At 68.3% G+C, this 111,248-nt stretch carries 107 protein-coding genes (1 of these 107 running past the window's edge); 46 read left to right on the top strand and 61 right to left on the bottom strand.

Annotation, left to right across the window (positions count from 1 at the left end; translation table 11 throughout):
- Together hpaH and IAE24_RS07995 are read left to right on the top strand one after the other, a co-directional pair.
- Positions 1-394, top strand: the end of a protein-coding gene (gene hpaH, locus IAE24_RS08000) for a 2-oxo-hept-4-ene-1,7-dioate hydratase (RefSeq protein ID WP_016449088.1). The gene continues 410 nt to the left of window position 1, outside the view; 394 of the gene's 804 nt are visible here — the last part of the coding sequence; the start codon falls outside the window, past its left edge; its stop codon occupies positions 392-394.
- 138 nt (positions 395-532) lie between these two features.
- Entirely contained in the window at positions 533-1,303 is a 771-nt protein-coding gene (locus tag IAE24_RS07995; RefSeq protein ID WP_013803947.1) for an SDR family oxidoreductase, read from the top strand.
- Between the two features lie 18 nt (positions 1,304-1,321).
- On the opposite strand, the gene IAE24_RS07990 is transcribed toward IAE24_RS07995, so the two are convergent.
- Positions 1,322-2,329 carry an AraC family transcriptional regulator gene (locus tag IAE24_RS07990; protein WP_016454133.1) on the bottom strand — a complete coding sequence of 336 codons (1,008 nt, stop codon included), beginning with the start codon at positions 2,327-2,329 and terminating at the stop codon, positions 1,322-1,324.
- A 192-nt stretch (positions 2,330-2,521) separates the two neighbouring features.
- Here IAE24_RS07990 and IAE24_RS07985 point away from each other — a divergent pair, with 192 nt between their 5' ends.
- The 8 genes from IAE24_RS07985 to cutA all read left to right on the top strand — a co-directional run bounded on the left by IAE24_RS07985 (position 2,522) and on the right by cutA (position 9,451).
- Positions 2,522-3,313, top strand: coding sequence for an SDR family oxidoreductase (locus IAE24_RS07985; RefSeq protein ID WP_043824618.1), 792 nt, complete (start codon positions 2,522-2,524; stop codon positions 3,311-3,313).
- A 36-nt stretch (positions 3,314-3,349) separates the two neighbouring features.
- Entirely contained in the window at positions 3,350-4,645 is a 1,296-nt protein-coding gene (locus IAE24_RS07980; protein ID WP_199960147.1) for a styrene monooxygenase/indole monooxygenase family protein, read from the top strand.
- Positions 4,646-4,659: 14 nt separating this feature from the next.
- A complete protein-coding gene (locus IAE24_RS07975) occupies positions 4,660-5,187 on the top strand; it encodes a flavin reductase family protein (protein ID WP_199960146.1) in 528 nt (175 codons plus the stop codon).
- A 59-nt stretch (positions 5,188-5,246) separates the two neighbouring features.
- Positions 5,247-6,482 carry a dienelactone hydrolase family protein gene (locus IAE24_RS07970; protein WP_013803943.1) on the top strand — a complete coding sequence of 412 codons (1,236 nt, stop codon included), beginning with the start codon at positions 5,247-5,249 and terminating at the stop codon, positions 6,480-6,482.
- 150 nt (positions 6,483-6,632) lie between these two features.
- On the top strand, positions 6,633-7,166 hold the full coding sequence (locus IAE24_RS07965) for a MarR family winged helix-turn-helix transcriptional regulator (RefSeq protein WP_199960145.1): 534 nt from the start codon (positions 6,633-6,635) through the stop codon (positions 7,164-7,166).
- Between the two features lie 31 nt (positions 7,167-7,197).
- Positions 7,198-7,956 carry a class II aldolase/adducin family protein gene (locus IAE24_RS07960; RefSeq protein WP_099734535.1) on the top strand — a complete coding sequence of 253 codons (759 nt, stop codon included), beginning with the start codon at positions 7,198-7,200 and terminating at the stop codon, positions 7,954-7,956.
- An 18-nt stretch (positions 7,957-7,974) separates the two neighbouring features.
- On the top strand, positions 7,975-9,000 hold the full coding sequence (locus tag IAE24_RS07955) for a 2-dehydropantoate 2-reductase (RefSeq protein WP_180317927.1): 1,026 nt from the start codon (positions 7,975-7,977) through the stop codon (positions 8,998-9,000).
- A 52-nt stretch (positions 9,001-9,052) separates the two neighbouring features.
- The gene (cutA, locus tag IAE24_RS07950) at positions 9,053-9,451 is read left to right on the top strand and encodes a divalent-cation tolerance protein CutA (protein ID WP_013803939.1); all 399 of its coding nucleotides are present in this window, start codon (positions 9,053-9,055) and stop codon (positions 9,449-9,451) included.
- Here the strand turns inward: cutA and IAE24_RS07945 are convergent.
- Positions 9,438-10,427 (bottom strand): Bug family tripartite tricarboxylate transporter substrate binding protein, encoded by a 990-nt coding sequence (locus IAE24_RS07945; RefSeq protein WP_199960144.1) that lies wholly within the window; start codon positions 10,425-10,427, stop codon positions 9,438-9,440. The two genes, cutA and IAE24_RS07945, sit on opposite strands and share 14 nt — an antisense overlap.
- Before the next feature lie 238 nt (positions 10,428-10,665).
- Entirely contained in the window at positions 10,666-11,886 is a 1,221-nt protein-coding gene (gene ftsY, locus IAE24_RS07940; protein WP_199960143.1) for a signal recognition particle-docking protein FtsY, read from the bottom strand.
- Between the two features lie 28 nt (positions 11,887-11,914).
- Here ftsY and IAE24_RS07935 point away from each other — a divergent pair, with 28 nt between their 5' ends.
- The 4 genes from IAE24_RS07935 to coaD all read left to right on the top strand — a co-directional run bounded on the left by IAE24_RS07935 (position 11,915) and on the right by coaD (position 16,120).
- Positions 11,915-13,393 carry a M16 family metallopeptidase gene (locus IAE24_RS07935; RefSeq protein ID WP_013803936.1) on the top strand — a complete coding sequence of 493 codons (1,479 nt, stop codon included), beginning with the start codon at positions 11,915-11,917 and terminating at the stop codon, positions 13,391-13,393.
- Positions 13,394-13,419: 26 nt separating this feature from the next.
- Positions 13,420-14,781, top strand: a complete 1,362-nt coding sequence (locus tag IAE24_RS07930) for a M16 family metallopeptidase (protein WP_199960142.1) — start codon at positions 13,420-13,422, stop codon at positions 14,779-14,781.
- Positions 14,778-15,488 carry a 16S rRNA (guanine(966)-N(2))-methyltransferase RsmD gene (gene rsmD, locus IAE24_RS07925; RefSeq protein ID WP_012203729.1) on the top strand — a complete coding sequence of 237 codons (711 nt, stop codon included), beginning with the start codon at positions 14,778-14,780 and terminating at the stop codon, positions 15,486-15,488. The genes IAE24_RS07930 and rsmD overlap by 4 nt, the downstream gene beginning before the upstream one ends.
- Positions 15,489-15,619: 131 nt before the next feature.
- A complete protein-coding gene (gene coaD, locus IAE24_RS07920) occupies positions 15,620-16,120 on the top strand; it encodes a pantetheine-phosphate adenylyltransferase (protein ID WP_013803934.1) in 501 nt (166 codons plus the stop codon).
- Positions 16,121-16,211: 91 nt separating this feature from the next.
- Here coaD and IAE24_RS07915 read toward each other — a convergent pair whose 3' ends face one another.
- The 5 genes from IAE24_RS07915 to IAE24_RS07895 all read right to left on the bottom strand — a co-directional run bounded on the left by IAE24_RS07915 (position 16,212) and on the right by IAE24_RS07895 (position 20,304).
- Positions 16,212-17,333 carry a zinc-binding metallopeptidase family protein gene (locus IAE24_RS07915; RefSeq protein ID WP_071957054.1) on the bottom strand — a complete coding sequence of 374 codons (1,122 nt, stop codon included), beginning with the start codon at positions 17,331-17,333 and terminating at the stop codon, positions 16,212-16,214.
- Between the two features lie 172 nt (positions 17,334-17,505).
- Complete coding sequence (locus tag IAE24_RS07910; protein WP_013803932.1) at positions 17,506-17,826, bottom strand: BON domain-containing protein; 321 nt, start codon at positions 17,824-17,826, stop codon at positions 17,506-17,508.
- A 72-nt stretch (positions 17,827-17,898) separates the two neighbouring features.
- On the bottom strand, positions 17,899-18,288 hold the full coding sequence (locus tag IAE24_RS07905; RefSeq protein ID WP_013803931.1) for a hypothetical protein: 390 nt from the start codon (positions 18,286-18,288) through the stop codon (positions 17,899-17,901).
- Between the two features lie 111 nt (positions 18,289-18,399).
- A complete protein-coding gene (locus IAE24_RS07900; protein ID WP_013803930.1) occupies positions 18,400-18,561 on the bottom strand; it encodes a DUF1328 domain-containing protein in 162 nt (53 codons plus the stop codon).
- A 363-nt stretch (positions 18,562-18,924) separates the two neighbouring features.
- Positions 18,925-20,304, bottom strand: coding sequence for a sensor histidine kinase (locus IAE24_RS07895; RefSeq protein ID WP_013803929.1), 1,380 nt, complete (start codon positions 20,302-20,304; stop codon positions 18,925-18,927).
- Positions 20,305-20,447: 143 nt separating this feature from the next.
- Here IAE24_RS07895 and IAE24_RS07890 point away from each other — a divergent pair, with 143 nt between their 5' ends.
- Positions 20,448-21,080, top strand: a complete 633-nt coding sequence (locus IAE24_RS07890) for a response regulator (RefSeq protein WP_012203736.1) — start codon at positions 20,448-20,450, stop codon at positions 21,078-21,080.
- Positions 21,081-21,168: 88 nt separating this feature from the next.
- Here IAE24_RS07890 and IAE24_RS07885 read toward each other — a convergent pair whose 3' ends face one another.
- The 4 genes from IAE24_RS07885 to gpmA all read right to left on the bottom strand — a co-directional run bounded on the left by IAE24_RS07885 (position 21,169) and on the right by gpmA (position 24,817).
- A complete protein-coding gene (locus IAE24_RS07885) occupies positions 21,169-21,567 on the bottom strand; it encodes a response regulator (protein ID WP_013803928.1) in 399 nt (132 codons plus the stop codon).
- 119 nt (positions 21,568-21,686) lie between these two features.
- Positions 21,687-22,439 (bottom strand): HesA/MoeB/ThiF family protein, encoded by a 753-nt coding sequence (locus IAE24_RS07880; protein ID WP_012203738.1) that lies wholly within the window; start codon positions 22,437-22,439, stop codon positions 21,687-21,689.
- Positions 22,440-22,515: 76 nt separating this feature from the next.
- A complete protein-coding gene (locus tag IAE24_RS07875) occupies positions 22,516-23,952 on the bottom strand; it encodes a S41 family peptidase (protein WP_013803927.1) in 1,437 nt (478 codons plus the stop codon).
- A gap of 121 nt (positions 23,953-24,073) precedes the next feature.
- Positions 24,074-24,817 (bottom strand): 2,3-diphosphoglycerate-dependent phosphoglycerate mutase, encoded by a 744-nt coding sequence (gene gpmA, locus IAE24_RS07870; protein WP_034390756.1) that lies wholly within the window; start codon positions 24,815-24,817, stop codon positions 24,074-24,076.
- Between the two features lie 98 nt (positions 24,818-24,915).
- Between gpmA and IAE24_RS07865 the strand changes: the two genes are divergently transcribed.
- The 4 genes from IAE24_RS07865 (at position 24,916) to IAE24_RS07850 (ending at position 27,385) form a co-directional block, all read left to right on the top strand.
- Positions 24,916-25,323 carry a rhodanese-like domain-containing protein gene (locus IAE24_RS07865; protein ID WP_013803926.1) on the top strand — a complete coding sequence of 136 codons (408 nt, stop codon included), beginning with the start codon at positions 24,916-24,918 and terminating at the stop codon, positions 25,321-25,323.
- 88 nt (positions 25,324-25,411) lie between these two features.
- Positions 25,412-25,669: a glutaredoxin 3 gene (grxC, locus tag IAE24_RS07860; RefSeq protein WP_034390758.1), complete on the top strand. Its 258-nt coding sequence runs from the start codon at positions 25,412-25,414 to the stop codon at positions 25,667-25,669.
- 129 nt (positions 25,670-25,798) lie between these two features.
- Entirely contained in the window at positions 25,799-26,254 is a 456-nt protein-coding gene (secB, locus tag IAE24_RS07855) for a protein-export chaperone SecB (RefSeq protein ID WP_013803924.1), read from the top strand.
- 120 nt (positions 26,255-26,374) lie between these two features.
- Positions 26,375-27,385 carry an NAD(P)H-dependent glycerol-3-phosphate dehydrogenase gene (locus IAE24_RS07850; protein ID WP_199960141.1) on the top strand — a complete coding sequence of 337 codons (1,011 nt, stop codon included), beginning with the start codon at positions 26,375-26,377 and terminating at the stop codon, positions 27,383-27,385.
- A 105-nt stretch (positions 27,386-27,490) separates the two neighbouring features.
- Here IAE24_RS07850 and lysA read toward each other — a convergent pair whose 3' ends face one another.
- A complete protein-coding gene (lysA, locus tag IAE24_RS07845) occupies positions 27,491-28,744 on the bottom strand; it encodes a diaminopimelate decarboxylase (protein ID WP_016454154.1) in 1,254 nt (417 codons plus the stop codon).
- Between the two features lie 102 nt (positions 28,745-28,846).
- Between lysA and IAE24_RS07840 the strand changes: the two genes are divergently transcribed.
- Positions 28,847-29,776, top strand: a complete 930-nt coding sequence (locus IAE24_RS07840) for a LysR family transcriptional regulator (RefSeq protein WP_043824598.1) — start codon at positions 28,847-28,849, stop codon at positions 29,774-29,776.
- Between the two features lie 12 nt (positions 29,777-29,788).
- Here the strand turns inward: IAE24_RS07840 and IAE24_RS07835 are convergent, their stop codons facing one another.
- Entirely contained in the window at positions 29,789-30,745 is a 957-nt protein-coding gene (locus tag IAE24_RS07835; RefSeq protein WP_199960140.1) for a LysR family transcriptional regulator, read from the bottom strand.
- A gap of 122 nt (positions 30,746-30,867) precedes the next feature.
- Here IAE24_RS07835 and IAE24_RS07830 point away from each other — a divergent pair, with 122 nt between their 5' ends.
- Positions 30,868-31,845, top strand: a complete 978-nt coding sequence (locus tag IAE24_RS07830) for a Bug family tripartite tricarboxylate transporter substrate binding protein (RefSeq protein ID WP_233626137.1) — start codon at positions 30,868-30,870, stop codon at positions 31,843-31,845.
- An 8-nt stretch (positions 31,846-31,853) separates the two neighbouring features.
- Entirely contained in the window at positions 31,854-33,047 is a 1,194-nt protein-coding gene (locus IAE24_RS07825) for a M20 aminoacylase family protein (RefSeq protein WP_199960139.1), read from the top strand.
- On the opposite strand, the gene IAE24_RS07820 is transcribed toward IAE24_RS07825, so the two are convergent.
- From IAE24_RS07820 to IAE24_RS07800, 5 genes are all read right to left on the bottom strand, one after another.
- Positions 33,032-33,247, bottom strand: a complete 216-nt coding sequence (locus IAE24_RS07820) for a DUF3079 domain-containing protein (protein WP_034390767.1) — start codon at positions 33,245-33,247, stop codon at positions 33,032-33,034. The genes IAE24_RS07825 and IAE24_RS07820 overlap by 16 nt on opposite strands.
- Before the next feature lie 45 nt (positions 33,248-33,292).
- Entirely contained in the window at positions 33,293-34,144 is an 852-nt protein-coding gene (gene panC / locus IAE24_RS07815) for a pantoate--beta-alanine ligase (RefSeq protein ID WP_012203748.1), read from the bottom strand.
- Between the two features lie 65 nt (positions 34,145-34,209).
- On the bottom strand, positions 34,210-35,091 hold the full coding sequence (panB, locus tag IAE24_RS07810) for a 3-methyl-2-oxobutanoate hydroxymethyltransferase (protein ID WP_012203749.1): 882 nt from the start codon (positions 35,089-35,091) through the stop codon (positions 34,210-34,212).
- Positions 35,092-35,178: 87 nt separating this feature from the next.
- Entirely contained in the window at positions 35,179-36,723 is a 1,545-nt protein-coding gene (locus tag IAE24_RS07805; protein ID WP_233630765.1) for a hypothetical protein, read from the bottom strand.
- 21 nt (positions 36,724-36,744) lie between these two features.
- Positions 36,745-37,974, bottom strand: a complete 1,230-nt coding sequence (locus IAE24_RS07800) for an ATP-binding cassette domain-containing protein (RefSeq protein ID WP_199960137.1) — start codon at positions 37,972-37,974, stop codon at positions 36,745-36,747.
- A 165-nt stretch (positions 37,975-38,139) separates the two neighbouring features.
- On the opposite strand from IAE24_RS07800, the gene IAE24_RS07795 reads away from it, so the two are divergent.
- The 5 genes from IAE24_RS07795 (at position 38,140) to IAE24_RS07775 (ending at position 42,510) form a co-directional block, all read left to right on the top strand.
- Positions 38,140-38,865: a Crp/Fnr family transcriptional regulator gene (locus IAE24_RS07795; RefSeq protein ID WP_043781030.1), complete on the top strand. Its 726-nt coding sequence runs from the start codon at positions 38,140-38,142 to the stop codon at positions 38,863-38,865.
- 221 nt (positions 38,866-39,086) lie between these two features.
- Positions 39,087-39,398: a DUF4148 domain-containing protein gene (locus IAE24_RS07790; RefSeq protein WP_013803916.1), complete on the top strand. Its 312-nt coding sequence runs from the start codon at positions 39,087-39,089 to the stop codon at positions 39,396-39,398.
- A 189-nt stretch (positions 39,399-39,587) separates the two neighbouring features.
- Complete coding sequence (gene pabB / locus IAE24_RS07785) at positions 39,588-40,745, top strand: aminodeoxychorismate synthase component I (RefSeq protein ID WP_199960136.1); 1,158 nt, start codon at positions 39,588-39,590, stop codon at positions 40,743-40,745.
- A 14-nt stretch (positions 40,746-40,759) separates the two neighbouring features.
- A complete protein-coding gene (locus tag IAE24_RS07780; RefSeq protein WP_199960135.1) occupies positions 40,760-41,395 on the top strand; it encodes an aminotransferase class IV in 636 nt (211 codons plus the stop codon).
- A 131-nt stretch (positions 41,396-41,526) separates the two neighbouring features.
- Positions 41,527-42,510 (top strand): Bug family tripartite tricarboxylate transporter substrate binding protein, encoded by a 984-nt coding sequence (locus IAE24_RS07775; RefSeq protein ID WP_199960134.1) that lies wholly within the window; start codon positions 41,527-41,529, stop codon positions 42,508-42,510.
- A 49-nt stretch (positions 42,511-42,559) separates the two neighbouring features.
- Here IAE24_RS07775 and IAE24_RS07770 read toward each other — a convergent pair whose 3' ends face one another.
- From IAE24_RS07770 to IAE24_RS07725, 10 genes are all read right to left on the bottom strand, one after another.
- Positions 42,560-43,198 (bottom strand): tRNA-uridine aminocarboxypropyltransferase, encoded by a 639-nt coding sequence (locus IAE24_RS07770; RefSeq protein WP_088166251.1) that lies wholly within the window; start codon positions 43,196-43,198, stop codon positions 42,560-42,562.
- A gap of 15 nt (positions 43,199-43,213) precedes the next feature.
- On the bottom strand, positions 43,214-43,573 hold the full coding sequence (locus IAE24_RS07765) for a 5-carboxymethyl-2-hydroxymuconate Delta-isomerase (protein WP_199960133.1): 360 nt from the start codon (positions 43,571-43,573) through the stop codon (positions 43,214-43,216).
- Positions 43,574-43,604: 31 nt separating this feature from the next.
- The gene (gene bioF, locus IAE24_RS07760; RefSeq protein ID WP_199960132.1) at positions 43,605-44,822 is read right to left on the bottom strand and encodes an 8-amino-7-oxononanoate synthase; all 1,218 of its coding nucleotides are present in this window, start codon (positions 44,820-44,822) and stop codon (positions 43,605-43,607) included.
- Positions 44,819-45,520, bottom strand: a complete 702-nt coding sequence (gene bioD / locus IAE24_RS07755) for a dethiobiotin synthase (protein ID WP_043790591.1) — start codon at positions 45,518-45,520, stop codon at positions 44,819-44,821. The genes bioF and bioD overlap by 4 nt, the downstream gene beginning before the upstream one ends.
- Positions 45,517-46,839 (bottom strand): adenosylmethionine--8-amino-7-oxononanoate transaminase, encoded by a 1,323-nt coding sequence (gene bioA, locus IAE24_RS07750; RefSeq protein WP_199960131.1) that lies wholly within the window; start codon positions 46,837-46,839, stop codon positions 45,517-45,519. The genes bioD and bioA overlap by 4 nt, the downstream gene beginning before the upstream one ends.
- Positions 46,840-46,866: 27 nt before the next feature.
- Complete coding sequence (gene panD, locus IAE24_RS07745) at positions 46,867-47,247, bottom strand: aspartate 1-decarboxylase (RefSeq protein WP_016449047.1); 381 nt, start codon at positions 47,245-47,247, stop codon at positions 46,867-46,869.
- Between the two features lie 142 nt (positions 47,248-47,389).
- Positions 47,390-47,755 (bottom strand): 6-pyruvoyl trahydropterin synthase family protein, encoded by a 366-nt coding sequence (locus tag IAE24_RS07740; RefSeq protein WP_012203761.1) that lies wholly within the window; start codon positions 47,753-47,755, stop codon positions 47,390-47,392.
- Positions 47,756-47,763: 8 nt separating this feature from the next.
- Positions 47,764-48,402: a 7-carboxy-7-deazaguanine synthase gene (gene queE, locus IAE24_RS07735; RefSeq protein ID WP_034390787.1), complete on the bottom strand. Its 639-nt coding sequence runs from the start codon at positions 48,400-48,402 to the stop codon at positions 47,764-47,766.
- A gap of 59 nt (positions 48,403-48,461) precedes the next feature.
- A complete protein-coding gene (locus tag IAE24_RS07730; RefSeq protein ID WP_013803906.1) occupies positions 48,462-49,328 on the bottom strand; it encodes a segregation and condensation protein A in 867 nt (288 codons plus the stop codon).
- A gap of 75 nt (positions 49,329-49,403) precedes the next feature.
- Positions 49,404-49,607, bottom strand: coding sequence for a DUF3460 family protein (locus IAE24_RS07725; protein ID WP_012203764.1), 204 nt, complete (start codon positions 49,605-49,607; stop codon positions 49,404-49,406).
- Between the two features lie 46 nt (positions 49,608-49,653).
- Here IAE24_RS07725 and IAE24_RS07720 point away from each other — a divergent pair, with 46 nt between their 5' ends.
- Both IAE24_RS07720 and IAE24_RS07715 read left to right on the top strand, forming a co-directional pair.
- Entirely contained in the window at positions 49,654-50,151 is a 498-nt protein-coding gene (locus IAE24_RS07720) for an outer membrane protein assembly factor BamE (protein WP_199960130.1), read from the top strand.
- A 164-nt stretch (positions 50,152-50,315) separates the two neighbouring features.
- The gene (locus IAE24_RS07715; protein ID WP_199960129.1) at positions 50,316-50,966 is read left to right on the top strand and encodes a YitT family protein; all 651 of its coding nucleotides are present in this window, start codon (positions 50,316-50,318) and stop codon (positions 50,964-50,966) included.
- Between the two features lie 2 nt (positions 50,967-50,968).
- On the opposite strand, the gene IAE24_RS07710 is transcribed toward IAE24_RS07715, so the two are convergent.
- The 4 genes from IAE24_RS07710 to IAE24_RS07695 all read right to left on the bottom strand — a co-directional run bounded on the left by IAE24_RS07710 (position 50,969) and on the right by IAE24_RS07695 (position 55,463).
- On the bottom strand, positions 50,969-51,265 hold the full coding sequence (locus IAE24_RS07710; protein WP_043824581.1) for a hypothetical protein: 297 nt from the start codon (positions 51,263-51,265) through the stop codon (positions 50,969-50,971).
- A gap of 135 nt (positions 51,266-51,400) precedes the next feature.
- Positions 51,401-53,467 (bottom strand): methionine--tRNA ligase, encoded by a 2,067-nt coding sequence (gene metG / locus IAE24_RS07705; protein WP_199960128.1) that lies wholly within the window; start codon positions 53,465-53,467, stop codon positions 51,401-51,403.
- Between the two features lie 140 nt (positions 53,468-53,607).
- Positions 53,608-54,846: a patatin-like phospholipase family protein gene (locus tag IAE24_RS07700; RefSeq protein WP_199960127.1), complete on the bottom strand. Its 1,239-nt coding sequence runs from the start codon at positions 54,844-54,846 to the stop codon at positions 53,608-53,610.
- A 56-nt stretch (positions 54,847-54,902) separates the two neighbouring features.
- Positions 54,903-55,463, bottom strand: coding sequence for a restriction endonuclease (locus IAE24_RS07695; RefSeq protein WP_034398227.1), 561 nt, complete (start codon positions 55,461-55,463; stop codon positions 54,903-54,905).
- 138 nt (positions 55,464-55,601) lie between these two features.
- Here IAE24_RS07695 and apbC point away from each other — a divergent pair, with 138 nt between their 5' ends.
- The 4 genes from apbC (at position 55,602) to IAE24_RS07675 (ending at position 59,645) form a co-directional block, all read left to right on the top strand.
- On the top strand, positions 55,602-56,693 hold the full coding sequence (gene apbC / locus IAE24_RS07690; RefSeq protein ID WP_012203771.1) for an iron-sulfur cluster carrier protein ApbC: 1,092 nt from the start codon (positions 55,602-55,604) through the stop codon (positions 56,691-56,693).
- A gap of 19 nt (positions 56,694-56,712) precedes the next feature.
- Positions 56,713-57,672 carry a LysR family transcriptional regulator gene (locus IAE24_RS07685; protein ID WP_199960126.1) on the top strand — a complete coding sequence of 320 codons (960 nt, stop codon included), beginning with the start codon at positions 56,713-56,715 and terminating at the stop codon, positions 57,670-57,672.
- 324 nt (positions 57,673-57,996) lie between these two features.
- Complete coding sequence (locus tag IAE24_RS07680) at positions 57,997-58,323, top strand: helix-turn-helix domain-containing protein (protein ID WP_013803898.1); 327 nt, start codon at positions 57,997-57,999, stop codon at positions 58,321-58,323.
- A gap of 47 nt (positions 58,324-58,370) precedes the next feature.
- Positions 58,371-59,645, top strand: a complete 1,275-nt coding sequence (locus IAE24_RS07675) for a type II toxin-antitoxin system HipA family toxin (protein ID WP_233626135.1) — start codon at positions 58,371-58,373, stop codon at positions 59,643-59,645.
- 13 nt (positions 59,646-59,658) lie between these two features.
- Here IAE24_RS07675 and IAE24_RS07670 read toward each other — a convergent pair whose 3' ends face one another.
- The 5 genes from IAE24_RS07670 to IAE24_RS07650 all read right to left on the bottom strand — a co-directional run bounded on the left by IAE24_RS07670 (position 59,659) and on the right by IAE24_RS07650 (position 65,576).
- On the bottom strand, positions 59,659-62,001 hold the full coding sequence (locus tag IAE24_RS07670; protein ID WP_199960124.1) for a xanthine dehydrogenase family protein molybdopterin-binding subunit: 2,343 nt from the start codon (positions 61,999-62,001) through the stop codon (positions 59,659-59,661).
- A 107-nt stretch (positions 62,002-62,108) separates the two neighbouring features.
- Positions 62,109-62,792 (bottom strand): N-carbamoylsarcosine amidohydrolase, encoded by a 684-nt coding sequence (locus tag IAE24_RS07665; RefSeq protein WP_199960123.1) that lies wholly within the window; start codon positions 62,790-62,792, stop codon positions 62,109-62,111.
- Entirely contained in the window at positions 62,789-63,874 is a 1,086-nt protein-coding gene (locus tag IAE24_RS07660) for a hypothetical protein (RefSeq protein ID WP_012203775.1), read from the bottom strand. Before IAE24_RS07660 ends, IAE24_RS07665 begins: the two co-directional genes overlap by 4 nt.
- A gap of 50 nt (positions 63,875-63,924) precedes the next feature.
- Positions 63,925-64,776, bottom strand: a complete 852-nt coding sequence (locus IAE24_RS07655; protein ID WP_199960122.1) for an alpha/beta fold hydrolase — start codon at positions 64,774-64,776, stop codon at positions 63,925-63,927.
- Between the two features lie 11 nt (positions 64,777-64,787).
- Positions 64,788-65,576 carry a maleate cis-trans isomerase family protein gene (locus IAE24_RS07650; RefSeq protein ID WP_325100518.1) on the bottom strand — a complete coding sequence of 263 codons (789 nt, stop codon included), beginning with the start codon at positions 65,574-65,576 and terminating at the stop codon, positions 64,788-64,790.
- Between the two features lie 323 nt (positions 65,577-65,899).
- Here IAE24_RS07650 and IAE24_RS07645 point away from each other — a divergent pair, with 323 nt between their 5' ends.
- The 4 genes from IAE24_RS07645 to IAE24_RS07630 all read left to right on the top strand — a co-directional run bounded on the left by IAE24_RS07645 (position 65,900) and on the right by IAE24_RS07630 (position 72,363).
- On the top strand, positions 65,900-67,057 hold the full coding sequence (locus IAE24_RS07645) for an FAD-dependent monooxygenase (RefSeq protein WP_012203778.1): 1,158 nt from the start codon (positions 65,900-65,902) through the stop codon (positions 67,055-67,057).
- 103 nt (positions 67,058-67,160) lie between these two features.
- Entirely contained in the window at positions 67,161-67,718 is a 558-nt protein-coding gene (locus IAE24_RS07640) for a (2Fe-2S)-binding protein (RefSeq protein WP_012203779.1), read from the top strand.
- Positions 67,715-70,693, top strand: coding sequence for a cytochrome c (locus tag IAE24_RS07635; RefSeq protein ID WP_199960121.1), 2,979 nt, complete (start codon positions 67,715-67,717; stop codon positions 70,691-70,693). The genes IAE24_RS07640 and IAE24_RS07635 overlap by 4 nt, the downstream gene beginning before the upstream one ends.
- A gap of 353 nt (positions 70,694-71,046) precedes the next feature.
- A complete protein-coding gene (locus IAE24_RS07630) occupies positions 71,047-72,363 on the top strand; it encodes an MFS transporter (protein WP_012203781.1) in 1,317 nt (438 codons plus the stop codon).
- 93 nt (positions 72,364-72,456) lie between these two features.
- On the opposite strand, the gene IAE24_RS07625 is transcribed toward IAE24_RS07630, so the two are convergent.
- Positions 72,457-72,900: a MarR family winged helix-turn-helix transcriptional regulator gene (locus tag IAE24_RS07625; RefSeq protein WP_016449026.1), complete on the bottom strand. Its 444-nt coding sequence runs from the start codon at positions 72,898-72,900 to the stop codon at positions 72,457-72,459.
- A gap of 299 nt (positions 72,901-73,199) precedes the next feature.
- Here IAE24_RS07625 and IAE24_RS07620 point away from each other — a divergent pair, with 299 nt between their 5' ends.
- The 3 genes from IAE24_RS07620 to IAE24_RS07610 are packed head-to-tail and all read left to right on the top strand — an operon-like array spanning position 73,200 to position 78,565.
- A complete protein-coding gene (locus tag IAE24_RS07620; protein WP_199960120.1) occupies positions 73,200-75,374 on the top strand; it encodes a formate dehydrogenase subunit gamma in 2,175 nt (724 codons plus the stop codon).
- Between the two features lie 12 nt (positions 75,375-75,386).
- Complete coding sequence (gene fdhF, locus IAE24_RS07615; RefSeq protein WP_199960119.1) at positions 75,387-78,323, top strand: formate dehydrogenase subunit alpha; 2,937 nt, start codon at positions 75,387-75,389, stop codon at positions 78,321-78,323.
- Positions 78,323-78,565 (top strand): formate dehydrogenase subunit delta, encoded by a 243-nt coding sequence (locus IAE24_RS07610; protein WP_199960118.1) that lies wholly within the window; start codon positions 78,323-78,325, stop codon positions 78,563-78,565. The genes fdhF and IAE24_RS07610 overlap by 1 nt, the downstream gene beginning before the upstream one ends.
- Here the strand turns inward: IAE24_RS07610 and IAE24_RS07605 are convergent.
- A complete protein-coding gene (locus IAE24_RS07605) occupies positions 78,562-79,446 on the bottom strand; it encodes a LysR family transcriptional regulator (RefSeq protein ID WP_047326007.1) in 885 nt (294 codons plus the stop codon). The genes IAE24_RS07610 and IAE24_RS07605 overlap by 4 nt on opposite strands.
- A gap of 72 nt (positions 79,447-79,518) precedes the next feature.
- Between IAE24_RS07605 and IAE24_RS07600 the strand changes: the two genes are divergently transcribed.
- Positions 79,519-80,475, top strand: a complete 957-nt coding sequence (locus tag IAE24_RS07600; protein WP_199960117.1) for a DMT family transporter — start codon at positions 79,519-79,521, stop codon at positions 80,473-80,475.
- Between the two features lie 16 nt (positions 80,476-80,491).
- Here the strand turns inward: IAE24_RS07600 and IAE24_RS07595 are convergent, their stop codons facing one another.
- The 11 genes from IAE24_RS07595 to IAE24_RS07545 all read right to left on the bottom strand — a co-directional run bounded on the left by IAE24_RS07595 (position 80,492) and on the right by IAE24_RS07545 (position 93,337).
- Positions 80,492-81,487, bottom strand: coding sequence for a Bug family tripartite tricarboxylate transporter substrate binding protein (locus tag IAE24_RS07595; protein WP_012203791.1), 996 nt, complete (start codon positions 81,485-81,487; stop codon positions 80,492-80,494).
- Between the two features lie 111 nt (positions 81,488-81,598).
- The gene (locus IAE24_RS07590; RefSeq protein ID WP_199960116.1) at positions 81,599-82,513 is read right to left on the bottom strand and encodes a dioxygenase family protein; all 915 of its coding nucleotides are present in this window, start codon (positions 82,511-82,513) and stop codon (positions 81,599-81,601) included.
- Between the two features lie 47 nt (positions 82,514-82,560).
- Complete coding sequence (locus tag IAE24_RS07585) at positions 82,561-83,553, bottom strand: Bug family tripartite tricarboxylate transporter substrate binding protein (RefSeq protein WP_012203793.1); 993 nt, start codon at positions 83,551-83,553, stop codon at positions 82,561-82,563.
- A 42-nt stretch (positions 83,554-83,595) separates the two neighbouring features.
- Positions 83,596-83,874 (bottom strand): muconolactone Delta-isomerase, encoded by a 279-nt coding sequence (gene catC, locus IAE24_RS07580; RefSeq protein ID WP_012203794.1) that lies wholly within the window; start codon positions 83,872-83,874, stop codon positions 83,596-83,598.
- A gap of 28 nt (positions 83,875-83,902) precedes the next feature.
- Positions 83,903-85,090, bottom strand: a complete 1,188-nt coding sequence (locus IAE24_RS07575; RefSeq protein WP_199960115.1) for a muconate cycloisomerase family protein — start codon at positions 85,088-85,090, stop codon at positions 83,903-83,905.
- Positions 85,091-85,274: 184 nt separating this feature from the next.
- Entirely contained in the window at positions 85,275-87,656 is a 2,382-nt protein-coding gene (locus IAE24_RS07570; protein ID WP_199960114.1) for a TonB-dependent siderophore receptor, read from the bottom strand.
- Positions 87,657-87,744: 88 nt separating this feature from the next.
- Positions 87,745-88,809, bottom strand: a complete 1,065-nt coding sequence (locus IAE24_RS07565; protein ID WP_123692782.1) for a FecR family protein — start codon at positions 88,807-88,809, stop codon at positions 87,745-87,747.
- A complete protein-coding gene (locus tag IAE24_RS07560; RefSeq protein ID WP_180317893.1) occupies positions 88,806-89,366 on the bottom strand; it encodes an RNA polymerase sigma factor in 561 nt (186 codons plus the stop codon). The genes IAE24_RS07565 and IAE24_RS07560 overlap by 4 nt, the downstream gene beginning before the upstream one ends.
- Before the next feature lie 126 nt (positions 89,367-89,492).
- Positions 89,493-92,021: a sensor histidine kinase gene (locus tag IAE24_RS07555; RefSeq protein WP_013803879.1), complete on the bottom strand. Its 2,529-nt coding sequence runs from the start codon at positions 92,019-92,021 to the stop codon at positions 89,493-89,495.
- Between the two features lie 24 nt (positions 92,022-92,045).
- Positions 92,046-92,966: an ABC transporter substrate-binding protein gene (locus tag IAE24_RS07550; RefSeq protein WP_199960113.1), complete on the bottom strand. Its 921-nt coding sequence runs from the start codon at positions 92,964-92,966 to the stop codon at positions 92,046-92,048.
- Positions 92,966-93,337, bottom strand: coding sequence for a response regulator transcription factor (locus IAE24_RS07545; RefSeq protein ID WP_012203798.1), 372 nt, complete (start codon positions 93,335-93,337; stop codon positions 92,966-92,968). The genes IAE24_RS07550 and IAE24_RS07545 overlap by 1 nt, the downstream gene beginning before the upstream one ends.
- A 113-nt stretch (positions 93,338-93,450) precedes the next feature.
- On the opposite strand from IAE24_RS07545, the gene IAE24_RS07540 reads away from it, so the two are divergent.
- Positions 93,451-94,089 carry a response regulator gene (locus IAE24_RS07540; protein WP_012203799.1) on the top strand — a complete coding sequence of 213 codons (639 nt, stop codon included), beginning with the start codon at positions 93,451-93,453 and terminating at the stop codon, positions 94,087-94,089.
- On the top strand, positions 94,086-94,865 hold the full coding sequence (locus tag IAE24_RS07535) for a response regulator (protein ID WP_199960112.1): 780 nt from the start codon (positions 94,086-94,088) through the stop codon (positions 94,863-94,865). The genes IAE24_RS07540 and IAE24_RS07535 overlap by 4 nt, the downstream gene beginning before the upstream one ends.
- Before the next feature lie 38 nt (positions 94,866-94,903).
- On the opposite strand, the gene IAE24_RS07530 is transcribed toward IAE24_RS07535, so the two are convergent.
- The 5 genes from IAE24_RS07530 to IAE24_RS07510 all read right to left on the bottom strand — a co-directional run bounded on the left by IAE24_RS07530 (position 94,904) and on the right by IAE24_RS07510 (position 102,509).
- Entirely contained in the window at positions 94,904-95,101 is a 198-nt protein-coding gene (locus IAE24_RS07530; RefSeq protein WP_063327065.1) for a hypothetical protein, read from the bottom strand.
- Complete coding sequence (locus IAE24_RS07525; RefSeq protein ID WP_198818821.1) at positions 95,098-96,240, bottom strand: PepSY-associated TM helix domain-containing protein; 1,143 nt, start codon at positions 96,238-96,240, stop codon at positions 95,098-95,100. The genes IAE24_RS07530 and IAE24_RS07525 overlap by 4 nt, the downstream gene beginning before the upstream one ends.
- Positions 96,241-96,339: 99 nt before the next feature.
- Positions 96,340-98,508 carry a TonB-dependent receptor gene (locus tag IAE24_RS07520; RefSeq protein ID WP_043796444.1) on the bottom strand — a complete coding sequence of 723 codons (2,169 nt, stop codon included), beginning with the start codon at positions 98,506-98,508 and terminating at the stop codon, positions 96,340-96,342.
- A 100-nt stretch (positions 98,509-98,608) separates the two neighbouring features.
- Positions 98,609-101,143 (bottom strand): TonB-dependent siderophore receptor, encoded by a 2,535-nt coding sequence (locus IAE24_RS07515; RefSeq protein WP_200016361.1) that lies wholly within the window; start codon positions 101,141-101,143, stop codon positions 98,609-98,611.
- Between the two features lie 169 nt (positions 101,144-101,312).
- Positions 101,313-102,509, bottom strand: coding sequence for an MFS transporter (locus IAE24_RS07510; protein ID WP_043825292.1), 1,197 nt, complete (start codon positions 102,507-102,509; stop codon positions 101,313-101,315).
- Positions 102,510-102,604: 95 nt separating this feature from the next.
- Here IAE24_RS07510 and IAE24_RS07505 point away from each other — a divergent pair, with 95 nt between their 5' ends.
- Positions 102,605-103,192, top strand: a complete 588-nt coding sequence (locus tag IAE24_RS07505; RefSeq protein ID WP_012203814.1) for a TetR/AcrR family transcriptional regulator — start codon at positions 102,605-102,607, stop codon at positions 103,190-103,192.
- Here the strand turns inward: IAE24_RS07505 and IAE24_RS07500 are convergent.
- A complete protein-coding gene (locus IAE24_RS07500; protein WP_071954537.1) occupies positions 103,189-104,568 on the bottom strand; it encodes an aminotransferase-like domain-containing protein in 1,380 nt (459 codons plus the stop codon). The genes IAE24_RS07505 and IAE24_RS07500 overlap by 4 nt on opposite strands.
- Before the next feature lie 123 nt (positions 104,569-104,691).
- On the opposite strand from IAE24_RS07500, the gene IAE24_RS07495 reads away from it, so the two are divergent.
- On the top strand, positions 104,692-105,555 hold the full coding sequence (locus tag IAE24_RS07495; RefSeq protein ID WP_199962528.1) for a DMT family transporter: 864 nt from the start codon (positions 104,692-104,694) through the stop codon (positions 105,553-105,555).
- Positions 105,556-105,617: 62 nt separating this feature from the next.
- Here IAE24_RS07495 and IAE24_RS07490 read toward each other — a convergent pair whose 3' ends face one another.
- Together IAE24_RS07490 and IAE24_RS07485 are read right to left on the bottom strand one after the other, a co-directional pair.
- Positions 105,618-106,547, bottom strand: coding sequence for a tripartite tricarboxylate transporter substrate binding protein (locus tag IAE24_RS07490; RefSeq protein ID WP_199962527.1), 930 nt, complete (start codon positions 106,545-106,547; stop codon positions 105,618-105,620).
- A gap of 3 nt (positions 106,548-106,550) precedes the next feature.
- A complete protein-coding gene (locus IAE24_RS07485; RefSeq protein ID WP_013803867.1) occupies positions 106,551-107,480 on the bottom strand; it encodes a LysR family transcriptional regulator in 930 nt (309 codons plus the stop codon).
- A 145-nt stretch (positions 107,481-107,625) separates the two neighbouring features.
- Here IAE24_RS07485 and IAE24_RS07480 point away from each other — a divergent pair, with 145 nt between their 5' ends.
- Positions 107,626-109,014, top strand: a complete 1,389-nt coding sequence (locus IAE24_RS07480) for a hypothetical protein (RefSeq protein WP_199962526.1) — start codon at positions 107,626-107,628, stop codon at positions 109,012-109,014.
- Between the two features lie 343 nt (positions 109,015-109,357).
- Here the strand turns inward: IAE24_RS07480 and IAE24_RS07475 are convergent, their stop codons facing one another.
- A complete protein-coding gene (locus IAE24_RS07475; RefSeq protein ID WP_013803865.1) occupies positions 109,358-110,248 on the bottom strand; it encodes a LysR substrate-binding domain-containing protein in 891 nt (296 codons plus the stop codon).
- 64 nt (positions 110,249-110,312) lie between these two features.
- Complete coding sequence (locus IAE24_RS07470; RefSeq protein WP_199962525.1) at positions 110,313-110,711, bottom strand: hypothetical protein; 399 nt, start codon at positions 110,709-110,711, stop codon at positions 110,313-110,315.
- Between the last annotated feature and the right edge of the window lie 537 nt (positions 110,712-111,248).

The raw sequence follows: 111,248 nt of genomic DNA, 5'->3' as shown, positions 1-111,248 counted from the left end.
CGTGGAAATCATCGACGCCCGCATCGAGCAAAAGGACCGCGATACCCAGGCCATGCGCACGGTGCGCGACACCATCGCCGACAACGCGGCCAATGCCGGCATCGTCATGGGCGGGCGGCCCGTGCGCCCAGACGCGGTGGATCTGCGCTGGGTGTCGGCGCTGCTGCAGCGCAACGGCGTGATCGAGGAGTCCGGCGTGGCGGCCGCCGTGCTCAACCATCCGGCCACGGGCGTGGCCTGGCTGGCCAACCGGCTCGCGCAATGGGATGAGCAGCTGGACGCAGGCCAGGTGGTGCTGGCCGGCTCGTTCACGCGGCCCGTCACGGCCCAGGCCGGCGACAGCTTCCATGTGGACTACGGGCCGCTGGGCTCCATTGCCTGGCGCTTTGCCTGAGCTTCGTCCGCAGTGCGGCGATGGTGTCGCCTGCGGCACAGTCCGCAGGCCCGGCGCGTCGCCGACAATGCAGCGGCGCCGCCCGCCACCGGTGCGCGGGCGGCGGCTGCAACACATGCACTACAGGATGGACAAGCAATGGAGATGAAGAACGCAAAGACGGCCGTGGTCACGGGCGGAGGAACCGGCGTGGGCAAGGCCGTGGCGCTGGCCCTGGCGGGCGCCGGCTACCAGGTGGTGGTGGCGGGCCGCCGGCAGGCGCCGCTGGATGAGACCTGCGCCGAGGCCCAGGCAAAGTACGGCGCAGGCGAGCGCATGCTGGGCATTGCCACCGATGTCAGCGACCCGGCTGCCGTGGAGCAGCTGTTCGCGCGCACGGTGCAGCGCTTCGGTCGCGTGGACCTGCTGTTCAACAACGCGGGCCGGGGCAATCCGCCCGGCTCCTTCCTGGACTGGACGCCCGAGCAGTGGCGCGAGGTGGTCGATGTCAACCTCAACGGCATGTTCTATTGCCTGCAGCAGGCCTTCCGCACCATGCGCGACCAGTCGCCGCGCGGCGGCCGCATCATCAACAACGGCTCCATCTCCGCGCATGCGCCGCGCCCCAATTCCAGCGCCTACACGGCCACCAAGCATGCCGTCATGGGCCTGACCAAGACGGCTGCGCTGGACGGCCGTGCCTACGACATCGCCGTGGGCCAGATCGACATCGGCAATGCCATGACCGAGCTGGCATCGCGCATGGCCAAGGGCGTGCCCCAGGCCAATGGCGAGATCGCGGTGGAGCCGCTGATCGACGCGGATGTGGTGGGCCAGTCCGTGCTCTACATGGCCAGCCTGCCGCTGGAGGCCAATGTGCTGTTCCACACGGTGATGGCGACCAAGATGCCCTTCGTGGGCCGGGGCTGATCCGGCAAAGTCAGGCCCTCAGGCCTGCACGCGGCGGCTCGCCGTCTCGGACGGGAGCTCGCCGAAGCGGCTGCGGTACTGGGCCGCGAAGTGGCCCAGGTGCAGGAAGCCGTATTTCTGCGCCACGTCGCGCACGCCGGAGCCGGCTGCGACGCCCGGGCCCTTGGCTGCCTGGAGTTCGGCGCGCACGCGGTCCAGCCGCAGCTGGCGCAGGAAATCCATGGGCCCCATGCCCGCGTGCTGGCGGAAGGCGGCCTGCAGCGTGCGCGCGCTGCAGCCGGCCTCGCGGCAGACATCGGCCAGCGACAGGGGCTGGTCGGCATGGGCCTGCATGTACTCCTGGGCCTTGCGCACGCCGCGCGGCAGCAAACTGCGTCGGCTGTCCCCGGCCAGTGCGCGGCTGTGGCTGTGCGTGGCCGACATCAGCAGGCTGGTCAGCAGGTATTCCTCCGCATGCTGGGCCAGTGCCTGCGTGGCCTGCAGGGCGTTGCCCGCATCCAGCGTGTGCCGCAGGCAGTCGATGAAATGCACCAGCGGTGCCAGCGCAGGCTGGTCCAGCGGCACGCCCAGATCGAACACCAGGGGCCGGCCTGCGGGCGCCTGCAGCAGCGCCTCCAGCCGCGCCACCAGGGCCGGGCGGGCCATGCGCACGATCAGGTGCGGGCTGTCGTCGGCCCAGCGCATGGACAGCGGCTCGGTCGGCGAGGGCAGGGAGGCCAGGCGCGGCGTGGCATCCACCTGCTGCGCGCCGCAGCGGATCTCGGCACTGCCGCGCAGGGGAATCTGCAGCAGGAAGAAGTCCCGCAGGTAGCCGGGCTCGATGTGCACGCCGGGACCGTACTGCACATAGTTCAGGCTGACGTTGCGGGAAAGCGGCGCGCTGTGGTGGCAGGCGTCCAGCTCGGCGCGCGGGCGCAGCATGCCCAGGCCATGCGGACAGAAGACGCGCGCCACGCTTTCGCGGGCCTCGTCCATGTCGTGGCTCTCGAAAAGCCGGTAGCGCTGCAGCGGCAGCGGTGTGTGCATGGCGTGTTCCATAGGCTGGGCAGAACGTAGCAAAAACCACCCGCTCCCACAATTCGGACCATTCCCCGGGAGCCGATTTCTGCGCGCCAGGGACAGTGCCTGCGCTTGCCGGATGCCTGCGCGGCCCGGCCCCCCGTAACGTGTGCTGCACAGGCCAGCCCGGCCTGGCATCCACACGGGAGAACAAGCGTCATGTTCAAGGGACTCGAAGGCAAAAGCGCCATCGTCACCGGCGGCTCCACCCTGATAGGCGCCGGCGTGGTGCGTGCGCTGCACGCGGCCGGCGTAAAGGTGGTCATTGCCGACATCGATGCCGACAACGGCCAGGTGCTGGCCGATGCGCTGGGCGAGGGCGCGCTTTTCGTGCGCACCGACATCACCGACGACGCCCAGGTCGCCGCCTGCGTTCAGCAGGCATGCAGCCGGCACGGCGGCGTGCACATCCTGGTCAACCTGGCCTGCTCCTATGTGGATGAGGGCATGCAGTCGCCGCGTGCCGACTGGCTGGCCTCGTTCAACGTGAACGTGGCCAGCGCCGTGGCCATGCTGCAGGCCGTGCACCCGCACATGGTGGCTGCCGGTGGCGGGGCCGTGGTGAACTTCACCAGCATCTCCTCCGAGGCCGCGCAGACGGGGCGCTGGCTCTACCCGGCCAGCAAGGCGGCCATGAAGCAGCTCACGCGCAGCATGGCCATGGACCTGGCGGCCGATGGCATCCGCGTCAACAGCGTCTGTCCGGGCTGGACCTGGTCGGCGGTGATGGACCGGCTCAGTGGCGGCGACCGCGCCAAGACCGACCGCGTGGCCGCGCCCTTTCACCTGCTGGGCCGCGTGGGCGATCCGCACGAGGTGGCGCAGGTGGTGCTGTTCCTGTGCTCGGACCATGCCAGCTTCGTGACCGGGGCCGACTACGCGGTGGACGGCGGCTACGGCGCCATGGGGCCCGAGCGCGCCGTGGCCGCCATTCCCCAATTGATGGACTAGTACGCAGTACGGACACGGAGCCGCAAGGAGACAGCCATGAAGAAAATCGCCATCGTCGGAGCCGGCCAGTCGGGCCTGCAACTGGGCCTGGGCCTGCTGGCCGCGGGCCATCAGGTCACGATACTGAGCAACCGCACGGCGCAGGACATCGCCCAGGGCCGGGTCATGTCCAGCCAGTGCATGTTCGACAGCGCGCTGCAGATAGAGCGCGGCCTGGGCCTGGACCACTGGTCGCGCGAATGCCCGGTGGTCGAGGGCATCGGCCTGTGCGTGCCGCATCCGGCGCAGCACGGCGGGAAATCGGTCGACAAGGCCATCGACTGGGCGGCGCGGCTGAACGCGGGCGCGCAGTCCGTGGACCAGCGCCTGAAGATCCCCGCATGGATGGACGACTTCCGCCGCCAGGGCGGCGAGCTGGTGCTCAAGGATGCGGGCATCGCCGAGCTGGAGGAATGCACGCGCAGCCATGACCTGACCCTGGTCGCCAGCGGCAAGGGCGAGATATCGAGGCTGTTCGAGCGCGATGCCCACCGCTCGCGCTTCGACCAGCCCCAGCGCGCGCTGGCGCTGACCTATGTGACGGGCATGAAGCCGCGCGAGCCGTTCTCCGCCGTGTCCTTCAACCTGCTGCCGGGCGTGGGCGAGTATTTCGTGTTCCCGGCGCTGACGACCACGGGCCACTGCGAGATCATGGTGTTCGAGGGCGTGCCCGGCGGCCCCATGGACTGCTGGGGCGATGTGAAGACACCCGAGCAGCACCTGGAGCGCAGCCGCTGGATCCTCGACACCTTCGTGCCCTGGGAGGCCGAGCGCTGCCGCGACATTGCGCTGACCGATGACAACGGCATCCTCGCGGGCCGCTTCGCCCCCACGGTGCGCAAGCCCGTGGCCACGCTGCCGTCGGGGCGCAAGGTGCTGGGCATGGGCGACGTGGTGGTGCTCAACGACCCCATCACGGGCCAGGGCTCCAACAACGCGGCCAAGTGCGCCGACACCTATCTGCGCAGCATCCTGGCGCGCAGCAATGGTGACGGAAATCGTGACGGAAATGGCGCATTCGACGCCGCCTGGATGCAGCAGACCTTCGACCGCTACTGGTTCGGCTATGCGCAATGGGTCACGCAGTGGACCAACATGCTGCTGGCGCCACCGCCACCCCATGTGCTCAAGCTGCTGGCCAGCGCGGGCACGCTGGCACCGCTGGCCAGCGCCTTTGCCAACGGCTTCGATGACCCGCGCACCTTCTTCCCCTGGTTCGCGGACGCGGGCGAGGCAGACCACTACATCGACAGCTGCGCGGCCATCGCCGCCATGGCAGCCGTCCCCGCCTAGCCGCAGAGGCCGCCATGAGCACATGCGAAACCCCGGCCCCCGCCACGGCCTGCTCCTTCGATCCGCGCGAGCTGCGCAAGGCCTTCGGCCAGTTCACCACGGGCGTGACCGTCATCACCACGCGCGCGCCGGACGGGCGGCGCGTGGGCATGACGGCCAACTCGTTCTCCTCGGTCTCGCTGGACCCGCCGCTGGTGCTGTGGAGCCTGGCGCGCCAGGCGCCCAGCGTCTGCGATTTCCAGGGCGCCAGCCATTTCGCCATCCACGTGCTGGCTGCGGGCCAGCACCTTCTGTCGCGGCGCTTTTCCACGCCGCAGCAAGACAAGTTCGGCGGCCTGGACTGCGCGGAAGGCCCGGCCGGCGTGCCCCTGATCGATGGCGTGCTGGCCCGCTTCGTCTGCCGCAACGTCCGGCAATACGATGGCGGCGACCACCTCATCTTCATCGGCCAGGTCGAGCGCTGCGAACGCTTCGACGGCGAGCCCCTGGCCTTTCACGCGGGCTACTATCAGGTGACGGTGCGGCACCCCGAATGCGTATGACGGGCCATGAAAAAAGCGGCACCGCAGCTTTCCCCACCCTTTGAAACGGAGACAGACCCATGCAGCAGAAAGAACCCCCGGCAAGCCGCCATGTGCGCATCAACGCGCTGGACGGCAGCGGCAGCTTCAACGCCTACCTGGCCGTGCCGGCCTCGGGCAGCGGCCCTGGCCTGGTGCTGGCGCAGGAGATCTTCGGCGTCAACGCCACCATGCGCGAGGTGGCCGACTACTACGCCGAAGAAGGCTACGTGGTGCTGGTGCCCGACCTGTTCTGGCGCCAGCAGCCCGATGTGGAGCTGGGCTACACGCCGGCGGACTGGGAGCGCGCCTTCGGCCTCTATAAGGGATTCGACGAGGCCCTGGGCGTGCAGGACATCCAGGCCTGCCTGAACGCCCTGCGCCAGCGCCCCGAGGTCACGGACGGCAAGGCCGGCGTGCTGGGCTTTTGCCTGGGCGGCAAGCTGGCCTACCTGGCCGCCTGCCGCACCGATGCCGATGCGGTGGTCGGCTACTACGGCGTGGGAATCGAGGCGGCGCTGGACGAGGCCGAGCGCATCCGCTGCCCGCTCACCCTGCATGTGGCTGAGCTCGACGCCTTCTGCCCGCCCGAGGCGCGCCAGCGCATCGTCCAGGCGCTGGGCGGGCGCCCCGGCGTGGCCGTGCATGTCTATCCAGGCGTGGACCATGCCTTCGCGCGCAAGGGCGGCGATCACTTCCACCGCGCCTCGGCGCTGATGGCGCACGAGCGCAGCATTGCCACGCTCAAGTCCGCCATCGGCCCGCACTTTGACCTGGCCGCGCTGTGGGACAAGCACTGCGAGTACGAATTCGCCACGCGCAACGTGGACGACACCATGGCCACCATGGTGGCCGAGCCCTATGTGAACCACATCCCGACCATGACCGGCGGCGTGGGCTTCAGCAACCTGCACGCGTTCTATACGAACCACTTCGTCAACAGCAATCCGCCCGACACGTCGCTGACCCCGATTTCACGCACGGTGGGCGCCTCGCAGGTGGTGGACGAGATGCTGTTCTGCTTCACGCACACCACCGAGATCCCGTGGATGCTGCCCGGCGTGCGGCCCACGGGACGGCGCGTGGAGATCCCGCTGCTGGCCGTGGTCAAGTTCCGGGGCGACAAGCTCTACCACGAGCACATCTACTGGGACCAGGCCAGCGTGCTGGTGCAGGTGGGCCTGCTGGACCCGGCGCTGCTGCCCGTGGCGGGCGTGGAGACGGCGCGCAAGCTGCTGGATGAGACACTGCCTTCCAACGAACTGCTCAAGCGCTGAGCGCGGCGCGGGCGCAGGGTGAAACCCATGCGCCCGCTGGTGGCCTGCAGGCCGCCAGGGCTCTCAGGGTTGCCACCAATGTTGATATGTCAACATTGGTGGATCATGCGGCCATCGCAATCGCCATTGCCGCCCGGTTCCCTCCGCCCAATGCCCCGCCCACGCACATCCACGATCCCTGCCGCCGATGCCGCCACCGGCCCTGCACCGGACACGCAGGTCTGCCCCCAGACGCTGGCGCTGGAGGACTTCATCACCTTCCGCCTGGGCGCGCTGTCCAATGCGCTGCAGACCCAGGTGACGCGCCACTACATCGCACCGGCATCGCCCGTGGGGCTGACCGAGTGGCGGCTCATGGGCCAGATCCAGCGCCATGGCGAGCTGCATGCCAGCGCGCTGTCGCGCCTGAGCCTGATGGACAAGGCCCAGATCAGCCGCGCGCTGCAGCCGCTGATCGACCGGGGCTGGGTGCTGCGCCGCGCCGATCCGCAGCACGCGCGGCGCCACCTGCTGCAGCTGAGCGAAGCAGGGCAGGCGCTCTTCGACGAGGTGCTGTCCCGCGCCCGCCCCTACCAGGCGGCCCTGCTCAATGCCCTGACGGCCGATGAGCGCGCCATGCTGGACCGCATCCTGGACAAGCTGGGCCGTGCTTCCCAGGCGCTGGACCAGGGGCTGGATGCCTGATTTCCCCACGACCCACCTCAGAACCCACACCATGAATTGCTCCATGCACCCTGATGAGCGGGCCGCCCGCATCGAACTGGCCGCCTGCTACCGCGTCTTTGCCATGCTGGGCTGGGACGAACTGATCTACAACCACATCACGGTGCGCCTGCCCGACAGCGTGACGGGCGGTGAAAAGCAGTTCCTGATCAACCCCTTCGGCCTGCACTACGAAGAGGTCACGGCCAGCAACCTGGTACGCATCAATGTGCGCGGCGAGGTGCTGGACGGCTCGCGGCATCCGGTGAATCCGGCCGGCTTCGTGGTGCATGCGGCCATCCACGACGGACTGCCGGGCGCGCACTGCGTGATGCACACGCACACCACCTCGGGCATGGGCGTGGCCTGCCTGGAGCAGGGCCTGTCGCAAAGCAACTTCTATAGCGCCCAGCTGCACGGCATGGTGGCCTACCATGACTTCGAGGGCATCACCATCCATGCCGACGAAGGGCCGCGCCTGCTGGCCAGCATCGGCCGCCGCAAGGCCGTGATCCTGCGCAACCATGGCCTGCTCAGCTGGGGCAGCGATCTGCCCCAGGCCTTCGTGGTGCTGTGGACGCTGCAGCGCGCCTGCGACGTGCAGATGGCCACCCTGTCCATGGGCGCGCCGCGCATGGTCTCCGACGCCATGGCCCGGCGCTGCAATGAGGATTCGCTGACCTTCAACGCCAGCCACGGCGGTGCCCGCGATGTGTTCGACCACCTGGTGCGCCGCGTGAACCGGCGCGACAGCAGCTATCTCGATCTTTGAACCCGGAGCTTCCCGCGCATGACCATGGAACAGACAAGCATTTCATTCGACAAGGCCTGCATCTTCGGCGCCGGTGCCATCGGCGGCTGGATGGGCGCGACCCTGGCCCGCGCCGGCTGCCAGCTCAGCGCCGTGGCGCGCGGCGCTGCACTGCAGGCCCTGCGCACCCAGGGCCTGACCCTGGTGCACGGCGAGCAGCGCGAGCACTTCGCGCTGCGCGCCGAACAGGACCCGGCCGCCCTGGGCGTGCAGGACCTGGTCATCATCTCCGTCAAGGCGCCGGGCATGCCCGATGTCGCCGAGCGCATTGCCCCGCTGATCGGCCCGCAGACCGTGGTGCTCACGGCCATGAACGGCGTGCCCTGGTGGTTTCTGCAAGGCGGTGTCGATGCCAGCGTGCGCGGCAGGCAGCTGAAAGCCGTGGACCCTGAAGGCCGCATTGCGCAAGCCATCCCGCTGGGTCAGGTGCTGGGCTCGGTGGTCCATGCCAGCTGCTCCAACGATGCGCCCGGCGTGGTGCGCCGCCACTTCGGCAACAGCCTCATCCTGGGCGAGCCCCTGGCCACAGGGCCCGGCCAGCCGCCCACACCACGCCTGGCGGCACTGGCCCAACTGCTGCAGCGTGGCGGCATCGAGGCCAAGGTCTCCGACAACATCCAGCGCGACGCCTGGTACAAGCTCTGGGGCAACATGACCGTCAACCCCGTCAGCGCGCTGACGGGTGCCACCTCGGACCGCATCCTGGGCGACGAGCTGGTGCGCGGCCTGATCACGCGCGTGATGCTGGAGGCCAAGGAGATCGGCGCGCGCATCGGCCTGCCCATCAACGAATCGCCCGAAGACCGCCATGCGGTCACGCTCAAGCTGGGCGCCTTCAAGACCTCCATGCTGCAGGACGTGGAAGCGGGCAAGCCCGTGGAGCTCGACGCCCTCGTGGGCGCGGTGCGCGAAATGGGCCAGCTGTGCGGCGTGGACACGCCCTTCACCGATGCGCTGCTGGGCCTGGCGCGGCTGCAGGCGCGGCAAAAGGGGCTGATGGCCTGACGCCGCAAAGGCCAGTACCGGCCTGCAGCGCGCAACCGTAGACTATGCCTCCATGACTTCCGCCAAGAACCCCGCCTCGCCCTGGTCCACGCTGTGCGTGGTGGCCACCACCGTCCCCAGCGCCGAGGAGGCCGCCCATCTGGCGCGCAGCCTGGTGCAGCAGCAGGCCGCGGCCTGCGTGCAGGTGGAACCCATCACCTCGCACTACGTGTGGGAGGGCGAGATGCACGCCACGCCCGAGTGGCGGCTGGTCTGCAAGACCCTGCCCGACGTGCTGGAGCGCCTTGCCCGGCTGCTGCGCGCCGGCCACAGCTACAGCGTGCCGCAGATCACCATGCGCACCGAGCGCTGCATGGCCGACTATGCGCAGTGGCTGCGCTCCCAGGTCTCGACCCGGGACGTGGCGGACACTGCAGACATGGCCGCCGCGCCCCGCATCACTGCGGCGTGACGTTGGCGGCCTTGATCACGGGCACCCAGGTCGCTGTCTCCTTGCGGATCAGCTCACCGAAGGCGCTGCCCGTGACCACCCAGGGCTCGATCCCCTGCAGATCCAGCTGCCTGACCACGGCCGGCGTGTTGAAGATCTCCTGAATATCCTTTTCCAGCTGCCTGAGCACGGCCGGCGGCGTCTTCTTTGGCGCCATCACGCCGTACCAGGACGAGATGGCAATGCCCGGCACGCCCGCCTGGGCCAGCGTGGGCACCTCGGGCAGGTACTTGCTGCGGGCCGGGTCGGTCACGGCCAGCGCACGCAGCTTGCCCGACTGCACATGCGGCAGCAGCGCGGGCACATTGCCCACGATCATTGGCACCGTGCCGCCCAGCACATCGTTGAGGCCGGGCGCCGTGCCCTTGTAGGCCACGTGCAGGATGTCGGCGCCGGTCTGCTGCTTGAACAGCTCACCGGCCAGATGCAGGCTGGAGCCCACGCCGGGCGAGGCATAGCTGATGGTGGCCGGCCTGGCCTTGGACAGGACCACCAGCTCCTGCACCGTTTTGGCGGGCACGCCAGGGTGCACGGCGATCACATTGGCCGCCTTGGCCAGCGAGGCCACGGGCGCGAAGTCCGCCTCCACGCTGTAGCCGGGCCTGGCCAGCAGCGTGGGATTGATGGTCAGGTTGCCCTGGGGCACGACCAGCAGCGTATGGCCGTCCGGCGCGGCGCGCTTGACCATGTCGATGCCGATATTGCCGTTGGCCCCGGGCTTGTTCTCCACCACCGAGGTCTGCTTGTAGCGCTCGGCCAACCCCGTGGACAGCAGGCGGGCCAGCGCATCGACCGGGCCTCCGGGCGGAAAGGGCGCGACGATGGTGAAAGGCTTGGCGGCCAGTTGCTGCTGCGCGGCGGCATCCTGGGCCAGGGCGCTCTGGCATGCGGCTGCGGCCAGCAGGGCGGCAGCGCCGAGCAAGGTGGGGGCTTTCATGGGGAACTCCGGGGAACAAGGCAAGGCAGGTACAAGCAAAAGAAATGCCTGAGGGCTATCGATTGTTTCTTGTATAAAACAACGTTCTTCTTATAAATCAATGCAGAGCATAAAACCTGCGGCTTGATTCGAATCAAGGGAAAACCCTTGCCTGCATACCTGGGCCTTCGCTGCGCTCGCATGCCCATGAAAAAAGGAGCGCAGCGCGCTCCTTCGGGTGGTGGTGTGCCGGGTGGCCTCAGGACAGCAGCGCCTGCGCGAATTCCCGGGCGTTGAAGGTTTCCAGGTCCTCGACCTTTTCGCCCACGCCGATGAAGTACACGGGGATCGGCCGTTCCTGGGCAATGGCAGCCAGCACGCCGCCCTTGGCCGTGCCGTCGAGCTTGGTGACGATCAGGCCCGTGAGCTGCAGCGCATCGTCGAAGGCGCGCACCTGGGCCAGCGCGTTCTGGCCGGTGTTGCCGTCGATGACCAGCAGCACCTCATGGGGCGCCGTGGCGTCGGCCTTGCTGACCACGCGGCGGATCTTGCGCAGCTCTTCCATCAGGTGCAGCTGGGTGGGCAGGCGGCCTGCCGTGTCCACCAGCACCACATCCTTCTTGCGCGCGCGGCCGGCGGTGACGGCGTCAAAGCTCACGGCCGCAGGATCGCCCCCTTCCTGGCTGACGATCTCCACCGTGTTGCGGTTGGCCCAGACGCCAAGCTGCTCGCGCGCGGCGGCGCGGAAGGTGTCGGCGGCGGCCAGCAGCACGCTCTGGCCTTCGTCGGCCAGGTGGCGGGTCAGCTTGCCGATGGAGGTGGTCTTGCCCGCGCCGTTGACGCCAGCCACCATGATCACGGTGGGCTGGTGCTCGCCGATGACCAGCGGCTTTTCCAGCGGGCGCAGCAGGTCGGCCAGGGCATCGGCCAGCAGCGCCTTGACGGCGGCGGGGTCGGTGGCCTTGGCCTCCTTGACGCGGCGGCGCAGGTCGGTGAGCAGGTGCTCGGTGGCCTTGACGCCGGTGTCGGCCATCAGCAGGGCGTCTTCCAGTTCCTCGTACAGCGCATCGTTGATCTGCGTGCCCGTGAAGACCGTGGCAATGCTGCTGCCGGTCTTGCGCAGGCCGGTCTTGAGGCGCTGCATCCAGTTCTGACGGCTGGCACCCTCGGCCTCGGGCTTGGCCGTGGGCTCGGGCGCGGCAATGAAGTCCGCAGGCGCGATGGTGGACGCGGGTGCAGCAGCTGGGGCAGGCGGGGTCTCGGGGGGCGCGGCATCGCCCTTGCCGCCGCCAAAGGGCTTGCGCCACCAGGCACTGCCGGTGTCGGCGGCCGGCGCTGCTGGCGCGGCCGGTGGCAGGGCAGGGGGGCTGTCCTGCGGTGGGGTTGCGGGAATGCCGGCCTTTTCAGGCGCGGCGCTGCTGTCCGCCGGGGAAATCTCGGCGGCGGAGGGGGTGGGCTTTTTCTTGAAAAAACTGAACATCGGCAGGTTCTTAGAATCACAGCATTCTATGAAACATGCACTCACCCTCCTGGGCTTAATGGCCTGCATGGGCACCGGGGCTGCTTTGGCAGCCCCGGATGCATCCTCTTCCATCCCTTCATCGCTGCTGCAGACGGTGGCCAGCCAGGCCGCCGGCGGCACGCGCACCGCCACTTCGGCACAGCAATTCACCTTGAAGAACGGCATGCAGCTCATCGTGCAGCCCGACCGGCGCGCGCCCACGGCCGTGCACATGGTCTGGGTGCGCGTGGGCTCCGTGGACGAGGTCGATGGCACCTCGGGCGTGGCCCACGCGCTCGAACACATGATGTTCAAGGGATCGCGCAAGGTGGCTCCCGGCGAGTTCTCGCGCCGCGTGGCCGCGCTGGGCGGGCAGGAAAACGCCTTCACCAGCCGCGACTACACGGGCTACTACCAGCAGATTCCGTCCAGCCGCCTGGAAGACGTGATGAAGCTCGAATCCGACCGCTTCGCCAACAACCACTGGCCCGACAGCGAGTTCAAGAAGGAGATCGAGGTCATCAAGGAAGAGCGCCGCATGCGCACCGAGGACCAGCCGCGCGCCGTGCTCATGGAGCAGCTGATGGCGGCGACCTTCGTGGCCTCGCCCTACCACCGCCCCGTGATCGGCTGGATGAGCGACCTGGACGCGCTGACGCCCGGCGACGTGCGCGACTTCCATGGCCGCTGGTATGTGCCCGGCAATGCCACCATCGTCATTGCCGGCGATGTGGACGTGGCCAAGGTCCGCGCCTGGGCCGAGAAGTACTACGGCAGCATTCCCGCACGCGCCCTGCCGGTGCGCAAGCCGCGCACCGAGCCCGCGCAGATCGGCATCCGCCGCATCGAGGTCAAGCAGCCGGCCGAGCAGGCCCTGGTAGCCCTGGCCTTCCGCGCGCCCTCGCTGACGCGCGTCAGCGACCTGCAGGCCGACGACCGCGATGCGCTGGCGCTGCTGGTTCTGTCGGCCGTGCTGGACGGCTATGACGGCGCCCGCCTGGAGCGCGCCCTGGTGCAGGGCGAAGGCCGCGTGGCCGATGGCGCGGGCAGCTCCATGTCCCTCATGGGCCGTGGCCCCGGCCTGTTCATGCTAACGGGCGTGCCCGCCACGGGCAAGACCGCCGCCGAGGTCGAGGCGGCGTTGCGCGCCGAAGTGGCCAAGGTCGCCAAGGATGGCGTGGAGCCCGCCGAGCTGGAGCGCGTGAAGACGCAGTGGATGGCCTCCAATGTCTATGAGCGCGATTCGGTCATGGGCCAGGCCCAGAGCCTGGGCAATTACTGGATACAGGGCATGCCGCTGGATGCGGAAGACCAACTGCTGACCCAGCTGCGCACCATCACGCCCGATGACGTCAAGCGTGTGGCTGCCAAGTACTTTGGCGATGACCAGCTCACGGTGGGCACCCTGGTGCCGCAACCCCTGCCCGAAGGCGGCAAGCCCCGTCGCCCCGATGCGGGTGCCGGCATCGGCGGACCCCTGCATTGATGCCCCCGAAGCACGCTGGAGTGAAGATGAAGAACATGAAAAAAATGGTGGCCAGCACGGTGCTGGCAGGCGTGGGCATGGGCTTTGGTGCCACGTCCGCATGGGCGCTGCTGCCCATCCAGCACTGGACCCAGCCCAGCGGGGCGCAGGTCTGGCTGGTGGACAGCCCGGGCATTCCCATGGTCGATGTGCAGATGGACTTCGATGCCGGCAGCCGGCGCGATCCCGCCAACCAGGTCGGCCTGGCCAGCGCCGTGGCGCTGATGGCCTCCAAGGGCGTCACGGCCCAGGGCAGCGCGCCTGCTCTCGATGAAAACGGCCTGGGCCAGGCCTGGGCCGATCTGGGCGCCAGCTTTGGCGCGCAGGCGGGCCGCGACAGCTTCAGCTACGGGCTGCGCTCCCTGACCGAGCCTGCGCTGCTGCAGCGCGCCGTGGCGCTGGCGGCGCGCCAGATCGCCAACCCCAGCTGGCCGCAGGACGTGTGGCTGCGCGAGCGCGAGCGCTGGACCGCGGCCATCAAGGAATCGGACACGCGCCCCGGCACGGTGGCCGGCAAGGCCCTGAGCCAGGGCGTGTTCGGCACCCATCCCTACGGCGCGCGCGCCACGGGCGAGAGCCTCGCGCACATCGACCTGTCCGACATGCAGTCCTTCCACCGCCGCCTGATCGCGGCCTGCCGCGCCAAGGTCAGCATCGTCGGTGCGGTCAGCCGCGAGCAGGCCGACCAGCTGGTGCAGCAACTGCTGGCTCCGCTGCAGGCGGCGCAGGGCCAGGACGCCAGTGCCTGCGCGCCCCTGCCCGACGTGCCCAAGGTGCAGGCGCTCAAGGCGCCGGTCAACGAGAACATCCCCTTCGCCTCGGCCCAGGCGCAGGTGCTGATCGCCCAGCCGGGCATTGCACGCAACAACCCGGACTTCATGGCCGTGCTGGTGGGCAACCACATCCTGGGCGGCGGCGGCTTCACCTCGCGGCTGACCGAGGAAGTGCGCGAAAAGCGCGGCCTGAGCTACAGCGTCTACAGCGATTTCTCGCCGGGCCTGGACGCAGGCGCCTTCACGATCGCCCTGCAGACGCGCCCCGACCAGGCAGCCGAGGCCCTGAAGGTGTCGCAGGACACGCTGCGCCGCTTCGTGGCCGAAGGCCCGACCGAGAAGGAGCTCAAGGCCGCAAAGGACAATCTGATCGGCGGCTTTGCGCTGCGCATCGACAGCAACCGCAAGCTGCTGGGCAATGTGTCCAACATCGCCTGGAACGGCTTGCCGCTGGACTACCTGGAGCACTGGACCGAGCGCGTGCAGGCGCTCACCGTGCGTGATGTGCGCGAGGCCATGCAGCGCATGCTGCAGCCCGAGCGCATGGTGACCGTCGTCGTGGGAGGCAAACAATGAGCCGCAACAGCATCAAAATTCATACCCCTGCCGGCAAGCGCTGGCTGGAAAAGGCCACGGCCGAGGCCGCAGCACCCAAGGCAGCTGCCGCAGCGCCTGCTGCCGCCAAGGCGAAGGCCGGACGGCCGGCGCCGGTGGGCGCAGGCGAGGTCCGCATCATCGGCGGCCAATGGCGCCGCACGCGGCTGCCCGTGGCGCAGCACCCGGGCCTGCGGCCTACGCCGGATCGCGTGCGCGAGACCCTGTTCAACTGGCTGGGCCAGGACCTGACGGGCTGGCATTGCCTGGATGCCTTCGCGGGCACGGGCGCGCTGGGCTTCGAGGCCGCATCGCGCGGCGCGACCAATGTGCTGATGAACGAGCAGGACGCCACTCTGGTCCAGCAGTTGCAGCGCCTGCGCGAGCGCCTGGACGCCCAGTCCGTGCGCGTGCTGCGCGGCGATGGCATCGGCTGCCTGCGCCAGGTGGCGCCGGGCACGCTGGACCTGGTGCTGATCGATCCGCCCTTCGACCATGCCGATCTGTTCGAGCCTGCGCTGAAGGCCGCCGCGCAGGCGGTGTCCGCCACGGGCTATGTCTATCTGGAGGCGCCCCAGGCCTGGACCGAGGAGCAATTGGCCGAGGCCGGTGGCCTGCAGCTGTTCCGCCATCTGAAGGCGGGCGCCGTCCACGCCCACCTGCTGCGCAAGGCACCGCAGGACGAGTAAAGGGCGCTGCGGCGGCCGCGTTCCCTGGCAGGAGCGCGGCTGTCGCACAGCCGACCGGCCATGCTGCAGCGCAATGCATAATGCGCCATCCGTGCCGGACAGGGCACGCGCAGCCAATGAAAGCGACCGCCATGAGCCACGACGTGATTGCCGTCTATCCCGGAACTTTCGATCCGATCACGCTGGGTCATGAAGACGTGGTGCGCCGCGCGACCCAGCTGTTCAGCCACGTCATCGTTGCCGTGGCGGCGGGCCACCACAAGAAGACCATGTTCAATCTTGAGGAGCGCATGCAGATGGTGCGCGAGGCCGTGTCCATCTATCCCCATGTCCAGGTCGAGAGCTTTCATGGCCTGCTGCGCGACTTCGTGGTCGAGCGCGGCGGCAAGGCCATGGTGCGCGGCCTGCGTGCGGTCACCGACTTCGACTACGAGTTCCAGCTCGCCGGCATGAACCGCACGCTGATGCCCGAGGTGGAGACCGTCTTCCTCACGCCCAGCGACCGCTACCAGTTCATCAGCAGCACCTTCGTGCGCGAGATCGCCACGCTGGATGGCGAGATCGACAAGTTCGTCTCTCCCAGCGTGCGTACCCGCCTTCTGCAGAAGGTGCAGGCCAATCGTGGGTCGTGATCGCACGAGCTGATCGCGCGCCTTGATCCCCTGACCACCTGGCTGTCCTGAGGCTCGGCAAGGGCGGCCAGGGCCCTCTCGAAGTTCCTTCTTAGAAGGCAGCCTGCCGCGTGGCGCTCGCATTCACGGCGGCGTGCACGAATTCCAGCTTGCGCCTGGCCCCGGCCGAAAGGGCGAACGGATAGGCATCGCCATGGCCCAGGCTGCGGTTGAGGCTGTTGGTCAGCAGCGTCAGCGGCACCCACTGGTCCAGCATGGTGCCGAAGTCCGGCTGTGCATGGACCGCGAAAGGGTCCTGCACGCACAGCGCCGGCTGCGTGCCCGAGCCTGTACTTGTCCCTGAGCCTCCAGGCATGGTGATGCAGGTGCCATAGCTGGCCGCAGTCTCCAGCAGATCCACCATGTGCAGGTAATGGGCCCAGCTTTCGGCCCAGTCTTCCCACGGGTGGGAGGTGGCATAGGCGCTGACGAAGTTGTCGCGCCACTGCTCATCCATCGGGTCGCGCGCATAGTAGTTCTGCAGGGCCTGGCCATAGTCCTGGCGCTCGTCGCCGAACAGGCGGCGGAATTCCTCGATACGGCCTGCGCCCACCACCAGCCTGTCCCAGAAGAAGTGGCCGGATTCATGGCGCAGATGGCCCACCAGCGTCCGGTAGGGCTCGTGCAGGGCCTGGCGGCGCCGGGCACGCTCGGCATCGTCGGCCTCCACCACGTTCAGCGTGATGGTGCCGTTGGCATGGCCGGTCATCACGGGCGCCTGCCCCGGCAGGTCGGCCAGCAGCTCGAAGCGCGGCCCATCCTCTCCAGGCCGGGGACCCAGGCCCAGGCGGGCCAGCGTGTAGAACAGCTGGCGCTTGGCGGCCTCGATCCGGGTCCAGCGCAGCGCATTGGACGGGTCTGACAGATCGGGCAGCCAGCGTGTCTGGCGGCAGGACTCGCACAGCGCATGGGGATCGTCTGCGGGCAGGGCGAAGTTGCACTGTCCCACGGGACCCCGGTGGCTGCACATCTTGTAGAGCCGGCCTGGCGGCTTGCCGCTCGTCAGCGACGACAGGCTCTCCCACAGCACGCTGTCCCGCGTGCCGGAAACCGGGCGCAGGCAGGCCACATGCAGTCGCTCGGGCAGGAAGGCCAGGGTGGCGCCGCAGTGCACGCATTGAACGCTGTCGAAGAAGACCGGGTGGCCACAGGCATCGCAGTTGAAGACTCGCATGTCGGTCACTTTACGCCGTATGTCCGGCGCACGGTGGAAAGGGGTCGTACCTGCCGTCGGCTGCAATGGTCAGCAATCCTTGCGGCGGACCGTGCGGCAGTTGGAGCCCTGGATGAAAAAAGGCCGGAAGTCTCCGGCCTTGTACTTGGATCAGCCCCCGCAGGGGCCTGCATCAGGGACGAACCACGATGCTGTTGCGCACTTCACGCACGTTCTTGGTGGTGCGGGCGATCTCGGCGGCGCGGGCCTTTTCCGATTCGGACTTGGCAAAGCCCGACAGCTGCACCGTGCCGTTCAGGGTCTCGACGCTGATGGACGTGGCCGAGACGCTCTTGTCTTCTGCCATCTTGGCCTTCACCGCAGTGGTGATGCCGGCATCATCCACATACGAACCCACGGACTGCTGGTCGCGGGCCACGGAGCAGGCGGTGGTACCGAGCACGGTGGCACCGGCGACGAGAGCGAAAGCGATGGCACGGGTGTACTTTTGCATGATCAGTTCTTTCCTGGACAAGAAGATTGAGAGTAACGGTACTCGAGGGAACTCAGGGGACTCGGCGGCAGCTCACTTGCGCGAGCGGGAACTCATGAAGAACGCGGTGGCCAGGGCAGCGCCCGTGGCTGCAGCCAGCAGGATGGAGCGGCCAGGCTGTTCGATGACGTAGCGCGTGGTGGCTTCCGTGGCCGATTGCAGTTGGCGGCGGGCGCGGTCGGAGCTGTCGGCGCAGAAGTTGATGCCGCGTGTGGCCAGTTCCTGGGCACGTGCTGCGAGGTCATCGATGACGGGGTTCAGTTCACGCTCGATGGACTGGACACCTTCCTCGGCCTTGTCCAGCGCATTCGCTGCAGTGCGGCGTGTGGTGTTGACGGCTTCCTTGGCGGCATCCGCGACATCCTGGGCAACGTCCTTGGCGGTATCGGCGGCTTTGTTCACGGCTTTCTCGGCTTGGCTCATTGGTTCTATCTCCTCAAAACTGGCATGAATGCGAAAGGCGGTCGGGCTGCCGGGCTGGCTGCCCGCGGTAAGCGGGCTTGGGCTGGCAGGGGGCTGAAGGCGGCGCCGCCGCTACTTCTTGATCAGGCTCATCACAAAGGTGACGACAGCCATGATCACGAAAATATAGAACAGGATCTTGGCGATGCCTACAGCACCTGCCGCAATACCACCAAAACCGAATATGGCGGCTACCAGGGCGATGACGAAGAACACGATGGCGTAGTGCAGCATGTAAAACTCCTTGGGTTGTTCGTTTCCAAGAAACGGCACGGGGCGGATGGGCCAAGTGCTGTTTGCATGGGTTCGACTGTACTGAGCCGCCAAAGGTGTATCTGACGGTGGCCGGCGTGGCATGGCGTCAGGGTTAGGCGGGGGGGTGGTGTAGGAATGCTCCGGCTGCGCAGGGCTTGCAGCCGCCGCCGGCTGCAGCCATTCAGGAGCGCGCATGGAAAATGGCCCCCACGCTACCCTTGCTGCGCAAGGTCCGCTGCCCCCCCCCGAGGGGGCTGCTTTTCATCTTGGGGCGGCCCGGCGATGAAAAAAGCCCCTGGCGCGTGGGCGCGCAGGGGCTTTTGCATGGCGGGTGCTGCCGCTTCAGGCGGTGGCGACCGTACCGGCGCTTTTGTCCGTGGAAATGGGCGCCAGCGGGATGACGGCGGAGATTGCCGTGCCCTTGCCCAGTTCGGACGAGACGGTCAGACGGCCGCCTGCGGCCTCCACGCGGTGGCGCATGCCGGCTAGCCCGTGGGAGTTGGGGCGCATGGCCGAGGTCTCGAAGCCTTCGCCGTCGTCCTGGATCTGCACCGTCACATAGGTCGGATAGTTGTGCACGGAGACCAGGACATGGCTGGCCTTGGCATATTTGCCGATGTTGGTCAGCGACTCCTGGACGATGCGGTAGACCGTGAGCTGGGTGGATTCCGGCAGTTCCACCTGCTCCAGGTTGGCCGTGACTTCGATGCCGCTGCGCTCGCCGAACTCGCGCGCCAGGATTTCCAGCGCCGTCGTCAGGCCCAGGTTGGAAAGGGAAGAGGGGCGCAGGTCCTCGATGATGCGGCGCTTGAGGGCGATGCCGCTGTTGAGGGTCTCCACCAGATGGCTGACGCGTTCGCCCACGTCCGGTGCGCTGAGGTCGATCTTGGATTTGAGGCGCGCCACGTCGAGCTTGGCCGCCGTCAGCAGCGAGCCCAGCTCGTCGTGCAGTTCGCGCGCCAGGTGGCCGCGCTCGTCCTCGCGCACCTGCTGCAAGTGGTTGGCCAGCTCCGTCAGCGTGGCCGTGCGCTCGCGCACCAGGGCTTCGAGGCGGTTGCGCTCGTCGCGCTGGATCTCCTGCTCGCGCTGGTGGGCCTGCTGCAGCGCGTGGGCCTGGCGCAGGTACATGAAGAAGCCCAGCACGCCCAGGGCCGTGACCGTGGCGATGCCTATGCGTGACAGCGACAGTGTGTGCTCGATGTCCTGCAGGTTCTTGGCCGAGCGCTGGTCTATGCCTGACAGCAGCTTGCCCGTGTAGTCGCGGATGGCGTCCATGTTCTCCATGCCCACGTCGGTGAACATGACGAAGCGCCAGGCCTCCTCGTTGCCCTGGCGGTACAGGCGCAGGCTGAGTTCCATCTCGCTCATCTTGCGTTCGACCTGGCGCGCCAGCGGCGTGAAGATCGCCAGCTCCTGCGGGTCGTAGATGAAGATCTGGCGCAGCTCGTCCATGTTGTAGTTGATGGCCGTGATCGCCTTGCTGTAGGGCTCCAGGTAGCGCTCCTCGCCCGTGAGCAGGTAGCCGCGCAGGCCGGTCTCCGCATCCAGCATCAGCCGCAGCAGCTGGCTGATCTCCGAGCGGGTGTTCTGGGTCTGGGTCATGGCCTCCAGCGCCTTGGTGGAGCGCTTGTAGCTGGCCTCGTTAATGCTCACCAGCAGCACGGCCGCGACGATGGCGAATGCCAGGCTGATCGCAATTCTTCGGAAATTTATCCAACGCATAAGCATCCTCTCACCTACAAGATCTTCGCCGATATTCTGCATAATTCGTGTTATCGGCTGCCGGGGCAGTTCCTGCGCCGGCCGTTACCATATATTGTTTGCACGACCAGCGATCCCGCTGGTCCCCCGAAAAAGAGGTATTCATGATCAGAATTGGCATTGTGGACGACCATGCAATTGTGCGCTCGGGCCTGCGTCAGTTTCTCTCGGAACACGTGGACCTGCGTGTAGTCGGTGAGGCCGCCAATGGCCGCGAGGCCATCGATCTGGTGCGTGCCCACGAGATCGACGTGCTGTTGATGGACCTGTCCATGCCGGGCCAAAGCGGTATCGACGCGCTGGCCATGCTGCGCGCCAAGGCGCCGGACATGGGCATCCTGATCCTGAGCGGCTATCCCGAGGAGCACTACGCGATCAACCTGATCCGCCAGGGCGCCAGCGGCTACCTGAACAAGGAATGCGATCCCCAGGAGATTGCCGAAGCGATCCGCACCGTGGCCCTGGGCCGCCGCTACCTGACGCCCGCCGTGGCCGACCTGCTGGCCCAGCAGCTCAACCGCAAGGATGACGCGCCAGCCCATGAACAGCTGTCAGAGCGTGAGTTCCAGGTCTTCCTCAAGCTCGCGCGTGGCGAAACCGCAGGTGATATTGCAAAGTCGCTTTCACTGAGCGTAAAGACGGTCAGCACCTATCGCACGCGACTCATGGAGAAAATGGGATTGTCGTCCAACAGCGATCTGACGTATTACGCACTGAAGAACAGGCTGATCGATTGATTTTCAGTCAATAGAAAATACGGGCTGCACGATTATCAAGTCGTGCAGCCTTTTTCTTTGGTGAAAAATCAAATGCAGTGCTTTGGGTTCAGGCTGTTTTGAGTTGGTTGAGTGACGCCGCATCGATATTCATGCAATAGTCCATGAGTGCGTCGATTTCATTGGACTTGTCGAAGACGGCATCCACGCCGAGCTGGGCACAGCGGCTGCGGATGTCCGGGGTGGCATAGTTGCTGAGCACCACGATCTTCTGGTGCGGCTGGCGCTCGCGGCAGGCGGTGAGCACACCCAGGCCGCTGCCCTGGCGCAGGAACAGGTCGACGATGGCGAGATCCCATGCGTCGGGGTTCTGCTGAAGCCAGTCCGTCCCCGCGCTCTCCGTCTCCGCGATGCCCACGGCCTCGACATCGGCCAGTTCTTCGAGCGTGGCGATCAGGTTCTCGCGGATCGTAGGGTTGTCTTCAACAAGATAGGTGCGCAATTTCACGGCTGTATCCAATAGGGACGCGGATGGCAATCGGAGTCCGGTGGAGCCCGGCCTCCATTGTCCTGCGCGACAGCGGGCGATTGTGCCAGTGAGGGATCGGCGTGGAGGTCAGCCGATTCCTACGCCTTGTTACCGCAAACGGGACATTCCGGTACACGAGTGGTTTGCATGCTACTCCAATCCAGGCTGCGGCTGTCGAACATGGTCAGGCGGTTTGTTGCAGGCGTGCCAAATCCCGCGATCAGCTTGAGGGCTTCCGCCGCCTGCAGCGTGCCCATGACGCCCACCACGGGCGCGAAGACGCCCATGGTCGAGCACTGCACTTCCTCGAACTGCGCGTCGGGCGGAAACACGCAGGCATAGCAGGCGCAGTTCTCGTCGCGCGGGTCCATGACCATGAGCTGGCCGTCCAGCCGGATGGCCGCCCCCGCCACCAGGGGCACCTTGTGCCGCACGCAGGCCGCGTTGATCATGTGGCGCGTGCGGTAGTTGTCCGTGCAGTCCAGCACCAGGCTGGCCTGCGGCACAAGCTCGTCGAGCAGCGCGTCGTCGGCGCGCTGCTGGCGGCAGTCGATGCGGATGCCGGGGTTGATGGCGTGCACGGCCGTGCGTATGGATTCCACCTTGGGCTGGCCCACGCGATCCGTGGTGTGCGCGATCTGGCGCTGCAGGTTGGTCATGTCCACCGCATCGTCGTCCACCAGGGTGATACGGCCTATGCCGGCCGAGCCCAGGTACAGCGCGGCGGGCGCGCCCAGGCCGCCTGCGCCGATGATGAGCACATGCGCTGCCAGGATGCGCTCCTGGCCTTCGATGCCGATTTCGTCGAGAAGGATGTGGCGCGAGTAGCGCAGCAGTTGATCGTCGTTCATTCGCGTCTCCAGACGTGAAAAAGCCGGGCGCAAGGCCCGGCTTGGTGCAGGCGCGGACCCGGTCCGCGCCGCGCTGTCAGTTTTCCTTCTTCTCGGGCTCGCGCTCGGTCAGGGTCTTGCTGACCATGACGGGCTGGCCCTTGAGGCGGTTGAGCGCCTGCTGCAGCTGGAAGTCCTTTTCGGTGCCGAACTCGGGCAGGCGGCGTTCGGCCGGCGGCTTCTTGGCTTCCTCTTCCAGGCGCTTGCGGGCTTCCTCGCGGGCCTTCTCGCGCACCTCGTCCTTGACCTCGGCACCCTGTCCGCTGGACAGGTGCTTTTCCAGGTCGGCCTCGCGCATGCGCAGGGCGGCGAACAGGTCGCCTTCGGGCGTCTCATCCACCATCACGTCGGGCACGATGCCCTTGGCCTGGATGGACTTGCCGCTGGGCGTGTAGTAGCGCGCCGTGGTCAGCTTCAGGCCCGTATCGGGGCCCAGGGGGCGCACGGTCTGCACGGAGCCCTTGCCGAAGGTCTGGCTGCCCATGATGATGGCGCGCTTGTGGTCCTGCAGTGCGCCGGCCACGATCTCGCTGGCCGAGGCCGAGCCTTCGTTGACCAGCACCACCAGCGGCAGCTTCTTGAGCGAGGCGGGCAGGCGCTGCAGCGGGTCACCCATGCCGCGGCGGGCATAGAAGCTGGGCGATGCCTTGTAGGTTTCCTTGCTCTCGGCCAGTTGGCCGTTGGTGGAGACCACGGTCACATCCGGCGGCAGGAAGGCTGCCGAGATGGCGACGGCAGCGTCCAGCAGGCCGCCCGGGTCGTTGCGCAGGTCCAGCACCAGGCCCTTCATGTTGGGGTCCTGCTTGTACAGTTCCTCGACCTTGCGCACGAAGTCGTCCACCGTGCGTTCCTGGAACTGGCTCAGGCGGATCCAGCCGTAGCCGGGCTCGATCACCTTGCCCTTGACGGACTGCGTCTTGATTTCTTCGCGCGTGATGGTCACGGGGAAGCTGCGGCTTTCATCCTTGCGCAGGATGGTCAGCTGCACCTTGGTGTTGGGCTCGCCGCGCATGCGCTTGACGGCGTCGTTGAGCGACAGGCCCTTGACGGCCGTGTCGTCGATCTTGGTGATCAGGTCGCCGGTCTTGAGGCCGGCGCGGAAGGCGGGGGAGCCTTCGATGGGCGAGACGACCTTGATCAGGCCGTCTTCCTGCGTGATCTCGATGCCCACGCCGACGAAGCGGCCCGAGGTGCCCTCGCGGAATTCCTTGTAGGACTTCTTGTCGAAGTACTGCGAATGCGGATCGAGGCTGGACACCATGCCGGAGATGGCATCGGTGATCAGCTTCTTGTCATCGACCGACTCGACATAGTCGGTCTTGATCAGGCCGAAGACGGCGGACAGCTGCTGGATTTCCTCCAGCGGCAGCGGGGTCATGGCACCGCGGGCCACGGTCTGCAAGGAAACCGTGGTCAGTGCTCCGGCGATTACGCCTACGGAAACCCAGCCGGCAATTTTGATTTTCTGGCCCATATCACCCCTTTAACCGCGTCAATATACACCCGCTTGGAAAGGCAAGCGCCCGCGTGGTTCCCTAAAAACGGCGCAGCAAGCGCAATTTCCGCAGCAGGCGCTCACCTCAAGCGGGCCCGGCTCAGGCCTTGCCCTGTGCGGCCACGGCGGCTGCAGCCTTGGCGGCAGCTTCTGCATCGCCCAGGTAATAGTGGCGAATGGGCTTGAGATCGGCATCCAGCTCATAGACCAGCGGAATGCCATTGGGCACGTTGACGCCGACGATGGCGTCATCCGAGATGCCGTCCAGGTATTTGATCAGCGCGCGGATGGAGTTGCCGTGGGCCGCGACCACGACGCGCTTGCCGGACAGGATGGCGGGCGCGATGGACTCGTTCCAGAACGGCAGAACGCGGGCCACCGTGTCCTTCAGGCATTCGGTCAGCGGCACTTGGCTGGGGTCCAGCTGGGCGTAGCGCACGTCGCTGCGCTCGCTGCGCGGGTCTTGCGGCTCCAGGGCCGGCGGGGGCGTGTCGTAGCTGCGGCGCCACACCAGTACCTGGGCATCGCCGTATTGCTTGGCCATGTCCGCCTTGTTCAGGCCCTGCAGGCCGCCGTAGTGGCGCTCGTTCAGGCGCCAGCTGTGCTGCACGGGCAGCCAGGTGCGGTCCATTTCGTCCAGCGTGTGCCACAGCGTGCGCGTGGCGCGCTTGAGCACGCTGGTGTAGGCCAGGTCGAAGTCATAGCCTTCGGCCTTGAGCAGGCGGCCGGCGTTCTTGGCCTGCTCGACGCCGGTGGCGGTCAGGTCCACATCGGTCCAGCCGGTGAAGCGGTTTTCGAGGTTCCAGGTGGATTCACCGTGGCGGATCAGCACGAGCTTGTACATGGCGGCTTTCTAAGTCTCTCGATGCGACAAAGCTGGGCTGTCGCGGGGGCAAAAGCCAGCATTCTAGAATTGACAGGTTTGCCAACCCAAGGAATGACGTGAAATTCATCATCGATAACTGGTATTTGATCCTGATTGCGCTGGCTTCCGGCGTGATGCTGCTGCTGCCCCTGGTGCGCGGCGCAGGCGGCGGCTCGCTGACGGCGGCGCAGGCCGTGCAACTGATCAACCGCCAAAAGGCCGTGGTCATCGATGTCTGCGAGCCCGAAGAGTACGCGGCCGCCCATGCCAACGGCGCCAAGAATGTGCCGCTGAGCCAGTTCGAGGAAAAGCTGCCCACCACCGTGAAGAACAAGGCGCTGCCGCTGGTGCTGATCTGCACCAAGGGCAACCGCGCCTCCCGTGCCGAAGGCATTGCGAAGAAGCTGGGCTACGAAAAGGCCCAGGCCCTAGCCGGTGGCCTGAAGGCCTGGCGCGATGCCGGCATGCCGGTTGAAAAGGCCTGAGACGCCCCCATCTGACGGCGATGGAAGCCGCTGCTCCGCGCCCCGGGCGCCAGCCGGCGGCACGCCGCAAACTCGAAGAAAGACGCACATGCAAGCCGTGAAGATGTACACCACCGCTGTCTGCCCCTATTGCATTCGGGCCAAGCAGATCCTCAAGTCCAAGGGCGTGGAGCAGATCGAAGAGATCCGCATCGACACCGATCCGGCCGCGCGCGACGTGATGATGCAGAGCACGGGCCGCCGCACGGTGCCCCAGATCTTCATCGGCGACCACCATGTGGGCGGCTGCGACGACCTGATGGCGCTGGACGCCGACGGCGGTCTGGTGCCTCTGCTGCAAAGCTGAAACACGGGCACTGCATAATGCTGGCCCAGGTGCCCGCTGCGCAAGCTCTTGGCAGCGGGCATTTTGTTGGTGATTTTTTTGATGCCCTGGTCACCGCACCAGGGTTTTTTGCCCAGAAAGACTGATTCCATGGCCGAACAGGACACTCCCGTCTTCCAGATCCAGCGCGTCTACCTCAAGGACCTGTCGCTGGAGCAGCCCAATTCGCCCGCCATCCTGCTGGAGCAGGAGCAGCCCAGCGTGGACATCCAGCTTGGCGTCGAGGCGACTCCCGTGGCCGAAGGCATCTACGAAGTTGCCGTGACCGCCACCGTGCAGACCAAGATCCAGGACAAGACCGTGTTCCTGGTCGAGGCCAAGCAGGCCGGCATCTTCGAGATCCGCAACGTGCCCGAAGACCAGATGGGTGGCGTGATCGGCATTGCCTGCCCCCAGATCATCTATCCCTACCTGCGCGGCAACGTGGCTGACGTGGTCACGCGCGCCGGCTTCCCGCCCGTGCACCTGGCCGAGATCAACTTCCAGGCCATGTACGAGCAGCAGCAGGCAGCCGCCCAGGCGGACGGCAACTCGCTGCCGCAGTAAGCCGGTCCATTCCCGGACGATGTGATTTGCGCCCAGGCGCGTCGCATCGCTGTGGTACAAGAAAAGAGGCCCGAGGGCCTCTTTTTTTCATCAACGTCGCTTCTTCAACGTCGAGCAGATATGAACATAGTGGTGATTGGCGCAGGCGCCTGGGGCACGGCGCTGGCGATGAGCGCGGCCTCGCGCGGTGACGGGCGTGTCGTGACCCTTTGGGCGCGCGACGCTGCCCAGGCGCAGGCCATGCGCGGCAGCGGCGAGAACGCACGCTACCTGCCGGGCGTGGCACTGCCTGCCGCGCTGCAGGTGGTGCATGGCGAGATCGACGGCCATCTGGCGGCCGCCGATCTGATCGTGATCGGCACGCCCATGGCTGCCCTGCGCGAATGGCTGGGCCGGCTGCAGCATGTGCCCGCACCCGTGGCCTGGCTGTGCAAGGGCTTCGAGGCCGTGCCCGCAGGCGCTTCGGCCGCGGCCCATGGACTGATGGCCCACGAGGTCTGCGCCGAGGTGGCGCCCGATCTGCTGTGCGGCGTGCTCAGCGGCCCCAGCTTTGCGGCCGAGGTGGCACGCCACCAGCCCACGGCCCTGGTGGCGGCCAGCCGCCATGCCCAGGTCAACGACGCCCTGGTGGCCGCCTTCCACGGCGGCGCCATGCGCGTCTATGCCAATGCCGACATCGTGGGCGTGGAAGTGGGCGGCGCCGTGAAGAACGTGCTGGCCATTGCCACCGGCCTGTGCGACGGCCTGCAGCTGGGCCTGAACGCCCGCGCCGCGCTGATCACGCGCGGCCTGGCCGAGATGACGCGACTGGGCCTGGCCCTGGGCGCACGCACCGAGACCTTCATGGGCCTGTCGGGCCTGGGCGATCTGGTGCTGACGGCCACGGGCGACCTGTCGCGCAATCGCAAGGTGGGCCTGCTGCTGGCCCAGGGCCGCACGCTGGAGCAGGCCGTGGCCTCGCTGGGCCATGTGGCCGAGGGCGTGTACAGCGCACGCACCGTGCTGGCGCGCGCGCGGCTGTTGAATGTGGAGATGCCCATCACCGAAACCGTGGTCGAGCTGCTGGACGGCCGGCTGCAGGCGGCCGAGGCCGTGCAGCACCTGATGGCGCGCGATCCGCGCGGCGAGTGATTCTTCGGTGTCCATGAAAAAGCCCCGGGGCTGGAAGGCTCCGGGGCTTTTTTTGCGTCAGAAATCCTGGCGCCTTGCGCGCTACAGGCCCAGTTACAGGCCCAGTTACAGGCCCAGCTCCAGGCCCAGCAGTTCCTCCACCGTCTGGCGGCGGCGGATGAGGCGGGTGCTGTCGCCATCGACCAGCACCTCGGCGGCCAGCGGGCGCGTGTTGTAGTTGCTGGACATGGAGCTGCCATAGGCCCCCGTGTCATGGATGACCAGCAGGTCGCCCACCGAGGCGCCTGCCAGCGCGCGCGGCAGCACCACGCCGCCGTCGCCCTGGGTGAACACGTCGCCCGATTCGCACAGCGGGCCGGCGACCACGGCATCGCGCAGGGGCATGGCCTGGCCGTCGCGGCGCAGCACTTCCATGCCGTGCCAGCTGCCGTACATGGAGGGGCGCATCAGCTCGTTGAAGCCCGTGTCGACCAGCACGAAATGGTTGCTGCCCGCGTTCTTGGTGGCGCGCACCTGGCCCAGCAGCACGCCCGACTCGGCCACCAGGAAGCGGCCCGGCTCGATCTCCAGGCCCAGCGCGTGGCCCACGATGGCCTCGGCGTCCTTGCGTGCCGCATCCCACAGGCCGTGGTAGTGGGCGGTGTCGATGGTGGCGTCGCCATCGCGGTAGGGAATGGACAGGCCGCCGCCGGCCGAGATGGCCTGCAGGTCATGGCCTGCCTGGCGGGTGGCGCGCACCAGCTCGACCATGGCGCCGCAGACCTGCTGCAGGTGGCCGTAGTCCACGCCCGAGCCGATGTGCATGTGCAGGCCGGCCAGCTTCAGGCCGCCGTCGCGGATGGCCTGCAGCGCCGCCAGCAGGTCGCTGTGCCAGATGCCGTGCTTGCTGTGCTCGCCGCCCGTGTTGGTCTTGTTGCTGTGGCCGTGGCCGAAGCCGGGGTTGATGCGCAGCCACACGGGATGGCCGGGCGAGGCCTGGGCCAGCTGGTGCAGCATGTCGATGGAGCCGGCGTTCACGGGCACCTTGTGCTCGGCCACGCAGGCCAGCGTGGCCTCGTCCATCACGTCGGCGGTGAACACGATGTCGCTGTGCAGGTCGTCGCCATGGCCGGCCGCGTAGCCGGCGGCCAGCGCGCGCAGGATTTCGCCGCGCGATACCGCATCCACCTTCACGCCCTGCTCGCGCATCAGCCGCAGGATGTGGATGTTGGAGCAGGCCTTCTGTGCAAAGCGGATGGTGTCGAAGGCCTTGAGCTGGGCGATGCGTGCGCGGATGGTGGCGGCGTCATAGACCCACAGCGGCGTGCCGTGCTGGTCGGCCAGGGCCCAGAGCTGGGCGGGCGAGAAGGGATTGGACATGGTGTCTCTTTCAGGGGAACTGCCGCGCATGATGGCGGATGGGGGTCATTCAGTCCAATGCTTGTTCTTATGGTGTCTATTCGATTTCGATATGCTCTTGCCATGCAAGACCCCGCGCTGCCGCACACGTCCCCCGAGCCCCGCATCTCCCACCGCCACCTGGAGGTGTTTCGCGCGCTCATGCTCAGCGGCAGCGCCACGGCGGCGGCGCAGATGCTGTTCAGCTCCCAGCCCACCGTCAGCCGCGAATTGGCGCGGATGGAGAGCCTGCTGGGCTATGCCCTGTTCGAGCGTGCCCAGGGCCGGCTGCGGCCCACGGCACGCGCCCTCTCGCTGTGGGCCGAGGTGCAGCGCAGCTGGCAGGGGCTGGACCGCGTGGTCGAGCATGCGCTGGCCCTGGCGCGGCCGCACCAGGCGCGCATCAACGTGCTGTGCCTGCCCGCCCTCAGCCATGCGCTGCTGCCCGCAGCGCTGGCGCGCCTGCATGCGGAGCACGGCCCCGTGGCCGTCAGCGTGGCCACGCAGGAGGCGCCGCTGCTGCAGGAGTGGATGGCCGCCCAGCGCTACGACCTGGGCCTGGCCGAGCTGGCCGAGGCGCCTCCGGGCACGCGTGCCCTTGCGCTGCCCGCCATGGACGAGGTGGCCGTGCTGCCCGCAGGCCATGCGCTGGCCGCAAGGCCGGTGCTGGAGGTGGCTGACTTTGCCGGGGAAAGCTTTGTCAGCCTGGCGCGCGACGATCCCTATCGCCAGCAGATCGATGCCGTGTTCGAGCAGGCCGGCGTGCAGCGCCAGCTGCACCTGGAGACCCACAGCGCCGTGGCCGTCTGCGCCATGGTCCAGCATGGGCTGGGCGTGGCCATCGTCAATCCGCTGACGGCGCGTGCCTGCGCCGGGCCGCAGCTGGTGGTGCGGCCGCTGGCGTTTTCCATTCCCTTCCAGGTCCATGCGCTGCTGCCGCTGCACCGGCCAGCCGTGGCCGAGGTGCAGTGGCTGGTGGACGCGCTCGCCGCCGAGGTGGCCGCGGTCGGCTGAAGGCGGCAGTGCCTAGGCCGAAGGGGTGCGCACCATGTCGGCGGGAACGATGGCCTGGGCGCTGCGCTCCAGGCGCTGGCGCAGCCACCGGTGGGCGCTGTCCTCATGGCTGCGCGCATGCCAGACCAGCTCCACGGGGAAGGACGGAAAGACGAACGGCAGCGGGCTGATGGCCAGGCCGAACAGTGGCGCATAGTGGCGTGCCACGATGGCCGGCACCGTGGTCAGCAACGGTGCGCGTGCCACGGTGGCAAACAGCGTGAGGAAGTTGGATGCCGCGAGCACCGGGTTGATGGCCACACCGGCCGCCTCCAGCGCATCTTCCAGGTAGCCGTACAGGCTGTCCTTGGCCGAGATCATGGCGTGGCGGCCGGCCTGGTACTGCGCCGGGCTCAGCGGCGCGGCAAACGGCAGCAGAGCCGGGTGGTAGCAGCAGACCACACCCAGGTCGAACAGCATCTGCCGGCGGTGCCAGCCGCTGCCGCCGGGCAGGTAGCCGATGGCCAGGTCGATCTGCTCGGCATCCAGCGCGTCGAAGGCCCGCTCGCGGCTGGTGGGGCTGAGCAGCAGCTTCACGCGCGGTGCGGACACGGCCAGGTCGGCAAACAGCTCGGAGACCAGCAGCGATTCGGACTGGATGGAGATGCCGATGCGGAAGGTGTGTTCATCGGTGGCCGGATCGAAGCTGCGGCGCGACAGCAGCAGCCTCTGCGATGCCTCCAGCAGCTCGCGCACCGGGGCGTGCAGTTCGCGGGCCATCAGCGTGGGCTCCATGTGGTAGCCCACGCGCACGAACAGTTCGTCGTCCATCAGCAGGCGCAGCGTGGACAGCGCATGGCTCATGGCCGGTTGCTTGATGCGCAGGCAGGCGGCGGCGCGCGTCACGCTGCGCTCCTGCATCAGCGCGTCGAAAGCCAGCAGCAGGTTCAGGTCGAAGGAGCGCAGATTGAAATGATCGATGCGAGACATCATTCATATCGATTTGTTGAATCAAGACCCGAAACCTACACTGAATTTCAATTTCACGCGGCCAGTCAGGCACAGGGCGACCCGGTCCGGAAAGACGCCATTCAAGAGCCATACGAGGAAACATGATCGTGATACACCCCCGCCTCATCCTGCCGGTCCTGGGCTGCGCGCTGGCCACCGCCGCAGGCGCGCAGGAGCCGCGCTTTCCCATGCAGCCCATACAGATCATCGTCGGCTTCACGCCGGGCGGCTCGGCCGACACCACGGCCCGCCTGGTCGGCGACGGGCTGGGCCGCGAGCTGGGCCAGGCCGTCATCGTGGTGAACAAGCCGGGGGCCGGCACCAACATCGCGGCGCAGTTCGTCGCCAAGGCGCCTGCCGATGGCCATACGCTGCTGTTCGGCGGGACCTCGCTGGTCTACAGCCCGGGCTTGCTGTACCCCTCGATGAAGGCCAATCTGGCCAGGGACTTCGCGCCCGTGGGCGGCCTGGTCAAGGTGCCCAACATCCTGGTCGTTCGGCAGGACTCGCCGCTGCGCGATGTCCGCCAGCTCGTGGCGCATGCCAAGTCCCGGCCCGGCGGAGTCAACTACGGGTCCACGGGCGCCGGCGTGAGCCCGCAGATCGCCATGGAGATGCTCAGTGCCCGCGCAGGCATGCGCATGACCCATGTGCCGTACAAGGGCACGGCCCCCATGCTCACGGGCATCCTGGCCGGGGATGTGGATGTGGCCTTCGACATCGCCTCGTCCTCGGGCCCCATGATCCAGGCCGGCAAGATGCGCGGCCTGGCCGTCTCGGGTGCCACGCGGCTCAAGAACCTGCCCCAGATCCCGACGATCGCCGAATCCGGCTACCCGGGCTTCGACGTCACTTCCTGGTACGGACTGGTCGCGCCCCAGGGAACGCCCGAGGCCGTCATCCACAAACTCAACGCTGCCCTGCAAAAAGTGCTGGCACAGCCGGACATCCAGACCACGCTGGCGGCCACCGGCAACGAAGTCATGCCGGGAACGCCGGCCGATTTCCAGGCCTTCCTGGCGGCCGAGCACCGCAAATGGAACGATGCCGTCAGGCAGCTGGACCTGCGCCCCGAGTGAGCCCAAACATGAACCAGACCGCAAGACACCAGAAACTGGCCGAACTGGCCGGGGACATGCCCGAGATCCGGGCCATCCGCCACCGCATCCACAGCCATCCCGAGATCGCATTCGAGGAGCGCAGCACGGCTGCGCTGGTCGCCGAAAAGCTGGCCGAATGGGGCTTCGAGGTGGCCACCGGCGTGGGTACCACGGGCGTGGTCGGCACGCTGAGCGCGGGCACGGGCGGCCGCCGCATCGGCCTGCGCGCCGACATGGACGCCCTGGCCATGCAGGAAAAGACCGGCCTGCCCTATGCCAGCCGCATCGAGGGCAAGATGCACGCCTGCGGCCACGATGGCCACACCGCCATGCTGCTGGGCGCTGCCCGGTACCTGGCCAGGACGCGCAATTTCTCGGGCACGCTGCACCTGTACTTCCAGCCGGCCGAGGAGCGCGGCCATGACAGCGGGGCCGAGCGCATGATCGCCGACGGCCTGTTCGAGCGCTTCCCCTGCGATGCCGTGTTCGGCATGCACAACCATCCGGGCGCGGAGCTGGGGCACTTCATGATGCGCAAGGGTGCCTTTCAGCCGGCGACGGACAAGATCGCCATCCGCGTCATCGGCAAGGGCGGGCATGTGGCGCGCCCCCATCTCACGGTGGACCCGTCCGTGGTCTCGGCCAGCATCGTGATGGCGCTGCAAAGCATCGTCTCGCGCAATGTCGATCCCATGCAGACGGCGGTGCTGTCCGTGTGCTCGCTGCAATCGGGGGGCTTCTACGGCGTCATTCCCGACGAGGCGCGCATCGAGCTGAGCGTGCGCTGCTTCGATCCCGGCGTGAGGGTGCAACTGCGCGAGCGCATCGAGGCCATTGCCCAGGGGCAGGCGCAAAGCTATGGCGCCAGCGTGCAGATCGAGCACCAGCAGGGCTATCCGGTGCTGGTGAACACCGGGCGCGAGGTGGATTTCGCCGTGGAGGTCGCGCGCGAGCTGGTGGGGCCGCAGCGCGTGGACCCGGACTTCGGCCCGATCACGCCGGGCGAGGATTTCGCCTTCATGCTGGAGCGCCGGCCGGGCTGCTACCTGCGCCTGGGCAATGGCCTGTTCAGCGAGCACTGCCACCCCGTACACCACCCGCGCTACGACTTCAACGACGACAACCTGCTGACCGGTGCCGCGTACTGGAGCCTGCTGGTGGAGCGCTATCTGGTGGACTGAGGCCGGGGTTCGGCGGCGGGCTCGGGGGCCAGGCACGGGCCCGGACCCCACTCCATCCAGTCGTCGCCAAAGATCTCCACCGGGTGCTGTGTGCGGTCCGATCCGTTGCCGCAGGCCAGCTCGTCGCGGGCGCAGTAGCGGTCACAACCCCAGCAGGTGCGCTCGGGATGGGCGGGGTGGATGGGGAATTTCTTGGCCATGGCATCCAGCTTGGACCGCCATGGCCGCCAGGGTTTTGCGCTGGATCAGAACTCCAGGTTGTCGATCAGGCGCGTCTTGCCCAGGCGCGCAGCGCCCAGGGCCACCAGTGGTGCACCGGCCAGTTGCGCGCCCTCGGCGGGGGGCTGCAGGTCACGGCGCAGGCGCACGGTCAGGTAGTCGGGCTCCCAACCCTGGGCGGCCAGGGATTGCATGGCCCAGGCTTCCAGTTCGGCCAGCGGCGCCTGGCCCGCACGCGCGGCATCGGCCAGTTGCTTGAGCGCCAGCGACAGCGCCATGGCCTGCTGCCGCTCGTCGTCGCTCAGGTAGCCGTTGCGCGAACTCAGCGCCAGGCCGTCGTCGGCGCGCGCCGTGTCGCCGGCCACGATGTTCACGGGCAGGGCGAACTGCTCGACCATGCGGCGGATCACCATCAACTGCTGGTAGTCCTTTTTGCCGAACACGGCCGTTCCGCCGCCGCTGGCGAAGAATACGGCCGAGAACAGCTTCATCACCACGGTGCACACGCCCGTGAAGAAGCCGGGGCGGAAATGGCCTTCGAGGATGTCGGCCAACTGCGCGTCGGGCTGGATCTTGAAGGTCTGCGGCTCGGGGTAGAGATCGGCTTCGCGCGGGGCGAACAGCAGGTCGCAGCCTTCGGCCTCCAGCTTGGCGCAGTCGGCCTCCCAGGTGCGCGGATAGCTGTCGAAATCCTCGTGCGGCAGGAACTGCAGGCGGTTCACGAAGATGCTGGCCACGGCAATGTCGCCGTGCTGGCGCGCGGCGCGCACCAGGGACAGGTGGCCGTCGTGCAGATTGCCCATGGTGGGCACGAAGGCGGGGCGGCCCTTGCTCGACAGGATGGCGCGCAGGTCGGCGATGGAGTGGACGATTTGCATGGGAAAACGGGGGAACGGGAAGCGGGAAGCGGAAAGCGGAAAAACGGATCGTGCAGCCTGCCGGACTACCAGGCGTGCTTGCTGTCGTCGGGGAAGCTGCCGTTCTTCACGGCATGCACATAGGCCTCGAAGGCGCCCTTGACGCTGCCCGCATCCGCCATGAAGTTGTGCACGAAGCGGGCCATCTTGCCCAGGTTCACGCCCAGCATGTCGTGCAGCACCAGGACCTGGCCGGCCGTGCCGCTGCCCGCGCCGATGCCGATGGTGTGGCAGTGCGGCAGCTCGGCCGTGAGTTCGCGCGACAGCTGTGCCGGCACCATCTCCAGCACCAGCATGGAGGCGCCTGCATCCTGCAGCTCCAGCGCATGGCGGCGCAGCGTGGCCGCGCCCTCGTCGCTCTTGCCCTGGACGCGGTAGCCGCCCAGCGCATGCACGGTCTGCGGCGTCAGGCCCAGGTGGGCGCAGACGGGCACGCCGCGCTCCACCAGGAACTGCACGGTGGGCGCGGTCCAGCCGCCGCCCTCGAGCTTGACCATGTGGGCGCCGGCCTGCATCAGCTCGCAGGCGCTGCGCATGGCCTGCTCGCGGCTTTCGGCGTAGCTGCCATAGGGCATGTCGGCGATCAGCCAGGCCGTGCCCTGCACGCGGTGCAGGCCGCGCGCCACGCTGGCGGTGTGGTAGCACATGTCCTGCAGCGACACGCCTACGGTGCTGTGCAGGCCCTGGCAGACCATGCCCAGCGAATCGCCCACCAAAATGCACTCCACGCCGGCCGCATCGGCCACGGCCGCGAAGGTGGCGTCATAGGCGGTGACCATGGTGATCTTCTCGCCGGCCTCGCGCATCTGCGCCAGGCGCGGAAGGCTCACGGGGCGGCGCTGGGGCAGCGGCGAGGCGGGAGGGATGGTGCCGTAGGGCGTGCCGGCGGTGACGGGTGCTTGGGTCATGGGGCGCTCGGAGGGGGATGGAATTGCCGCGAGTCTATGCGATGCGCGCGGGGGGCACCTGTCCCTGAGCTGTCCTTTGCTTTTCCGTCACCTTTCGGGCAGGCCACGCCATCGGCGCCACAGCGGAGACAGCAGGGCCACGAGCATGGCCGTGCTGGCTGCCACGGCAGGCGCGCCCATCAGCAGGTCCAGCCAGTGCTGGGTATCCGTCCAAGGGCCTGCGCTGCCGGCGGGTTGGGGCAACAGCAGTGCGGACCACTTGGACCAGGCGGCGGCGAGCCATATCAGGGCCAGCGACATGCCCAGGGCCAGCAGGACCGCGCCGGCCCAGGGGCGCTTGAGCACACGGATGCGCAGCCAGGCGACCGATATCAGCGCGGCTGGAAACAGCCCCAGCACATAGAGGTTGGTGATTCCCAGCATCCCGGCCAGCACGCTGCCAAGCAAGGTCAGGACCAGGCATGCGCCCCAGGCCACCAGCTGCATGGCAGGCATCAGGCGCACCAGCACCAGGGCCAAGGCGAGGAAAAAGCCAGCGCTGGCGGCCGCCAGCAACTGGGACATCCTTGGCCATTCGTCGTCGCGGGACCTGTCAGCGCGCCGCAGATGGCTTTCCTGGTAGGCCGGCAGGGCCAAGCCGTAGCGCGCGTGCTTCCATTGCACATGCTGCAGCGGGCTCCACCGGCTGTCGAACATCTCCAGCAGCATGAGCCACTCACGGTTGCTCTGGGCCAGATAGGTACCGAAGCATTTGCGCGGATCCGGCTCCAGATCCAAAGGCCTGCTGCGACCCAGGGCTGGTTTGCAGTTGGAGTTCTGCGCTCTGGATGCCTTCTCGCCATTCCCTGGTTCCGGGTTCGCGGCCAGGTAGGCGCGCCATTCCTCGGCCAGGGGGGATTGCAGCGCGCTGCGGTAGCTGGCCAGCAGGTGCTCCGCCTCGTCCCGGGCGGAGCTGGCAGACTGGCGCACATAGCCTCTGGCCTGCAATGGCTGGCCGTAGCGCTCGAGTGTCTGGGCAATCGCGGCCTGGTCTGCGCGCATCAACCAGACCAGGGCCTGGATGCTCGGGTACTTCGCCGGATCGACCTCCTCCTCGCGCAGCACACGTATCCATTCCACGAGCATGGCCGCCTGGCGTGGCGCGACAAGCGCCTCCAGGGCTGCGACTTGCTCGACAGTCTGGATCTGTGCACTGACATCCGTGTCCGACCATTGGCGCTGCATCCGCATTTCATAGATGGGCGAAAAGGCGATCGCAGGCGCGAACAACAGCGATAGGAACAAGGCTCCCCACAGGTACTCCCACCACAGGCCCCAGCGGCCCACGGGGGCGTGTTCGCGCCAGCGGTTGTGGATGCGCACGCGCAGCAACCACCACAGCGCCAGGCCGATCGCCACGATCCAGGCCACGACGAAGCCGATGTCCAGTGCCAATTGCTCGGGCGTTTGCCGGGCCGTGGACGCAACGCCGGGCAGGGAGCCCATCCAGCGCGCCGGCTCGGCCATCCACTGCATCCAGATGCCCAGCACCAGCACGCACCACAGCAGCGCCAGCGGCAGATACCAGTGCAGGCGCAGCTGCCACAGCAGGGGGCAGCGCATCAGCACCCATTGGTCCCAGCGGTTCGTCATATCGGAAAAACGTGGCATGGCTCAGTCCCTCACGAACAGGCGGCGGGTGGATGCGGTGATGTCGCGGAAATAGCGCACGGGCATCTCTGCCTGCACGGCCTGCGCCAGGAACTGCGCTGCCGTGAACGGCACGTGAAAGCTCACGATGTGGGTCTGGCCGCTGAGCTGGTGCGTATGGGATGGCAGCCGGTCCAGCCAGGGTTTCAGTTGCGCCATGGCCCAGCCGGTCTCGAACTCGATGGCGCAGCCTTCCATGGCGGCAAAGCTCTGCTGGACGCTGCGCGGCTGGCCTTGCTCCAGGAACAGCACCTGGTCGGCCACCTTTTCCACCTCGTACAGCTGCTGTGAACTCAGCACCAGGGCCATGGGTTGCCAGGGCGAGCGCGCCAGCGACTGTAGATCGGTCAGCAGGGTCTGCTGGGCGTTGATGTCCAGGTTGGCCAGGGGCTCGTCCAGCAGCAGCACGCGCGGCCGGCACAGCAGGGCGCGCGCCAGCTCGAAGCGCATCTTGTAGCCCGAGGACAGCTGTTTCCACTGGTGGCCCCGGAAGGCGCGCAGCCCCAGCTGCGCGATGACCAGCTGTACCAGGCAGATGTTGCGTTGGCCCACGGCGCCATGGCTGCGCGCGGCGAATTGCAGATGGTCCATCAGGCGCCCGCCCCAGACGGCCGGGCGCTGGGGGATATAGGCGAGCTGGGTACGCAGCAGGTAGGCATCGGTGGCGGGAACGCCCCAGTCCAGCTGCCCTGCGTCGGGCGCCAGATCGGCGGCCAGCAGGCGCAGCAAGGTGGTCTTGCCGTTGCCGTTCTCGCCCACCAGTCCCAGGATGGTGCCGGGCTCCACGGCCACATCCACCGGCCCCAGCGCAAAGCCGCCGCGCCGGTAGCGCTTGACCAGTTGCCGTCCCTGTACACGGTACGCGCGGTGCGCACGGTGCGCGCGGGAAGGTGCGGAGTCGGCCTGCAGCGCCTGGCCCGGGGCATGGGCGGCATGCAGGGCATCGAAGGCCTGCTGCACCAGCGCGCGGCGTGGCTCTGCGCCGGAATCGGCAGCGAGGCCATCCCAGGCGTCCAGCGCAGTCAGCAGGCTCTGCTGCACGGCGGTTTCGGCCGGCAGGGCGGCGTCTATGAGTGCACGCCACGCGCCATGCCATTGCTGGCTGGCGATCGCCTGTTCCACGGATTGCGCCCAGGCCGCCACGGTGGCCTGCGGGCGCGCGGGTAGTCGTGCCGATTCGATGCTCGATTCCATGAAGCCCTCCCTTTTTTCTGTGCTGCGCGGTGCGGCCATCCGGGGAGCCGGACAGTGCGATTCCCGGCGCGCGACGAGTCTATGCGATCCCGCTATGCTGTACTTCCCGCGACGGACGACAGGGCCCGCACAGGCCCTGCGGATGCGCTTCAACGGTGTTGCACCATGTCCGGTTCCTTACAGACATCTCCGCTTCTTCCCGCCGTGGCCTGGCAGGGCCTGCGCCAGGTCCATGTGCTGCAAAGCCTGACCGACGAGCGACTGGCCGAACTGGCCGCGCAGTGCCGCTGGCAGCATCTGGCGCTGCACCAGACGCTGGAGGGCGCGTACACCGATCAGCGTCTCTACATGCTCGTGCAGGGCGGCTTGCGCGTCAGCAGCTATGCCCCCAACGGGCGCGGGCTCACGCTGGGCGAGATTGCCCAGGGCGTGTTCTTCGGCGGTCTGCCGCAGCAGCAGGTGGGCTGCACGGCCATGCCCCTGGTGGTGGAGGCAGGCGTCCCCAGCCTGATTGCCTCGCTGGCCCATGAGGATGTGGAAGCCCTGCTCATGAACGAGCCCCAGGTCCTGCGCGCCTTCATCGGCCGGCTCAGTGATCTGGCCGTGGCGCTGGCGCGCCGCATGGTGGATCTGGGAACGCTGTCGGTGCGCAGCCGCCTGCATACCCAGTTGCTGGAACGTGCCGAGCGCGCGGGCATCGACCAGGGGCAGGCCCTGCTGGCGCCCGCACCCCGGCAGACCGACCTGGCCCTGATGCTGGGCTCCAGCCGCGAGGAAGTGGCGCGCGAGATGTCGCGCCTGGTGCGCCTGGGCCTGCTGCGGCGTGAAGGCCGCAACCTGCGCATCTGCCATGTCGAAGGCCTGCGCGTGCTGCTCGAGGAAGCGCGCTGAGCCTTGTCTGCCGCGGCTGTTTCAAGCCGCGAAAAACACTGTTTCAGGAACGCGTGAATTCGCCTTCTGTCGAGGGGAGCACGGGTGAAAAGGCAGCGGGCCGCCCGGGCCGGATGCGAAAACACGTGAGAAAACGCACAGACGAAGAATGCTGCAGCGCCGCATAGTACGTCCATGCCGTGAGGAAATGGATGCCGAGCGGCCTTTTGAAAGGATCTGACATGCGTACCCTCTCCGCTGCACTGGCCGCCCTGACCCTGGGCCTCGCCGGCACTGCAATGGCCCAAGAAGCCGTTTCCCCCTCGTCCTCCGCCACCGCAGGCCTGAGCCGCGCCGAAGTGCTGGCCGACCTCGAAATGTGGCACCAGGCGGGCATGACCTACCTGCCCTCGCCTTCGGCAGACCGCGACATCAGCTACAACTCGGCCGAATACCAGCGCGGCCTGGCCCGCTACCAGCAACTGCGCAGCGGCCCCGCCTACCGTGAGGCCGTGGCCCGCCTGGAAGGCCAGCACACCGTCACGCAGAAGTGATGTGAATGGATATGGGTCCGGCATGGTGCCGGGCCTGTTGGTGGAAAGCGTCCTTTCGGGACGCTTGGTTTGGCGCCCTTCGGGGCGCTTTTTTGTTTCCCTCGCTCTACACTGGGCGGCCCCGTGTCAGTGGCTGCTATCGATAGCGAAGCTGCTGATGCAAGTACAGCATGCGTTGACGGCCGTTTTGTGAAGTTTCTGATCGATTTTCCCAACCCCCATGACGGTTCGGCCGCCCGGCTGCGCCATGGCTTCGGGCCGCCGCTGCGCAGCCTGACAGCCCGTGCGCCCGAGCAGGTGCGCGGTGTGCTTGACGCCGTGCAGCAGGCCGCCCAGGCCGGCCTGTGGTGCCTGGGCTGGGTGCGCTACGAGGCGGCGGCGGCGTTTGACGCGGCCTACGCGGGCGCCTTGCATGCCACGCCGCCAGGCGAGCCGCTGGCCTGGTTTGCCGTCTTCGACGGCCCCCGGCCCTGGCCTGAAGACGCGGACGCAGTCGATGCCGGCCCTCAGGTGCAATCTCAGGTGCAATGGCAGCCCGGCCTGGAGCGCGCCGATTTCGATGCCGCCATTGCGCGCATCCACGAGGCGATTGCGGCCGGTGACTGCTATCAGATCAATTACACGGCCCAGTTCATGGGCCGGCTGCTGGGCGACATCCCATCGCTGTTCGCCGCGCTGCGCCGTGCCCAGCCGGGCGGCTACGTGGCCTGCATGGACAGCGGCGACGAGCAGGTGCTGTCCGTCTCGCCCGAGCTGTTCTTCGACTGGGATGGCGAGCGCATCCTCACGCGCCCCATGAAGGGCACGGCGCCCCGTGGCGCCACGCCTGCACAGGACGAGGCGAATGTCCAGGCCATGCGGTCCTCGCCCAAGGAGCGGGCCGAGAACGTGATGATCGTGGACCTGCTGCGCAACGATGTCTCGCGCATTGCCGAGCCTTTCAGCGTCCAGGTGCCGCGCCTGTTCCATGCCGAACCCCTGCCCACCGTGTGGCAGATGACGTCCGACGTGCAGGCGCGCACGCGGCCCGGCACGGGCCTGGCGGACGTGTTTGCGGCACTGTTTCCCTGCGGCTCCATCACGGGTGCGCCCAAGCGCCAGGCCATGCGGCTCATCCACGAGCTGGAATCGGGTCCGCGCGGCGTGTACTGCGGCGCCGTGGGCGTGGTGCGGCCCGGCATCGCCGCGGGGCGCGTGCACGCCACCTTCAATGTGCCCATACGCACGGTGGTGGCGCGTGGCACGGAACTGCGCTGCGGCATCGGCAGCGGCATCACCTCGGGCGCCGAGGCGCCTGCCGAATGGCAGGAATGGCGCCACAAGAGGGCTTTTCTGGACAAGGTGTGAAAGGGCGTGCAGCCATGGCGGATACGGACTTGGATTTCGACATTCTGGAAACCCTGGCCCTGCGGGATGGCGGTTTCATCCACCTGCAGCGCCATGTGGCGCGCATGCAGGACGCGGCGCGGCATTTCGGCCGGCCCTGCACGGATGCCGTGCTGGAGCAGGCCCTGCAGCAACTGCGCCAGGCGCACGCCAGCGGCCACTGGCGCGTGCGCCTGGCGCTGGATGCCGCGGGGCGGATACAGACCCAGGCGGCGCCGCTGCCGCCTTCCGCCACGCCTGTTCGGCTGGCGCTGGCCGACCGGCCCATCGCCAATGCGGTGGCGCATGGCGACTGGGTGCGCTTCAAGACCTCGCGCCGCGCGCACTACGACAGCCTGCAGCCCACCGATGCCTCGGTGTTCGACACCGTGCTCCACAACGAGGACGGCGAGATCACCGAGGGCACGCGCGGCAACATCGCCGTGCTGCTGGCGGGCCGCTGGGTGACCCCGCCGCTGTCCAGCGGCCTGCTGCCCGGCGTGGGCCGCGCGGTGGCGCTGGACGAGGGCCGCGTGGCGGAGCACCCGGTGCGGCTGGACGATCTGCCGCGCGTGCAGGGCTGGGCCTTCGTCAACAGCCTGCGCGGCTGGCTGCCGGCAGTTCTGCGCTGAACTGCAGGCCGGGGTCGAACTCATGGTTTTCAGGGATGGATTCCACAAGGCAATGTCAGACAATCGGTGAATATTGTTGAGCAATATCATTTTGATTGTTGGCTGATGCCTGTCTCCCTTGAGATCGATCCATGCATGAATTCCGTATTTCCCGCCGCGCGCTGATCAGCGCCGCGGCTGTCCTGGCGGCGGGCCCGCTGTGCGCCCAGACCACCTATCCCAACAAGCCCATTCGCGTCGTCGTCGGCTACGCGGCAGGCGGCTCGGTCGACCTGGTGGGGCGCGTGGTGGGTGACATCCTGGCCAAGCACCTCAATGCGACCGTCGTGGTCGACAACGTGCCCGGTGCCGCCGGCGTGGTGGCCGCGCAGCGCGTGGTCGGTGCCAAGGCCGACGGCTATACCCTGCTCGCAGGCTCCAGCAACGAATTGGCGGGCACGAAGTTCGTCAACGCCGCGCAGAAGTACGACCCGGCCACGGACCTGACCGGCATCGCGCTGACCGGCGTGCTGCCCAACCTGTGGGTGGCCGGCACCAAGATGCCGGCCAAGACCATCGACGAGTTCATCGCCCTGGCCAAGGCCCATCCCGGCAAGTACAGCTACGGCAGCCCGGGCATCGGGTCCACGCCGCATTTCTCGGGCGAGCTGATCAAGAAGATTGCCGGGGTGGACATCGTCCATGTGCCTTACAAGGGATCGGCCGCGATGACCAGCGACCTGGCGGGCGGCAACCTGGATTTCGCCATCGTCTCTCCCTCGGTGGCGGCTCCGTTCATCCAGAGCGGCAAGATCAAGGCCCTGGGCGTGACCACGGCCCACCGCATCGCCATGATGAAGGACGTGCCCGCACTGGGCGAGAACGCTGCGCTCAAGGGCTACGCGCTGAGCGGCTGGTTCGGGCTGGCGGGACCCAAGGACCTGCCTGCCGAGGTGGTGGCCAGCCTGCAGAAGGCCTTGAAGGCTGGCCTGGCCGATCCGGCGATGCGCGCGCGCCTGGAAGGGGCGGGCATCATTGCCGCCACGGGCGACGAAAACCTGGGCCAGATCATCCGTACCGACATGGGCAAGTACGCCGAACTGGTCAAGTTCGCCAAGATCACGCCGGAAAACTGAAGCAGGGCCGGCCGCCATGAAAAAACGCCTCGTTTCCCGAGGCGTTTTTTCATTCGGGCCTGTGCAGGGCATGCAGGGACAGCAGCCCCTCGAACGCATCGCGCAGCGGCTGCAGCGACGGGCCGGCAGGCGCCAGCCGTTGCAGCGCGCAGGCCGCTGCCTCCAGCGTGGACAGCTGGCCCGGCGCATGGGCCTTGCGCAGGGCGCCGTAGCGCGAGGCGGGAAGGTCGCCCTGCAGTGCCAGGCGCGGCAGGGCCTGCAGGCCGGGGTTGAGGTAGAGCATCTTGCGGCTCTTGCGCCAGGTGGCGTCCAGCACCACCAGGCGCAGGTCCTCGGGGCATGGCGCGGGCTGCGGCCAGGGCGCTTGCCTGGCCAGGCCCAGCTGGTCGCCGTGCGGCGTTTCCGGATAGAGCAGTACGGCCTGCCGCGGGGCGTCGCCCGACTGCCAGGGCGCGTGCAGCAGTGCCTGCAACTGCGCTGGCTCGAAGGCCTCGCCCACCGCCAGGCGGCTGGCGGGCAGGCACAGGTGCAGCAGCCGGCCCGTGCCCTTGGCCTGCAGTTCTTCCTCGGGATGCTGGAGCACCAGCAGCTGCACCGCATGCGGCACCGGCTGCACCAGGGGGCACAGGCAGGTGCGCTCAGGGCGCAGGCATTGTGCGCAGCGTGCGCGGGTGCTCACGGCGGACAAGGCCCGGCGCCTGCCTTACAGGCGACCCTTGTAGTAGCTGGGCTTGTCCATGTCGGCGATTTCCACGCTGAGCTGGACCATCATGCCGGCCGGCTGGGGCGTGAGGCGGCGCAGCACCGCGGCAATGCCTTCGGACAGTTCTTTCTTGGCCGTTTCGGTACGGCCCGCCAGCAGGCGCAGCTGCACGTGGACGAAGCCGCGGTTGGCCGGTGCCGAGCCGATCTCGAACTGGCTGACCGGCAGCAGGCGGGCCTTGACGTCGGCCTCGTCCAGGATGCTGGGGTGGCTGCAGACGAAGGCGTTGAGTTCGGTCAGCAGTTGCTGGCCGGGCAGGCCGGCGAGGTTGTCGGTGTACTCGACGTAGAGATGGGGCATGGATGTCTCCGTTCCGGTGGTGAAGAGGGATTCAGGGTAGGGGTGGGGCCAGGCGCGAGACCTCGTCCAGCGCCGTCAGCAGCAGCTGCACGTCGATGCGCGTGTGGGAGGCCGACAGCGCGATGCGCAGCCGCGCCGTGCCTTCGGGCACGGTGGGCGGGCGGATGGCGGGCACCCACAGGCCGCGCTCGCGCAGGCCTTCCATCACGGCCAGGGCCGTGGCGTTGGAGCCTATGACCAGGGCCTGCACGGCGGTGCGCGAAGGCAGCAACTGCCAGCCCGTGCGAGCCAGCAGTGGCGTGAGGCCGGCGCGCAGCTCGGCAATGCGTTCGGCCAGGGACTCGCGGCGCTCGTCCTCGGCCTCGATCAGGGCCACGCTGGCCTGCAGCGCGCTGGCCAGCATGGGCGGCGCGGCCGTGGCGAAGATGTAGCTGCGCGTCTTTTGCAGCAGCCACTCGACCAGCATGTCGCTGCCCGCGACAAAGGCACCGGCCACGCCAGCGGCCTTGCCCAGCGTGGCCATGTAGAGCACGCGGGGCGAGGCATTTGCGCCCGTCAGTCCCGCCTCGGCCAGGCTGCCCCGGCCTTGTGGGCCGAGCACGCCGAAGCCATGCGCGTCGTCGAGCAGCAGCAGCGCGTCGTACTGCTCGCACAGCGCCAGCAGTCCGCGGATGTCGGCCACGTTGCCGTCCATGCTGAACACGGCATCGCTGATGACCAGCTTGCGGCGGGCCGTGCTGGCGGCCAGTTGCGCGGCCAGATCGGACAGGTCGGCATGGGCATAGCGGTGGACCTGGGCACGCGACAGGCGGGCGCCGTCGATCAGGCAGGCGTGGTTGAGCGCATCGGAGAACAGGGCATCGCCAGCACCCACCAGGGCCGGCACGATGCCGGCATTGGTGGCGTAGCCCGCATAGAAGTAGAGCGCACGCGGCAGTTGCACGAAGTGCGCCAGCTGTTCCTCCAGCGCGGCGTTGGCCGTGCTGTGGCCGCTGACCAGAGGCGAGCCGCCCGAGCCCACGCCAAAGGCCTGGGCGCCCGCGCAGGCGGCGCGCACCAGGGTGGGGTGGCCGGCCAGGCCCAGGTAGTCGTTGCTGCAAAAGGCCAGCATGGGGTGACCGTCCACCTCCATGTGGGCGCCGCTGGCGGCGCCCTGCAGCGGCGCCGTGGCGCGGCGGCGGCGGCGCAGGTGGGCCGCGTCGAGCTCGGCGATGCGCGCGGGGATGTCGTCCAGCCAGGAGCCGCTCATTGCCATTGCTCCGGCAGGGTATAGGTGGTGGCGCGCGGGTCGGGGTGCTGCTGGAAGGGGATGTCGGCCAGCAGCGGCGCCTGCAGTTGCCGGTCCAGGTGCTGGCGCAGCCATGCCATGTTTTCCTCGGGCACCAGCATGGCGGGGTCCACGCGGCTGGCAATCCAGCCGGCCAGGCGCAGGCCGCGCGCGCGGATGGCCTCGGCCGTGAGGGCGGCGTGGTTCAGGCAGCCCAGCCGCAGGCCCACGACCATGACCACGGGCAGGTCCAGCGCGCAGGCCAGGTCGGCGCCCGAGAGCTGGTCGGACAGCGGCACGAGAAAGCCGCCCGCGCCTTCCACCACCACGGCGTCGGCCTGTTCGGCCAGGCGCCGGTAGCTGTCCACGATGTGTGCGATCTCTATGGAGCGGCCCGCGCGCTGCGCGGCGATGTGCGGCGACATGGGATCGGGCAGCAGCACGGGGTTGTCGAGTTCGGGCGGCACGGCCAGGGTGGAGGCGGCGCGCAACGCCAGCGTGTCCTCGTTGGCCCAGCCGCCGTGGCCGTCGGGCTCGGCGCCTGCGGCCACGGCCTTCATGCCCACCACGCGGGCATGGTGGCGGGCCAGCGCATGCAGCAGCCCGCAGGAGGCCAGGGTCTTGCCCACGCCCGTGTCGGTGCCGGTGACAAAGCAGCCAATGGTGCGGTGGGCGTTCACGAATGGTTCTCCTGGGCCAGGGTGTCTTCAAGGGCGGCCAGCGCGCTGGCCGCCAAGTGCTGCACGGCTTCTTCGTCCAGCAAATAGGGCGGCATGGCGTAGAGGGTGTTGCTGATAGGGCGCAGCAGCAGCCCGCGCTCCAGTGCGGCTGCGCTGTAGCGGCGCGAGAAATCGGGCAGGGAGGTCTGCACATCCCAGGCCCAGATCATTCCCTGGCGCCGTGCGTGGCGCACGCGGGCGTGCTGGTTCAAAGGGGTGAAGGCGCCGTCAAGCCTTTGCGCCAGCGCGAGGTTGGCGTTGATGGCATCGGTCTGCTCGAACAGCTCCAGCGTGGCCAGGGCCGCGCGGCAGGCCAGCGGGTTGCCGGTGTACGAGTGCGAGTGCAGGAAGCCGCGCGCCACGGAATCGTCGTAGAAGGCGGCGTAGACGGTCTCGGTGGTCAGCACGGCCGACAGGGCCAGCGTGCCGCCCGTCAGGCCCTTGGACAGGCAGATGAAGTCCGGCCGTATGCCGGCCTGCTGGTGGGCGAACATGCTGCCCGTGCGGCCGAAGCCCACGGCGATCTCGTCCACCACCAGGTGCACCTCGTAGCGGTCGCACAGGGCGCGCGCCAGGCGCAGGTATTCGGGGTCGTGCATGGCCATGCCGGCCGCGCACTGCACCAGCGGCTCGACGATGAGGGCGGCCGTGGTCTCGTGGTGCTGCTCCAGCCACTGGCGCAGGCCTTCGGCGGCGCGCCGTGCCACATCGACCGGGCTTTCGCCGCCTTGCGCGCCGCGTGCATCGGGGCTGGGCACGGTGTCGGCCAGGCGCACCAGGGGCGCATAGGCTTCGCGGAAGATGGGGATGTCGGTCACGGCCAGCGCGCCCACGGTTTCGCCGTGGTAGCCGCCGGCCAGGCCGGCAAAGCGGCTCTTGGCGGGGCGGCCCAGGTTGCGCCAGTAGTGCGCGCTCATCTTGAGGGCGATCTCGGTGGCCGATGCGCCGTCGCTGCCGTAGAAGGCATGGCCCAGGCCGGTGAGCGTGGCCAGCCGTTCGGACAGCTCGACCACGGGCGCGTGCGTGAAGCCGGCCAGCATCACATGGTCCAGCCTGGCGAGCTGGTCGGTGAGCGCGGCCTGGATGTGCGGATGGCTGTGGCCGAAGAGGTTGACCCACCAGGAGCTGACGCCATCCAGGTAGCGGCGCCCTTCGGTGTCGTGGAGCCAGGGCCCCTGGGCGCGCGCGATGGCGATGGGGGGCGCGGCCTCGTGCCGCTTCATCTGGGTGCAGGGGTGCCACACAGCCGCAAGGCTGCGGGCGGCAAGCGATTGAGTCATCGCGCGATTGTCACACCGCAGCGCAGCTCACAGCTGCTGCGTGGGAACGTGGTGGCGCAGTTCGACCTGGCGGTTGGCATCGTCCACGAAGACCAGCTGGGGCCGGTGCTCGGCCACGTCGGTCTCATGCACCTGGGCGAAGGAGGCAATGATCAGCAGGTCGCCCACGGCGGCACGGCGCGCGGCCGAGCCGTTGACCGAGATCATGCCGCTGCCGCGCTGGCCCTTGATGGCATAGGTGACGAAGCGCTCGCCGTTGTCGATGTTCCAGATGTGCACCTGCTCGTTCTCGACGATGTTGGCGGCGTCCAGCAGGTCCTCGTCGATGGCGCAGGAGCCTTCATAGTGCAGCTCGCATTGCGTGGTCTTGACGCGGTGGATCTTGGATTTGAGCAGGGTGCGGAACATGTTTGTCTCTCGAGGGGCGCTTTGCGCGGTCTTGATGGGGCCTGGGCTGGCAAAAAAAGCCACCAAGTCTATATGCGAAGGAGAAATCCCATGAAGGCCGTGAAGTTGTTCAACGGCAGTGGCGCCGCTGAGGGGCCTGGCTTCAGTTCAGGTCGAGCACGCAGCCATCGCCGATGCTGTCGCGCCATACGCGGATGCGGCTGGGGGCGGGCTGCAGGTCGGCCAGGGAATCGGCAATGAACAGGCACAGGTTTTCCAGCGTGGGCTTGCCCAGGCCGGGGATTTCGTCGAGAAAGCGGTGGTCCAGCGCGTCGCCCAGGGTCTTCAGGCGCGAGCGCAGGTAGCCCAGGTCGATCACCATGCCGTTGTCCGGATTGCGCGGGCCGGTGACGCTGACTTCGGCATAGTAGGTGTGGCCGTGGATGCGGCGGCTGCTCTCGGTCTCGATGGCGCGTTCCAGCGTGTGGGCGGCATCGAAGAAAAAGCGCTGGTGTACGGTGAACTGCATGGCAAAAATCAGCGGATGCCGGTGAGCTTGTGGGTCTGCAGGCTCAGGCGCCAGGCCGGGCGCTGCAGGCATTGCGCTATGCAGGCGGCCGTGTTGTCGGCCTGCAGGACGTTGTCCATGGGCTGCAGGAAATAGCGGTCGAAACGGGTACCGGCCTCGATGGCCTGCAGATCGAAGCCGGGCTGCGGCCAGACCAGCTTGAGCTCCTGGCCGCTGCGCTGCACCCAGTCGGCGCCGGCCTTGGGGCTGATGCACAGCCAGTCGATGCCCTCGGGCGCGGCCACCGTGCCATTGCTTTCCACGGAAATGCGAAAGCCGCGCGCATGCAGGGCGGCGATCAGGGGCTCGTCCACCTGCAGCAGGGGCTCTCCCCCGGTCAGCACCACCATGCGGTGCTGGCTGTCGCCGGCCGGCCATTGGGACAGGATGCGTTCGGCCAGGGCGTCGGCCGTGGCGAACTTGCCGCCCAGCGTGCCGTCGGTGCCCACGAAGTCGGTGTCGCAGAACTGGCAGATGGCGCTGGCGCGGTCCTGCTCACGGCCGGTCCAGAGGTTGCAGCCTGCAAAGCGGCAGAAGATGGCCGGCGTGCCGGCCTGGCCGCCCTCGCCCTGCAGGGTGTAGAAGATTTCTTTGACGCTGTAAGTCATGGTGCATGGAGGCCGGTGGAGCCGGCCTGTCGGTGTGCGCGTGCCTGTATCCGTGCCCGCTAGACGGGCGTATAGGCCAGGCGCACGTAGATGGGCGCAAAGGCTTCGGCCTGGGTGATCTCGATCAGCGTTTCCTTGGCCAGCTCCAGCAGGGCGATGAAGGTCACGACCAGCACGGTCGAGCCTTTCTCGGGCTGGAACAGGGTCTCGAACTCGACGAAGCGCCGGCCCTGCAGGGCCTTGAGCACCTGGCTCATGTACTCGCGCACCGAGAGTTCCTCGCGCGTGATCTTGTGGCTTTGCACGAGCTTGGCGCGCTTGAGAATGTCGCGCCAGGCCGATTGCAGCTCGGCCACGTCCACATCGGGAAAGCGCGGCTGCAGGTTCTGCTCGATGTGGATCTGGGCCCGGAGGAAGTCACGCCCGTAGTGCGGCACCTGGCCGAGCTGGTGGGCAGCGAGCTTGATCTGCTCGTACTCGAGCAGCCGGCGCACCAGCTCGGCGCGCGGGTCCTCGGCCTCTTCGCCGCCTTCCTGCTTCTTGGGCGGCAGCAGCATGCGCGACTTGATCTCGATGAGCATGGCCGCCATCAGCAGGTACTCGGCCGCCAGTTCGAGGTTGCGGCTGCGGATCTCGTCGACATAGCGCATGTACTGGCGCGTCACGTCCAGCATGGGAATGTCGAGGATGTTGAAGTTCTGCTTGCGGATCAGGTACAGCAACAGGTCCAGCGGCCCTTCGAAGGCTTCGAGGAAGACCTCCAGCGCATCGGGCGGGATGTACAGGTCCTGCGGCAGGGCGAACAGCGGCTCGCCGTACAGGCGCGCCAAAGCCACCTGGTCGATCACGACCGGGGTGCCGTCGCCAGGAGGGGGGGATGTGGCGGAGGCGCCCGCAGGCGCCAGCGCGGATTCAGCCTCGGCCATGCCTTGCTGCCTGGGCGAATGCCGCATGCGCAGGGTGCACGGTGGGAACAGGCTGATTTTTCATCGCATGGGCAATCAGGAGTTCGTCTGGTAGACGTAGGGCTTCTGGTCCACGCGGCCGGCGCGCAGGTCTTCCCAGACTTCGTGGTTCACGTCCTTGTCCCACAGCAGAGAGCGGCCGGCCAGTTGCTGGCTGGGCAGCTCGGGCTTTTGCTTCTTCAGATCGTTGATGAAGTTGGTGGCGTCGGAGCGATAGTCGGGGCGGCGAAAGAATGACATAGTCTGATAACCTCTTGAATCGCGTGATTTTACCGGGACACCGCCGATGAACCTAGTCTCCCGTCTTCTGGGGGTTGCCGTGGCCGTGATGGGCATGCTCTCGCTGCCCGGCTGCGATCCCCAAAACATCAAGGAACTCGAAGAAGGCCTGTCCACCGAGGCCGACGTCCGCGCCCGCTTTGGCGAGCCCGAACGTATCTGGACCGAGCCCGACGGCTCGCGCACCTTCGAGTACAACCGCCAGCCTGCCGGCAGCCGCAACTACATGATCACCATCGGCACCGATGGCCGCATGAGCGCGCTGCGCCAGGTGCTGGCGCCGCACAACTTCGAGAAGATCCACCCCGGCATGGACGAGGAGCAGGTGCGCCGCATGCTGGGCAAGCCCGCCAAGATCACGCCCTACCAGCTCAAGCAGGAAACCGACTGGGACTGGAACTACATCGATCCCCCCACGCGCGACATGGAGTTCACCGTGACCTTCGGGCCCGACGGCCGCGTGCTGCGCAGCGCGGGCCGCGAGAAACTGCACGGCGGCGCCTGACAGCAGGCCCCGGCAAGCATCCTGCGATGCGCTGTACCCTGCACGCCACAGCGCGCCGGGGCAACAATCTCTAGAATCCGGGTTTGTACCTATGACACCCCATGGGTACGGTGAAGGCCCCGAACCGGGGCCTTTGCGACGATAGATCTGTCATCACCCCGACAATGTCCACGCCTTCCCTACCCGCTGCCGCGCCCGCTGCGCCTGTCCCGGCCACCGCTTCGCTGCGCCATGGCCTCTTCGAGGATGTCCAGGCTCTCTTCACCGGAACCCTGTTCGTGGGCATCGCCATGATGATGTTCGCCCAGGCGGGGCTTTTGACGGGAAGCACGGCGGGCCTGGCCTTCGTGCTGCACTACGCCACGGGCTGGCCGTTCGGCCTGGTCTTCTTCGCGATCAACATCCCGTTCTACTGGTTTGCCTGGACGCGCGTGGGCCGCACCTTCACGATCAAGACCTTCATCTGCGTGGGCGCGCTGTCGCTGATCACCGAAATGGGGCCGCGCCTCATCCACATCGACTACCTGCACCCGGCCTTTGCCGCCATCGCGGGCGGCCTGCTCATGGGCTCGGGCCTGCTGTTCCTGGCGCGCCACCGCTCCAGCCTGGGCGGCGCCACCATTGCCTCGCTCTACCTGCAGGACCGCTACGGCATCCGCGCCGGCAAGGTGCAGATGGCCATCGACTGCTGCGTGGTGCTGCTGGCGCTGTGGGTCGTGCCCTTCGAGCGCGTGGCCTGGTCGGTGCTGGCGGCCGTGGTCATGGGCGTGTTCCTGGCCGTGAGCCACCGGCCCGGGCGCTACGCCGGGCAGTAGCCTCAGGGCGTCAAAGGCTGCCCATCGGGCGTGCGGTAGCGGACCGTGATGCCGCTGTTGTCTGCGGCTGCCCCGTCATCGCTCATCGCATCGACGGCCTTGCCCACTCCCTTGCCGACGATTTTTACCGTGCCCACGGCCGCATCCGCGGCCAGCCCCACGGCCGAGGCCGTGACGCTGACCGCCGTGGCCGTTACGGCCACCACGGTGCAGCCGGACAGCAGGGCCGCGGCGCACAGGCAAAGAAAAGCCCCCAGGGCCGGGGACCGTGAGGGCTTGCGGGACTTTGCAGACTTCATGATTGTCGTCCAACACACTGTGCGCAATCTTTGAAACCGGCAGAGCCTAAGTCAGGGACGCCGAGGAAGGGCCGCCCCGCACCGAGGGTGTCGTCCCCCTTCAGGGGGAAGGCGCGAAGCGACTCAGGGGGCATTTCAATGTATACGCATGCCGGGTGTGGCGCCTGGGAAGGGCTCCAGCACGTAGATGCCGGGGTTGGCCTTCTCATCGGCGTGGCTGGCTGCCAGCACCATGCCTTCGGAGATGCCGAACTTCATCTTGCGCGGCGCCAGGTTGGCCACCATCACGGTGAGCTTGCCCTGCAGCTGCTCGGGCTGGTACATGCTGGAGATGCCGGAGAACACGTTGCGTGTCTTGCCTTCGCCCACGTCCAGCGTGAGCTGCAGCAGCTTGGTCGAGCCTTCCACGGGCTTGCATTCCACGATCTTGGCAATGCGCAGGTCCACCTTGGCAAAGTCGTCGATGCTGATGGTTTCGGCAATTTCCTCGCCACCGGGCAGGACCTTCTCGACCACGGGCTCGGGGGCCTCGAACAGGGCTTCCAGCTGCTTGACGTCCACGCGCTGCATCAGGTGCTTGTACAGGCCGATGGCATGGCCGGCGCCCAGCAGGTTCTGTGCGTCGGCGAACTGCAGCGGCGCCACGTTCAGGAAGCCTTCCACCTGTTCGGCCACGGCCGGCAGGATGGGCTTCAGGTAGATGGTCAGCAGCCGGAAGGCCTCGATGCAGGTGGTGCACACGTCCTGCAGGCGGGCGTCCATGCCTTCCTGCTTGGCCAGCTCCCAGGGCTTGTTGGCATCCACGTATTCGTTGACGCGGTCGCACAGCTGCATGATTTCGCGCACGGCGCGGGCCGTGTCGCGGTTCTCGAAGGCCTGGACAACGGCCTCGCTCTGGCCGCGCAGCTGGGTCAGCAGGGCCTGGCCGTCTTCGCTGACCGTGCCCAGCTTGCCGTCGAAGCGCTTGGCGATGAAGCCGGCCGCGCGCGAGGCGATGTTCACGTACTTGCCGATCAGGTCGGAATTGACGCGGGCCATGAAGTCATCGGGGTTGAAGTCGATGTCTTCATTCTTGCCGTTGAGCTTGGCGCCCAGGTAGTAGCGCAGCCACTCGGGGTTCATCTGCAGGCCCAGGTACTTGAGCGGGTCCAGGCCGGTGCCGCGGCTCTTGCTCATCTTCTCGCCGTTGTTCACGGTCATGAAGCCGTGCACGCAGATCTTGGTGGGCGTCTTGCGGCCGCTGAACTTGAGCATGGCGGGCCAGAACAGCGTGTGGAAGGTGATGATGTCCTTGCCGATGAAGTGGTACTGCTCCAGCGTGGGGTCGGCCATGTAGGCCTCGTAGTCCTCGCCACGGCGGTCCAGCAGGTTCTTGAGCGAGGCCAGGTAGCCCACGGGCGCGTCCAGCCAGACGTAGAAGTACTTGCCCGGCGCATCGGGGATCTCGATGCCGAAGTAGGGCGCGTCGCGCGAGATGTCCCAGTCGCCCAGGCCTTCGCTGGTCGTGCCGTCCGGGTTGGTGCGCACGCCGAACCATTCCTTGATCTTGTTGGCCACCTCGGGCTGCACATGCTGGCCGTCCTGGGTCCACTCGGTCAGGAAATCCACGCAGCGCGGGTCCGACAGCTTGAAGAAGAAATGCTCCGAGCTCTTGAGCACGGGCTTGGCGCCGGACAGCGCCGAGTAGGGGTTGATCAGGTCGGTGGGCGCGTAGACGGCGCTGCAGACCTCGCAGTTGTCGCCGTACTGGTCCTTGGCGTGGCAGCGCGGGCATTCGCCCTTGATGAAGCGGTCGGGCAGGAACATGTTCTTCTCGGTGTCGAAGAACTGCTCGATGGTGCGCGTCTCGATGAAGCCGGCAGCCTTCAGGTCCCTGTAGATCTGCTGGGCCAGCACGTGGTTCTCGGGCGCGTCGGTGTTGTGCCAGTTGTCGAAGGCGATGTGGAAGCCGTCCAGGTACTGCTTGCGGCCTGCGGCGATGTCGGCCACGAACTGCTGGGGCGTCTTGCCGGCCTTCTCGGCCGCAATCATGATGGGCGCGCCGTGGGCGTCATCGGCGCCCACGAAGTTGACCGCGTTGCCCTGCATTCGCTGCGCACGCACCCAGGTGTCGGCCTGGATGTATTCCATGATGTGGCCGATGTGGAAGTTGCCGTTGGCGTACGGCAGGGCGGTGGTGACGAAGAGTTTGCGTGCGGTCATGGATGGCGGCTTTCTCGGGGGAACCTGACATTCTAGAAGGGCTGGGCGGTTGTGGGGCGGCGATGGCTTTTCCGTGCAGGCCGACATACCAGGGAGTTGTTGCGGGCCTTCGCTGCGCTAGGCCTGTTGGCGGCAGGCCGTCAGTTGGCGACCAGCGGCCGTTGCCAGCCCAGGAACTGCTCTATGTCGCTGCGCCGCGCCAGCGCGTCGCGCCGGCCCAGGGCCATGAGTTCGCGGGTGAAGCTGCGCTCGAACAACAGGTAGCTGGCCAGGGCGGCGCCGCGCGGGTCACTGGCGTCCTGGCGCACGCCCAGGGCGCCCAGCAGGGTGCGCATGGGCAGCGGCAGCTGGCCCACGTGGCGCGCGGCGATGGCGTCTATGCGCTCGGACGGCGAGATGACCAGCAACTGCAGCGGGCGCAGCCGGCTGCGTTCGCGGTCGGCGGGGGGGATCAGGGCCAGGGTCTGGTTGATGCGCTCGGCGCGCTCCACGTCCAGGGACAGGGCGTCAAGGAAGATGCTCGACAGCGTGTGGCCCGCGATGTGGGCCAGCGACGGGTAGCTTGCGCCTTCTGGCGGCGGCCTGGCCGGCGGCTCGGTGCGCCGGCCCGCGCCCACGACGAGGATGCGCTCGGCGCCCAGGTGGATGGCGGGCGCCAGCGGCGCGGTCTGGCGCATGGAGCCGTCGCCGAAGTATTCGGTGGCGCCGTCCAGCGGCAGCGGCGTGGCCGGAAAGATGAAGGGGATGGCCGAGGAGGCCAGCAGGTGCGCGTGCGTGATCTGGGCGGCGGCGGCCTTGCGCTGGTTGCGCACCCAGGGCTGGAGCTGGTCCTGCGCCTGGCAGAAGGTCACATGCTCGCTGGTGGTGTAGCTGGAGGCGGACACCGCCAGCGCGCGCAGGTGGCCGTCCGCGATCAATTGCGGCAGGCGTTCCAGCGGAACCAGGCCGCGCGACAGCAGCCGGCCCAGCGGCTGGTTGTCCAGCAGCGAACGCGGGCGCATGCGGCCCCAGCGCGCCAGGGCCCAGCCCAGGGACAGCAGGGTCAGCCAGCGTGCGCCGCTGCGCAGCACGCTCAGCGAGTCGGACAGGTAGATGTTTTCGGGCCGCAGGTTGCGCCAGATGCGCGACATGCGGCGCACGGCCCGGTCGAAATGGTCGCTGCCGCAGGCCAGGGCCGCCGCGTTGATGGCGCCGGCCGAGGTGCCGACCAGGATGGGGAAGGGATTGGGGCCATGCTGCTGGCCGCAGGCGCGGCGTATCTCGGCAATGGCCTCCAGCACGCCGGCCTGGTAGGCGGCGCGGGCGCCGCCGCCGCTGAGCAGCAGTCCGGTGCTGGGGGGAGGGAGGCTGGAGTCGGGTGAGGGCGCGGCATCGGGCATGCCTGGAGTGTGCCGCGCGCCGGCCGTCATCAGATCAGGGGATGACCCCGAAGGGATCAGGCCTTGGCCAGCAGGGAGCCCAGGTCCTTGCCGGAGATCAGGGCGATGCCCTGCTGCTTGGCCCAGGCGGCTGCATTCTCGGCCGGCGGCTGCAGCGACAGGTAGCAGACCGTGGCCGCATCGCGCGCCTGGCCTGCGGCCAGCAGGGCGCGCAGCGGCTCCATGCCGTGCACGCCGGCCTTCCAGCGCTTGGCGCTGGCCACGGTGGTGCGGCCTTCGCGTTCCAGCACGAAGTCGGCGCCATCCTTGTCGGACAGGCGGGTCACGGTGTAGCCCTCGGCCTGCCAGGCGCGATCGAGCCGATCGGCGAACTCGCGCCAGCTTTGCTGGGCGGCGATCTCCAGGGCCTGCTCCACCTTGGCGGGGCTGGGCGCGCGCAGCTGGCGCCAGGCGGCAACGCAGCCTATGCCGAAGAAGGGCAGGGCGGTGATGGCGGCGAACGGCGCGATGTCCTTGGGCAGCAGCGCCGTGGACACCAGGGTCACCAGCGCGGCCAGCGCGATGCTGATCCACCAGCGCGAGCGCAGCAGGATCGCGAACAGGGAGTTGTGGGCCATCTTGAATTTCACGGGGCGGATCTTTCGCGGAAAAAGGCGGGAACAGGGGCCGCAAAGGCAGCAAGGCCCGCATTGTCTCGCGTGAGCGAGGGGATGGTGCCTTGGATAGACTATCCGGCTCTAGGAGTAATCAAAGCAATGGCAGTCACAGAACAAGCGCTCTTGGCCGCGCTCTCCAGCGTGCTCGACCCCCACACCGGCAAGGACTATGTGAGTACCCGCGCCCTGCGCAACCTGCAGGTCACGGGGGCCGATGTGGCCTTCGACGTGGAGATGGGCTATCCGGCGCAAAGCCTGGTGCCGGCGCTGCGCGGCCAGTTCGTCGCGGCGGCCAAGACCGTCGAGGGCGTGGGCAATGTCTCGGTCAACATCACGTCCAAGGTCGCCGCGCATGCGGTGCAGCGCGGCGTGCAGTTGCTGCCGGGCGTCAAGAACATCATCGCCATCTCGTCCGGCAAGGGCGGCGTGGGCAAGAGCACGACCACGGCCAACCTGGCGCTGGCGCTGGCCGCCGAGGGCGCGCGCGTGGGCATCCTGGACGCCGACATCTACGGCCCCAGCCAGCCCATGATGATGGGCATCTCGGGCCGCCCCGAAAGCCCCGACGGCAAGACCATGGAGCCCATGGAAAGCCATGGCGTGCAGGTCATGTCCATCGGCTTCCTGGTCAACAACGACCAGGCCATGATCTGGCGCGGCCCCATGGCCACGCAGGCGCTGGAGCAGATGCTGCGCCAGACCAACTGGAAGGATCTGGACTACCTGCTGGTGGACATGCCGCCCGGCACCGGCGACATCCAGCTGACGCTGGCCCAGCGCGTGCCCATGACGGGCGCCGTGGTCGTCACCACGCCCCAGGACATCGCGCTGATCGACGCCAAGAAGGGCGTGAAGATGTTCGAGAAGGTGGGCGTGCCCATCCTGGGCCTGGTGGAGAACATGGCGGCCCACGTCTGCACCAACTGCGGCCATGTGGAGCACATCTTCGGCGCCGAGGGCGGCAAGCAGATGGCGGCCGAGTACGGCATCGACTACCTGGGCGCCCTGCCCCTGTCGCTGCAGATCCGCCTGCAGGCCGACAGCGGCAAGCCCACCGTGGTGGCCGAGCCCGACAGCGAGGCCGCGCAGATCTACAAGAAGGTGGCGCGCGACCTGGCCGTGAAGGTGGCGCTCAAGGCACGCGATTTCACGAGCAAGTTCCCCACCATCACGGTGAGCCAGGGAACCTGACCCTTCTGGCGCTGCCGGCATGAACCTGCTGACCTCGATGCGGTATCTGGCGGCGCTCAACGAGCACCGCCATTTCGGCCGCGCGGCGCTGGCATGCCACATCACCCAGCCGGCGCTGTCCAATGCGCTGCGCGCGCTGGAGGAGGAGTTCGGCACGGTCATCGTGCGCCGGGGCCGCTCGTTCGCGGGCTTCACGCCCGAGGGCGATCAGGTGCTGGCCACGGCCCTGGCCATGCTGCGGGCCGAGGAAGGCCTGCGCCAGGAACTGAGCGCTGCCGCCGGCGCGCTGCGCGGGCAGCTGCGCATGGCGGCCGTGCCCACGGCCATGCCCATGCTCACGCGCTTTGCGGCCCTGCTGCGCGAGCACCATCCGGGCATCACGCCCGTGGTGCTGTCCATGAGCTCGGCCGAGATCGAGAGCGGGCTCGAAGACCTGTCGCTGGACCTGGCCCTGGGCTACAGCGCGCGCATGCCGCCGCGCGGCCCGCGCCTGCAGTCCTGGCCCCAGTACGAGGAGCATTACTACCTGCTGTGCCGCGAGTGTCGCGATGGGCAGGGCGAGGGCTGGCCCTTTGCCTTTGGCGCCGACATCGCCTGGCGCGAAGTGGCCGGCATGCCGCTGTGCCTTCTCACGCCCGACATGCACAACCGCACGGTGATCGACGAGGCCTTCGCCGCCGTGGACATGGCCGTGCAGCCCGCCATGGAAACCAACTCCGTGCTGACCCTGGTGATGGCCGTGGCGCAAGGAACGGATGGCATGACCACCGTGCTGCCCGGCGCCATGGTGGCAACGGTGCGCCACATGCCGGGCCTGGTGGCCCGGCCGCTGCGCTCGCCCGAACTGGTCACGCCCATAGGCTTCATGGCCCAGCAGGGCGTGGCGCCCACGCGCGCGCTGCAGGCCGCGCTGCAACTGCAGGACGACGCCGGTTGGCGTGCGCAGTGCCTGCGGCATGCGGGGGCGCTGGCGGGTTAGGGCCTGTTCACACTAATGCGAGGATCGCGTTGCCCCGCAGCCGGGCAACCCGAAGGGAGGCTGCCTGCCAGCCCGCCAATCAAGGCGCGCGACGCCGTACGTGTGCTCACACGCACAAGGAGCGCAACGCTGAGTGGCGGGCTGGCAGGCAGCTTCGCGACCCCGCATTAGTGTGAACAGGCCCTAGCGCCCTTCGCTGGAAGCAGCGACCGGGAGTGCTGTCTGTTGGGTTTCTTCCGGCACAGGCGGGCATCGTTCAAAGGCCGTAATATCATTCATATCAGAGCGCTTGCATGCCGCAAGCACTCGTATGAGAATATTTTGATGGCAACTGCAACCAATCTTCCTGTTGATCGGGCCATCAAGGCACTGGGCCAGAGCATTGAACTGGCGCGGCGGCGGCGGGGGCTGTCGCAGGCCGATCTGGCATCCCGCATGGGCGTTTCGGTCAGCACCGTGCGCCGCCTGGAAGATGGCCACCCCGGAATTGCGCTTTCCTATCTGGCAAGTGCCCTGCAGGTCTTCGGTGAGTTGGAGAAATTGCGCCTGCTCCTGGACACCCCGACCGACTCCGTCGGACTGGCACTGATGGATGCGCAACTGCCTGCGCGCATCTACAGCAAACGCCGCAAGGCACCCAAGGCGTTCTGAAGGGCGAATGCGACATGGTGACGCGCTCCGCTGCAATGGTCCACAACATGAAGTCGGAACTGGACGTGTGCCTGGGCAAGGCGGGCACGGCCGTGGGCAGGCTGGTATTCGTGCGCAACGGCATGCGCATGTTCACCCAGTTCGCCTACTTCCAGGACTGGCTGGGTCACAAGGATGCGTTCAACGTCTCCCCCGATCTCGCGCTCACGCCGATCTACCAGACGCGCAAACCAGAGACCCGGGAGGACTCCTTGTTCTTCCTTGCGCTGGGAGACACGGAGCCGGATGCCTGGGGGCGGCGTGTCATTGCCCGTGCGCATGCCAAGCGGCGCGAGAATGACCCGGCTCTTGGGGCACTGACCGAACTCGACTACCTTTGCGCCGTCGATGACTTCAGCCGGATGGGCGCCCTGAGGTTGCGCAGTGCGCAAGGCGTCTATCTGGAGTCCGTACGCGCAGGGCAGACTGCGACGCCTCCGATGCTGGAACTGGAGAAAATGCTCGCCTCCTCGAGGGCCGTGGAGCTCGGCAGGGAGTCGGCCCAGGATCTGGCCTACCTGCGGGGCAAGGCGACCTCGCTGGGAGGCATGCGCCCGAAGTGCAGCATCCTTGATGAAAAGGGGCATTTGGCGTTGGGGAAATTCCCCAGCGTTCAGGACGATCGCAATGTGACGCGTGCCGAAGTCCTGGCGTTGAAACTGGCACGCCTGGCCGGCATTGATGCTGCACAAGCCCATGTGGTTGCCGTGCATGGCACACCTGTGGCGGTCATCCGCCGTTTCGACCGTGGGCCCGGGGATACGCGCATTCCCTACATATCCGGCGCCACACTGCTGCAGGCGAGTCGGCAGCATGAACACGCGTACACCGAGGTGCTCGCGCAGATGAAAGGGCTGAGCGCGAACTACGTGGATGACGCGCGGCAGCTATGGCGGCGCCTGGTGTTCCATCACCTCATCACCAATGTCGATGACCATCTGCAAAACCTGGGGTTCCTCTATGTAGGGGACAACCAATGGCAGCTTTCCCCGGCATTCGACATCAATCCCATGCCGGAAAAGAACCGTGAGTCCAAGACATGGTTGAGCGAAGACACAGGCCCCATCACCAGCATGGCGCAGTTGATGGGCCAGGCCTCGCAATTTTCACTGAGCCGCGACCAGTCGCTGGCGATCGTGCGCCAGGTTGTCGAGGCCGTGTTGCAGTGGCGCGTGCTGGGCCTGTCTGCGGAGGTTGGAATGACCGCGCAGGAACTCGATGAGTTTGCCCTGGCGTTCGACCACCCGGACCTGGATGACGCCAGGAAACTGGCGGGCCTGTGAACGCCTGGACGGTTTAGGCCGGCTGGGTCCGCTGCCCTGCCAGCGCAGTCTCTGGCGTGGCGTTCGGCGCGGCATTCAGTGCGGCGCGCACCACGTCGGGCGTGAAGGGCGCGGCGTAGAAGCGCCGGCCGGTGGCGTCGAACAGCGCATTGGCCAGCGCGGCCGGGCCGGGGACCGAGGCCGATTCGCCTGCGCCCATGGGGGGCTCGTCCTGGCGCGGCATCAGCACCACTTCGATGGGGGGCAGGTCGCGGAAGCCGATGATGGGGTAGCTGCCCCACTCGCGGCTGGCCACGCCTTGCGCATTGAAGGCGACCTTCTCCATCAGGCTGCGGCTCAGGGTCTGGATGACATTGCCGTGGATCTGGTGGCGCACGCCGTCGGGGTTGACCATCATTCCCGTGTCCTGGCCCACGACCAGTCGCCGCACGGTGATGCGGCCGCTGGCGGGGTCCACGTCGATGTCGATGACCCAGGCGGCCCAGGCTGCGCCGAAGCCGGGAAAGCGGCTGTGGATGTAGCGCGCATAGGCCACGCCGCGCCCGTGCAGCAGGCCGTCGGCGCCGGGGCGGCCCCGGCTTCCCGGCTGGTTTTGCTGCCAGCCCGCGTGGCGTGCCGTGGCCTCGATCAGCTCGACGGCGCGCAGGTCATCGAGGTGGCGAACACGGTAGTCCACGGGGTCGGCGCCGGCCGCATGGGCCAGCTCGTCGATCATGCAATCGTGGGCAAAGGAATTGGGCAGGGCCGAGACGCCGCGCAGCCAGGACGAGCGCACGATGGGCGCCATGTCATGGCAGGTGATGCGCTGGCTGGCGTAGCGGTAGGGCGGCACGGCCGTGCGGTCGCCCATCTCCAGCGTGCGCGGCTCGCCCGGGATGCGGCCCGTGAGCAGCAGGGCCAGCAGCGGCGCGTCGTTGGAGGGGTAGCGCACGGCAAAGTCGTAGGCCAGCAGTTCGCCCCGGGCATCGATGGCCGCGCTCACGTCCATGAGCTGGGCCGTGCCCTTGGGCTCCCACTGGTGTTCCTGCTCGCGCGTGAGCTGCACGCGCACGGGCGCGCCCACGGCCATGGACAGCAGGGCGGCGTCGGCGCAGACATCGTCGGCGCAGTTGCGGCCGTAGCAGCCGGCCGCCTCCAGGCGCACGATCTCGATGCGGTCCTCGCCCAGTTGCAGCAGGCGGTCCAGGTCGGTGCGCAGCATGTGGGGGTTCTGCGTGCCGGCCCAGAGCTTGAGACGGCCCCCGCTGAAATCGGCCACGGCGCAGGACGGGCCGATGGAGGCATGCATCTGGTAGGGCCAGACGTAGCTGCGGCGCAGTTCGGTGGCCGCACCCGTGCCGACGACCGCGAAGGCGTCGTCCACAGTGCCCTGGTCCACCAGCGAGCGGTGCTGGGCGGGATTGGCGCGTATCGCCGCAGCCAGATCGGATAAGTCAGGTGCCGGCGGCACGGCCTGCCATTGCACGCGCAGCGCGCGCATGGCGGCAATGGCCTGTTCCTCGCGGTCGGCGACCACGCCGACGAAGTCGCCCTCGGTGACCACCAGCACGTTGCCAGGCAGGTGGGCCACGGAGTCGCGCTCCACGGCCACCAGGCAGCGGCCGATGAAATCGCCGCCGTCGCGGCCCGGGTGCGGAGGGCGGATGACGCGGCCATGGCGCATGCCGGGCACGCGCACATCGTGCACAAAGCTCAGCTCGCCCGTGGCCTTGGCAGGGATGTCCACGCGCGCCGCGCCACGGCCGACCAGCCGGTATTCGCTGGCGGGCTTGAGCTTCACTTCCTGATCGGGCGGGGCCAGCGTCAGCTGCAGTTGCTGGCCGCGCAGCAGATCGCCATAGCGGAGTTCGCGGGCATCGCTGCCATCGGCAAAGTGCACCGCACCTTCCCGCGCCTGGAGCCGGTCTGCCGCCACGCTCCATTGCTGCGCGGCCAGTGCCAGCAACTGCTCGCGCGCCTGGGCGGCGGCGCGGCGCAGCGGCACGGCCGAGATCTGGATGCTGGCGCTGGCAATGGTCGGGCCCTGGTTGGGCGCGGCGGCCGTGTGGCCCAGCACCATGTCCAGGTGCGCCAAAGGCACTTCGAGTTCTTCCGCCACGATCTGCGCCAGGGCCGTGCGTATGCCTGTGCCCAGGTCCACATGGCCGTTGAAGGCCAGGGCGCGCCAGCCCTGGGGCGCGGCTTCGTCGGCCAGCACGGCCACGAAGACCTCGGGCGTGGACTGCACATAGTCGGTGGCCGTGCCGGGCTGGCCGGGCGCAGGGCGCGGCGGCGCCACGGGCTGGCGCACCACGAGCAGGGTGTCGGCGCGCGTGAGCAGCTGTGCGTGCAGGGCTTGGGGCTGGGGCAGGTTCATGGGGCGGTGTTCTTCGCGGGCACGCCTTCAGGCGTGCCCTGTGCATGTTATGCACTCCGGGGCCGGCTGCGCAGGGCCGGCCCCATAGGCGCGTTGGCGCGGTGGGATCAACCTGCGGCGAGGGCGTCGGTGTCGGCGATGGCCTGGCTCAGCGGCATCACGGCCGCGTACTTCTGGGCCATGTCGAACAGGTTGGCCTCGTGCGGGCCCAGGGCGCGGTCGCCGCAGCAGTCGGCCACCACCAGCGGGCGAAAGCCCGACTGCATGGCATCGACCACGCTGGCGCGCACGCAGCCGCTGGTCACGCAGCCGGCCACCAGCAGGGTCTGCACGCCGCGCTGTGCCAGCCAGGGTGCGAGCATGGTGCCGAAGAAGGCTGAGGGCGTGCTCTTGCGCACCACGTATTCGCCAGCGGCCGGGGCCAGCTGGGGCACGATGGCGCTGTTGGGGCTGTCTTCCTTCAGGGTCAGCATGCCGGGCACCTTCAGGCAGAAGATGTTGTGGTCGGCATCGTCGTCCGAGAACACGATGCGGCTGTGCGCCACGGGCCAGCCGCGCTCGCGCGCATGGGCCAGCAGGTGCTGCGTCTGCGCGATGGCTTCGGGGATGTTGCCGCCGCCGAACACGGCCGGGTCGGCAAAGCCGTTGACGAAGTCGATGATGAGCAGGCCGAACGGGGCCTTGAGCGGCAGCGGCGTGCCGAAGCCCTGGCGTGCGTAGGCAGAGATGTCGCCCTGCACGCCCTCGGTGGGAACGCTTTGCGTGCTGGTGGTGGCGGTGGCGGTTGTCATGCGATGTCCTTTCCTTGCTTGGACCTTTTGGCGGCGCGCGCCAGTCCTTCCTCGTCCTGCACCACGCCGTCGATGACCGTGGGCTTGCCGTCCAGTGCCACCGAGCAGTGGCGCATGGGAATGTCGATGTGGCAGGCCGTGGTGCGGCTGCCCCCGGCCTCGTTGTTGGGGCCCATGGACCACAGGAAGTTGCCCTCGAAGGCGCGGGCGTCCATGCCGATGTGGGTTTCCTTGTTGTAGTGGGCCAGCATGGACCAGTGGGCGCGCGGCTGCAGCCCCCAGCCGATGTGGGAGACGGCGTAGGCCTCGGGGTCCTCGTAGGAGGCCATGTACTCCTTGAGGATGTCGGCCTGCAGGCCGCCGCTGATGCGCGTGACGTAGCCCTTTTCGATGACGAGTTCGATGGGCTCGGTCACGTAGTCCTTCATGGGCAGCAGGATGTCGCCCCGGTCCAGCACCACGCGGCCGTTGCTCTCGCCCTCGTCGGGCCAGGTCAGCACGAAGCCGCTGGGCCAGTGGTCCCAGCGGCCGGGCTGGTCCACGAAGCCGTATTCGCAGATGGCCGGGAAGCTGCCCAGGCGGCAGCGCAGGTCGGTGCCCGCGGCCGAGGTGATGTGCATCTGCCCGGCCGCCTCGATCAGCTTGGATGCGGCCTGCACGCGCGCGCGGTCGCCCTCGGTGGGCACCAGGCGGCACAGCACCTCGGGCGGCTCGACGGCCAGCAGGATCTTGGTGCCGGTCTGCAGGATCTCGTGCTGCTCGGGCGAGAACAGCAGCGTCATCAGGTCCAGCACCAGGTCGCTGGCCTTGAGCGCGGCGATGGCGGCGGGGTTGCCGGTCAGCGGCGTCGTGCCCAGGTAGGCCAGCGAGTCGCGGCTCAGTGATTTTTCGGCGTTGACGGGCGGCAGGTCCAGGCGGTTGACGCGCGCCCCCATTTCGCTGGAGGCGGCAATGGCGCAGCGCAGTGTCTGCGGGTGCGTGTCGGCGCCCGTGAGCACGGTGACGGTCTGGCCGGCTTCGAGCCGGGACAGCGTGAGCACCTGCTTCCAGGCGTGGATCAGATCGATATCGCTGACGGACATGGTCGGCTCCTTGGTGTCGCGATGGATGGGAGTGGGCTGCGGTTGGACATTCAGTCCACCCGCGCGCCTAGGAAATCGCCGAGCGCAGCGTAGAAGCCGGCCTCGTTGTCCCAGGGAATCATGTGGCCGGCGTTGGGCACGCGCACATGCTCGGTCTGGGGTGCCAGGCCTTGCCACTCGGCCACGTCCTCGCTGCGCACCACGTCGCCGCGCTCGGCCGTGACCAGCAGCAGCGGGTGCTGGATGCGGGGCAGGTCGGCATGGATGTCGTCACGGCCGAAGTCCTCGAAGCTCTGCACGATGGCCGGCTCGTGGCAGGTGTGCAGCCACTGGGCGCGCAGCTGGCGCTGCTCTTCGGTCCAGGTGGGGCAGAAGGCGCGCATGGCCTCGGCATCCATGCCCAGCGTGGCCTGGCGGATGGAGTCCACATACCAGGGCAGGGCGGCCGGGTAGGCGCGGCGGCCGGGGCCGGAGACCGGCGGATCGACGATGACCAGGCGCGTGAGCCCCACCGGCTGGCTGCGTGCGGCGCGCACGGCGATGCGTCCGCCCATGGAGTGGCCGACCAGCGCCCAGCGCTGCAGGCCCAGTGCCTGGGCGAAGGCGGCCACGTCGGCGGCCTGGGCATCGAGGCTGTAGTCCAGGCCCGGGCCCGAGGACGACAGGCCGCGCCCGCGCACATCGAGCACGTAGGTGTCGAACTGGCGGCCCAGGTGCTCGGCCACGAAGCCCCAGGTCACGGCCGGGCTGGTGATGCCGGGGATCAGGATGACGGCGTCGCGCTGCGCGCGTTCGCCCTCGGCGCCGCCGTAGCGCAGGTAGTGCTGGCGGATGCCGTTGGCGTGGACGTTGCCGCCGTAGCGGAATGTGCTGGGGGTGGGGGAGTTGGAGTGGCTGGTCATGCGTGTGTTCCTCAGGCCTTGGCTGCGCTGGTGCCGGTGTCGTAGGGATAGGCGCCCGACAGCAGCGCGCCCGCGCCCGGCACCACGGGGTCCAGCCCCAGTTCCTTGAGGATGGCATAGGTGGTGGCGATGGAGGCGGTCAGCACGGGCTTGCCGGTCTGGGCCTCGACCTGGGCCACGGCCGGCAGCGAGGGCATCTGCACGCAGGCCGACAGCACGATCACGTCGGCGTCGGCGTAGTTCATGCCGGCCACGATGCCGGGCAGCTTGGCGGGGTCGTGGCGGCCCACGTCCAGGTTGTCGGGGATCTCCAGCGCGCGCCAGTCCACGATCTCGAAGCCTTCGGCGGCCACGTAGTCCATGACCAGCTGGGTCAGCGAAATCATGTAGGGCGCCACCAGGGCGATCTTCTTGGCGCCCATGACCTTGAGCGCCTCCACCAGCGCGCCGGCGCTGGTGATCACCGGGGCGGTGGCGCCATTGCTGGCCGTGCGCTCGGTCAGGCGCTGCTGCGAGACGCGATGGTAGCCCTTGCCCATGGCCATGATGGCCACCAGGCAGGCATAGCCCAGCACGTCCACGCGCGCGTCGCTCAGCTCCAGCGCGCAGCGGTCGCTTTCGGCGTCCATGGCGGCCAGCTCCTCCTTCTGGACCTTCTTCATGCGCATGCGGCTGGAGTGGAAGGTGAAGCGGTCCTGCGGGCGCAGCGTGGAGTGGGCCTGCAGCATGGCAGGCACTTCGGTCTCCATGGTGGTGTTGGAGCTGGGGACGATCTGGCCGATGCGGAACGTTTTGGTCATGGACTTGCCTTTGCGAAGTTTCGAGGGTTTCTGATCAGAATCAACTGAGTGTGTACGCTTTATTCTTGCAAAAGACGTGCCGCCTTGCAAATGAGAATTTTCTCGGGGTTTGTACTGATTTGGTGCAGAAATTGCACCAAAAATGGCGAACTTCAATTTATTCTGCCGCCCTATGGTGCATGCGTCGATTTGAAAAATTCAAGCGCATACACCTGAATTAAGTGTTTTGTTGCCTGGCACGCTTCCTGCTCTACACCCTGCAAGGACGCGCCGAAGCAACGGTTGCCCCGTCTGGCTTTCAACATTCCTGCAAGGAGAAAACTGTGTCTCAATCCCCTCGAATCGCCGTTGTCGGCGCCGGTCTCGGCGGGGCTGCAGCTGCCAAGCTGCTGCTCCAGGAAGGCTTCAATGTCCGCGTCTATGAGCAGGCGCCCAGCTTCTCGCGCCTGGGAGCCGGCATCCACGTCGGGCCCAATGTGATGAAGATCCTGCGCCGCATCGGCATCGAGGACGCGCTCAACGAGCAGGGCTCGCATCCCGACTACTGGTACAGCCGCCACTGGCAGACGGGCGACGTGCTGGCCCAGATCCCGCTGGGCGACTACGCCGTCAAGGAATACGGCGCCAGCTACCTGACCGTGCACCGTGGCGACTTCCATGCGCTGCTGGTCGAGGCCCTGCCCGACAGCGTGATGGCCTACGGCAAGTTCCTGACCAAGGTGGAGGACCGCGGCAATGTGGTGGTCATGCACTTTGCGGACGGCACGACCGAGGAGGCGGACATCGTCATCGGCGCCGATGGCGTGAACTCCCGCATCCGCGAGGAACTCCTGGGCCCGGAACTGCCCAAGTACGCGGGCTACCTGGCCCACCGCGCCGTGTTCCCCACGCCCGAGGTCAAGGCCGGCATGCTGCCCTTCGATGCCTGCGTGAAATGGTGGAGCGATGACCGCCACATGATGACCTACTTCGTCACCGGCAAGGCCGACGAGCTGTACTACGTGACCGGCGTGCCCGTCGAGAAGTGGGACCTCAACGATCGCTGGCTGGAAAGCAGCAAGGAAGAGATGCGCGAGGCCTTCTCGGGCTGGCATCCCACCGTGCAGGCACTGATCGACGCCACCGTGGAAGTGACCAAGTGGTCGCTGCTCGAGCGCGATCCGCTGCCGCTGTGGAGCCGTGGCCGCCTGGTGCTGCTGGGCGATGCCTGCCACCCCATGAAGCCCCACATGGCCCAGGGTGCGGCCATGGCCATCGAGGACGGCGCCATGCTGGCGCGCTGCCTCAAGGAAGTCGGCGCGCACAACCATGAGCTGGCCTTCGCCCTGTACGAAGCCAACCGTGCCGAGCGCGCCAGCAAGGTGCAGCGCATCTCGCACGACAACACCTGGCTGCGCACCAACGAAGATCCGTCCTGGTGCTTCGGCTACGACGTGTTCAACGTGCCCCTGGTCGAGCCCAAGGTCAAGGCAGCGGCCTGATACTCGCTGCCTTGCCGGACGAGGGGAGGGAATCCCCCCCCTCCTGTCCGGCCGCAGAACGCCGACATCCTGAACCGCAGCCAAGTTGCAAGAGCCTCGTCCCATGGGAACCCCAGTCCATCCAAGCAGTACACCCAGCCCCATCCGCCTGCAGGTCAATGCACGCGCATGCGAGGTGCCGGCAGCGCCCGGGACGGCGCTGCTGCATGTGCTGCGCAATGACCTGGAGCTGAACGGGCCCAAGTACGGCTGCGGCCTGGGCGAATGCGGCGCCTGCACGGTGCTGATCGATGGCGTGGCCGCGCGTTCCTGCGTGATCCCCGTGCGGGCGGCCGTGGGCCGCGAGGTCACCACGCTGGAAGGCCTGGGCTCGCGCCAGTGCCCCGGCCCCACGCAGCAGGCCTTCATCGACTGCCAGGCGGCCCAGTGCGGCTACTGCCTCAACGGCATGATCATGACCGTGGAGGCCCTGCTGCGCCGCAACCCCAATCCCACCGAGCAGGAGCTGCGCAACGAGCTGCACCACAACCTGTGCCGCTGCGGCACGCATGTGGAAATCATGCAGGCCGCCCTGCGCGCCGTGCAGCTGCGTGCGCAACGCGCCGCGCTGCAGGCGCCCTCCGGTTTTCCATCTTCCAGCGCGGGCGAGGTCCAGCCATGAGCCCGGCCGGCAACACTCCCGCCCTGCCTTCCGACCTGCTGCACGGCCTGGCGCTGCGCCCGCCCGTCGCGGCCTGGGACGGTCTGCGCTACCGGGGCAGCGTGCCCCTGCATGCACGGCTGCAGGACGCCCAGGCCATGGCCGGCGTGGTGGCTGCGGTGCAGCGCGGGCATTTTCTGGGTGTGGTGGCCGTGGCGCCTGTCCATGCCCGGCAGGCCGCTGCCAGCCTGGCCCCTGCCTGGGATGACCGGCAGGAAGCCAGGGCCGCCAGCGCGCCCCGTGCTGCCGACAGAGCCGACAAGGCCGACAAGGCCGACCTGCCCGATGCCGGCCGCTATGTCTGGCGCATGGCTGTGCCCGTGTCTTGCGAGGGTGCCGCACGCGCAGCCGTGTGGTGCCTGGACGGCCATGCCAGCGTCTGGTTGCCGCCCTGCGACGCCGATGTGCGGCAGATGATCGGCCGTGAACTGGCTGCACTGCTGCAATGCCCCGAGTCCGCGCTGCGGCTGTTCAGCCTGCCGGCCACGGCGGCCGGCACCCCGCATGTGATGGATCTCATGGACGCAGCGGCCGATGCGGCCCTGCTGTCCCAGGCCGTGGGCCGGCCTGTCAGCGTGGCCTGCGAGGCCTGGACTGCTGCGGGCAGCGCACACAGCCGGGAGCTGGTGCTGCGCGTGGATGCGCAGCCTTCGCAAGGGCTTGAAGCCTACACGGTGGTGCAGCCTCAGCCGGGCAATGCATCGCCGCAGCCAGACCTGCTGCTGTCCGACACGCCCTGGGCCGTGCGCCCCAGCATGGCGCGCCTGTTGAGCCAGCCCGAGCTGGCGCGCGCCGCGGCCCTGGCCACCGTGCTCGATGCCGGCGAAGTGCATGAACGCAGGCTGGCCGCCAGCCTGCGGCATGCCGGCGTCGATGATCTGAATGCCGCCCAGGTCTTTGCCCGCGAAAGCCACTGGCATGAGCAGGCGCTGGATCAGGGCCGTGACCCGCTGCAATGGCGGCTGCAGCACCTGCCCGAAGGCCCGGTGCGCGATCTGGCCCGGCAGGTGGCCGAGCGTGCGCAGGCATCGCAGCAGGCACCGTCCCACGAGGGTGCCGACGGCCGCCTGCTGGGCCGGGGCTTTGCCACCGCCCAGCTGCAGACCCTGGATGCGCAGGGCGCCGATCTCCATGCCTGGAGCGCCTGGGTGGCCGAGGTGGCCGTGCACCCGCAAACGGGGCAGATCGAAGTGACCCGCGTCGTGGCCGGCCATGACAGCCGCAGCCTGCAAGCGGCGCAGGCCGCCAGCACGCGGCCCGAGATCGTCCAGCAGGACCCGCAATTGCTGGCCGATGCGCGCCGGCTGCTGGGCGCGGCCCCCGCTTTTGACGACTGGGCAGGGTCCACAGCTTCCGCTGCTTCTTTCGATGTGATCGCCAAGCCCGGCTCCGACCTGGCGCAGCATGCGCCCGGCGATGTCGCAGTCATCCGCCAGGGCGATCTGGCGCTGGATGGAGTGGCCACGCTGCCCGCCGCCGCCGCCATTGCCAACGCCATTCACCATGCGACAGGCGTGCGCCTGCGCGAAGTGCCCTTTCAGCCAGAGCAACTGCGCCTTGCCCTGGCGGGCGATGGGGCGGGCAGGCCCGGTGCGGCGCGGCCCGGCCGTGGCTGGGGCTGGCTGGCCGCTGGCGCCGCAGGCCTTGCCGGCATGGCCGCCATGGCCTGGCCGCTGAAGCCGGCCCTGCCGCTGACCGACGGGCCCGACGTTTCCCTGTACTCGCCGCAGGCCCTGGAGCGCGGCCGCCTGGTGGCCGCTGCGGGCGACTGCGTGGTCTGCCACACGGCCCCGGGCGGTGCGGCCAATGCCGGCGGCTTCGGGCTGGAGACGCCGTTCGGCACCATCTACTCCACCAACATCACGCCCGACAACGAAACCGGCATCGGCCGCTGGTCCTACGCGGCCTTCGAGCGCGCCATGCGCCACGGCATCCACCAGGATGGTCGCCAGCTGTATCCGGCCTTCCCGTACACGGCCTTCGCCAAGCTCAGCGATGGCGACCTGCAGGCCCTCTACGGCTACCTGATGTCCCAGCCCGCCGTGAAGGCCAAGGCGCCCGAGACGCAGCTGGCCTTCCCCTACAACCTGCGCCCGGCCATGGCGGGCTGGAACCTGCTGTTCCACGACGCCACGCCCTTCAAGGCCGACCCCGCGCGCAGCGCCGAATGGAACCGGGGCGCCTACCTGGTCGAAGGCGCGGGCCACTGCGCGGCCTGCCACTCGCCGCGCAATGCGCTGGGTGCGGAAAAGACCGGCATCCACTACCTGGGCGGCGGCGAGGCCGAAGGCTGGACGGCGCCCGCGCTCAATCAACTGGCCGGCGGCAAGCTGCCCTGGAGCCGCGAAGAGCTGTACCAGTACCTGCGCACCGGCTTCTCGGCCCGCCACGGCGTGGCGGCAGGCCCCATGGCGCCCGTCATCCACGGCCTGGCCCAGTTGCCCGAAGCCGATGTGCGCGCCATGGCCACCTATCTGATGGAACTGCCGGGCCAGGCCCCTCAGGCCGCCCAGGCCGCCGCCCCGGCCATGCCGGCACCGGCCGCCGTGCAGGCGGCGGCGCCTGCGGCTCCACCTGCCAGGGCCCTGGACCGCCACGCCAATGGCGAGCGCATCTACCAGAACGCCTGCGCGGTCTGCCATGAGGCGGGCAGCGGACCCACATTGTTCGGCGTCAAGCCGCAGCTGGCCCTGAACACCAACCTGCACGCGTCCAGCCCCGACAACCTGGTCCAGGTGATCCTGAACGGCATACAGGCGCCGGCCGACGATGCGCTGGGCTACATGCCCGGCTTCGGGGACAGCCTGGACGACAGGCAGATCGCGGACCTGCTCGGATATTTGCGCGAACGATTTGCACCGGAGGAAAAAGCTTGGCCAGACGACACGAAGACGATTAACCGGCTGCGCATGCAGGCACAGGCGCATGCGCACTGAGGGCGGCAATGGGCAGCAATGGGCGGCGGCATGGGCGATGCCGCGGATATGGACACCTTGCCCTGGAATCTCTCCAGGGCCTGGGTCCTGACATCTGATGCTGGGGACGGGTGATGGGCAACAACGGGCGGCGCTGTCGATGTGCAGCCTGTCCGCAATGCGCCCATCGCCCGGATGCAGAGACCGACATCCGGAAATTTTCCATCGGGCCATGGAGATGGCGCCGAGGGAGCGGTTCGCTCCGGATGTGTGAAGGGTGGAAGGCACGGCAGGAGACGGCAACACAAGCTGAACGGCCTTGCCTGGGAAAAGACAGATTCAACAATTGCGATGGCTAGAAAAGGAGTCCCTGCATGTCATCTACATACATTTCGGTGGAAAAAGGCATCCAGACAGCGGGTGTCGGCAAGTTCCAATATCGGCTGTTCGTCATCTTCGGGCTGGTCTGGCTGGCCGATGCCATGCAGGTGCTGTCCATCGGCTTCAGCGCGCCGTCCATTGCCAAGACCTTCGGCAAGACCGTGCCCGAGGCGCTGCAGACCGGCACCTTCTTCTTCATCGGCATGCTGATCGGCGCCTTCGTCTTCGGCCGCCTGGCCGACCGCATCGGACGCCGCCCGGTGCTGATGATGGCCGTGGTGATCGACGCCTTTGCGGGCGTGGCCTCGGCCTTTGCGCCCGAGTTCGCCTGGCTGCTGGTGCTGCGCTTCATCACCGGCATCGGCGTGGGCGGCACGCTGCCCGTGGACTACACCATGATGGCCGAGTTCCTGCCCAGCGACCGCCGCGGCCGCTGGCTGGTGCTGCTGGAATCGTTCTGGGCCGTGGGCACCATCTTCCTGGCCATCCTGGCGCTGGTGGCCGTGTCCTGGGGTGACGATGCTTGGCGCGTGATCTTCTTCGTGACCGGACTGCCGGCGCTGATCGGCGTGGTGCTGCGCTTCTACATCCCCGAGTCGCCCATGTTCCTCAACCGCAACGGCAAGTCCGAAGAGGCCCGCAAGGTGCTGCAGCGGGTGGCCAAGGTCAACGGCACCACGGCGGAAATCCCCGCCCTGCAGCCTGAAAAGCAGGAGCGCAAATCCATCCTCGCGCTGTTCAACGGCGACCTGCGCCGCCGCAGCCTCTCGCTGTTCCTGGCCTGGGCGCTGATCTCCATCGCCTACTACGGTGTCTTCGTCTACCTGCCCGTCAAGCTCAGCAGCGAGGGCTTCGCCTTCATGCGCGGCCAGGTCTTCTTGGTGGTGCTGGCCCTGGTGCAACTGCCCGGCTTTGCGCTGTCGGCCTATGGCGTGGAGCGCTGGGGCCGCAAGCCCACGCTGATCGGCTTTTTGCTGCTCAGCGCCGTCGGCTGCATGTTCTACAGCCTGGGCTCGTCGCCCTTCGTGGTCATCGGCTCCACCCTGCTGATGAGCTTCTCGCTGCTGGGCACCTGGGGCGCGCTGTATGCCTTCACCCCCGAGGTCTACCCCACCGACCTGCGTGCCAGCGGCATGGGCATGGCCGGCGCCGTGGCGCGCTTCGGCGGCCTGTTCGCCCCGGCCATCATTGCGCCCATCATGGCCACCCACTTCACCCTGGCCCTGGCCGTGCTGTCCGCCATGCTGGTGGGCGGTGCCCTGTCGATCTGGGCCGTGGATGTGGAATCGCGCAACCGGGCGCTGGATTGATGACGGCCTGAGCTGACTGAAAGGTCGGCTCAGCAAAAAGGCCAGAAGGATTTTTCCTTCTGGCCTTTGTGTTTTTTTGGGGGCTGCAACGGCTCAATCCGCCTCGCCACCTTCCAGCATCTTCTTGAGCAAAAAATCCAGCGCCAGGCGCTCGGCCGGATTGAGCTTGCCGTAGGTGCTTTCGGTGATCTGCTTGGCGAAGGGCTCCATGTCGCGCACCAGGTCCTGGCCGGCCTCGGTGAGGTTGATGACGACCTTGCGGCGGTCGATGCGGTCATGGTCCACCTGCACCAGTTCGCGCTGCTTGAGCCGGTCCACCACGCCGCGGATGGTGGCCTGGTCGATCACGGTGGCCTTGACGATGTCGGCCAGCGAGCTGCCGCTGTTGTCGCGCACGGAGCACAGCACCACGAATTGCGCGGCGGTGAGCTGCGAGTCGGGAATGTATTGCTGGAAGAGTGCAGTGTGGCGCTGATAGACACGCCGCAGCAGGTGGCCGATCTGGTCTGAAAAATGATAGCCATCCTGTGGCGTCATGGCTGATGGCGGGTGGTTCATGGTGCGCGTGAGCTTATCAAAATTCACACCAAATACCGTGTGATTTGCGACAAGCCGGGCGCATTTGCCAAGTGGCGCAAACCCGCGCTGGCTGCGGCATCCGCAAGACCAGAGGCAGCAGGCGCAGCACTGCCCGGCGGCTCATTTGCCGATTGAATGGCGCAATCATCCGTTTGAATTTGACGGCTTGCCCGGCAGGCCTTGAAATGGCATGAGAGACAAAGCGCCAGCGGACCGGACCGCGCCGCTCCCCACAACGAAAGCCAGCAGGGACACCCATGCCAGCCACACAAGGGAAGATCATTCCCATTGCCGTCCTCAATGCCGCTGCTGCCGGCAGCGCACTCGGCGCCCATGAGCGCGAGGCCGTCGAGCACGCCATTGCCGTCCATGCCCGGCGCCCCGGCCCCCTGATCGAGTTGCTGCACGCCGTGCAGGACATGCTGGGCCATATCCCCGAAGCCGCCGTGCCGCGCATTGCCGATGCGCTGAACCTCTCGCGTGCCGAGGTGCATGGCGTCATCTCCTACTACCCCCATTTCCGCAGCACGCCAGCGGGCCGCCATGTGCTGCAGGTCTGCCGCGCCGAGGCCTGCCAGTCGCGCGGTGCGGACGCGCTGCTGGCCCACGCAGGCCAGGTGCTGGGCTGCGGATCGAGTGGGCACGGGCATGGGCATGGAACCAGTGCCGATGGCGCCGTCACGCTGGAGCCGGTCTATTGCCTGGGCCTGTGCGCGTCATCGCCTGCCGTGATGCTCGATGGCCAGCCCCATGCGCATGTCTCGGCCAACGGACTGGATGCACTCATCGCGCAATGCCGCCAGCCGGAGCAGGCCGGCGAGCCGGTGGCCCAGCCTGCGCATGCAGGGGCGGGGGCAGGCCCTTGCGTGCGCGTCTATGTGCCCCGCGATGCCGCCGCGCTGGCCGTGGGCGCTGACGCCGTGGCCGGCGCCCTGCAGCGCGAGTGCGCGGCGCGCGGCCTTCCGGTGCAGATCGTGCGCAACGGCTCGCGCGGCCTGCTGTGGCTGGAGACCCTGGTGGAAGTCGAGACGCCCGAAGGCCGCGTGGCCTACGGCCCGGTCACGGCCGATGCGGTGCCGGGCCTGATCGATGCCGGAATGCTGCAGGGCGGCAGCCATGCGCTGTGCCATGGACTGACCGAGGCCATTGCCTACCTGGCGCGCCAGGAGCGCCTGACCTTTGCGCGCGTGGGCGTCATCGATCCGCTGAGCCTGTCCGACTACGCAGCCCATGGCGGCTGGCAGGGGCTGGAGCGCGCGGCGCGCATGGAGCCCGCGGCCATCGTGCAGGAGGTGCTGGATTCGGGCCTGCGCGGCCGTGGCGGTGCGGCGTTTCCGGCCGGCATCAAGTGGAAGACCGTGGCCGCCGCAGCGGGGCCGCAAAAGTACATTGCCTGCAATGCCGACGAAGGCGACTCGGGCACCTTCGCCGACCGGCTGCTGATGGAGGGCGATCCCTACACGCTGATCGAAGGCATGGCCATCGCGGGCCTGGCCGTGGGCGCCACGCAGGGCCTGGTCTATGTGCGCAGCGAGTATCCGCATGCCATCGCCACCCTGCGCGAAGCCATTGCGCGCGCCGAGGCCGCAGGCTGGCTGGGCCGCGACGTGGCCGGCAGCGGGCGGGCCTTCCACATGGAGGTGCGCAAGGGCGCGGGCAGCTATGTCTGCGGCGAGGAAACGGCCATGCTGGAGAGCATCGAGGGCCGGCGCGGCATCGTGCGCGCCAAGCCGCCGCTGCCGGCCATCGAGGGGCTGTGGAGCCGGCCCACGGTCATCAACAACGTGATCACGCTGGCCACGGTGCCGCTGATCCTGGCGCGCGGCGCGGCCTTCTACCAGGGCTTCGGCATGGGCCGCTCGCGCGGCACGCTGCCGTTCCAGCTGGCCGGCAACATTGCGCGCGGCGGCCTGGTGGAAAAGGCCTTCGGCCTGAGCCTGCGCGAGCTGGTGGAAGACTTCGGCGGCGGCACGGCCACCGGCCGCGCCATCAAGGCCGTGCAGGTGGGCGGCCCGCTGGGCAGCTATGTGGCGCCGGCCGACTGGGATGCGCCGCTGGACTACGAGGCCTATGCCGCCAAGGGCAACGTGGTGGGGCATGGCGGCATCGTCGTGCATGACGACACGGCCGACATGGCGCAGCTGGCGCGCTATGCCATGGAGTTCTGCGCCATCGAGTCCTGCGGCAAGTGCACGCCTTGCCGCATCGGCTCCACGCGCGGCGTGGAGGTCATCGACCGCATCGTGCGCGCCGGCACCGACCCCGCCGCCCATGCCGGCCAGGTGGCCCTGCTGGAAAGCCTGTGCGACACCATGCAGCACGGCTCCATGTGCGCCATGGGCGGGATGACGCCGTATCCCGTGCGCTCGGCGCTGAACCACTACCCCCAGGACTTCGGCATCGAGTCCACCACGGCCGCAGCGGCTGCCTGAACGGAGAACACCATGCTCGACCATTTGAAGCAAGCCGACTGGGGCACGCCCGCCAGCCCGTCCGAACGCCTGATCACACTGGAGATCGACGGACGCGAGGTCTGCGTTCCCGAGGGCACCTCGCTGATGCGCGCGGCCATGGAGGGCGGCGTCAGCGTGCCCAAGCTGTGCGCCACCGACAGCCTGGAGCCCTTCGGCTCCTGCCGCCTGTGCCTGGTGCAGATTGAAGGGCGCAAGGGCTTCCCGGCCTCGTGCACCACGCCGGCCGAGCCGGGCATGAAGGTGCGCACGCAAAGCCCGCAACTGCAGGAGCTGCGCCGCGGCGTGATGGAGCTGTACATCTCCGACCATCCGCTGGACTGCCTGACCTGCAGCGCCAACGGCGACTGCGAACTGCAGGACATGGCCGGCACCGTGGGCCTGCGCGAGGTGCGCTACGGCTTCGACGGCGCCAACCACTTCAAGGGCCAGGCGCGCGCCGAGGTCGATGTCTCCAACCCGTACTTCAGCTACGACCCCAGCAAGTGCATCGTCTGCAACCGCTGCGTGCGCGCCTGCGAGGAGACGCAGGGCACCTTTGCGCTGACCATCTCGGGCCGGGGGTTCGAGTCGCGCGTCACGGCGGGGCAGGGCGGCAGCTTCATGGACAGCGACTGCGTCAGCTGCGGCGCCTGCGTGCAGGCCTGCCCCACGGCCACGCTGCAGGAAAAGACCGTGACCGAGCTGGGCCAGGCCGGGCACAGCGCCATCACCACCTGCGCCTACTGCGGCGTGGGCTGCGGCTTCAAGGCCGAGATGAAGGGCGAGCAGGTCGTGCGCATGGTGCCCTGGAAGGACGGCCAGGCCAACGAGGGCCATGCCTGCGTCAAGGGCCGCTTTGCCTGGGGCTATGCCACGCACAAGGACCGCATCACCCGGCCCATGGTCCGCGCGAAGATCACCGACCCCTGGCGCGAAGTCAGCTGGGAAGAGGCCATTGACCACACGGCCAGCGAGTTCCGCCGCATCCAGGCGAAGCACGGCAAGGATTCCATTGGCGGCATCACCTCCTCGCGCTGCACCAACGAAGAGGCCTACCTGGTGCAAAAGCTGGTGCGCACGGCCTTCGGCAACAACAACGTCGATACCTGCGCGCGCGTGTGCCACTCGCCCACGGGCTATGGCCTGGGCCAGACCTATGGCACCTCGGCCGGCACGCAGACCTTCAAGTCCATCGAGCACACGGACGTGGTCATGGTCATCGGCGCCAATCCCACGGCCGCGCACCCGGTGTTCGGCTCGCGCATGAAAAAGCGCCTGCGCGGCGACGGCCGGCGTGCGGGCGCCAAGCTCATCGTCATCGACCCGCGCGAGATCGAGCTCGTCAAGTCGCCCCACATCCGCGCCGACTACCACCTGCAACTGCGGCCCGGCACCAACGTGGCCATGATCACCTCGCTGGCCCATGTCATCGTCACCGAAGGCTGGCTGGCCGAGGACTACATCGCCGAGCGCTGCGATGCCAAGTCCTTCGCGCAGTGGAAGGAATTCGTTGCCCGGCCCGAGAACTCGCCCGAGGCCATGGCCGAGGTCACCGGGGTCGCTCCCGAACTCGTGCGCGGCGCCGCGCGCCTGTATGCGCTGGGTGCCGAGGACCACGCGGCGGGCACTCCCGTCAACGCGGCCATCTACTACGGCCTGGGCGTGACCGAGCATGCGCAGGGCTCGACCATGGTCATGGGCATTGCCAACCTGGCCATGGCCACGGGCAATGTGGGCCGCGAAGGCGTGGGCGTGAACCCGCTGCGCGGCCAGAACAATGTGCAGGGCTCCTGCGACATGGGTTCCTTCCCGCATGAGCTGCCCGGCTACCGCCACATCTCGGACAGCACGGTGCGCGCCGAGTTCGAGGGGGCCTGGGGCGTGGCGCTCAGCCCCGAGCCCGGCCTGCGCATTCCCAACATGTTCGAGGCGGCCCTGGCCGGCAGCTTCATGGGCCTGTACTGCGAGGGCGAGGACATCGTGCAGTCCGACCCCAACACCCAGCATGTGACGGCCGCGCTCTCGGCCATGGAATGCGTGGTGGTGCAGGACATCTTCCTCAACGAAACCGCCAAGTACGCCCATGTCTTCCTGCCGGGCGCCTCCTTCCTCGAAAAGGACGGCACCTTCACCAATGCCGAGCGCCGCATCTCGCGCGTGCGCAAGGTCATGGCGCCGCTGGCCGGCTATGCCGATTGGGAGGTCACCCAGCTGCTTGCCAATGCGCTGGGCTACGCCATGCACTACACGCACCCGAGCGAAATCATGGCCGAGATCGCCGCGCTCACGCCCAGCTTCGCGGGAGTGAACTACGACAAGATCGACCGGCTGGGCAGCGTGCAATGGCCCTGCAATGACAGCACCGAAGAGGCCGGCACTTCCATCATGCACAGGGACCGCTTCGTGCGCGGCAAGGGCCGCTTCATCATCACCCAGTACGTGGCCACCGACGAGAAGGTCACCCAGCGCTTTCCGCTGCTGCTGACCACGGGCCGCATCCTGTCGCAATACAACGTGGGCGCCCAGACCCGGCGCACGCACAACAGCCACTGGCACAGCGAGGACCGGCTGGAAATCCATCCGCATGACGCCGAGGACCGCGGCATACGCGACGGAGACTGGGTCGGCATCGCCAGCCGCGCGGGCGAGACCGTGCTGCGCGCCAACGTCACCGAGCGCATACAGCCTGGCGTGGTCTACACCACCTTCCACTTTCCCGAATCGGGCGCCAACGTCATCACCACCGACAGCTCGGACTGGGCCACCAACTGCCCCGAATACAAGGTCACGGCCGTGCAGGTGCTGCCCGTCCCCCAGCACGCCCAGCCGTCCGACTGGCAGCGCGGCTTTGCGCGCATGCACGAAGAGCAGATCGGCCTGTTGCAAGCCGCGCAGGCAGGCAGCATGGCCGTGGCAGGGGGCAAGTGATGGACAGCGCCAACCTGATCCGCATGGCCAACCGCATCGGCGAGTTCTTCGAGGCCATGCCCGAGCGCGACGAGGCCCTGCGGGGCATCGCCGAACACATCCGCAAATTCTGGGAGCCCCGCATGCGCGCCGAACTGGCCCGCGTGCTGGCCAGCCCCGACGAGGCCCAGGCTCTCAAGCCCATCGTGCGCGAGGCGCTGGTGCTGCATCCGCTGACCTTGCCGTCGGCGGCGCAGGCTTAGCCAAACCGCTTCTTCTTCGCCATCTCCCGCGCCAGCTCCACAAAGCCGGCAGCGGCCGGCGACAGCCGCTCCATGCTGCGCACGGCCAGGCCGGTGACGCGGCGCTGGCGGGGCGAGAGGCTGCGGTAGACCATGCCTTCGGGCGCCTGCTCGGGCACGGCCAGGCGTGCGGCAATCGCAATGGCGTGGCCCTGGGCCACGAAGCCCTGCATGGAGGACATCTGCTCGAAGTGGTAGATGGCCGCAGGCTGGGCACCGGCCTCGGCCAGGAAGCGGTCGATGTGCGCGCCCGACCCGGCCGAGGTGCGCACAAAGGCCTCGCCCTGCAGGTCGGCGGCGCGGATGCTGCGCTGGGCCGCCAGCCGGTGCGATGCGGGCAGCAGCGCCACCAGTTCGTCTTCCACCAGGGGCACGGTCTCGAAGCGCTCGTCGGGCAGCACGACGAAGCCGATCTCCACGCGCCGCTCCAGCAACCACTTGACCACGGTGTCGTCGTTTTGCTCGTCGATCTGCACCAGCACGGCGGGCTGGCGGCGGCGGTATTCGGTGATCAGCGGTGGCAGCAGACGCAGCGAAGAGGTGGCGCCGAACGAGGCCACGCGCAGCGTGCCGCGCGCCATGCCGCGTTCGGCATCGGCCTCCTGCCGCAAGGCCTCCTTTTGCTGGAGGATGTCGTTGGCGCGCTGCAGCAGCCGCGTGCCTGCGTCGGTCAGTGGGGAGTGGGGGCCTTCGCGCCGCACCAACTGCACCTGCAGCTCGCCTTCCAGCGCGCGCAGGGCATGGCTGACGGCGCTCTGGGTAATGCCCAGCAGCGCGGCTGCGCGCGAGAAACTGCCGGCGCGGGCCAGCGCCGCGAACACTTCGAGCTGGGTGAAGGTCATGGGATCACGTTGTCTAGGTCATGAGCATTCGCTCATTTGTCTATGAATCGATATGAGCACATAGTACGCGCCATGAATTTTCAACGCTTCTTCGGTCCCCACCTGCGGCTTGTCGGCATGGCCCTGCTGTGGGGCGCTTCCTGGTCTGCGGGCCGCGTGGTGGCACAGAACATGCCGCCGCTGGCAGCCGCCAGCCTGCGCTTCCTGCTGGCCGCCGCCGTGCTGCTGCCCTGGCTGTACTGGGCCGGTGGCATGGCCGGTCTCAGGCACTGGAGCGCCAAGCGCTGGCTGGGCATGGCGGCCGCTGGCGCCACGGGCGTGTTCGGCTATGCGGCCTTTTTCCTGATGGGGCTGCAGCATGTGCCGGCCGGCAAGGCGGCCCTGGTGATCACGCTCAACCCCGTGCTCACGCTGGCGCTGGCGGTCTGGCTGTTCGGCGAGCGGCTCAACCGCACCATTGCCCTGGGCATGGCGCTGGCGGCCTGCGGCGCCGTGGTGGTGATCTCGCATGGCCAGCCGCTGGTGCTGCTGCAGGGATCGGTGGGCGCCGGCGAGCTGCTGATCCTGGGCTGCGTGGTGTGCTGGGTGACCTACACCCTGATCGGCCGCTGGCTGCTCACGGGCGTCGATGCGCTGTCGGCCACGGCCGTGACCTCGACCATGGGCGCGGCCATGCTGCTGGTGGCCAGCCTGGTGGTGGAAGGGCCGGCCGGCCTGCAGGCTGCCGTGCTTGGCAACGCAACCGCCTGGGGTGCGCTGGCCTTCCTGGCCTTCGGCGCCACGGCGCTTGCCTATGCCTGGTATTTCGATGGCGTCAAGGCGCTGGGCGCGGGCGCGGCCTCTGGCTACATCACCCTGGTGCCCGTGATCGGCGTGGCGCTGTCGGCGCTGTGGTTGGGCGAGAGCATCGATGCCAGCATCGTGCTGGGCGGCGGCATGGCCGTGGCCGGCACGGCGCTGATGAACTGGGGGCGCAGGCCTGCGGCTGCGGTGCACGTGGTTGCCAAGCGCACCGCAGTCCAGAGCTGAACGGACTCCGTCCGGTTCAATCCAGCGAGGCGCCCGAGGTGCGCACGCGTTCGCCCTGCACCTGGTAGTCGCGCGCCAGGAAGTCGCGGTATTCGGCGGGGCTGGAGGCCACGGCCACGTAGGAGAACGCGTCCACCTGGGTCTTGCGGAATTCGGGCTCCAGCAGCACGCGGCGCACATCGGCGGCGATCTTCTCCACCAGGGGCGCCGGCGTTCCAGCCGGTGCCAGCAGGCCGATGTTGAAGACAGCCTGGATGTCGCGCACGCCGGCTTCCTTGAAGGTGGGCACATCCGGCAGGGCGATGCTGCGTGTCTCCGAGGACACTGCCAGGGCCTTGAGCTTGCCCGACTTGATGTGCTGCTCGATCACCGACACGCCCAGCACCGCTGCGTCGATCTGGCCGGCGATGACTTCGGGGATCAGCGGTGCGGCGCCCTTGTAGGGCACGTGCACCATCTCCAGCCCTTCCTGCTTGGCGAACATGGCCAGCGGCAGGTGCACGATGCCGCCCGCGCCCGATGAGCCATAGGTCAGCGGTTTGGTCTTGCCTGCCTGGCGTGCCTGAGCGATGAACTCCTGCAGCGTGCCGGCCTTGGAGCTCTGGGGCACGAAGAAGACCATGGGCACGCTGATCAGGCGGGAGATGGGGGCGAAGTCCTTTTGCGGGTTGTAGGGAAGCTTCCTGTACAGGTGCGGGTTCATGGTCAGCGACGCTTCGGTCGCGGCGAACAGCGTGTAGCCGTCGGGTGCGCTCTTGGCCACGTACTCGGCCCCGATGATCTCGTTGGCGCCTGTGCGGTTGAGGATGACCACGGGTTGCGACCAGACCTTGTTCAGGCGCGTGGCCAGCGCGCGTGCCAGGTTGTCCACGGGGCCGCCGGCCGCGTAGGGCACGACGATGTTCACCGGCTTGGAAGGAAAGGCTGCCGGAGCCTGGGCGTGTCCCAGGGCGGGCACGAGGGCCACGGTGGCGGTCAGCAGGGTTGCGGCGATGCGATGCAGGCTGGACATGGTGTGGGAAGCGGGTACGGTGAAGCAGGCCGCACCCCAAGGGGCGGCCTGCTGTGGAACGGAAGAATCGAAAAAATGGCAGGCCGGAAGGCCCCGGAAGGTGGAGGCGCCTCAGGCGCGCACACGCTCCATGCGTGTCAGCGGCAAGGACTCGCCTTCGCTGACTGCGGGCTGCAGCACGAAGTTGAAGCGCGTGCGGACGAAAGGCGCGTTCACGCCCAGCGACTCATAGCCGGCCGGCGCCACGCCGCGCTCCAGCTCGACGATCAGGCCGTCACGCGTGGCGAAGGCGAAGTCATCGTCCAGGTAGGTATCGCCGGGCAGGTTGACCTGGGTGGTCAGCGTGCGCATGCCGGGTGCAACCACGAGAAAGTGGATGTGGGCGGGACGATGGCCGTGGCGTCCCAGCGCGTCGAACAGTTCCGAGGTGGGGCTGTTCGGCGGTATGGAGTAGCCGGGCGGCACATAGCTGCGAAAGCGGTAGCGGCCCTGGTCGTCGGTTTCTATGCGGCGGCGCAGCTCGTAGGGCTTCATGCCCGGGAAGAAGTGCGAGTAGCCGCCCTGGACATTGGCATGCCAGACATCGATGAGCGCATGCGGCAGAGGCTGGCCGTCAAGGTCCAGCACCCGTCCTTCCATCACGAAGACCTCGCCCTGGGGCTCGCCTTCGTCCAGGCGCGCCTCCGCTTGCGACAGCGGTGCACCGGCCACGAACAGCGGGCCTTCGATGGCGCGCGGCGTGCCGCCCGCGCGACCGGCACGCGCATCGGCCTCGTCGCTGCGGATGTCCAGCAGCCGGTCGAAGCCCAGGCCTGCCGTGATCAGGCCCAGCTGGCCGCTGCTCCCAAGGCGGCCCAGCCAGTCCACGGCGGCCCAGAACTCGTCGGGCGTGACATCCATCTCGTCGATGGTGTGGAACAGATCGCTGACGATGCGCTGGGTCAGCGCCCGCACGCGGTCGCAGCCAGGGGCGATCTGCTTGCTGTTGACCAGATTCAGCAGCTGGTCCTGGGACAGTTCGGACATGTTTGTCTCCTCGTGGTTTTATGGGATGTCCTGGAAAAGAGAAGCGCTCAATCCATGCTGATGTTGCGCTCCGTGATCACCTTGGTCCAGCGCACGGACTCGGCCTGCAGGTGCTTGGCCGCTTCCTCGGGCGTGGAGCCCACGACCTCGGCGCCGATGGCCTTGAAGCGTTCGAGCACGTCGGGCTGCTTCATCTCGGCCACGAAGACCTGGTTGAGCTTCTTGACGATGGCCGGCGGCGTGCTGGCGGGCATGAAGACGGCGAACCAGGGCGAGACCTCGTAGCCCTTGATGCCGGCCTCTTCCATGGTGGGCACGTCGGGCATGCTGGACGAGCGCTTGGCCGTGGTCACGGCCAGGGCGCGCAGCTTGCCCGACTGGATGTGCGGGCGCGCCGAGGTGATGGAGTCGAACATGTAGTTGACCTGTCCGCCCAGCAGGTCGGAGACGGCCGGGCCCGATCCTTTGTAGGGGATGTGCAGGATGTCCACGCCGGCCAGCGAGTTGAACACTTCGCCTGCCAGGTGGATGGAGGTGCCGTTGCCGGCCGAGGCATAGGTCAGCTTGCCGGGCGAGGCCTTGGCGGCGGCCACCACGTCGGCCACGCTCTTGACGTTGGGCTGGGTGGAGTTGGTGACCAGGATGTTGGGCACCACGGCCAGCACGCCCACGGGGGCGAAGTCCTTGATCGGGTCGTAGCTGAGCTTGCGGTACAGCGGCTTGTTGGTGGCCATGCCGATGGAGGTGATCATCAGCGTGTAGCCGTCGCCGGGCTGCTTGGCCACGAAGTCGGCGCCGATGTTGCCGCCGGCGCCGGGACGGTTCTCGATCACGAAGGGCTGGCCCAGCGTGCGACCGGCCTTCTCGCCCAGGGTGCGCGCAATGGCGTCCATGGCGCCGCCCGGCGGGAAGGGCACGATCCAGCGGATGGGCTTGCTGGGCCAGTTGGCCTCGGGTGCCTGCGCATGGGCGGCGGGCATCACGGCGGACAGGCACAGGCCTGCGGCTGCGGCGGTCAGAAAACGGCGTTTCACATTCACTTCAGTTGTCTCCGAAAAATTTGGTCTTGGTTTGGGCTGTGCTCAGGCGATGGCCGAGGGATGCCTTGCCAGCGGCGTGACCTGGATGTCCATGTAGGGGAACAGCGGCAGGCCCTGCAGCAGCTCGTGCAGCTCGTCGTTGGAAGCCACGTCGAACACGCTGTAGTTGGCGTACTCGCCCACCACGCGCCAGATGTGGGGCCAGCGTCCGTCGTGCTGCAGCTGCTGGGAATAGGCCTTCTCGCGGGCCTTGATCTCGGCTGCCACGTCGGCGGGCAGGTCGTGGGGGATCTTCACGTCCATGCGGACCAGATAAAGCATGTTTGTCTCCAGGAGGAATGAAAGGAATTCAGGTCGCAGCCCCGGTCCGGGCCTGCCCCATGTCGAAGTGCTGCGGCTGGCTGCCGGCCAGCGCGCGGTCGAAGCGGTCCAGCTGCTGCAGGTCGATCTCCAAGCCCAGGCCGGGCCCGTCGGGCAGTTGCAGCTCGAAGTCGCGGATGGCCATGCGCTCGGTGACGATGTCGTCCACCAGCAGCTGGGGGCCGAACAGCTCGCAGTTGTAGTGCTGCCCGCCCAGCGTGGCAAAGACATGGGCCGAGGCGGCCGAGCCGATCGAGGTCTCCAGCATGGTGCCGCCGTACCAGCCGATGTCGGCCGCCTGGGCAATGGCCGCCACCTTGCGCGTGCGCAGCAGGCCGCCGTGCTTGGCCACCTTGAGCGAGAACACATGGCTGGCCTGCTCGCGCGCCAGGCGCATGGCGTCGTAGGGCGTGCACACGCTCTCGTCGGCCATGACCAGGGCGCCCTGCAGCGTGGCCGTCAGCTCGCGCAGCGCGGGCACGTTCCAGCCGGCCACGGGCTGCTCGATCAGGGTCACGCCGGCATCGATCAGCTGCGGCAGAAAGCGCCGCGCCGTGGCGCCGTCCCAGGCCTGGTTCACGTCCACGGTCAGCGTGGCGCGGCCCTGCAGGCCGCGCGCGATCTCGCTTACATGGGCCACATCGGCTTCAGGCGTGCGCGCGCCGATCTTCATCTTGAAGATGCGGTGGCGCTTTTGTTCCAGGCGCAGCTGGGCCTCGGCCAGGTCACGCTCGATGTCGCCGCTGGCCAGCGTCCAGGCCAGGGGCAGGCTGTCGCGCTGCTTGCCGCCCAGCAATTGCCACAGCGGCAACTGCAGGCTGCGGGCCACGGCGTCCAGCAGCGCGATCTCGACGGCGCTCTTGGCAAAGGCATTGCCCTTGCAGGCCAGGTCCATGCGCGAGAGGCAGGCCTCGAAGCGCGCGCCGTCCTGGCCGATCAGGCTGGGCGCCAGGTGGTTGGTGATGGCGTGGTGGATGCTCTCGGGCGATTCCTCGTTCCACGACGGGCCGCCAATGGTGGCGGCCTCGCCAAAGCCCGTGGCGCCATTACGCAGCCACAGCTGCACGATCACCGGGCTTTGCCGGCTGATGGAGCCGAACGACAGCTTGTGCGGACGGATGGTGGGAATGTCGAGGATCCGCGCCTCGATGCGCTCGATCAGGAAACGGTCTTGCATGGCAATGGCGTGTGTCTTGGCTGGCGGCGGCTGCCGGCGATGGACACAAGCGTAAATCCATGCATTGTGTGGATCTATTGAATTATTTGTGAGAAATCATTCGATGGTGTCGATGTATTGAATGCCTGCGCGGCAGGCAGGGGGCGCGGCAGCCTTCTGCGGCGCACGCCCTCTGGCGACGGGATCAGAAACTGCTGCGCAGCGTGACCATGATGCTGCGCGGCAGGCCGTAGTAGTTGCTGCGTGTGGCCGTGCCCACGCGCTCCCAGTAGACGCGGTCGAAGAGGTTGTCGATGTTCACGGCCAGCTTGACCTTGGGGGTGAGCGGGTAGGCGGCATAGACGGACCAGACGCCGTAGCCGCCCGCGCGCCAGCGCACGGTGCCCAGGGTGTCGTAGAACTCGCTGACGGCGCGCACGCCCGCGCCCAGCTCCAGCCCCTGGGCCACGGGGCCGGCCACGCGGTAGCGCGCCCACAGGTTCACGCTGTGGCGCGGTGACATGGTGCTGAAGTCGGTGCCCGTCTGTGTGACGGTGCCCTGCAGGTATTTGGAGCGCATGTAGGCGTAGCTGGCTGCCACGTCCCAGCGCGGCGACAGCGAGCCGACCACTTCGGCCTCGAAGCCTTCGGAGCGCACCTTGCCTGCGGGGATGACGAAGGCGGCGTCGCCAGGATCGGCCAGCGCGCGGTTGGTGTCCTGCATGCGGTAGATGGCGGCGGTGGCGCTCAGGCGGCCGTCCAGCAGGCTGCCCTTGATGCCGGCCTCCACCTGCCGGCCCTCGCGCGGGGCGATCTGGCCGCCGCCGGCCAGGCGCCCGCTTTGCGGCTGGAAGATGCGCGACTGGCTGGCGTAGAGCGTCCAGCTGTCGTTCAGATCGAAGAGCACGGCGCCGAAGGGCGTGAACTGGCCATCGACCTCGTAGCCCGAGCGCGTGTTCTGCAGCCGGTCCGAGGTTTCTGTCTTCCACCAGCTCTTGCGCGCGCCCGCCACCAGGGTGAGGGCCTGCGTGGGCTTGATGCGCAACTGGCCGTAGACGCCGCGCAGGCTGGTGCGCGTGATGTCGTCGGCAAAGGGCTTGAAGCTGGGCTCGGGGATGGAGGAGGGGTCGTAGTGGAACAGGTCGGCCGGCGTGTTCATGGCGCCGCGCAGCATGCGCAGGTGCATGTTGGAGCTGCGGTAGTCCGCGCCCGCGATGAAATGGTGCGTCTGCCCGGCCCATTGCCAGGGCGTGCTGTAGTAGATGTCGGCCGTGGTGTCGGCATAGTCGCGGTCCACGGTCTGGGCCTGGGTGAAGCGGCTGATGCCGGTGTCCGAGACGGCCGAGTAGCCGTTGATGTACTTGTCGCGCTGCTGGCGCAGCACGCGGCGTGCGGCCACCTTGAAAAGGCCGCCGCCGTCGAGCCGCGTCTCGGACTCGATGAAGCCGGCCAGCGATTCGGGCGCGGCGCGGCCCCAGTCGGCGGCAATGGCCACGTCGCGCGGAATGGGGGCCAGCCTGCCGTCGGCGTGGGCGGGCAGGCCGGTGTCGTAGTTGCCCCGGCCGCGCTGCCAGGTGGCGCCCACCGAGACCGTGCTCTGGGAAGTGATGTCCAGCTCCACCGTGCCATACAGGGCCTGCTTGTGGCCGTCCATGGCCATCACGGGGCTGCCGAAGTTCTCGTGCAGCGCCACCACCCGGCCACGCAGGCGGCCATCTTCGGACAGCGGGCCGGTGACATCCACCTCGGCCCGCTTGCGGCCCCGCGAGCCCAGGCCGATGGCGCCCTGGCCCTGGTAGTCCGGCAGGGCGCGCTTGCGCACCAGGTTGAGCATGACGCTGGGCTCGCCCGCGCCCGAGAACAGCCCGGCCGGCCCGCGCAGGGCCTCGACCCGGTCGAACAGGGCCAGGTCCAGCGTTTCCTGGGTGGCCGGGTTGCCGCTGACGGTGAGACCGTCCAACTGGTAGGTGGAGGACTGGTAGCCGCGCGAGAGGATGTCGCTGCGCCCGCCCGTGCTGCTTTGCCGGCGCACGACGATGCCGGGCACCACCTTGGCGGCTTCGGTGAGCTCCACGAAGTTCTGGTCATCGAGTTGCGCGCGCGAGATCACGGACACGGACTGCGGCGTCTCCCGCGCCGTCAGCTCGATCTTGGTGGCCGCGCTGGCATAGGGCGCCCGGTAGCTGCCCGTGCCTTCCGTGCGGCCGTCGCGCAGGGCCGTGGCCGTCACCCGCACTTCGTCCAGCGCGGTCTGCGGGCGCGCCGGGGCGGGGCGCAGCAGCCAGCCGCCCTGGGGCTGGGCAGAGGCTTGCAGCCCGCTGCCGGCCAGCAGGCGCTGCAGTGCCTCGGCCGGCTCCAGGCGGCCCTGGACGGCGGGCGCGGTCTTGCCTGCCAGCAGGGCGCTGTCGGCCGCGATGCTGGTGCCGGTGGCGCGCGCCAGGGCCTTGATGGCGTCGGACAGCGGCTGGGCCGGCAGGTCGATGTCGGCAGGGGCGGCCAGGGCTGGCGTGCAGGCCAGTGCCGCCGCGCAGGCGAGCAGGGACAGGCAGGCGCGTGCCGGGCGGGAGGAAAGAGGGCGGGCGGGCATGGCGGGAACGTTCTCCTGGAAATCGGTTGTGCTCGCCTGTATGACGGGGCAGCCCGCCGGATCCCTGATGTGTGTTGGCCGCTTTTTTTCAGTTTTTCCGGATTTTTTCCGGCGCCGTGCTGCGCGGGGCCAGCCAGGTGGCGCCGTCGCGCTCCTGCACGCGCACGGCGGCGATGCGCGGCAGCGCGTCCAGGAAGCTCTCCACATCGGCGCGCTGCACGGCGGCCGTGATGCGCGGCCCGCCCGTGCCGTCGGCTACGGCCGCACGCACGGGCTGGCGGCGCCAGCGCGACAGCGTGGCCGCGATCTCGCCCAGCCCGGCGCTGTCGAAGACGATGAGGCCGCGTTCGATGGACGAGAAGCTGTCGCGCGCATCGCGCTGTACGCGGCGGGGGAGGGGGCTGGCGTGGGCGCCATCGGCACCGGGTGCGGCACCGGGTGCGGCACCGGCGCTTTCGTCCGGCAGTTCCCCCACTTCGCCCGCCTGCAGCAGCAAGGACGGTGCTCCTTCAGCACCTTTCACCGCCAAACGCACCGTGCCATGCTCCACGCTCACCCGCACCAGGCCCGGCAGCCGGTTGACGGTGAAGCGCGTGCCCAGCACGGTGATGCGCGCCTGGCCTGCGTCGATGGTGAAGTGGCGGTCTGCATCCCTGGCCACGTCGAACAGGGCCTCGCCCCGCTCCAGCACCACGGCGCGCTGGCGGCGCGTGTAGCGCGTGGCGATGCGGCTGGCCGGTCCCAGGGTCAGCACGCTGGCGTCGGGCAGGTTCAGCACGATGCGTTCGCCAATCGCACTGTCGCGGGCCAGGGCGAACACGGTGGTGTCCTGCCATTCAAGCCAGCCGCGCCATGCCAGCAGGCCCGCCGTGCCCAGGCCGGCAACGCCCAGCACGCCGCGGGTGATGGCTGCGCGGCGCGTGTTGCGGCGCTGGCGTGCGGCGGTGTTCACGGCCGTGGCCAGGGCCTCGGTGCGGGGCGTGGAGTCGAAGTCCTGCCACAGCGCCTCGAAGGCGGCGTATTCGGCGGCGTGGCGCGGGTCGGCGTCCATCCAGGTGCGCCAGGCGGCGGCGTCGGCGGCGCCGGGCTGCGCTCCCGCATCCCGGTGCATGCGTATGAACCAGCGCGCGGCCTCTTCGCGCGGCGTGGTCATGGCGCGAGCAGCTCGCGCGCGGCGCGCAGGTCCAGCAGGGCGCGCATCAGGTGGCGCTCCACCATGTTCAGGCTGATGCCCAGCGTGGCGGCAATCCTGGGCTGCGAATGGCCTTCCACCTTGCACAGCCAAAACACCTCGCGGCAGCGCGGGGGAAGCCCTTCGATGACCCGCTGCGCAGCGGCCAGGCGCTGCTGCAGATCGGCCAGCACCTCGGCGGAAGGCGCGGTGAATGCTTCCTGCACTGCGATGGCGTCCGCGCGCCTGCCGGGGGCCGGGGAGTCCGGCTCGCCTGCCAGGTCGGGCAGGGGCACGAAGCGGCGTTCATGCGCCATCTGGTCCGCGAGCACGGTACGCGCCACCACGCGCAGATAGGCGTGCGGCTGGGCGATGCCTTCATGCCTGCCGCTGAGGGCGTAGCGCACGAAGGCGTCATGCAGCACATCCTGCGCACGGTGGATGCAGCGCGTGCTGCGCCAGATGGCGGGCAGCAGGCTGCCGTAGGCCCAGCGCAGGTCCAGGCCCAGCCAGGCTGCGGGAGTCGGATGGCGTGTCATACGAACGGGAATGGAGGCCGGGCGTGCCGACCGGCAGGTTCAGGGAGCAGGGTTGCGGCATTCTAAATGAGACTTTTTCTCATTTGTTGCCGAATGCCCACGCGCGCTCTGCCCTGTCTGGCTCCGCTACAGCAACTCCGCCGGCCGCGTCTCCGATGCGCCGGTGCGGCAGGGCAGGGTGATGCGAAACAGCGACCCGCCTTCGGAGCGGTTGCTGGCGGCGATGGTGCCGTCCATGGCGTCGATGATCTTGCGGCAGATGGCCAGGCCCAGGCCGGTGCCGCCCGAGCCGTTGCGGGTTTTGCTGGACTGCACGAAGGGCTGGAAGATCTTGTCCAGCTCCTGCGGAGGAATGCCCGGCCCCTGGTCGGAGACGGCGATGCAGATATCGCCCTGTTCATCGATGCGGCCCTGCACATCGATGCGCCCGCCAATGGGCGAGAACTTGATGGCATTGGCCAGCACATTGCGCACCACCTGCTGGAAGCGCACGGGGTCGGCCTTGGCGATCAGCGGCGTGTCGTCGAGCTCCAGCCGCAGGTCGATCAGCTTTTGCTGCTGCTGCGGCTCCAGCTCGCGCACCACGGGCCGGATCAGGCTCCTGAGGTCGGTGCGCTCCACGTGGATGGTGCCCACGGCGCTTTCCAGCTTGGCCACGTCCAGCAGGTCGTTGACCAGGGCCAGCATGCGTATGCCCGCCTCGTGGATGTCGTTGAACATGTCGGCCATGGCGGGATTGCCGCGCGAGCGCAGGCCGCCGAGCTCGGCAAAGCCCATGATGGACTGCAGCGGGGTGCGCAGCTCGTGGCTCATGTTGGCCACGAATTCCGATTTCACGCGGAAGGCCTCTTCGGCCGCGTCGCGGGCTTCGCGGGTGGCATGCTCGGCTGCGCGGAATTCGCTCACGTCCACAAAAATGCTGAGCACGCCGGTGATCTGGCCCTGGGCATTCTTGACGGCTGCCTTGGAGATCTGCACATCGCGGTAGCTGCCGTCCACATGGGGCAGCCGGGCCTCCACCATCATGCGCTGGCCCGAGCGCATCACGACCTGGTTGCTGCGCATCTGCAGCAGGGCATCGTCGCGCGCGTGCAGGCCCTTGATCTCGTGGCCGAGCACGGCGTAGCGGCCCCGGCCGAAGAAGTCCTCCCAGGCCTTGTTGACCAGGGCCACGCGCTGGTCCGCGTCGGTGACCAGCATGGGCAGGGGCGTGGTCTCGAACAGCAGATGCTGGAAGGCCAGCTGGGTCTGCAGTTCCTGCTGGGCCTTCCAGCGGGCGGTCACGTCCACGGCGCTGCCGGCAAAGCCCACCAGCCGGCCGTCGCGCAGCAGGGGAACCACGGCGATGTCGCAGAGCATCTCCCGGTTGCCCGGCAGGCGGAACATGGCCTGGCAGTTGCGCGGTGCCAGCCGGGCCAGGGGATCGAGCAGGGCCTGGATCTGCGCCAGGTACGAGCCGTCCACGATGTTCTCCAGCGGCTGGCCCACGGCCTCGGCGCTGGGCTGGCCGGTCAGCTGCTCCCAGCGCGCGTTCACGAAGGTCAGCAGTCCCTGGCTGTCGGTGCGAAAGATCAGCTCCTGCACGCTGCGCATGAGCACGGCCATCTCATGCTCGCTGCGCGCCAGGCGCGCCTGTGCCTGCTCCATGGCCTGCAGTGCCGACTTCTGGACCCTGCGGGTCTTGAGCACCGACCAGCTCAGTCCCAGCACCAGGGCCAGCAGGGCCACGCCAGCCACGAAGAAGGCAAAGGCGTTGTCCCGCCAGCGCGCCACCATGGCCGCGTAGGGCTCCTCCACCACCAGCAGCAGCGGCCAGTTGCGCACGGTGCGGAACGACACGATCTGGTGGCGGCCCAGCATGCCCGCGCCGATGTAGGAGCCGAATTCGCTGTGCGGCAGCCATTCCTGGAACAGCGGCGTCTGCAGCGCGGCGGCTGCCTGCACGCCCGTGCCCTCATTGGTGCTGGCCAGGGGCCGGCCGTCATAGGTCAGCAGCACGGCCTCGTAGCTGAGGGTCTCCAGCGTGGACTGGTAGAAGTTGGCCACGGCGTCGGGATTGATCAGGGCCACCAGCACGGCGGGCATGCCGTTGTCCTGGTGGAAGGTCAGCAACTGCGGCAGAAAGGACACGCCGCGCGGCGTCGGATGCGCCCGTGGCGCCAGCGACGACAGGCTGCGGCCGGGCACCAGCCGGCCCAGCTGGGGCTTGCCGGGGACGAGGACGGCCGCCTTGTCGTGCAGCAGATCCTGCGTGTTGATCTGCTGGCCGGCCTCCCCGGCCTGGGTGCTGGCCAGGATGAGGCCCTTGTCGTCGATCAGCGCCATGCTGCGCAGGTAGGGCAACTGGGCGATCAGCAGGGCCATGGCGGCCTCGCGCGTGCCGCGCCCACTGCCTGCGGCCACGATGGCCGGGTTGTGCGCCAGGCTGGCCAGGGCCATTTCGGTGTTCTCGAAGGTCTTGGCCGTCTGGTCCTCCAGCACGCGGGCCAGCAGCGAGGCCTGGGACTTGCTCTGGTCCGCATCGGCATGCAGCTGGCTCCAGACGAAGAGCACCAGTCCGGCAAGCACGCACAGTGCAAAGGTCAGCACCAGTGCCTTGATGTGGGCACTGCGCCGGGCTCCGAGAAAATGATGCGCGGCAGCTCGTTCAGACATGATGAAGGTGCTCCATCGGAAGTTTCAGGGCGCGACGATGGCGGTCAGGCCGTTGTGGCGCGCGGCCCTGGCCAGGCGGCCGTCGCGCTTGATGTCCGAGACGAACTGGTTCAGGCGCGCCAGCCACTGGGCGTCGGCAGGGCTGGCCGCATAGCCGTAGGGCAGCACATGGAAGGGCTGGGGCGGCGCGATCAGCTGCACCCAGTCCGAACTGTCCAGCAGCTTGCGGCTGTACGGGTAGTCGGTCATGAACACGTCCACGCGCCCGGCCATGAGTTCCTTTTCGCGGGTTTGCGGCGGCTCCACCAGCACCAGGTGCGCATGCTTGAGCGACTCGCGCATGACCGGCTCCATGAAGGTGCCGCGCTGCACGGCCACCTGCACGCCGGGCTGGTCGATGTCGGCCCAGCTGCGCACGGCGGGGTTGCTCTTGGTGGTGATGCCGTAGATATCGCTGCTCAGGTAGGGCTGGGTGAAGCGCAGCTGCTGCTGGCGCTGCGGCAGGATGCCGACGGCGAACATGGCCACGTCGCAGCGCGACTCCAGCAGGTCGGGCACCAGCCGCGAGAAGGACGAGTCCACATGCTGCAGCCGCGCGCCCAGGTCCTTGGCCAGCTCTGCCGAGAGCTCCGCGTCGATGCCCGTGAGCCTGCCCGTGCGTGCGTCACGGTAGGTGATGCCGTAGTAGTCGGGCCAGATGCAGACCTTCAGCGTGTGGCTGCTGGCCACGCGGTCCAGCACCTCGCCGGCCCGTGCTGCGCCAGGCCCCATGGCCAGCACCGCCACCCAGACCGGCACCAGTGCCAGCAGCAGCGCCTGCACAACGGGCAGCACAGCGGGCAGCACAACGGCCTGCACGGCGGCCCGCACCAGCGCGGACAGGCGCGCGGCGTTCCCGGACGGTATCTGCCATCGGCCCGCGGCGGCCTGCGTGTGCATCGTCATCAGTCGCTCCTGTAAAGACTGGCCAGGGTCTCCAGCAGCCGGTTCGGGCTGAAGGGCTTGAGCAGGTATTCGTCGGCACCGGCATTGAAGCCCGCCTCGCGGTCCTGCGCACTGCCCCGGGCCGTCAGCAGGATCACCCGCGTGTGCCGCAGGTCGTAGGAGGTCTTGATGCGGCAGCACACCTCCAGGCCGTCCAGCGTCCCCGGCATCATCATGTCCAGCAGCACGACATCGGGCTGGCTGCGCTGGGCCAGGGCCCAGGCTTCGTCACCGGTCGGCGCCTCCATGACTTCGTATGCGCTGGACTCCAGCGTCATGCGCAACAGCTTGCGGATGTCGGCTTGGTCTTCGGCGATCAGTATCTTCTTCATGGCGGGCCTTTCGCAACGCAGTTGAAGGTTTCTGCGTTGGATTGAATCATAAATATCAAATTCATCAAATTTGTATTGTTTTTTTTAATCGTATTTGATGCAAAATTGCTGCCATGTCCGAGAACAGCACCCCACCAGGCCAAATTCCGCACTACACGACCGCTGAGGTGGCCAAGCTGCTGGGCATGGCGGTGCGGTCGGTTCAGCTCATGGTCGATCGCGGCGATCTGGAGGCCTGGAAGACCCCCGGGGGGCACCGGCGCATCACGCGCGCCTCCGTGGAGCGCTGGCGCGGCAGGCAGGGCGATGCGGCCACCACGTCCGGGGCGCCAGCGGCGGCCCCGGCGCCCGCTCCCGCGCAGGCCGGCACGGGCCCGCGCGTGCTGCTGATCGAGGACTCCGTGCACTTCCAGAACCTGGTGCGCCTGCTGGTGCAGCGCCACTTTCCCGACGTGCAGCTGCACGTGGCGCACGACGGGATCACCGGCATGGCGCTGTACGGGCAGATCCAGCCCGACGTGCTGCTGGTGGACATCCTGCTGCCCGACATCGATGGCGCCGCCCTCATCACCACCTTGCGCACGCATGAGCAGTTCGCGCGCTGCAAGCTGCTGGTGGTCACCTCGCTGGATGCGGCAGAGCGCGAGGCCTACGCCTTTGCGCTGGGCGGCGCGCGCGTGATCCACAAACCCCAGCTCGTGCAGGAGCTGCCCGAGGCGCTGGGCGAGCTGCTGGGCAGGCAGGCAGCGTGAATCCGGCCCATCCTGCGGTCCTGCTGGTGGAGGACGATGCCTCGATTGCGCGATTCGTCACGCTGGCGCTGGAGGGAATGCCCCTCACCCTGGTGTCCTGCGCGAGTGCGGAGCAGGCGCAGAGCCTGCTGCAGAGCCAGCCCTTTGCCCTGCTGATCACCGACCTGATGCTGCCCGGCGCCTCCGGGGTCGAGCTCATCGAATGGCTGCGCAACTCCCCGCAGGCAGGCTGCAGCGCCGTGGTCTTCAGCGCCGGCGTGCGGGCCGACGTGGCGCTGCGGCTGGAGCAACTGCAGGTCTGGGGCGTGCTGCGCAAGCCCGTGTCGGTGGCGCAACTGGTGGACTGCGTGGAATCGGTGCTGGCGGCGCAACCGGCCGGCTCGCCCGCGCCAGCCAGCGTGCAAGCTGCCGGTGCGGATATGCCGGCGGATGTGCCGGCGGATGGCGGCCCAGCCGCCGTCTCCAGCTACTTCGGCGGCGATGCCGCCCTGTTCCACAGCTACCGCGCCAGCTGTCTTGCGCAGTTGCCCGACGATGTGGCGCTGGGCGAAAACCTGCTGGCCGCGCGTGATGCCGCGGCGCTGCGCCGGCTGGCGCACAACCTCAAAAGCGTGCTGCGCCTGCTGGGGCACGAGCAGGCCAGCGGCCTGGCGCAGACGCTGGAGCAGGCCTGCCTGGCCAGCGACTGGGCCGGCGCCACCGATGCCTGGCGGCAACTGGGCGCGGCCCTGCTGGGAATGCTGGACGGCGCGGGCCAGCGACCCCGGCGCGGCTGACACCGCGCCCGCCATTCCGCCATTGCGCCATCCCGCCGTCATTGCGGCGGGCTGCGCCGCACCCAGCCGTGCCAGATTCCCGCCGCCGTGGGAATGGCCAGGCAGACGCCGGCCAGCATGTCGCCAAGGCCGCCGTCGCTGAACAGGGCCGAGACCAGGCCGATGGCCGTCAGCACGCCCAGCGCGATGGGCCAGCCCCAGAGGGCGAGAAAGCCCCGGTGTTGCGCGCCGCTCATGCCGTGATCTCCTTGCCGCGCGGCGCGGGTTGCGGGGCCGGCACGCTCTTGCCCTTTTTGACCCACAGGTACAGGCCCGTGCCCAGCACGATGATGCTGGCGATGTCCAGCAGCGCCCAGAGGATCTGCATGGCCCGCCCGCCGTAGTCGCCGAAGTGCAGCGGCTGGGACACCAGCAGCGCCGTCAGATACCAGGGCAGGGCGGGCGCGGCCGTGACCTGGGCGGTCTTGGCGTCCACCAGCACGGGCAGGAACAGGCGCGAGGTCAGGGGCTCGTTGCCACGCAGGAAGAAGGTGTGGTGGTGCGGGCTGGAGAACGTGGTGCCGGGGAAGGCGATGAAGTACAGCTTGGTGCCCGGCACCTGCTGCTGGGCGGCCTGCAGCGATTGCTGCAGCGAGGCGCGCTCCGCCACCGGCACCGTGTCCTGGCCCTGGTAGGGCGCCAGCACGCTGCTGAGCTGGTCATGCTGCCAGTACTTGATCAGCAGGTCGGCCCAGGTATTGATCATGCCGGTGGCGCCCACCACGAACAGCCACACCAGGGTGACGATGCCCAGCAGGTTGTGCAGGTCCAGCCACTTCAGGCGCGGCTGGCGCGTGCGGCGCACGGTGCCGAAATCGAGCTTGCGCATGAAGGGCGCGTACAGCACCACGCCGCTGACGATGGCGATCAGCAGCAGCAGCCCCATGAGGCCCAGGAACAGCTTGCCCGGCAGGCCCGCGAACAGGTCCACGTGCAGCTTGAACATGACCCACATGAAGCCCTGGTCGAAGCGCGGCTGGGCCAGCAGCTCGGCCGTGCGCGCATCGATGACCACGGAGCGGAAGTCGTCCGTGGGCGCCGGCGTGGGCGTCATGGTGACGAACCAGAGGTCATCGGTGTCGTCGGACTTGGAGACGAACTGCACCACGCGGTCCGGGTGCTGGGCGCGGGCCACCTCCAGCACCTTGTCCAGGCTGGCATGGGGCGTGCCCTGGGGCATGGGCGGGGCCTCCACCTCGGTGCCCAGCAGGTGGCCGATTTCGTGGTGGAAGATCAGCGGAAGGCCGGTCAGGCACAGCAGCAGCATGAAGACGGTGCAGACCAGGCTGCTCCATTTGTGCAACCAGGCCCAGGTCTTGATCGTGTGGCTTTGCATGGGGTGTTTTTTCTCTGACAGAAGGGGGCCTGGGGCCCCCGCCATCACCGCGCCCCCGGCGCCATGCCGGGGGCGGGGCGGTTGCCGGTGGCCGGGGGCTTAGAAGTCCACTTGTGCCGACAGCATCAGCGTGCGCGGCGCGCCCGTGGTGGTGTAGCCGGCGGCAGTCACCCAGTAGCTCTTGTTGCTGACGTTCTCCAGGCTGGCGCGCAGCACCACCGGCTTGCCGGCCACGTGGGTGCGCAGGCGTGCGCCCAGGTCCAGGCGTGTCCAGCCGGGCATGCGCAGGATGTTGGCCGCGTCGTAGTACATGGACGAGGTGTGGATCACGCGGCCGTTCAGGCTCAGGCCCTCCACCCAGGGCGTATCCCAGTCCAGGCCCAGGTTGAAGGTGCGCTCGGGCACGCCGTTGGCATCGTTGCCCTGGTTCACGCCGCCTGCCGTGCGCGAGAGCTTGGCGTTGTTGAAGGCCGCGCTGGCCAGCAGGCGCAGACCCTTGTGGATCTCGCCGTAGGCGGTCAGCTCCAGGCCGCGGTTGCGCGTCTCGCCGCCGAAGCTGTAGACATTGGTCACCGGGTCGGTCATGGAGCCCGGGCGCTGGATCTGGTAGAGCGCGGCCTGCGTGGTCATGCGGCCCCAGTCCACCTTCACGCCCACTTCGTACTGCTTGGACTTCTGCGGCGCGAACACCTGGCCGGCATTGGCCGTGTTGGGCCCGGCCGTGCCGCCTGCCGACAGGCCAGCTGTGTAGTTGGCGTAGACCGAGACATTGTTCTGCGGCTTGAACACCACGCCGGCCAGCGGCGTCACGGCGCTGGCCTTGTACAGCGTGGTGCCGCTGGCGTTCTTCTGGTCGATGGTCTGGTCGCGCAGGCCCACGGTCACCAGCACGCGGTCGCTGAACAGCGCCATGGTGTCGGCCAGCGCCAGGCTGTGCTGCGTCAGCTCGGCGTTCTTGGTGGGCGCGCCGCGCACGAAGTCGATGGCAGGCAGGGGCGAGGGGTTGTAGATGTTGGAGGGGACGGCTTTGGTGGTCAGCTGGTAGAAGTAGCCGCTCTCGCGGTCCATGTAGTTGGCCGCGGCCACCACGGTGTGGCCGATGGCGCCGGTCTTGAAGCGCGTGCGCAGGCCCACGTCGGCCGAGGTGGTCTTGTTGAACTCGTCGTAGAAGCCGTTGCGCACCGTGAAGTTGCCCAGCGAGTCGATGCGCTGCACGGCCGTGGGGAAGCTCTGGTCGCTGGACACATCGCTGTAGCCCACGCCGCCGTAGACGGAGGTGTTGGCGTTGATGTCGTATTCCACGCGCGAGATCACGGTCTTGGCCTTGTCCAGCAGCTCCGTGCCCGGATTGAAGTTGGTGCGGCTGTCGGGCACGGCGGGCACCTGGGTGATGCCGGCCAGGAAGGCGCTTTGCGGGCGGAATTCCGTGGTCTTGCCGCTGGTGGTCAGCGCGTCCAGCGACCAGCGCAGGCCCTGGCCTTCGTAGTCCAGGCCGACCGATGCCAGGCCCAGGCGCTGGCGGCCGCCGTCGATATTGCCTTCGCCGTTGCGCCACACGCCATTCACGCGCACGCCCCACTGGTTGTCTTCGCCAAAGCGGCGGCCCACGTCCAGGTGGGTGCCGAACTGGGCCTTGCCCATGTAGGTGGCGGTCAGGCGGTTCAGCGGCACGTCGCCCGCGCGCTTGGTCACCACGTTGATGCTGCCGCCGATGCTGCCGCTGGGACCCACGCCATTGGTCAGCGAGCCGGGGCCCTTGAGCACTTCCACGCGCTCGATCACCTCCAGCGGCAGGCGCGTGGAGGGCGACAGGCCGTACAGGCCGTTCACCGACACATCGCGCATGGACAGGGAAAAGCCCCGTACCTGGAAGTCATCGCCATAGCCGCCGCGCGCCTGCAGCGTGCGCACCGAGGCGTCGTTCATCACCACGTCGGCGATGGTCAGCGCCTGCTGGTTCTCGATCAGCTCCGAGGTGTAGTTGGTCGTGCTGAAGGGCACGTTCATCTGGTCGGTCTTGCCCAGGATGCCCAGGTCGCCGCCGCGCGCGATCTGGCCGCCGGCATAGGTCTTTTGCAGTCCGCCAATGGCCTCGGCCTGGTCGCTCACCGTCACCTCCTTGAGGGCCGGGCCCTCGGCCGTCTGGGCCGCCACGCCCACGGCGGCCAGGGCCAGGCCGGCGCCCAGGCATTGGCGGATCAGGCGCGTGAGGGGGTGGGGAGCGAAGCGGAAGTCCGCAGGAGTGCTGTGGTGCGTCATGGCAGTCATGTGCAAAGGTTGGAAAAAGCGGGAGGAAAAACCGTGAAGAAAAACCGGGAAGAAAAGCCGGGAAGAAAAGCCGGGAGGGGAGGGCAGGCCGGCCGTGGCCCTAGAAGCGCGCGCGCAGCGACACCGTGACGTTGCGCGGATCGCCGTAGTAGTTGTTGAAGTAGGTGCTGTTGGGCGAGAACTTGGCGTAGTAGCGCTTGTCCAGCAGGTTGCTCACGTTCAGCTGCAGCGAGTAGGTGTCGTCCAGGCGGTAGGCCAGCAGCGCGTCAAAAAGCGCATAGCCACCCTGGCGGGTGGTGACATCGCCCACGCTGGCGTAGGCATCGCTTTGCAGCCGCACGCCGGCGCCTGCGGTCCATCCCTGCAAGGGCCCCTTGAAGCGGTGGCTGGCAAACAGGCGCAGCGCATGGCGCGGGTCCACGGGCCGCAGCGGCTGGCCCACGTTGGCCTCGGAGGCGTCGCGCAGGTACCTGGCCTGGGTGTAGGTGTAGCCGGCCAGCACCTGCCAGCCTGGCGCGGGCTCGCCGGACAGCTCCAGCTCCCAGCCCTGGCTGCGGCTCTTGCCGCCGGCCATGAAGCAGTGGCTGGTCGGGTAGTACGGCAGGCAGGGCATGGCCGATGCCGTGTCCTGCATGGCGCTGCCCACGCGCTGGATGCGGAACAACGACACGCTGGCCTGCAGCCGGCCGTCCATGAAACTGCCCTTGAGCCCGGCCTCCAGGTCCTCGCCCCGGGCGGGCGCCAGGATGCTGCCATCGGCGGCCTTCTTGTCCTGGGGGCTGAAGATCTCGCTGTAGCTGGCATAGGCGTCGAGCGTGTCCGACAGCGCATGCACCAGGCCCGCATAGGGCGTCAGCTCGCGGCGCACGCTGTAGCCGCTTTGGGCATTGCCGGGTTCGAGATAGCTCCACCAGCTCAGGCGCGCGCCGGCAATGGCGGTGAGCGAGTCGGTCAGCGACAGCCGGGCCCGCGCGAATCCGCCGTACTGGTGGATGTGGGACACGGGCGATGAATAGGCGTTGCCGTTGCCCTCGCTGTAGAACGGCTCGGGATAGCTGGTGTACGGATTCCAGCCGCGGATGTCCACATTGCGCAGCGGGCTCACGCCCCAGTAGCCCGTGGCGCCCGTGCTGCGGATGCGCTGCAGGTCGGCGCCCAGCGACAGCTCGTGCCTGCGGCCCAGGGCCTCGAAGGGGCCGCTGGCCAGCAGGCTCAGCGCGTTCTGCGTGCTGCCGTCGCCGCCATAGATGGAGGTGCTCACGTCGAACAGATAGGGATTGCTGTCGCTGGCCCTGGAAAACGAGGTCTGCTTGAACCCGTCCGACCGAAAGCGCGTGTGCGCCGCCTGGGCCTTCAGTTGCCAGCCGCTGTCCAGCCGGTGCTCCAGCTCGGCAAAGGCCTGCTGGTTGTGGCGGTTCCAGGTATTCCAGGGCGTGCCCAGGTAGGTGCTGCGCGGCAGGCCGAGCTGGCTGCCGTCGGCGGCGGCAGGCAGGCCGCCCCAGGAGCCCGTGGCCTGCAGGTCCGTGTGCTGCAGGCCGGCGGTGAGCGTGGTGCGCGGCCCCAGGTCCGCCTCCAGCACGCCGTACAGGCCCAGGCGCTTTTCCTTGCGCGCGGTCTGGAACGATGCCTTGTCGTCCGCCAGCGCCACCAGCCGGCCGCGCAGCGTGCCGGCTGCGTTCAGCGGGCCGGACAGGTCGGCCTCCATGCGCTGGCGGTCCCAGGAACCCAGCGTCAGCGCGGCCGAGCCCTGCCATTGCGCCGTGGGCCGCTTGCGCACCATGTTCACCATGGCCGAGGGCGAGCCCGCGCCACGCAGCAGGCCCGTGGCGCCGCGCAGCACCTCCACGCGGTCCAGCATGGCCGTATCGGGCTGGATGAAGGTGGAGGCCGAGGCCACCTGGTTCACATTGAGCCCGTCCACCTGCAGCGAATCGATCTGGTAGCCGCGCGAGTAATAGGCGATGCGCTCGCTGTCGATGTACTCCACCGTCACGCCCGGCGTGTGCTGCAGCACGGAATGCAGGTCGGGCAGGGCCTGCTCGTCCAGCCACTGGCGCGTGAGCACGGTCACGGGCTGCGGAATATCGCGCACCGATTGCAGCCCCTTGTAGCCCGTGACCAGGCTGGCCGCGTAGCTGTCCGATGCCTCGGTCGTGGCACTGGCCGGCGCCGTGGCCCGGACCGTGACCGTGCCCAGCGTCTGCCCGCCCGTGCCCGAGGCCGCCGCTGGCAGTGGCCGCAGCGTATAGACGCCGCTGGACTCGCGCACCGCCTGCAGCGCCGTGCCCTGCAGCAGCCTGGCAAAACCGTCTTCCACGCCATAGCTGCCCTGCAGCCCCGGGGACTGCAGCCGGCCCAGCTGCGCGGCATCAAACGACAGCGCAACGCCAGCCTGGTTGGCGTATTGCGCGATCACATGCGTGAGCGGGCCGGCCGCAATCGAAAAGCTGCGCTGGCCGGCTTGGGCGGCCTGGGCGGCCTGGGCGGACGGCGCCGCATGGACGCAGTCCGCTGCCGTGGCAACCAGCATCGCCACCCCCAGCACCGCTGCCACCCCAGCCATCCCCATGGACGCAGGCCAGCCCCGTGCGGCTGCAAGGCCGTCCTGGGGCTGGTGGGGGAGGGTGCGGGGCATGGGGCTGGGAAAAGTGGTGTGACTCCCCGTATGCCGAACAAGCCCTGCCCATCCTGCAAGTTCGGCTGGACTTTTTTTGCGCCGCCGCTGAGATTTTCTCCGTTATTTCCCGTTGATCACCAGGTGGAATAAGGCTGGATTGCTATGGTTTTATTTTTCAATCAATGCCTCAGGACACCACCACCGGCCTGGGCTGGCGCGTCCCCGCCAGCGCCAGGCCCGCGAACAGCATCAGCATCAGGCCGTAGGCATAGGTGACCGGCAACAGGCCGAAGCGCGCGGCGGCCATGCCCGCCGCGATGGCCGGCACGCTGAACGCCAGGTAGCTGGCGATGTAGATGGCCGAGATCAGGGCGCCGCGCTCGTGCGGCTCGGCCAGCGGGATCACGCTGCGCAGCGCGCCCTGGAAGCCCACGCCGAAGCCCGCGCCCGCCACCACCGAGGCGCCCAGCACCAGGGGCAGGCTTTGCAGATGGGCGCCGACCAGCAGCAGGGCCACCCCGGCCAGCAGGCCGCTGCCGCCGAACTGCAGCATGGCACGCGGCGCGCGGCTGCGCAGCGTCCAGATGGCGGCGGCGGCGCTCAGCGTGTTGATGCACACGGCAAAGCTGGCGGCGATCTCCGAGCCCGTGACCGAGCGGATCATCGACGGGCCCAGCGACAGGTAAAAGCCCCCCAGCGCCCACACCGTGATGCTCATGGGCAGCACGCGCATGAAGTCGGCCCGGGCCTGGCCCGGAATCCGCACGCGCGGGCGCATGGCGGCCAGTGCGCCGGGGCGGCGCGCGCCCGTCTCGGGCAGCACGGCCATGGCGGCGGCCACGGCCACGAAGATCAGCGCCATGAGCCAGAACACCAGGCCCAGCTGCTGGCGCCACAGCTGCGCGAACTCGCCCGCCACGACAATGCCCGCCGCCATGCCGACCATGGGTGCCATGGTGCTCACCAGCGTGCCGCGCTCGCGGTGCAGGTCCAGCAGCGCCGCGCCCATGGCCGCACTGGCCATGCCGGTGGCAAAGCCTTGCAGCACGCGCGCCAGCACCAGGGCCTGCACGTCGCCCGCGCGGGCGAACACCGCCAGCGAGACGATCTCCAGCACCAGCGCCGCCAGGATCACGGGCTTGCGGCCCAGGTGGTCCGACAGCGCGCCCGTGGTGAGCAGGGCCAGCAGCAGGCTCAGCGCATAGACCGCGAAGACCAGAGTCAGCATGCCGGAGGAAAAGCCCCAGTCATGCTGGTAGAGCCGGTACAGCGGCGTGGGCGCGCTGGAGGCCGCGAAGAAGCTGCCCAGGCCGAAGGCCAGGACGGCCAGGCTGCGGCCGGGCCGGGCAGCGGGAGTGGAGTTGGATGGTTGCAGTACCGACATGGTTAAGAGCCCTGCTGCACAATTAATGCAAAGTTTTTGCGTTAGCGAATTCTGCGCTTGTGCGCTGCTAACGCAAATTTTTAGCTTTAATAACCATGAGCACGCAAGTCCCATCCCTTTCCAAAACAGGCGGTCCCGCCCGTCCCGGCGGACGCAGCGCGCGCATCCAGGCCACGGTCTACCAGACCGTCAAGGGCCTGCTGGAAACCATGCCGCGAGAGGAATTGAGCTTTCCGCTCATCGCCGCCCAGGCGGGCGTGACGCCGTCCACCCTCTACCGGCGCTGGGGCGACATACAGCAGCTGCTGGCCGATGTGGCCGTGGAAATCATCCGGCCCACGGCGCCGCCGCTGGACACGGGCACGCTGGAGGGCGACCTGCTGGCCTGGGCCGAGCAGTTCCTGGAGGAATCGGCCTCGCCGCTGGGCCGCACCATGCTGCGCGACATGGCCGCCGCAGCGGGCAACGAGCACACGCCCTGCGCCTGCGTGGAAATCCTGCGCGGGCAACTGGCGCAGATCGGCGAGCGCGCAGCGCGGCGTGGCGAGGCGATGCCCGCTGCGGACACCCTGATCGACGCGCTGGCCGCACCCATCGTCTACCGCGTGCTGTTCGACCTGCCGCCGTCCCTGGAACACGTGCAGGCGCGGGTGCGCGGCCTGCTGCAGGCTGAAACGGCCTAGCCCTTCAGCGCCCGCGCCAGCACCTCGAAGATCCGCGCATCCGAGCACTGCGCCACATTGAAGCGCAGGAAATCGCCTGCGCTCTGCGACTGGCTGAAGGCATTGCCGGGCGCCAGCACCACGCCATCTTCCAGGCAGGTGCGCGCAAGCGCCGTGGCATCCATGCCCCCGGGCAACTGGCACCACAGGAACATGCCTGCCTGCGGCACCAGCCAGGGCTTCATGCCCAGGGCCTGCAGCCGCGCGGCCGTGCGTTCCATCTCCTGCGCCAGCCGCAGCCGCACGGACTCCATGTGCCTGCGGTAGCCGCTGTCGGTCAGCGTGCGCAGCACGATGTCGGCGGCCATGCGCCCGCCGCCGAAGTTGGTGGCGATCTTCAGGTCCGCCAGGTCCTGCGTCCAGTCGGGCCGCGCCGCGATGAAGCCGCAGCGCAGCGAGGCCGACACCGTCTTGGAGAAGCTGCCGATCTGGATCACGCGCGACAGGCCGTCGAAGGCCGCCAGCCGGGGCGCCGCATGGGTCTCCAGGTCGCAGAAGATGTCGTCCTCCACGATCACCAGGTCCGAGCTGTCGGCCAGCTTCAGGATGCGGTGCGCCACCAGTGGCGACAGCGTGGCGCCCGTCGGGTTGTGGATGGCCGAATTGGTGATGTACAGGCGTGGCGAATGGGCCTGCAGCGCGTCGGCGAACCGGGCCACGTCGGGCCCCTGCGGCGTGTAGGGCACGCTCACGGCCTGCACGCGGTGCGCCTTGAGCAGCGCATGGAAATTGAAATAGCAGGGGTCGTCGATCAGTACCGTATCGCCGGGCTCCAGCAGGAAACGGCAGACCAGGTCGATGGAGTGCGTGCCAGACTCCGTCAGCAGGATCTGCTCGGGCGAAGTCTCCAGCCCCATGGCGGCCATGCGCCGCGCCAGCAGGCGGCGCAGTGCCGGGTGGCCCAGCGGCGTTGCGTACTCCGTCAGCTCCAGCGTGCCCGAGCGCGCCAGGGAGCGCAGCGCGCGGCGCACGCCTTCCTCGTACAGCCATGAAGGCGGCAGCCAGCCGCAGCCCGGCTTGAGCGCGTGGGCATCTGCCTGCAGCGACTGGCGGGCCAGCCACAGGGGGTCGACCTGCCTGTCCACGCGCGGCCCGATACCGCCCAGCGCCAGCGGCGCCACCGGCCCCGCCACATAAAAGCCCGAGCCCGGGCGCGAGGCGATCACCCCCTCGGCCGCCAGCCGCTCATAGGCCTCCACCACCGTGGACACCGACACCTGCATGGCCTGCGCCTGCGCGCGCACCGAGGGCAGGCGCGTGCCGGGCAGATAGGTGCGCGCGGCGATGCGCGACTGGATCTCTTCCATCACCGCCTGGATGCGTGTGCCGCTGCGCATGGCTGTTCTCTCTTCTGTAGTGGATTTTTGTGCATAACAGTTCTTTTGAATTGTATTGGACTGTCTATGGAAGATCCGGCCGTGCAATGGCCCACTGCCTGCTGCAAACCAAGGAGCTTTTTGATGGACAAGACAAGCAGCGGGTGGATCAACGGATTCATCGGCGTGGCGATCTTTGCGGGATCGCTGCCGGCCACCCGCGTGGCGGTCGCCGACCTGAACCCCACCTTCCTGACCTGTGCGCGCGCCAGCATCGCGGCATTGCTGGCCCTGGCCATGCTGCTGGCGCTGCGCCAGCCCCGGCCCGCGCGTGCCGACATGCCTTCGCTGGCGCTGAGCGCGCTGGGCGGCGTGGTGGGCTTTCCGCTGCTGACCGCGCTGGCGCTGCAGTACGTCACCTCGGCGCATTCCATCGTCTTCGTGGGCCTGCTGCCCCTGTCCACGGCCGTGTTCGCCGTGCTGCGCGGCGGCGAACGCCCGCGCCCGGCGTTCTGGCTGTTCTCGCTGGCGGGCGCGGCCTTCGTGGCCGGCTATGCGGCCGTGGGCGGGGCCGGGGGCTCGCTGCGCGGCGATCTGCTCATGCTGGCCGCCATCATCGTCTGCGGCCTGGGCTATGCCGAGGGCGCGCGCCTGTCCCGCACGCTGGGCGGCTGGCAGGTCATCAGCTGGTCGCTGGTGCTGGCCCTGCCCGTCATGCTGCCGGCCGCCCTGCTCAGCATGCCGGCATCGCTGGCCGATGTGGGCCGGCCTGCATGGCTGGGCCTGGCCTATGTCTCGCTGTTCAGCATGCTCATCGGCTTTGTGTTCTGGTACCGGGGCCTGGCGCAGGGCGGCATTGCGGCCGTGGGCCAGATCCAGCTGCTGCAGCCCTTCATGGGCCTGGGCCTGGCGGCCCTGCTGCTGCACGAGCAGGTGAGCTGGGGCATGGTGCTGGTCACCATGGCCGCCGTGGTCTGCGTGGCCGGGGCGAAGAAGTACGCGCGCTGAGCCCGTCCGGCGTGGTGCAGGGCGTGGTGCAGGGCGTGGTGCGGGGGAGCGATGCAGGGCGGTCAGCGCCCGGCCTCGCGCATCACCTGCTGCGCGAACTCTGCGGCCGAACCCTCGAACGGCTGGTTGCTGGCCGCCTCCAGCCGGCTGCGGATGGCCGGCGCGCGCAGCGCCTGGGCCACCGCAGCATTGATGCGCTGGGCCAGCGCTGGCGCCATCTGCGTCGGCGCGAACAGGCCGAACAGCGAATCCAGGTTGGCCTGCGCATGGCCCAGCTGCGCCAGCGTGGGCACATCGGGCAGGGCTGCCAGCCGCTGCGGCGCGCCCACGGCCAGGGCCTTGAGGCGGCCCGCGCGCAGCGCCTGCAGCTGCAGCGGCGCCACATTGGTGGACAGCAGCTCGAAATGCCCGGCCAGCGCATCGTTGAGCTGCTGGCCCCCGCCCTTGTAGGGCACATGCACGATGGGAATGCGCGTGGCCTGCGCTATGCGCTGCAGCACGGCGTGGCCCGTCGTGCCCTCGCCCGTGGTGGCCCAGCGTATGCCGCCGGGCATGCCGCGCGCCTCGGCCAGCATGCCCTCGAAATCTGCGGCCTTCAGCGCCGGCGTGCCCACCAGCAGCATGGGCGTGCGCATCACGCCGGCCACGGGCGTCACGGAGGCTGCGGCCAGGCCCACGGCGGTGGCGGCGGCAAAGACCAGGGTGCGGCCGTCTGGCGCGCTGCGCGCCAGCAGCTCCAGCGCCACGGTGCCGCTGGCGCCGGGGCGGTTGTCCACGATCACGGCCGTGCCCCATTGCTGCGCCAGTTGCTCGGCCAGGGCGCGGGCCACCATGTCGCTGACACCGCCTGCGGGGTAGGCCACCACGATCCGCACGCTGGCGCCCGGCCAGGCGGGCCGGGCCGGCAATGCCTGGGCGGGCCAGGCCAGCGCGCAGGCAGCCGCCGCCAGCAGGGCGCGCCGGCCGGTATCGGTGCCTTGCGGTGCCCGCATGCCTCAGCCGCCCGGCGCCTGGTGGCGCTGCGCCAGCTCGCGCGCCAGGGCGATGAAGGTGGCCGCGGGTCCTGCACCGCCGGTTTCCGTGCCGGCCTCGCGGTGCACCAGGGTGAGCGGGGCGCTCAGCCGCACGGCGGGCTCGAAGGCGCGGTAGACCACGGCCTCGGGATGGGCGCCGCGCACCGAGGCCGGCACGATGGACAGGCCCACGCCCGCCGCCACCAGGTTCACATTGGTCATCATGCGTTCCACCTCGGCGGCCACCTCCACCTGTACCTTGTGCCGGGCGCACAGCGCCAGCAGGTTCGCATACAGCCCCGGCGCGCCCGTGCGCCGCACAAGGATCAGGCGCTCGCCATCGAGCTGCCTGAGCGCCACGGGCTTCGATGCATCGCGCGCCAGGCGATGGTCCACGGGAATGGCCAGCAGCGCGGGCTCCTGCAGCAGCGTCTCGAACACCAGGCCTTCGGGCCGGGCCACCGGTACGCGCAGAAAGCCGCAGTGCATGCGCCCGGCCTGCACGGCCTCGGTGATCTCGGCGGCATTGTTCTCGCTCACATCCAGCGCAATGTCGGGATGGCGGCCACGGCACAGGCGCAGCACCTCGGGCGTGAAGGCATGGGCCGCCGCCGAGCTGGTGAAGCCCACATGGATGCGCCCGCGCTCGCCGCGCGCAAAGGCCTGCATGCGGTCGCGCATGGCGGTGAAGTCGGCCAGCAGCCGCGTGGCCTCGCCCTGCAGCTCCAGGCCCGCGTCGGTCAGGTCCACGCCCTTGGGGTGGCGCCGGAACAGGGCAATGCCCAGCTCCTCCTCCAGCGCGCGGATCTGCTGCGACAGCGGCGGCTGCTGCATGCCCAGCAGCTCGGCCGCGCGCGTGATGTGGCCGGTATCGGCCACGGCCAGGAAGTAACGGAGATGGCGCAGTTCCATATATGTGAAAAGTATCCAGCCGATATCCTAAAAATCTTTGAAATATTGGACAAGCCTCTACAGAATCCGATCCAGTCACCGATGCGACCGCTTGCCGCGGCGCGGCAGGTGACTTCCAACAAGAAGCCAAGACAGGAGACAAGACATGCAAGCATCCGCGTATTTCCCCCTGCGTCCCGCCAGCGCCTCGCTGCTGGCCGCGCTCGCCCTGGCCGGCTGCGGCGGCGGCTCGGCCGTGCTGCACGGGCCGGTCACCTCCATCGAGACCGCGCCCAAGAGCACGGCCTGCCCCGCCGAGATTCCTGCAGGCATCAGCTGCTGGACCGGGCAGGACTCCAAGGGCGCCTACTACCTGATCGCCAAGCCCGCGCAGTGGAACGGCACCCTCGTGCTGCACGCCCACGGCGGCCCGGACCTGGCCGCGCCCACCGCCGACCGTGCGGCCGAAGACCTGGTGCGCTGGTCCATCATGGTGCGCGCAGGCTACGCCTGGGCTGGCTCCACCTACCGCCAGGGCGGCGTGGAAGTGCGCGCCGCCGCCGAGGACACCGAGCGCCTGCGCGGCATCTTCCGCCAGCATGTGGCCAAGCCGCAGCGCACCATCCTGCACGGCCAGTCCTGGGGTGCGGGCGTGGCGGCCAAGGGCGCGGAAATGTTCAACGAGCAGACCGTGGGCGAACGCCCCTATGACGGCGTGCTGCTGACCAGCGGCGTGCTGGGCGGCGGCACCCATGCCTATGACTTCCGCACCGATCTGCGCGTGGTCTACCAGTACCTGTGCGCCAACCACCCGCGCCCCAGTGAGCCGCAGTACGCGCTCAACCTGGGCCTGCCCGCAGACGCCAAGATGCGCCAGGCCGACGTGGCCCTGCGCGTGAACGAATGCCTGGCGCTGGACAAGCCCGCCGCCCAGCGCACGGCCGCGCAGCAGGCGAAGATCGACACCATCACCAAGGTCATCAAGATCCCCGAAAGCGCCATCCAGTCGCACATGAACTGGGGCACCATGCACTTCCAGGACATCTCGGCCAAGCGCACGGGCGGCGCCAGCCCCTTCGGCAACGAGGGTGCGGTCTATGCGGGCTCGGCCGACGATGCCGCACTCAATGCCAGCGTGCTGCGCTACCGCGCCGACCCTGCGGCCTACCGCAAGTTCGCCGATGACACCGACCCTGTGGGCAGGATTGGCGTGCCGGTCCTCTCTGCCAAGTGGATCAGCGACCCTACGGCCTTCGTGGAGCTGGATGCGCGGTTTCGTTCGGTGATGCAGCAGGGCGGCAGCGGGGACCGGCTGGTGCAGACCTTTACGCGGCAGGGGACGCACAGCTATATCAGCGATGCGACCTATCCCACGTTGATGACTGCGTTGATGCAGTGGGTGGAGGCGGGGGTGAAGCCGACTGCGGCGGGGATTGCTACGGCCTGTTCTGCTAATGAGGCCAAGTTTGGGGTGGGGTGTAGTTTTGATGCGGCTTATGTGCCGGCTTCTTTGACTACTCGGGTGCCTGAGAGGCAGCGGCCTTCTTTGCAGTGAGCGGGTTTTTGACCCTGCCGGGAGGTGTTTTTTCGAGGCCGGGTTTCGGCCCGGCAGCCGACCTACCTTCTTTTGCTTCGCCAAAAGAACGTAGGCCAAGAAAAGGCGACCCGGATGTCCGCGACCCCTTCGCTTCGCTGCGGGGCAACCTGCGTCGTGGCGGTTGCGGGGTTCGCCGTGAAACTCACTTCGCGCTGCGCGCTACGTTCAAACATCACGGCGAGTCAGATCACGAAGCAAGCCTGTCCTTCGGCAGGCTTGCAACCCCGCAACCGCCACGCCGCAGGCGCTGACATACGGGGAGTTTGCTCGGGCCTTTGCTTCGCTCGGCCTGGTGTTTTTTTTAGCGGGGCATGTTGGTTCTTGTGGCGGGGGCCAGTTGCGCCGCGAACTCGCGCGCGGCCGCACTGTAGCTGGCGCCTCGGCGCCACAGCAGGCCTGCCGTGCGGATGAGCTGGGGGGCGACCAGGTGGATGGCCACCATGTCCGTGGCCTGCTGGGCGGCGCGCTCGGGGACGATGGTGGCCATGTCGCCCCAGCGGCACAGCGCGATCAGCGATTCCACCGAGCCCATTTCCGCGCGCAGCAAGGGCGTGACGCCTGCGGTGCGCAGCCCGTCCTCGATCAGGCTGCGCGTGTAGAACGTGCGCGGCAGCAGGGCCAGGGGCACGCCGGTCAGCGACTTGACGGACAGCGTGCGGCGCCCGGCCAGCGGATGCGATGGGTTGACCAGCAGCATCATGCGTTCGTCGAACAGCGGCAGCGCGTCCAGCTCGGCGCGCTGGGGCGGGTGAAAGCTCACGCCCAGGTCCAGGCTGCCGTCCAGCAATCCCTGCTCCACGGGCGGGGCCAGCAGCTCGATCACCACCACGTTGACCTTGGGATAGGCACGCATGAAAGCCGCCACGGCCGGGGCGACCAGGGTGTTGAGGAAGGTGGGAATCACGCCGATGGTCAGCGTGCCGGTCTGCAGCTCGCTGAGGTCGGCCAGCGCCATGCGCCCGGCCTCCACCTCATGCAGCGCACGCTCCGCATAGTTGCGGAACACCACGCCCGCCTGCGACAGCTTCAGCCCCCGGCCAATGCGCTCGAACAGCGCCATGCCCAGCTCCTCTTCCAGCTGGCGCAGCCCATGCGAGAGCGTGGACTGCGTGACATAGAGGTTTCTGGCCGATGTCGTCAGGTGCTCGGTCTTGGCGATATCGACAAAGTAGCGCAGCTGGCGCAGTTCCATGGGTGAAGGCAAGGGGGTGTTCGGCGGGCCAGTTTCTCACAGAGATACGGGCGCGCCGCACAGTTCACTCGCCGTCGTCCTGGTCCACGAACTCCACCAGCTCCGGCAGCATCTCCAGCTGCTGGATGGCGTCCTTGAGCCGCAGGCCGAAGCGTGACTGAGGCCGCCCGAAGGCGCCCTGCGCCAGCCGCAGCGCCGCCGTTGCCTTGATCCACTCCACCTCGAAGGCATAGCGGTCCGCATGCTGCTGGTCACTCATGCGCTTGATGTGCTCCAGCGCCAGCTCCACGGCGCAGTCCACATCGACTTCGCTGTCGTCCCTGTCGGGATCATCGACCATCAGTTCGATCAACTGCTGCAGCGTGCTCTGCACCAGGCCCAGCGAGGCGTGCATGGCCTGCCGCCAGGTGGGCAGAAGGGGTGGTTGGGGAGAGGTCGCCTGAGCGGCGATGAGAGGGTGCATAACTTGGTTCCTGTATGAAACAAAGGCCCCGCTCTAGGTGGGTGCTGCAACCTCTACGTGCTGGTGTTACGACACACCAAGCCTTTCGGCTCGCCGCAAGTTTAACGGCGCGTATCAAGAAACCAGGCCGAGCGCAGCGAAGGCCCGCAACAACTCCCGTATGTCAGCGCCTGCGTCGGGCCGCCTGCGGGGTTGCAGTCCTGCCGAAGGACAGGACTGCTTCGTGATCTGACTCGCTGCGGTTGTCTGAGCGGAGTTCACGCAGTGAACGCAGCGAGTTCCGCAGCGAACCCCGCAGGTGGCCCGACGCAGGTTGCCCCGCAGCGAAGCGAAGGGGTCGCGGACATTCGGGTCGTCTTTCTTTTGCCTCCTTTTCTTTGACGAATCAAAGAAAAGGAGGTCGGCCGCCGGGCCGAAACCCGGCCTCGAAAAACAACCCCCCGGCAGGGACAAAAAACAGCACCTGACCAAGACCAGACCAGACCAGCTGTCACACCCCTGTAAACCCCCACCAACAAACTCCCCCCCTTCACCACC

The organism is Delftia sp. S65, assembly GCF_016516495.1.
GTDB classification, from domain to species: domain Bacteria; phylum Pseudomonadota; class Gammaproteobacteria; order Burkholderiales; family Burkholderiaceae_C; genus Comamonas; species Comamonas acidovorans.
The sequence above is the reverse complement of the archived record's forward strand: the minus strand, read 5'-3'. Positions and strand labels throughout refer to the sequence as shown.

Coding starts and splice junctions, on each gene's coding strand:
- IAE24_RS07995 (WP_013803947.1), top strand. CDS start 533: ATGGAGATGAAGAACGCAAAGACGGCCGTGGTCACGGGCGGAGGAACC.
- IAE24_RS07990 (WP_016454133.1), bottom strand. CDS start 2,329: ATGCACACACCGCTGCCGCTGCAGCGCTACCGGCTTTTCGAGAGCCAC.
- IAE24_RS07985 (WP_043824618.1), top strand. CDS start 2,522: ATGTTCAAGGGACTCGAAGGCAAAAGCGCCATCGTCACCGGCGGCTCC.
- IAE24_RS07980 (WP_199960147.1), top strand. CDS start 3,350: ATGAAGAAAATCGCCATCGTCGGAGCCGGCCAGTCGGGCCTGCAACTG.
- IAE24_RS07975 (WP_199960146.1), top strand. CDS start 4,660: ATGAGCACATGCGAAACCCCGGCCCCCGCCACGGCCTGCTCCTTCGAT.
- IAE24_RS07970 (WP_013803943.1), top strand. CDS start 5,247: ATGCAGCAGAAAGAACCCCCGGCAAGCCGCCATGTGCGCATCAACGCG.
- IAE24_RS07965 (WP_199960145.1), top strand. CDS start 6,633: ATGCCCCGCCCACGCACATCCACGATCCCTGCCGCCGATGCCGCCACC.
- IAE24_RS07960 (WP_099734535.1), top strand. CDS start 7,198: ATGAATTGCTCCATGCACCCTGATGAGCGGGCCGCCCGCATCGAACTG.
- IAE24_RS07955 (WP_180317927.1), top strand. CDS start 7,975: ATGACCATGGAACAGACAAGCATTTCATTCGACAAGGCCTGCATCTTC.
- cutA (WP_013803939.1), top strand. CDS start 9,053: ATGACTTCCGCCAAGAACCCCGCCTCGCCCTGGTCCACGCTGTGCGTG.
- IAE24_RS07945 (WP_199960144.1), bottom strand. CDS start 10,427: ATGAAAGCCCCCACCTTGCTCGGCGCTGCCGCCCTGCTGGCCGCAGCC.
- ftsY (WP_199960143.1), bottom strand. CDS start 11,886: ATGTTCAGTTTTTTCAAGAAAAAGCCCACCCCCTCCGCCGCCGAGATT.
- IAE24_RS07935 (WP_013803936.1), top strand. CDS start 11,915: ATGAAACATGCACTCACCCTCCTGGGCTTAATGGCCTGCATGGGCACC.
- IAE24_RS07930 (WP_199960142.1), top strand. CDS start 13,420: ATGAAGAACATGAAAAAAATGGTGGCCAGCACGGTGCTGGCAGGCGTG.
- rsmD (WP_012203729.1), top strand. CDS start 14,778: ATGAGCCGCAACAGCATCAAAATTCATACCCCTGCCGGCAAGCGCTGG.
- coaD (WP_013803934.1), top strand. CDS start 15,620: ATGAGCCACGACGTGATTGCCGTCTATCCCGGAACTTTCGATCCGATC.
- IAE24_RS07915 (WP_071957054.1), bottom strand. CDS start 17,333: ATGCGAGTCTTCAACTGCGATGCCTGTGGCCACCCGGTCTTCTTCGAC.
- IAE24_RS07910 (WP_013803932.1), bottom strand. CDS start 17,826: ATGCAAAAGTACACCCGTGCCATCGCTTTCGCTCTCGTCGCCGGTGCC.
- IAE24_RS07905 (WP_013803931.1), bottom strand. CDS start 18,288: ATGAGCCAAGCCGAGAAAGCCGTGAACAAAGCCGCCGATACCGCCAAG.
- IAE24_RS07900 (WP_013803930.1), bottom strand. CDS start 18,561: ATGCTGCACTACGCCATCGTGTTCTTCGTCATCGCCCTGGTAGCCGCC.
- IAE24_RS07895 (WP_013803929.1), bottom strand. CDS start 20,304: ATGCGTTGGATAAATTTCCGAAGAATTGCGATCAGCCTGGCATTCGCC.
- IAE24_RS07890 (WP_012203736.1), top strand. CDS start 20,448: ATGATCAGAATTGGCATTGTGGACGACCATGCAATTGTGCGCTCGGGC.
- IAE24_RS07880 (WP_012203738.1), bottom strand. CDS start 22,439: ATGAACGACGATCAACTGCTGCGCTACTCGCGCCACATCCTTCTCGAC.
- IAE24_RS07875 (WP_013803927.1), bottom strand. CDS start 23,952: ATGGGCCAGAAAATCAAAATTGCCGGCTGGGTTTCCGTAGGCGTAATC.
- gpmA (WP_034390756.1), bottom strand. CDS start 24,817: ATGTACAAGCTCGTGCTGATCCGCCACGGTGAATCCACCTGGAACCTC.
- grxC (WP_034390758.1), top strand. CDS start 25,412: ATGCAAGCCGTGAAGATGTACACCACCGCTGTCTGCCCCTATTGCATT.
- secB (WP_013803924.1), top strand. CDS start 25,799: ATGGCCGAACAGGACACTCCCGTCTTCCAGATCCAGCGCGTCTACCTC.
- IAE24_RS07850 (WP_199960141.1), top strand. CDS start 26,375: ATGAACATAGTGGTGATTGGCGCAGGCGCCTGGGGCACGGCGCTGGCG.
- lysA (WP_016454154.1), bottom strand. CDS start 28,744: ATGTCCAATCCCTTCTCGCCCGCCCAGCTCTGGGCCCTGGCCGACCAG.
- IAE24_RS07840 (WP_043824598.1), top strand. CDS start 28,847: ATGCAAGACCCCGCGCTGCCGCACACGTCCCCCGAGCCCCGCATCTCC.
- IAE24_RS07835 (WP_199960140.1), bottom strand. CDS start 30,745: ATGTCTCGCATCGATCATTTCAATCTGCGCTCCTTCGACCTGAACCTG.
- IAE24_RS07830 (WP_233626137.1), top strand. CDS start 30,868: ATGATCGTGATACACCCCCGCCTCATCCTGCCGGTCCTGGGCTGCGCG.
- IAE24_RS07825 (WP_199960139.1), top strand. CDS start 31,854: ATGAACCAGACCGCAAGACACCAGAAACTGGCCGAACTGGCCGGGGAC.
- IAE24_RS07820 (WP_034390767.1), bottom strand. CDS start 33,247: ATGGCCAAGAAATTCCCCATCCACCCCGCCCATCCCGAGCGCACCTGC.
- panC (WP_012203748.1), bottom strand. CDS start 34,144: ATGCAAATCGTCCACTCCATCGCCGACCTGCGCGCCATCCTGTCGAGC.
- panB (WP_012203749.1), bottom strand. CDS start 35,091: ATGACCCAAGCACCCGTCACCGCCGGCACGCCCTACGGCACCATCCCT.
- IAE24_RS07805 (WP_233630765.1), bottom strand. CDS start 36,723: ATGACGAACCGCTGGGACCAATGGGTGCTGATGCGCTGCCCCCTGCTG.
- IAE24_RS07800 (WP_199960137.1), bottom strand. CDS start 37,974: ATGGAATCGAGCATCGAATCGGCACGACTACCCGCGCGCCCGCAGGCC.
- IAE24_RS07795 (WP_043781030.1), top strand. CDS start 38,140: ATGTCCGGTTCCTTACAGACATCTCCGCTTCTTCCCGCCGTGGCCTGG.
- IAE24_RS07790 (WP_013803916.1), top strand. CDS start 39,087: ATGCGTACCCTCTCCGCTGCACTGGCCGCCCTGACCCTGGGCCTCGCC.
- IAE24_RS07780 (WP_199960135.1), top strand. CDS start 40,760: ATGGCGGATACGGACTTGGATTTCGACATTCTGGAAACCCTGGCCCTG.
- IAE24_RS07775 (WP_199960134.1), top strand. CDS start 41,527: ATGCATGAATTCCGTATTTCCCGCCGCGCGCTGATCAGCGCCGCGGCT.
- IAE24_RS07765 (WP_199960133.1), bottom strand. CDS start 43,573: ATGCCCCATCTCTACGTCGAGTACACCGACAACCTCGCCGGCCTGCCC.
- bioF (WP_199960132.1), bottom strand. CDS start 44,822: ATGAGCGGCTCCTGGCTGGACGACATCCCCGCGCGCATCGCCGAGCTC.
- bioA (WP_199960131.1), bottom strand. CDS start 46,839: ATGACTCAATCGCTTGCCGCCCGCAGCCTTGCGGCTGTGTGGCACCCC.
- panD (WP_016449047.1), bottom strand. CDS start 47,247: ATGTTCCGCACCCTGCTCAAATCCAAGATCCACCGCGTCAAGACCACG.
- IAE24_RS07740 (WP_012203761.1), bottom strand. CDS start 47,755: ATGCAGTTCACCGTACACCAGCGCTTTTTCTTCGATGCCGCCCACACG.
- queE (WP_034390787.1), bottom strand. CDS start 48,402: ATGACTTACAGCGTCAAAGAAATCTTCTACACCCTGCAGGGCGAGGGC.
- IAE24_RS07730 (WP_013803906.1), bottom strand. CDS start 49,328: ATGGCCGAGGCTGAATCCGCGCTGGCGCCTGCGGGCGCCTCCGCCACA.
- IAE24_RS07725 (WP_012203764.1), bottom strand. CDS start 49,607: ATGTCATTCTTTCGCCGCCCCGACTATCGCTCCGACGCCACCAACTTC.
- IAE24_RS07720 (WP_199960130.1), top strand. CDS start 49,654: ATGAACCTAGTCTCCCGTCTTCTGGGGGTTGCCGTGGCCGTGATGGGC.
- IAE24_RS07715 (WP_199960129.1), top strand. CDS start 50,316: ATGTCCACGCCTTCCCTACCCGCTGCCGCGCCCGCTGCGCCTGTCCCG.
- IAE24_RS07710 (WP_043824581.1), bottom strand. CDS start 51,265: ATGAAGTCTGCAAAGTCCCGCAAGCCCTCACGGTCCCCGGCCCTGGGG.
- metG (WP_199960128.1), bottom strand. CDS start 53,467: ATGACCGCACGCAAACTCTTCGTCACCACCGCCCTGCCGTACGCCAAC.
- IAE24_RS07700 (WP_199960127.1), bottom strand. CDS start 54,846: ATGCCCGATGCCGCGCCCTCACCCGACTCCAGCCTCCCTCCCCCCAGC.
- IAE24_RS07695 (WP_034398227.1), bottom strand. CDS start 55,463: ATGGCCCACAACTCCCTGTTCGCGATCCTGCTGCGCTCGCGCTGGTGG.
- apbC (WP_012203771.1), top strand. CDS start 55,602: ATGGCAGTCACAGAACAAGCGCTCTTGGCCGCGCTCTCCAGCGTGCTC.
- IAE24_RS07685 (WP_199960126.1), top strand. CDS start 56,713: ATGAACCTGCTGACCTCGATGCGGTATCTGGCGGCGCTCAACGAGCAC.
- IAE24_RS07680 (WP_013803898.1), top strand. CDS start 57,997: ATGGCAACTGCAACCAATCTTCCTGTTGATCGGGCCATCAAGGCACTG.
- IAE24_RS07675 (WP_233626135.1), top strand. CDS start 58,371: ATGAAGTCGGAACTGGACGTGTGCCTGGGCAAGGCGGGCACGGCCGTG.
- IAE24_RS07670 (WP_199960124.1), bottom strand. CDS start 62,001: ATGAACCTGCCCCAGCCCCAAGCCCTGCACGCACAGCTGCTCACGCGC.
- IAE24_RS07665 (WP_199960123.1), bottom strand. CDS start 62,792: ATGACAACCGCCACCGCCACCACCAGCACGCAAAGCGTTCCCACCGAG.
- IAE24_RS07660 (WP_012203775.1), bottom strand. CDS start 63,874: ATGTCCGTCAGCGATATCGATCTGATCCACGCCTGGAAGCAGGTGCTC.
- IAE24_RS07655 (WP_199960122.1), bottom strand. CDS start 64,776: ATGACCAGCCACTCCAACTCCCCCACCCCCAGCACATTCCGCTACGGC.
- IAE24_RS07650 (WP_325100518.1), bottom strand. CDS start 65,576: ATGACCAAAACGTTCCGCATCGGCCAGATCGTCCCCAGCTCCAACACC.
- IAE24_RS07640 (WP_012203779.1), top strand. CDS start 67,161: ATGGGAACCCCAGTCCATCCAAGCAGTACACCCAGCCCCATCCGCCTG.
- IAE24_RS07635 (WP_199960121.1), top strand. CDS start 67,715: ATGAGCCCGGCCGGCAACACTCCCGCCCTGCCTTCCGACCTGCTGCAC.
- IAE24_RS07630 (WP_012203781.1), top strand. CDS start 71,047: ATGTCATCTACATACATTTCGGTGGAAAAAGGCATCCAGACAGCGGGT.
- IAE24_RS07625 (WP_016449026.1), bottom strand. CDS start 72,900: ATGACGCCACAGGATGGCTATCATTTTTCAGACCAGATCGGCCACCTG.
- IAE24_RS07620 (WP_199960120.1), top strand. CDS start 73,200: ATGCCAGCCACACAAGGGAAGATCATTCCCATTGCCGTCCTCAATGCC.
- fdhF (WP_199960119.1), top strand. CDS start 75,387: ATGCTCGACCATTTGAAGCAAGCCGACTGGGGCACGCCCGCCAGCCCG.
- IAE24_RS07610 (WP_199960118.1), top strand. CDS start 78,323: ATGGACAGCGCCAACCTGATCCGCATGGCCAACCGCATCGGCGAGTTC.
- IAE24_RS07605 (WP_047326007.1), bottom strand. CDS start 79,446: ATGACCTTCACCCAGCTCGAAGTGTTCGCGGCGCTGGCCCGCGCCGGC.
- IAE24_RS07600 (WP_199960117.1), top strand. CDS start 79,519: ATGAATTTTCAACGCTTCTTCGGTCCCCACCTGCGGCTTGTCGGCATG.
- IAE24_RS07595 (WP_012203791.1), bottom strand. CDS start 81,487: ATGTCCAGCCTGCATCGCATCGCCGCAACCCTGCTGACCGCCACCGTG.
- IAE24_RS07590 (WP_199960116.1), bottom strand. CDS start 82,513: ATGTCCGAACTGTCCCAGGACCAGCTGCTGAATCTGGTCAACAGCAAG.
- catC (WP_012203794.1), bottom strand. CDS start 83,874: ATGCTTTATCTGGTCCGCATGGACGTGAAGATCCCCCACGACCTGCCC.
- IAE24_RS07575 (WP_199960115.1), bottom strand. CDS start 85,090: ATGCAAGACCGTTTCCTGATCGAGCGCATCGAGGCGCGGATCCTCGAC.
- IAE24_RS07570 (WP_199960114.1), bottom strand. CDS start 87,656: ATGCCCGCCCGCCCTCTTTCCTCCCGCCCGGCACGCGCCTGCCTGTCC.
- IAE24_RS07565 (WP_123692782.1), bottom strand. CDS start 88,809: ATGACCACGCCGCGCGAAGAGGCCGCGCGCTGGTTCATACGCATGCAC.
- IAE24_RS07560 (WP_180317893.1), bottom strand. CDS start 89,366: ATGACACGCCATCCGACTCCCGCAGCCTGGCTGGGCCTGGACCTGCGC.
- IAE24_RS07555 (WP_013803879.1), bottom strand. CDS start 92,021: ATGTCTGAACGAGCTGCCGCGCATCATTTTCTCGGAGCCCGGCGCAGT.
- IAE24_RS07550 (WP_199960113.1), bottom strand. CDS start 92,966: ATGACGATGCACACGCAGGCCGCCGCGGGCCGATGGCAGATACCGTCC.
- IAE24_RS07545 (WP_012203798.1), bottom strand. CDS start 93,337: ATGAAGAAGATACTGATCGCCGAAGACCAAGCCGACATCCGCAAGCTG.
- IAE24_RS07540 (WP_012203799.1), top strand. CDS start 93,451: ATGTCCGAGAACAGCACCCCACCAGGCCAAATTCCGCACTACACGACC.
- IAE24_RS07530 (WP_063327065.1), bottom strand. CDS start 95,101: ATGAGCGGCGCGCAACACCGGGGCTTTCTCGCCCTCTGGGGCTGGCCC.
- IAE24_RS07525 (WP_198818821.1), bottom strand. CDS start 96,240: ATGCAAAGCCACACGATCAAGACCTGGGCCTGGTTGCACAAATGGAGC.
- IAE24_RS07520 (WP_043796444.1), bottom strand. CDS start 98,508: ATGACTGCCATGACGCACCACAGCACTCCTGCGGACTTCCGCTTCGCT.
- IAE24_RS07515 (WP_200016361.1), bottom strand. CDS start 101,143: ATGCCCCGCACCCTCCCCCACCAGCCCCAGGACGGCCTTGCAGCCGCA.
- IAE24_RS07510 (WP_043825292.1), bottom strand. CDS start 102,509: ATGTCGGTACTGCAACCATCCAACTCCACTCCCGCTGCCCGGCCCGGC.
- IAE24_RS07505 (WP_012203814.1), top strand. CDS start 102,605: ATGAGCACGCAAGTCCCATCCCTTTCCAAAACAGGCGGTCCCGCCCGT.
- IAE24_RS07500 (WP_071954537.1), bottom strand. CDS start 104,568: ATGCGCAGCGGCACACGCATCCAGGCGGTGATGGAAGAGATCCAGTCG.
- IAE24_RS07495 (WP_199962528.1), top strand. CDS start 104,692: ATGGACAAGACAAGCAGCGGGTGGATCAACGGATTCATCGGCGTGGCG.
- IAE24_RS07490 (WP_199962527.1), bottom strand. CDS start 106,547: ATGCGGGCACCGCAAGGCACCGATACCGGCCGGCGCGCCCTGCTGGCG.
- IAE24_RS07485 (WP_013803867.1), bottom strand. CDS start 107,480: ATGGAACTGCGCCATCTCCGTTACTTCCTGGCCGTGGCCGATACCGGC.
- IAE24_RS07480 (WP_199962526.1), top strand. CDS start 107,626: ATGCAAGCATCCGCGTATTTCCCCCTGCGTCCCGCCAGCGCCTCGCTG.
- IAE24_RS07475 (WP_013803865.1), bottom strand. CDS start 110,248: ATGGAACTGCGCCAGCTGCGCTACTTTGTCGATATCGCCAAGACCGAG.
- IAE24_RS07470 (WP_199962525.1), bottom strand. CDS start 110,711: ATGCACCCTCTCATCGCCGCTCAGGCGACCTCTCCCCAACCACCCCTT.